Here is a 115,343-nt window from a genome sequence, read left to right as displayed (position 1 = left end):
GATCGCCTTCCGGGTGCACGTAGCGCAGGCAGTTGTGTTGCTTGAGATCGTCCGGCGTGGACGGGCGCCCGTAACGGTCGAGATAGCCGGGCGTCGCGCACAGGATGCTGTCGTTGCGCGACAGGCGGTGGACGACGAGGTTGTCCAGGTAGTTCTCGCCCTCGTGAATGTCGAGATCGAAGCCGCCGGCCACGAGATCGTTGTGGTTGTCGGTGAGCCGCACGTCGAGCTGGATCGTCGGGTAGCGCGCGAGGAACGGTGCGACCAGCGGCGCGAGATGGCGGCGGCCGAACGCCACCGGCGCGGTGAGCTTCAGCGGCCCGCTCGGCTGCGCGTTCAGCTCGGCGACCACGCGCAAGGTGTCGTCGAGATCGGCGATCAGCGTGACGGCGCGTTCCAGGTAGATATGGCCGGCTTCGGTGAGCGTCACGCTGTGCGTGGAGCGGTGCAGCAGCGCGACACCGAGGGCTTCCTCGATCGCCGTGACCTTGCGCGCGACGGTGGACGTCGACACGTGCATCTCCTTCGCGACCGCCGAAAAACTCCCCGTTTCGACCACCCTGACGAACGCGCGCATCGCGCCCATGTGATCGATGCCGGTTTCCTTCGCGCCTCTTTTCATTCGATTCTCATTGTTGCGTCCCACGCAAAACCGCTTTCGATAATACAGAAGTGAGCTTGTTTTTGCAAAGGCATAGAATGCGAACCCGTCGCATCGCGAAGCGGCGCACGACGAAGCGGCACGACGAGCGGCACGAGACACCCAGGAGGGCACGATGACAGAAAACGGCTTCCGCGTCGAAGCGGATCTTTTAGGTAAGCGAAGCATTCCGAGTGAGGCCTACTACGGCGTCCATACGCTGCGCGCGAAGGAGAATTTCGACATTTCCGGCCGCACGATTGCATCGCTGCCGTTCCTCGTGATGGCGCTCGCCGCGGTGAAAGAGGCCGCGGCCGACGCGAACTGCGAGCTCGGGCTGCTGCCGCGGCCGCTTCGCGATGCGATCGCCGCTGCGTGCGTCGAGATCCGCGAAGGGCGCCTGCACGACCAGTTCGTCGTCGACATCATCCAGGGCGGGGCCGGCACGTCGACCAACATGAACGCGAACGAGGTGATCTGCAACCGCGCACTCGAGATCATGGGGCACGCGCGCGGCGAGTACGAATACCTGCATCCGAACGAGCACGTGAACCTCGCGCAGAGCACCAACGACGTCTATCCGACCGCGATTCGCGTTGCGACCTGCTTCGCGGTCGAGCACCTGCTCGAAGCGATGGCGCACCTGCGCGATGCGTTCGCGGAGCGGGCCGACGCGTTTGCCGGCTTGCTGAAGCTCGGCCGCACGCAACTGCAGGACGCGGTGCCGATGACGCTCGGCCAGGAGTTCTCGACCTACGCGGTGATGCTGACGGAAGACATCGCGCGCCTGCAGGAAGCCGGCTGGCTGATTCGCGAGATCAATCTCGGCGCGACCGCGATCGGCACGGGGATCACCGCGCATCCGCAGTACGCGGAGAAGGCGCTCGCGGCGCTGCGGCGCATTACCGGGCTCGACCTGAGCACCGCGCCGAACCTGATCGAAGCGACGCAGGATTGTGGCGCGTTCGTGCAGGTGTCGGGCGTGCTCAAGCGGATCGCCGTGAAGCTGTCGAAGATCTGCAACGACTTGCGGCTGCTGTCGAGCGGCCCGCGCGCCGGGTTCGGCGAGATCAACCTGCCACCCGTGCAGGCCGGCTCGTCGATCATGCCCGGCAAGGTGAATCCGGTAATCCCGGAGGTCGTGAACCAGGTTGCATTCGAGGTGTTCGGCAACGACCTGACCGTGACCTTCGCGGCCGAGGCCGGGCAGCTTCAGTTGAACGCGTTCGAGCCGGTGATCGCCAGCGCGCTGTTCCGCAGCTTCAGCCACCTGACGGCCGCCTGCACGACGCTCGCGCAGCGTTGCGTGAGCGGGATCACCGCGAATCCCGAGCGGCTGCGCGAAACGATGGAGCGCTCGGTCGCGCTCGCGACCGCGCTGAACCCGTACATCGGCTACAAGCGCGCGACCGCCGTGGCGGCCGAGGCGCACGCGACCGGCAAGTCGATCCGCGAGGTCGTGCTGGAGCGCGAGTGGATGACCGATGCGCAGCTCGACGAAGCGCTGCAGCCCGAAGCGCTGATCCGGCCGCGCGTGCTTTGACGCAGGCTGCGCGGGCCGCCGGTGCGTGACGCCGGCGGCTTGCGTGCGGCTGCATCCGAAGCGCCCCCGCGCGGGGCGCGACACATCAAGAAACTACGGAGACACACGATGACCCACAGCAGTGAGCGCCCGGTCGATCCGGCCGGCGGCGCGGATTCCCGACATGCCGACCCCGATGCGATGTTCGCGTCGCACGAAGCCGGCTACGAGAAGCAGTTGAAGCCCCGGCACGTGCAGATGATCGCGATGGGCGGCGCGATCGGTACCGGCCTCTTTCTCGGTGCGGGCGGGCGCCTGCAGCATGCGGGCCCCGCGCTTGCGCTCGTGTACCTCGTCTGCGGCGTGTTCGCGTTCCTGATCATGCGCGCGCTCGGCGAGCTCGTGATGCACCGGCCGACCAGCGGCAGCTTCGTGTCGTATGCACGGGAGTTCATGGGTGAACGCGCGTCGTTCGTCGCGGGCTGGATGTACTACCTGAACTGGGCGACGACCGGCATCGTCGACATCACCGCGGTCGCGATCTACATGAAGTACTGGGCCGTGTTCACCGACGTGCCGCAATGGGTGTTCGCGCTCGGCGCGCTCGGGATCGTGTCGGTGATGAACATGATCGGCGTGAAGGTGTTCGGCGAGATGGAGTTCTGGTTCTCGCTCGTCAAGGTGGGGACGCTCGCGGTGTTCCTCGCCGTCGGCGCCGTGTTTCTCGCGAGCGGCCATCCGGTCGCCGGCCAGATGCCGGGGCTTCACCTGGTCGCGGATCACGGCGGGATCTTCCCGCACGGCATCCTGCCGGCCGTGCTGATCGTGCAGGGCGTCGTATTTGCGTATGCGAGCATCGAGCTCGTCGGCGTCGCGGCGGGCGAGACCGCCGATGCGCGCAAGGTCCTGCCGAAAGCCATCAACAGCGTGATGTGGCGTATCGCGCTGTTCTACGTCGGCTCGGTCGTGCTGCTGACGATGCTGCTGCCGTGGACCGCGTACAGCGCGCACGAAAGTCCGTTCGTCACGTTCTTCAGCAAGCTCGGCGTGCCGTACGTCGGCACCGTGATGAACGTCGTGGTGCTGACCGCCGCGCTGTCGAGCCTGAATTCAGGCCTCTATTCGACCGGGCGCGTGCTGCGCTCGCTCGCGATGGGCGGATCGGCGCCGCGCTTCGTGTCGCGGATGAACGCACGCGGCGTGCCGTACGGCGGGATCGTGATCACGGTCGCGATCAATGCGATCGGCGTGCCGCTGAACTACATCGTGCCTGCGCAGGCGTTCGAGATCGTGCTGAACATGGCGTCGCTCGGGATCATCACGACGTGGGGCTTCATCGTCATGTGCCAGATCCTGTTCCGCCGCGCGGTCAACCGCGGCGAACTGAAGGCCGTGTCGTTCCGGATGCCCGGCGCGCCGTTCACGTCGTGGCTCACGCTGGCCTTCCTCGTCGGCGTGCTGGTGCTGATGGCATTCGATTACCCGGGCGGCACGTGGACCATCGCGACGATCCCGGTCGTCGTGCTCGCGCTGGTGGTCGGCTGGAAGCTGGCGAAGCGCGGCGCCGCACGGGAGCGGGCGGCGGATGCGCGTGTGTCCGCGGCGACGCGTGCCGTCGCCGATCCGGCGCGGGGCGCCTGAAGACGGTATGCGCCGGGCGCGCCGAGTCGTTCGCGGCCGGCGCCCCGGCCCCCCGCGACAGTCAGTTCAATCCGGTGCGTTCGCCGACCCAGCGGCCGAAATCGCCGGCCATCTCCGCGGTCAGCTCGTGGCCGGCTGCGTACAGCCGCGTATCGTGCGCGACGCCGAGCGCCGTGAGTTTTGCATCGGCGGTATCGGCCCATGCGACGGGCAGCTTGTCGTCGAAGCGGCCGTGCGCGATCAGCGCATGGAGCGGGCGAAGGGCATCGCGCGGCGCGATCAGCGGATCGATTTCGGGCAGGATGCGCCCGCACAGCACCGCGAATGCGGTGACGTCCTGCGGCGACGTGAGGCCGACGCTCGCGCTCATGATGCCGCCCTGGCTGAAGCCGGCAATCACGGTCGGCAACGCGGCGCCTGCGTCTTCGCCGGCGCGCAACGCGCGCAGCAGCGTGATCAGCCGGATGCGGCTCGCGTCCGCGCGGGCCGCGTCGATCTCGGGCCCGTTCGGGCCGAAGCGTACCGGAAACCACGCGTGCTGATCGGGCCCGAACGCAAGCGGGGCGCGCAGGAACGCGATCTCGATGCGCGGATCGATGACGTCGGCCAGGTTCAGCAGGTTGGTTTCGTTGCCGCCGACGCCATGCAGCAGCAACAGGCGGGCAGCGGGGCGGCCGGCGGCCGGGCGCAGCCGGTACTGGAGGCCGGATTCGGGATCGGTGGTCAGCGGCAGGACGTCGGTCATTGCGTGGGTCCGGGAGGGGAGCGATGCGACAGTCTAGAGCGAGCAGGCGGGGACGTGAATCGCCGGATGGCGATTGATTGTTTCCTGGCGGGAATGAATCGGGTGTTCCACGGCGCTCGGCCGGCAGGTGCCCTGTGCCGAGGGCATGGCTCGTCATCGGGATGCACTGTTGTTAAAGTGGGTGCATTTTGTAAGTGCATGAGGAAATGGGGATGAATACTGCCAGGATTTTCGAGCATGGCGGATCGCAGGCTGTCCTTCTGCCGAAGGATTTCCGCTTCGAAACGACCGAGGTACGGATTCGTCGCCACTGGTCATCCGTCATCCTCGAACCGGTGCCGCAAGGCTGGGCCTGGCTCACGCCACTGATCGGCCCGGTCGACGCCGATTTCGAGGCTGCGACTACGACCGGGCCTGCCGCTCAGCAGCGCTCAGGTCTGGACGTATTTGAATGAATTTTTGCTGGATACCAATGCGGTAATCGCCATCATGAAAGGCGAGCCGGCCATGCTGGCCCGGCATGCCGGCGATCGTCGCGCATGAACTCTATTGCGGTGCTGCAAGCGCCAGAGGGCGGCAGCGAACGTGGCACGTGTCGAGGCACTTCAGTTCGAGGTGGTGTCGTTCGATGCGGAAGATGCCCGGCACGCCGGCGCGATTCGTGCGCACCTCACTGCGGCCGGCACCCCGATCGGTCCGTACGATGCGTTGATCGCAGGGCAGGCGCGCGCACGGCGTCTGGTGCTCGTCACGCATAACGTGCGCGAGTTTGCGCGAGTCCCGGGGCTACAAGTCGAGGATTGGTTCGCCAAGACGCGTGAAAATTGATCGCGTCTAGGCCATGCTCCGTCTGCGCTCATACCCTTCCACCGGCATCGATCGTTGCGAGTGACTGTCCTTGCGCGGAAATATCCGTTTATTGAGGACGGTCGAAAAATTGCGTCCTGACTGACCCGTATCGCTACGCCGAAACCGCATCGCCGCTGCAGCGCGCCCCGCACGCGCATCAAGCGCCCCGCGTGCGGCAGCACCCCATACCGCTAGGGAAAACCATAGCGCGCACACGCAAGATCGAGTAAGCCCGCAGTCAGTTTCGCTGTTCAGAATCGCCGCACTCATTCAAAAAAGCACATCAGGAGACAGGCGATGCATGATGGATTGGTGAAAAAAATCGAAGCGCATCCGAAGTATGCGCTGCTCAAGCGACGGCGCAATGCGCTCGGCATCTGCCTGACCGTGCTGATGCTGATCGTGTACTACGGCTACATCGCACTGATCGCATTCGACAAATCGTTCCTCGCGAAGCCCGTGAGCACCGGCGTGACGAGTGTCGGCGTACCGGTGGGCATGGCGGTGATCGTGTTCACCGTCGTCATCACCGGCATCTACGTGCGCCGCGCGAACAACGAATACGATCAACTGACGCAGGACATCCTGCAGGACGTCGCCCAATGAAGAAGACACTTTCGATGACGCTGGTCGCGCTGCTGGCTGCGCTCGCGTGCGGCGCGGCCGTCGCGGGCGGCGGCGATGTCGGGCAGACCGCCAAGCAGGCGACCAACACGACGGCCATCGTCCTGTTCGCGCTGTTCGTGGCCGGGACGTTGTGGATCACCAAGTGGGCGGCTTCGCGCACGCGTTCCGCCGCGGATTTCTACACCGCCGGCGGCGGCATTACCGGGTTCCAGAACGGCCTGGCGATCTCGGGCGACTACATGTCGGCCGCATCCTTCCTCGGCATTTCCGCGGCGGTGATGACGTCGGGTTACGACGGCCTGATCTACTCGATCGGCTTCCTGGTCGGCTGGCCGGTCATCACGTTCCTGATGGCCGAGCGGCTGCGCAACCTCGGCAAGTTCACGTTCGCCGACGTCGCGGGCTATCGCTTCGAGCAGGGGCCGATCCGCAGTTTCGCCGCGGTCGGCACGCTCGTGGTGGTGGCGTTCTACCTGATCGCGCAGATGGTGGGCGCGGGGCAGCTGATCAAGCTGCTGTTCGGTCTCGACTACTGGATGGCCGTCGTGATCGTCGGCGCGCTGATGATGGTCTACGTGCTGTTCGGCGGCATGACCGCCACAACCTGGGTGCAGATCATCAAGGCGTGCATGCTGCTCGCGGGCGTGACCTTCATGGCGATCATGGTGCTCGCGCAGTACGGCTTCAGCCCGGAGGCGCTGTTCGCCCATGCCGTGGAAGTCAAGACCGCGATCGCCGCGAATGCCGGCAAGTCGCCGGACGACGCGACCCGGATCGGGCTGTCGGTGATGTCGCCGGGCGGGTTCATCAAGGATCCGATCTCGGCCATCTCGTTCGGCATGGCGCTGATGTTCGGCACCGCCGGCCTGCCGCACATCCTGATGCGCTTCTTCACGGTGCCGGATGCGAAGGAGGCGCGCAAATCGGTGTTCTGGGCCACCACGTGGATCGGCTACTTCTACGTGCTGATCTTCATCATCGGTTTCGGCGCGATCACGCTGGTGCTGACCAATCCGGAGCTGGCCGACGTGGCCAAGGGCGTGATCAAGGGCGGCGCGGGCACGGCCAACATGGCCGCGGTGCTGGTGGCCAAGACGGTGGGCGGCGACGTGTTCTACGGCTTCATCTCGGCCGTGGCGTTCGCGACGATCCTGGCGGTGGTGGCCGGGCTCACGCTGTCGGGTGCGTCCGCGGTGTCGCACGATCTGTACGCAACCGTTTTCAAGAACGGCAAGGCCAACAGTGCCGACGAACTGAAGGTGTCGCGCATCACGACGCTGGTGCTCGGCGTGATCGCCGTGCTGCTGGGCATCGCGTTCGAGAAGCAGAACGTCGCGTTCATGGTGTCGCTGGCGTTCGCCGTGGCGGCATCGGCCAATTTCCCGGTGCTGTTCCTGTCGATGATGTGGAAGGGATGCACCACGCGTGGCGCGGTCATCGGCGGTTTCCTCGGGCTGGTTTCGTCGGTGGGGCTGACGATCGTGTCGCCGTCGGTGTGGGAGGCGACGCTCGGTCATCCGAAGGGTTCGGCATGGTTCCCGTACACGTCGCCCGCATTGTTCTCGATGACCATCGGCTTCGTGGGCGTGTGGCTGTTCTCGGTACTCGACACGAGCCTGCGCGCGAAGGCGGAGAAGGGTGCGTTCGCTGCGCAGCAGGTGCGTTCGGAAACGGGGCTGGGGGCGACGCGCGCCAGCAGCCACTGACCGGTCGTTAGCCGCCCACGCCCGCCCCGGGGCCGACGATGCAATACATCGCATCGCCGGCCCCGGGGCGGGCGAAATCGTTTTCATCTGCCCTTCGAATTACGCTGCGGCAATAAAAAATCTCGAATTGGACTGAATTCGTCGATAATGCGCAAACGTTTTACGAAAGCCTGATTACGGCTAATTCGTGGATTAAATAAATAAAAATAAATATCCGAGCCTGTAATTTCCCCGGCTGCGCAGGATCGCCGGTCGAAGCCTTGTGGCATGAGGTTAACGGCAGATCAAGACAATACTTTAGGGTACTTTTGCAGCAATTATTCATTGCATTTTTATCAATGAACGATTGATTTTCGGTCATCGGATCGTCATACGCCATCCCCGATAATTCGGCGCTCACATTCTTTCAATAGACCAAACGGCGGTCGAATCCGGATCGCTGCGGGGAGCTGTACTCATGACCATCCGTCATCGCATTACGCTGCTAGTCATCCTGACGTTCTTCGCGCTGTCCGCGATCGGCATCTATGCCGTGTACCAGACACGCAAGAGCGCGTCCGAGGTACGCCAGGTCACCCAGGGCATCGTGCCGAGCGCACTCGCGTCGGCGGATCTCGTCGCCGATGTGAAGAACATCCAGATCGCGACGATGACGCTCGTTTACGCGCCCGACGCGAACACCGCCGCGCAGGCGCGCGATGAGCTGAAGGCAAAGCAGGGCGCGCTGCGCGCCGCGCTCGACGTGCAGGCGAAGTCGGCGGTCGGCCAGGCGCAGATCGGGCTCGTCTCGCAGGCGAAGGAAAGCGCCGCGAACTATTTCGCGGCGATCGACGACACCGTGAAGATGAAGGCCGACGGCAAGCCCGAGATGGCGCAGGCCTACCTGTTCGCGAACGTCGCGCAGTATCGCGACGAACTCGAAAGCATCGTCGATACGCTGCGCGTCGAGAAGAACCGCCAGAAGGACGACGCGATCAGCGCACTGAACGGGATGCTGTCGACCACGGCGACCGCGATCGCGGGCGTCGCCGGCACGGTGATCGTGCTGCTGACCGCGCTCGGCCTGCTGCTGTATCGCCAGATCACGCGCCCGCTGATCGGGATGCAGACGGCGATGAGCGAGATCGCGACGAGCCAGGATTTCACGCGCCGCGTGCCGGTGGGCCGGATGGACGAAATCGGCCATTCGATCGTCGCGTTCAACGGGATGATCGAGAAGATCCAGGAGAATTCGGCGCAGCTCAAGCAGAAGACGGCCGACATCCAGGCGATGCTGCAGAACATGCAGCAGGGGATCCTGACCGTCGTCGAAGGCGGCGTCGTGCATGCGGAGTATTCGGCGTACCTCGAAACGATCTTCGAGACGAGCGACATCGCCGGTCGCGACCTGATGGCGCTCGTGTTCGACGACTCGAACATCGGTTCCGACGCCCGCTCGCAGGTCGACGCGGCCGTGCACGCGTGCCTCGGCGAAGACAGCATGAACTTCGAGTTCAACGAGCACCTGCTCGTGAACGAAGTCGCGAAGCGGATGCCGGACGGCCGCGACAAGTGGCTCGACCTGAGCTGGTCGGCGATCACCGACGAGACCGACACGGTCGCGCGCCTGATGCTGTGCGTGCGCGACGTGACCGAGATCCGCGAGCTGACCGCACAGGCCGGCGAGCAGCAGCGCCGCCTCGAAATGATCGGCGAGATCCTGTCGATCAGCCAGGACAAGTTCCACGACTTCGTGCACAGCGCGAAGGGCTTCCTCAGCGAGAACGAGCGGATGATCCGCCAGCACGAGCGTGCCGATCACTCGATCGTCGCGGCGCTGTTCCGCAACATGCACACGATCAAGGGCAATGCGCGCACGTACAGCCTCCAGCATCTGACCAACATCGTCCACGAAGCGGAGCAGGCGTACGAATCGCTGCGCCGCGCGGACGGTGGCCCCGAATGGAACCGCGATGCGCTGATGGACGACCTGGCCCGCGTGCGCGACGCGGTCGAGCACTACGCGACGATCAACGCGGTCACGCTCGGCCGCAGCGGCGAAGCGGTGCAGGGCGCCGACTTCCTGATGGTCGAACGCGCGCACATCAGCGAGAGCCTGCGCATGCTCGACGGCGCCGATCCGGCGAACGCGTCCGATTGGCACGCGGCCCGCGACGCCGTGCGCCGCATGTTGAGCCAGCTCGGCACGCAGGGCATCGGCGATGCGCTCGGCGGCGTGATCGAGTCGCTGCCGTCGCTCGCGGCCGAACTCGGCAAGCCGGCACCGGTCGTGCATATCGACAGCCACGGCCACCGCGTGCGCAGCGAAATCGCCGCGACGCTGAAGAACGTGTTCATGCACCTGCTGCGCAATTCGATGGACCACGGGATCGAATCGTCCGACGAGCGGCGCGCGGCCGGCAAGGCGGCATCCGGCACGATCGACATCGCGGTCGGCGTGGGCGGCGGCGAGCTGTGGTTCGTGCTGAGCGACGACGGCCGCGGCCTCGCGCTCGACCGGATTCGCAGCATCGCGCGCGAGCGCGGCTGGATCGATGCCGACCACGACGCGGCGCTGTCCGACGAGGACGTGGCCGAACTGATCTTCCGGCCGGGTTTCTCGACCGCGAGTGCCGTGACCGAAGTGTCGGGCCGCGGCGTCGGCATGGACGCGGTGCGCAACTTCCTGAAGCGCGACGGCGGCGACATCGCGTTGCGCTTCACCGACGATCGCGTCGGCGCGCCGTATCGCGCGTTCGAGACGATCGTGTCGCTGCCGGCCCGCTTCGCGGCGGACGGTGCCGCTCAGGGCGCCGGGCACGAGCGTGCGCGCAGCGCGGATATCGGCGCGGCGGAGTGACGACGTGATCGTGCAGGCTTGGATGCTCCAGATGGCCGCCGCACTGGCGGGCGGTGTCGTCGTCGCAATCGTGGCGGCGGTCTTGTTTCGCGTGACGCGCAAGCGGCTCGTCGCGGCGCTCGAGCGCGACACGGCGCAGTTGCGCAGCGCGCTCGACGCGGCCGATGCGCGCGTCGCCGACGCGGCGTCGGCGCATGCGGAGGCGGCCGACGCATGGGCGCAGCGCGAGGCGCAGCTCGAGGATGCGCTGGCGCGCGAGACGTCCGCGGCAGGCACGCAGCGCGACGCGATGCAGGCGTTGTCGGCCGATCGCGCGGCACTGGCGCAGCACGCGCAGAAGATCGCCGACGAAGCCGCGCGCCTGCGCGGGCTCGCCGGCACCTTCGAGCGCTGGCACGAGCAGATGATCTCGCTGACCACGCAGAACCAGGACATGCGCGCGAAGAACCTGGAGCTGTCGGCGATCGTCGCGCACGTGTCGATCGTGTCGCTGAACGCATCGATCGAGGCCGCGCGCGCAGGCACGGCCGGGCGCGGCTTCTCGATCGTCGCGAGCGAGGTGCGCGGGCTGGCGGCGCGCTCGCAGGAACTGTCGAACAGCTATCGCGACAGCCTGAACCGCAACGATCTCGTGACGGCCGCGACGTTCCAGGACATCCAGGCCGGCGGCAAGATGATCACGGCCGCGCTCGCGACCGTCGAGACGCTGGCCGGGCAACTGCGCGCGCGGATCGAAGGAGAAGCCGCGTGATCAGTGCGCAGGCGAGGGCCGGGTTCGAACGGATCTTTTTCGATGCCGCGCGCACGCGGCTCGCGGCCGGCGGCGCATGCGATATCCGGCCGGCCGCCGGGCACGAACACGACGCGCCGGATCGCGCGCACGCGAAGTCGCGATCGAAGCCGCAGGCACCCGAACATGTTGTTGTGCTGACGATCTCCGCGCTGCATTTCCGCCTGCTGCTCGCGCTGCGCTTCAGCGACGACGACGCGACGCGCCGCCATTTCGCCGGCGCGACGGCGGGCACGAACAGCCAGCGACAGTTGACCGACGCGTTCATGGAAGTCGCGAACCTGTGTTGCGGCGCGATCAACCAGGCGCTGACCGCGTCGTTTCCCGACCTCGGGATGTCGACGCCTTATCTGCTGAGCGGCGCGAGCATCGACTTCATGCACGCGCTCTCGCCCGATTACGTGGCCGCCTACGACCTGACGCTCGATGGCGACGTGCGGGTCGGCGCAACGTTGTGCGTGTGCGCGAACGCACCGGTCGATTTCCATGTGCCGGAAACGGCCGTGATGGAAACCGGCGGCGAGCTCGAACTATTCTGACGATCCGGACCGACCCCGACCGACCATGAGGAAACCTTGAGATGACCCTGGACAAACCCGTCAGCAAGGTGCTCGTGCTCGACGACAGTCGCGCGCACGCCGACGCGATCAAGCGTTTCTGCGACGAGCACAACCTGGTCGGCCTGACCGTGCGGCGCAACCGGCTGCTGAAGGTGCTGCGCTCGAACATCGACCTCGGCGCGATCCTGCTCGCCGAGGATTACGGCGGTTCGCCGGCCGAGAGCGCGATCGTCGCGACGCAGATCGATGCGCTGCGCCCCGAGCTGCCGATCATCCTGCGCCGCGAATCGCTCGCCTCGCGCGACGGGCTGCCGGAGGCGCTCGCGCGCGTCGCATGCGCGGCCTACGTCGCGGACGACATGACGCCGCTCAAGCGCGCGATCGACGAATACCTGTTCGGCCGCGACTACCCGAACGCGCTCGTGCGCGGCATCTCGGAGATCACCGAGGCGCGCATCGACAGCCTGTTCCCCGGCATGACGATCGAGCACGAAACGCCGTGCATCGTGCGCGACCAGATCATCTTCGGCGAAGTGTTCAGCCTGATCGCGCTCGAAAGCGCGTGGTGCCGCGGCTACATGCTGCTGCAGACGAGCGAGCAGCCGCTGCTCGACATGATCGGCGGCACGCGCGACGCCGGCCGCGCGCCGGATTTCCGCGACGTGAACAGCATGCTCGGCGAGCTGACCAACCTCGTATGGGGCGCGTTCAAGAACCGCTATCTCGGCGACGCCGAGGCGCTGGCGCGCCATCCGGTGCAGGTGCCGCTCGTCGTCAATCACAAGCAGAAGTTCATCTCGTTCGGCGGCGACTGCCCGCAGCTCTGCTTCAAGTACCGGATGACCGACCCGGCATCGGGGCGCTCCGTGTGCCTCGACCAGCGCTTCGTGTTCAGCCTGAGCTGGTCGCCGGAGGATTTCCGCGAATCGGTGCAGGACGTCGGGCCGATGGTCGAATCGGGCGAACTCGAACTGTTTTGAATACTGAAGTCAGCAAAAAGGAACGGAAGGGGAATACGACATGGCAAAGATTCTGGTGGTCGACGATTCTGGCACGGTGCGCGACGAGGTCGCGGGTTTCCTGCGCAATCACGGGCTCGACGTCGCGACGGCCGTCGACGGCAAGGACGGGCTCGCGAAGCTCAAGGCGACGCCTGGCGTGCGCCTCGTGATCAGCGACGTGAACATGCCGAACATGGACGGCCTGACGATGGTCGAGAAGATCCGCGGCGAACTGGCGAACTCGACGGTCAACGTCGTGATGCTGACGACCGAAAGCAGCCCGGCGATGAAGGAACGCGGCAAGGCCGCCGGCGTGAAGGGCTGGATCGTGAAGCCGTTCAAGGGCGACGCGGTGCTCGACGCATTGAAGAAGCTCGCGGGCTGACGCGCGGCAGGTCACATCGAGCGCGCCCGCCCGCACTCGCATTCAATGCTGCGGGTCGGGCTGCGCGGCCGCCGCGTTACCCTCCGCGTCACCGGCGCGGGCATCTGCCATTTCACGACGATCATGCCCGCGAGGCCGTCGAGCCGTGTCCACAGCGGGCGCTGCAGCGTGTCGCCGACGAGTGGCGCATGCGCGCGCGGCAGGTCGCGATGAGTAACGATGAGTAGCGACGCCGCTTGATCGTTGGCGGGCGAAACGATTTACAGCGTGCCGCGACGTCCGTATCCTGCCGGATGCCGAGGGCGGCGATGCTCGCGCATCGCGCGGCACGCCCGGCATCTGTAACGATCAGGAACGGGATCCCTTCCGATGACAATCAGAATCGAGCGAGCCGCGCGCGGGCGCGGCGCAGGGCAATCGCGCACACGAAGCCGCCGGCATTGCCGATGCGCACCGGCGCGCGCTCGGCGTGCGTTGCTGCGCGCCGATCGATCCGGTGCGCCGAGGTGAGCGGGATGGCGTCCGAATCCGCACGCGCCGACGCGCATCAGACGGAAACACGGATCGCGAAGGGCATCGTCTTTACCGTCCTGGGCGCGTGCATGCTGGTCGCCGCTGCGCTGACCGCTCGGTCGACGAGCGAATTCCTGCGGACGTCGATCGTCGTGCCGGGCCGCGTCATCAAGCTGAATGCGGGGCGGCACCATCCGGAGATCGCGTTCACGACGCTGGCGGGCGAACACGTCGAATACGCGCAGGGCGGCGACGTCAGCGTGGAGGATGGCGCGGCGGTCGAGGTGCGCTACACGCCCGACGCGCCCAGGATGAGCGCGCGGATGAATACGTTCGGCGCAATCTGGGGCACCGCGCTGACGATCGGCGGGATGGGCGGCGTGTTTTTTTCGTGCGGAGTCGGCCAGCTGTGGTCGGGCATTCGCGCGTGGCGCAGCGCGCGCAAGCAGCAGTGATCGAGCGCTGCCAACGGAAACCCCACGAAAACATTTCAAGGACATTCCAGCATGACGATTCGCTCGATGCCGTGGCTGATCGCGATCGGTGCCGCATTCGCGGGCTTTTCCGCGCACGCGGCTGGCACCGCACATTCGCTCGGCCAGGTGCCGCAGACGTTCGATTCGGCCGAAGCCCGCGCCGCGTATGCGCGCGACATGAGCGGCGCACCGCAAGCGGACGGTTTCGGCGTGCACCTGCCGCCCGGCTTCACGAGGGAAGGGCTGGCGGCGCTGCTTGCCCCGGGCCAGCCGTTCGCGCGTGTGGTGCTGGCCGGCGCGAAACCGTGGCCGCAGCGTCCCGGTGCGTTCGTCGCGATCGTTTGCGTGGCACCGACCGACGACCGGGCGCGCGAGGTACTGCGATTCAGCGCGCCCGCCGATTGTGAAGGCGTCGACCGCAATGCCAGTGCCGATGACCCGAAGGAACAGGTTTGGCTGGGCGTGTTCGAGCGCGGGCCGGACGGCGTGCCGCACCTCGTCGCACGTACCGGACAGCCGCTCGACCAGGCCACCGACTGGGGCAACACGAATCTCGACCGCCCGGACGCCCTCGAACAGACGACGCAGGCGGCTGATCTCGCATTACGGCCCGAGCGGTGGTCGCGGTTCGATCTCGCGCCGTATCTGCTGCGCGACGGCGATGCTGCGTTCGGCGTGCGAGCGGGCTGGTCGATCGGGTATGCGGGCGGCGGCGCATCGTTCGAGGCGTTGTACCTGTTCCGGGTCGACGGCAAGACGCTGCGCGTCGTGTTTGCGCAGCCGATGATGTTCTACCGGGATATCGCCGGCGATTGGCACCGCGACGGCACGCGCGATCACGACATCACGGAAGGCAGCAATACGCTCAGCGTGCTGTCGACTTCGACGGAAGGCTCCCGCGACCTGCAGTTGCGCGAGCGCGGCGGCAAATGGCGCCAGACGTTTCGCTGGTCCGCCGCGGATCGCGCGTATCAGCCGCGCTGACGAAGCGGCGCGCGACCGGATCGTCAACGGCCCGCCACCGTGACCGTCGCGAATTCGTCGACGACGGCTTCGATCACCGCCTGCACGCGCGCGGTCTTGTAGAGATCGGCATGGGCGACGAGCCACACGTCGAAATGATTGCATCGCCGCGCCATGAGACGCACCAGTTCGGGCTCCGCGTCGGCGCGGAAGCACGGCAGCTCTGCAATGCCGAGCCCCGCCAGCGCAGCCTCGACCAGCATCATCGTCGACGATGTCTGGAACATCACGCGGCCGCGCGAAGTCGGTTCGCCGCACAGCGCGTCCCACATCGTCGGCACCACCGGCTGCTGGTACATCACCAGATCGTGTCCATCGAACGCGCTGCCGGCGACCGGTTCGCCTCGCTCGGCCAGGTAGCGGCGCGAAGCATAGATACCCGTTTCGAGCTGCCCGAGCCGCCTGACGATCAGATCCGGCGAATCCGGCCGCAACGTGCGAATCGCGAGGTCCGCTTCACGGCGCGTGAGGTTGGCGATTTCGGCCGATGTCACTAACACGACGTCGATGCCTGCATGCTTGCGCCGCAGCTGCGCGATCGCGGGCACCACGAAACGCTTGCCGAGCGAGTCGGTCGTGGCGATGCGTACGGACCCGGCCAACTGCTCGTCGAACCCCATCACGCGGCGTTCGATCGTGAGTGACGCCCGTTCCATCGTTTCGGCCGGTTCGAGCAGGGCTTCGCCCGCGGTCGTCAGCACATAGAGGGTCGGCGTTCGAAGAAAGAGGCGGGCCGAGAGTTCATCTTCCAGCGCGGCGATCCGGCGTCCCACCGTCGCCTGGTCGACGTTCAGTTGCGCCGCGGCGCTGCGCAGCGTGCCGGTGCGCGCCAGGGCCAGGAAGAAGCGGGCGTTGTCCCAGTTCATGCGGGGCGACTGTGTCATCGGGCAGGGCGGTGTGCGGAACGGGTGATGCAAATCTGCATCACGAAAATGCGAAATTACCACTTTTCTGCATCCCAGGTCATTTCTAGACTCCTGGCATCCGTCTGGAGGTTTCATGTCCGATTGCAATCCTGTATCCATCCCCGTGCCGATAACGGCCGCGTATCGCCCCACGGCGCGCGAGCAGCGCTTCACGCTGGCGCTCGTCGCGATCGGCATGTTCATGGCGGTCCTCGATTCGACGATCGTCAACGTGGCGCTGCCCGCGATGCGGACGAGCCTCGGCGCGACGGTCGCCGAACTCGCGTGGATCGTCGACGCCTATACGCTCAGCTTCGCCGCGCTGATTCTCGCGGGCGGCGCGCTGTCCGACCGGTTCGGCGCGAAGCGCGTGTATCTCGCGGGGCTGGCGCTGTTCGTCGGTGCATCGGCGGCGTGCGGCGTCGCGTCGTCGGTTGCGATTCTCGTGATCGCGCGCTTCGGGCAGGGCATGGGTGCCGCGCTCTTCCTGCCCGCGTCGCTCGCGATCGTGCGCAGCACCTTCGACGTGCCCGCCGAGCGGGCGCGGGCGATTGCGGTCTGGGCGGGCATCGCGTCGGTTGCCGTCGCCGTGGGACCGGTGCTGGGCGGCATCCTCGTCGACGATTTCGGCTGGCGCAGCGCATTCCTGATCAACGTACCGACCGGCGCGGTCGCTTTTGCCGGGGCGGCGGCACGCGTTCGGGCATCGGTCGCGCAGCATGTGCGCCACTTCGATTGGGCCGGCCAGTGCATCGGTGCGACGGCGCTCGGCGCGCTCTGTTTCGCGGTGATCGAATTGCCGACGCGCGGCACGGGTGCCACGGAGGTCCGCTGCGCGCTGCTGATCGCCGCGCTCGCGGCCGCCGTGCTGATCGTCGTCGAGCGGCGTGCCCGCCATCCGATGGTGCCGCTCGCATGGTTTCGCAATCGCGTTTTCGTCGCGATGAACCTGATGGGCAGCCTCGTCTATGTCGGCTACTTCGGGCTGCTGTTCGTGCTGAGCCTGTACCTGCACGGACGCTTCGGCATGAGCGCGCGGCAGACGGGGCTGACGCTGTTGCCGTTCGCGCTGAGTCTGTCGCTCGGCAATCTGCTGTCGGGAAAGCTGCATGGCCGTGTTCGTCCGGTCAGGCTGATGGCGAACGGCCTCGCGATGGCGGCGCTGGCCGTTCCGGCGATCGCGATGGCGCTCGCGCTGCGTGCGCCGTGGCCGGTGGTCTGGATGGCCATGGCTGCATTCGGCACCGGCACCGCGCTGTCGGTGGCGCCGATGATCGCGACGGTGCTCGAACAGGTGCCTGCCGATGCGGCGGGCGTGGCATCCGGGTTCCTCAACGCGGCACGGCAGGCCGGCAGCCTGCTCGGCGTGGCCCTCGCAGGCGCCGCGACGATACTGTTGCCGGATCTGACCGATGCGCTATGGGCGGTCGCGGCGCTCGGATGTGTCGCCTACGCAATTGCCGCGCTGGCTGCGAGGACGGCAGGCCGCGCGGAAGCCGCGCAACGGAGCCGTTGACGGGCGAGCGGAGTGGCCGGCAGGCAGCCGCGCACGCATGCGGCGCCGCGGCTGGACGTCGTGCGGAATGTGGAGGACCATTTCGTCATGACGCCGCGACCGGACGGATGCGATTTTCATCCGTTCGCGCCGCATCGAATCCTGCCGAACCCCATCGAGCGGAACATCATGAAATCCGATCAAGAGACGGACGAGCCGATCCTGTTGCGCGACGCGCACGACGGCGTCGTCACGCTGCGGCTGAATCGTCCGCAGCAATTCAATGCACTGTCCGAGGCGATGCTCGCGAGCCTGCATGATGCGTTCGATACGCTGGCGGCCGATCCGCACGTGCGCTGCGTCGTGCTGGCCGCGGAAGGCAAGGCGTTCTGCGCGGGCCACGACCTGCGGCAGATGCGCAGCAAGCCCGAACTCGATTATTACCGCACGCTGTTCGCGCAGTGCAGCCGCGTGATGCTCGCGATGCGCGCGTTACCGGTGCCGGTGATCGCACGCGTGCACGGCATTGCGACGGCGGCCGGCTGCCAGCTCGTCGCCGCGTGCGACCTGGCGATCGCCGCCGATACCGCGCGCTTCGCGGTATCGGGCATCAACGTCGGGCTGTTCTGTTCGACGCCGGCCGTTGCGTTGAGCCGCAACGTCACGGCGAAGCGCGCGTTCGACATGCTCGTGACCGGGCGCTTCGTCGACGCGGCAACGGCCGTCGCGTGGGGCCTCGTCAACGAGGCGGTGCCCGAGGATGCGCTCGACACGGCCGTCGCGCGCAAGGCCGCGGAGATCGTCGCGAAGAGCCCGGCCGCGGTGCGGTACGGCAAGCAGATGTTCTATCGCCAGCGCGAGTTGCCGCTCGACGAAGCCTATGCGTATGCGGGCGACGTGATGGCGCGCAACATGATGGAAGAGGATGCGGGCGAAGGGATCGACGCGTTCCTCGAGAAACGGAAGCCCACGTGGCGGTCGTAGCGCATCGCCGGATGCGTTCGCCGAACGAAGCGGCAGGGCCGTAACCCACGCCTGTCGCTCACGCGGAAAAGCAAACGGGCCGCCCGAGGCGACCCGCAACCGAAGCGCACGCGAGGCGACGCAACAGCGTGTGCGTCGCGGCAACTCCGCCGGTCAGCGCCCGTAGCTCCCGGTCCGCAGCGTCGGCTGCTCGCTCGACGCACCCGGCGGCACGATCACGACCGGCACGCGGCGCGCGAGCGCGCACATCAGCTCGTAGCCGATCGTGCCGCTGGCTTGCGCCACGTCATCCACCTTCACCTGGTCGCCCCACAGCTCGACGCTCGATCCGATGCCCGCGTTCGGGCACGGCGTCAGGTCGACGGTCAGCATGTCCATCGACACGCGGCCGACGACGCGCGTCATCACGCCGTCCACCGCGATCGGCGTGCCGGTCGGTGCGTGGCGCGGATAGCCGTCCGCGTAGCCGCACGCGACGACGCCGATCCGCATCGGCCGGTCGGCCGTGAAGCGGCGGCCGTAGCCGACGGTCTCTTCCGGCGACAGCGTCTGCACGCCGATGATCTTGCTCGTCAGCGTCATCGCGGCCATCAGCGGCGTATCGGCGATATCCCGTGCCACGCCCGTCGGCGACGCGCCGTACAGGATCGTGCCGGGCCGCACCCAGTCACGGTGCGCGCGCGGATGCCACAGCACGGCGGCCGAATTCGATGTCGAGCGCTCGCCCGGAATTCCCGCCGTCGCCGCATCGAACTGGTCGAGCTGCCAGTCGACTTCACCTTCGTCGGCGTTCGCGAAATGCATCATCAGCGTGATCTTGCCGATCGACGGCGCGCCCGCCGCGCGCTCCCACGCGGCACGGAAAGCGGCGGGGCGGTAGCCGAGGCGGTTCATCCCGGAATTCATCTTGAGCTGGATGTCGATCGGCTGCTGCGGCTTGGCCGCGATCAGCAGGTCGAGCTGCTCGTCGCAGTGCACGGCCACCGTCAGGCGGTGGCGATCGGCCAGCTCGACGTCGGCCGGCTCGAAGACCCCTTCGAGCAGCAGCACGGGCTTGTCCCAGCCGAGTTCGCGCACGCGCACGGCTTCGTCGAGATCGAGCAGCGCGATGCCGTCGGCCGCTGCGAGGCCCGGGTAGATCCGCTCGATGCCGTGACCGTACGCATTGGCCTTGATCACGGCCCACACGCGCGATTGCGCGGCGGTGAGGCGGATGAAGTCGAGGTTGTGGCGGACGGCGTCAGGGCGGATATGGGCGACGATGGGACGGGGCATGGCGATGTCTCGGATCGGATGTCGTTCGATGCGCGCAGCGGCGCGGGTTCGGCGGCCTGGCGCGACAACGCGTCAGGCCAGTGGTGAACGCTATCTTATTGGTGTTCGACCAGTTTTAATTAACGTTTTTGTCGATGATTTGGTGGAAATTGTGGTGTCGAACCAGGCGTGTCGCGGCTGCCGGCGGGCCGTGCAGCCGAGTCTCCCATCTAGAAAACCGGTGCGCGAACAGCGCGGCGCAATGCTAAGCTCTCGGCGATCTTGTCATTGATTAATGTAATCATAAAGGAGGAGACTTTTGATGACGACTTCCCAGCTGTGCCTGTTCATCGTGGCGCTGTTGCCGTTCTCGATGACGTTTCTCGCGAAGGCCCGCAAGGGCTACGACAACCGCGCGCCGCGCGACTACCTGGCGAAACTCGAAGGCTGGCGCGCTCGCGCGCAGGCCGCGCACCAGAACGGCTGGGAAGCGCTTGCGCTGTTCACGGCCGCGCTGGTGGTGGCATGGCACAACGGCGCGAACGTGCATCGTGTCGACCAGCTTGCGATGGCGTTCGTCGCGATCCGCATCGTCTACATGCTGATGTACCTGCTGAACTGGGCGTCGATGCGCTCGCTCGTCTGGTTCGGCGGGATGGCGTGCGTGGTGGCGTTGTTCTTCGCCGCGCCGTAAGCGGCGCAAGCGGGCGAGGCCGGCGCGTTACTTGCCGGTCGCGCGGCCCGTGCCGTGCACGAGGCTGTCGTTGGATGCGGGCGCAACGATCGGGCCCGCGACCGGCGCTGCTGCCGCGTCCGCTTCCGCTTCGCGGCGCAGGAACGCGATCAGTGGATCGAGCAGCCGGTGCCGCGTCGACGGGTTGCGGCGCAGCACGAAGCGCCATGACGCGGCGCGTTCGAGGCCCGGCCTCAGTGGCACGAGGCGCCCGCTGCGCAGCTCGGGTTCGATCAGCGGCGCGCGGCCGAGCGCGATGCCCGCGCCGCCGACCGCCGCGCCGATGACCTGGCTGAAACTGCTGTAGCGGACGATCTTCGTCTCGAAGTCGCCCGGCAGGCCGAACTCCGTGGACCAGTTGCGCCAGTCGATCTCGGGGCTGTGTTCGTGCATCTCCTGAAGCAGCCGGGAGCGGCACACGTTCACGGACGCAAACGGATGCAGTTCGGGGCTGCATACCGGGAACACAGTTTCCTGCAGCAGGATGTCGTCGGCGGCCTGCAGCCGGTGCGCGGGCACGTGCACGATCGCCAGATCGACGCCGCTGCGCGCGAAATCCGGTTCGTCGTCGAGCACGACGGCATGCAGCGGCGTGTCGGGATGAAGCGACGAGAATTCCGCGAGGCGGCGTGCGAGCCACATCGCCGAAAACGGCGCGTTGGCGGATACGGTGAGCCGTTGCGCGGTGCCGCGAATTTCCGCACAGGCGTCGGTCAGCCGCGACAGCGCATCGCTGACCGCCGGCAGCAGGCGTGCGCCGGCCGGCGTGAGGCTGATGCCGCCGAGCCCCGTGCTGCGTTCGAGCAGCCGTGCGCCAAGCGATTCCTCGAGCGCGCGAATCTGGTGACTGACCGCGCTCGTCGACACGTTCAGCTCCGCCGCCGCGCGCGCGAACCCGCCGAGGCGGACGGCCGCCTCGAAAGCTCGCAATGCGCTGAGGGGAGGGAGGTGCGACATGCGGGGTATTGTAGTTGACTCAACACCCGTTGAAAAATCATCTTTTGCCGCGCACGGGCCGCGCGGGTAGCCTCGATCCGGTCAAGAAAAAACATCATCGGACACGACCGGAGGGCTTCATGTATTTCGACCGACGACTATGGGCAATGATGGCGGGACTGCGCTGGCGGGTTGCCGCGGCCGTCGCGCTCGGCCTGCTCGCGATGGGTGTCGGGATCCTGCGTTTCGTATTTCTCGGCCGCGTGCTGGCGCTGGTCTTTTCCGGCGCGCCGGCACGCAGCATCGGCGAAGCCGTCGTTGCAACGGCGGCCTGCGTGCTGCTGCGCGCGTGGCTCGACCATCGCCGTACGGTGCTCGCGCAGCACACGGCCGGGCGCGTGCAGGCCACGTTGCGCGCGCGGCTGTTCGACCGGATCGCCGCACTCGGCCCCGCGTGGTTCAGCGGCGAACGCACGGGCGGCGTGATGCTGGCCGTCGTCGACGGCGTCGAGCAGCTGCAGACCTTTTTCGGCACCTACCTGCCGCAACTCGTGATCGCCGCGTGCGCGCCGGTGATGATCTTCGCGGTGCTCGCGTGGTGGGATGTGCCGACGGCCGCGATCCTGCTGGTCGCGGCGCTCGTCACGCTCGCGCTGCCGCAACTCGTGCACCGTGCCGACAAGCGCGCGGCGCTCGCGCGCTCCGCAGCGTTCAAGGCGTTCGGCGAGGAATTTCTCGACGCGGTGCAAGGCCTGCCGACGCTGAAGGCGTTCGGGCAAAGCACGGCATTCGGCGCGAAGCTGGCCGCGAAGGCGCGCGCGCTGTCCGACAGCACGTTCTGGGTGCTCGCGCTCGGCCTGCTCACGCGGTTCTTCACCGATCTCGGCACCGGCCTCGGCGCGGCCGCCGCGATCGCGGTCGGCGCGTGGCGCGTGCGGCACGGCGACATGAGCCTCGAGGCGCTGCTGATCGTGCTGATGGCCGGCAGCGAAATCTTCCGGCCGCTGCGTGATCTGCGTTCCGTGCTGCACCAGGGGATGATCGGCCAGTCGGCGGCGAATGCGATCCATGCGCTGCTCGATGCGGATAGTCATGCACCGGCCACCGACGCGCCGCGTGTGACGGGCCTGCGGCCGGAGATCGCGTTCGACGCCGTCCGCTTCGCGTATCCGGGGCGTCGCGCGGACGCGCATGCGGCGCTGAGCTTTTCGGTTCGCGAGGGCGAGACGGTGGCCATCGTCGGGCCGAGCGGTGCGGGCAAGTCGACCATCGTGCGCCTGCTGCTGCGCCAGCACGATGCGCAGGGCGGCGCGATCCGCATCGGCGGCCACGACGTGCGCACGCTCGATGCCGGCCAGGTGCGCGAGATGATCGCGGTCGTCGCGCAGGATGCGACGTTGTTCGACGGCAGCGTGGCCGACAACCTGCGGCTCGGCCGCCCCGACGCGAGCGATGCGGACATGATCGCTGCCGCGCGTGCCGCCAACGCGCACGATTTCATTTCGGCGCTGCCCGACGGCTACGCGACGCGCATCGGCGAACGCGGGCTCATGCTGTCGGGCGGCCAGCGCCAGCGCCTCGCGATTGCCCGCGCGCTGCTGCGCGACGCGCCGATCCTGCTGCTCGACGAGGCGCTGTCGTCGGTCGATGCGGAGAACGAAGCGCTGATCCAGCAGGCGCTCGACCGGCTCACCCGCGGGCGGACCACGCTCGTGCTCGCGCACCGGCTGTCCAGCGTGATCGGCGCCGATCGCATCCTGGTGCTCGACCAGGGGCAGGTGGTCGACGAGGGCACGCATGCGGCGCTGATCGCGCGCGACGGTCCGTATCGCCGGCTGATGGGGCCGCAACTGGAAGCGGTCGCCGAGTCGGTCGGTGCGGCGGCGACGGCCGGCCCGACCGCGCGCGCGTCGTCGGGCCCGCAGGTGCGGCCGTTGAACGACGATGCGGCGGAGATCGGCTGGCCGGAAACCCTGCAGACGCTATTGCGCTTCGTGCGCCCGTGGACGGGCAAGGTCGTGCTGACGGTGCTGTTCGGGATCGGCCGCGTGCTCGCGTTCATCGGCGTCGGCGTGATCGGCGCGCTGGTGGTCGGCGCGGTGCCGGGCGGCCACGTGAGCCCGACGCTCGTCACCGCGCTGCTCGTGATCGCGCCGTTGGCGGCCGTGCTGCACTGGCTCGAATCCTGGCTCGCGCACGACATGGCGTACCGGTTGCTCGCGGAAATGCGCATTGCGCTGTTCGCGACGCTCGAACGCCTCGCGCCGGCCGGGCTGCTGCGCCGCCGCTCCGGCGATCTGGTGTCGCTCGCGACGCAGGACGTCGAGACCGTCGAGTATTTCTATGCGCACACGCTGGCGCCCGCATTCGTCGCGGTGCTCGTGCCGGCCGCCGTGCTGGTGCTGCTCGCGTCGGTCGCCTGGCCGCTCGCGCTCGTGCTGTTGCCGTTCCTGTCGTGGGCCGGGCTCGCGCCGGTGCTGGCGCGGCGAGATGTCGACCGGCTCGGCACCGGCGCACGCGAAGCGCTCGGCCAGCTCGGCGCGCACCTGACCGAAACGATCCAGGGGCTTGCGGAGCTGACCGCGTTCCAGGCCGTCGCGCGCCGGCGCGCAGCGTTCGTGGCCGAAGTCGATGCGTACCGCAAGCAACGCGCGAAGCTGCTCGACGATCTGTCGGCGCAGAGTGCCGCGCTGGAAATCGCGAGCGGGCTCGGCGGGCTGGTCGTCGCAGCGCTCGGCGCGCTGCTGTGCGCACGCGGCTGGTTTCCGCGCGAGTCGTTGCCGCTGCTGGTGCTGGTGGCCGTGGCCGCTTTCATGCCGGTGGCTGAAATCGGCCAGGTCGCGCGCCAGCTCGCCGATACGATCGCATCGACGCGCCGCTTGCGCGCGCTGGAGAAGGAGCCGGTGCCGGTGGCGGACGGCACGCATGCGATGCCTGCCGATCCGGCCGTGCGTTTCGAGGCCACGTCCTTCACGTACCCGGGCCGCAGTGTGCCCGCGATCGACCGCGTGAGCTTCGCGGTGCCGCCCGGCAGCACGGTCGCGCTGGTCGGTGCATCGGGCGCCGGCAAGTCGACGGTTGCGAGCCTGCTGCTGCGCTTCTGGGATCCGCAGCAGGGCCGCGTGACGCTCGGCGGCGTCGATCTGCGCGACTTGCGGCTCGACGACCTGCGGCAGCACATCGCGCTGGTTGCGCAGGATACCTACCTGTTCAACGACACGCTCGAAGCGAACATCCGGCTCGCCGCGAGCGATGCGTCCGACGCGGACGTGCAGCGCGCGATCGACCATGCGGCGCTCGGCGATTTCGTCGCGCGGCTGCCTGATGGGCTGGCGACGCGCGTCGGCGAGCGCGGCGTGCAACTGTCGGGCGGCCAGCGCCAGCGTGTCGCGATTGCACGCGCGTTCCTCAAGGATGCGCCGGTGCTGATCCTCGACGAAGCGACGTCCCATCTGGACACGATCAGCGAGCAGCAGATCCGCGCGGCGCTGGAAGACCTGATGACGCAGCGCACGTCGATCATCATCGCGCACCGGCTGTCGACCGTGCGCAATGCCGACCTGATCCTCGTGATGGAGCACGGCAGCGTGATCGAAGCGGGGCGGCATGCGGACCTGATGGCGCGGCAGGGCGCGTATGCGCGGCTCGTGTCGCATCAGGCGAGCGGGGTCGCGGCGTAAGCGACGCTGCATCGGCGCGCGGCCGGCCAGGCCGCGCATATTTCGCAACATGTGTTGACCCGCGCCGAGCCAACCGCCAACCGCCAACCGCTCCCCACGCGCCGCCATCGGCCGGCGCATCACGATCCGGCCGGGCATTTCGCCCCGGCGCCACACGCTCTTTCTTCCGATTTATCCGCCCCGCGCACCCCGGGTTTGTCTTGACGCATTTACCTGTTGCGCACTTTTTTGTTGTCGTAGTATCGCCGTTGACAACACTTGTTGCACTAAGGTCTAATTCGACATCGCATGTTGCGGTGCGGCTTGATGTCGTCGTTCCGCCGGCCGCGTGGCCGGCCCATCGCTCAATCATGCGGAGAGAAACCATGAGTCGCCGTTCCTTCCTGAAAGCCGTCGCGGTCGTTGCCGCGCTCGGCGCAAGCCTCGCGCACGCGGACACCAAGACGCTCGTCGTCGGGACCGACACGTCGTTCATGCCGTTCGAGTTCAAGCAGGGCGACAAGTACGTCGGCTTCGATCTCGACCTGTGGGCGGAGATCGCGAAGGACCAGGGCTGGAAATACACGATCCAGCCGATGGATTTCGCGGGCCTGATCCCGGCGCTGCAGACGCAGAACATCGACGTCGCGCTGTCGGGCATGACGATCAAGGAAGAGCGCAGGAAGGCGATCGACTTCTCCGCGCCGTACTACGACAGCGGGCTCGCCGCGATGGTGCAGACCGGCAACACGACGATCAAGTCGATCGACGACCTGAACGGCAAGGTGATCGCCGCGAAAACGGGCACCGCGACGATCGACTGGATCAAGGCGCACCTGAAGCCGAAGGAGATCCGCCAGTTCCCGAACATCGACCAGGCCTACCTCGCACTCGAAGCCGGCCGGGTCGACGCGGCGATGCACGACACGCCGAACGTGCTGTTCTTCGTGAACAACGAGGGCAAGGGCAAGGTGAAGGTCGCGGGCCAGCCGGTCAGTGGCGACAAGTACGGGATCGGCTTCCCGAAAGGCAGCGCGCTGGTGCCGAAGGTCAATGCGTCGCTCGTGAAGATCAAGGCCGACGGCCGCTACGCGCAGATCTACAAGAAGTGGTTCGGTGCCGAACCGCCGAAGATGTGAGCGTGACGCCGCAACAGCGCGCGGCCGGGCGGCCGCGTCGGTCTTGAATCGAACGGGGAGCGACAAGTGAATTTCGATTGGTCGGCGATCTGGGCGGCGTTGCCGGACCTGATGGACGGGGTCCGGTTGACGGTGTTCATCGCATTTTTCGGGCTGGTGGGCGGCTTCATCGTCGGGATGATCGCGGGCATGTTCCGCGCATACGGGCCGAAGGCGATGAACGTGCTCGCACAGGTTTATATTGAATTGATCCGCGGCACGCCGATCGTCGTGCAGGTGATGTTCCTGTATTTCGCGTTGCCGCTGCTCGCGCATATCCGCATCGACGGCCTGACGGCCGCGATCATCGCGATCACGGTGAATTCCGGCGCGTATCTCGCGGAAGTGGTGCGCGGCGCGCTGCTGTCGATCCCGAAGGGGCTGACGGAGGCCGGGCTCGCGATGGGCTTGTCGATGCCGCGCGTGCTGCTGAAGGTGGTCGGGCCGCTGGCGTTCCGGCGCCTGATTCCGCCGCTCGGCAACCAGTGCATCGTGAGCCTGAAGGACACGTCGCTGTTCATCGTGATCGGCGTCGGCGAGCTGACGCGCAAGGGGCAGGAAATCATCGCGGGCAATTTCCAGGCGGTCGAGATCTGGACTGCAGTGGCCGTCATCTACCTGTTGCTGACCGGCGCCATGACGCTGACGCTTCGGCTCGTCGAAAAGAGGATGAGGATCCTATGAGCATGATCGAATTCCAGAACGTGTCGAAGAGCTTCGGCCACGTGCCGGTGCTGAAGCAGATCGACCTGAAGATCGACGCGGGCGAGGTGGTCGTCGTGATCGGCCCGTCCGGCTCGGGCAAGTCGACGATGCTGCGCTGTATCAACGCGCTCGAAAAAATCACCGGCGGCGAACTGCTCGTCGACGGCCAGAGCGTGCGGGGCAACGCGGCGACGATCCGCAACATCCGGCTCGAAGCCGGCATGGTGTTCCAGCAGTTCAACCTGTTTCCGCAGATGACCGCGCTCGAGAACGTGATGTTCGGGCCGATGCAGGTGCGCGGTGCGTCGCGCGCCGAAGCGCGCGACCAGGCGATGGCGCTGCTCGACAAGGTCGGCCTCGAATCGCGCGCGAATCATTATCCGTCGGAGCTGTCCGGCGGCCAGCAGCAGCGTGTCGCGATTGCGCGTGCGCTCGCGATCCGGCCGCGGCTGATGCTGTTCGACGAGCCGACCTCGGCGCTCGATCCGGAATTGCGCCACGAAGTGCTGAAGGTGATGCAGGATCTCGCGACCGAGGGTATGACGATGATCGTCGTCACGCACGAGATCGGCTTTGCGAAGCGGGTCGGCACGCGCCTGCTGTTCATGGATCAGGGCGGGATTGCCGAGGACGGCCATCCGGTCGAGCTGATCGACCGGCCGCCGACTCCGCGCCTGAAGGAATTCCTGAAACACGTGTCCTGAACGAAACCGAACCATCCGACATGCCGCTTTCCCTTTCTCCCGTCATCGCCGGCGCGCCGTTCGACATCGGTGTGTGCCTCGGCGAGCTCGCCCGCCCCGTGTTCGATGAATACATGCAGCAGAGCAGCGCATGGCAGGCCGTGCGCCGCTGGCGCGGCCATCCGTTCGTCGCCGCGCTGCGGCAGGCTGCGCTGGCCGCGTACCCCGATCTCGTCGCGGAGCTGGACGGGATCGCGGCCGGTGTCGGCTGGCCGGCCGAGGACATCTTTCTGTGGAACTGCCGCGGCGAGCTGATCCACAACGCGCCGGACGGCTGCACGACGCTTGCCGCGCGCGACGCGGCTGGCACGCGCTGGATCGCGCACAACGAGGACGGCGATCCGTACCTGCGCGAGCGCTGCCTGCTCGTCGACGTGCAACCGGCGGGCAAGCCCGGCTTCATCAGCTTCTATTACCCCGGCTCGCTGCCAGGCCACACCTTTGCCGCGAACCGCGCGGGTATCGCGCAGGCGATCAACAACCTGCGGATCCGCACGCCGGCGGCGGGCGTGCCGCGGATGATCCTCGCGCGCGCCGTGCTCGATGCGACTTCGCTCGACGCGGCGGCCGACGTGCTGCGCGGTCATGCACGCGCGAGCGGCTTTCATCACACGCTCGGCGCGACCGGCGATGCACGGCTGCTGAGCATCGAGGCGAGCGTCGCGCGCTGTTCGGTGATCGACGTCGCGCGGCTCGCGGGGCATGCGAACCATCTCGTGCACCCCGGCTGCGACGCGGAGGCGCAGATCGTCACGCAATCGTCGGCCGACCGTCAGCGTCGCGTCGAAGCGCTGACGCCCGCCATCGACGCGATCGATGAAGCCGCGCTGCGGCGCGTGCTCGGCGATCGCGCGCCGGAAGGACTGCCGATCTACCGCGACGATCCGGCCGACCCCGACGACGAGAACACGCTGGCCACGGCCGTGTTCGCGATCGGCGCGGCATCGATCGATTTCACCATTCACCAACACGGCACGCAGCGTTTCGCGACGCGCATCGTGCCGTCCGGACGCACGCACGACGCGTCCTGATCCATGAGGCAACGCATGACGACCGTTTTTCATCGCGCTCCGCGCGCCACCTTGCCCGTTGCCGTCGCAGGCGACGGCATCGAGATCATCGACTCGACCGGCAAACGCTATATCGACGCGTGCGGCGGCGCGGCCGTTTCGTGTCTCGGCCACAGCAACCAGCGCGTGATCGACGCGATCAAGCGGCAGGCGCAGCAACTGGCGTACGCGCATACGTCGTTCTTCACGACCGACGTGGCTGAAGAACTCGCCGACCGGCTCGTCGCTGCCGCGCCGGCCGGCCTCGAACACGTGTATTTCGTGTCGGGCGGCTCCGAGGCGGTCGAGGCCGCGCTGAAGCTCGCACGCCAGTATTTCGTCGAGAAGGGCGAGCCGCAGCGCCGCCATTTCATCGCGCGACGCCAGAGCTATCACGGCAATACGCTCGGCGCGCTCGCGATCGGCGGCAACGCGTGGCGGCGCGAGCCGTTCCTGCCGTTGCTGATCGACGCGCACCACGTGAGCCCGTGTTATGCATACCGCGACCAGCAGGCGGGCGAAACCGACGAAGCGTATGCGCAACGCCTCGCGGACGAACTGGAGCGGAAGATCGTCGAACTCGGCGCGGACAGCGTCGCGGCGTTCGTCGCGGAGACGGTGGTAGGCGCAACGGCCGGCGCGGTGCCGCCGGTGCGCACGTACCTGAAGAAGATTCGCGCCGTGTGCGACAAGTACGGCGTGCTGTTGATTCTCGACGAGATCATGTCGGGGATGGGCCGCACGGGCTACCTGTACGCGTGCGATGAAGACGGCGTCGCGCCCGACCTGCTGACGATCGCGAAAGGGCTCGGCGCGGGCTACCAGCCGATCGGCGCGACGCTGGTGAGCGACCGCATCTACCGGACGATCGTCGACGGCTCGGGCTTTTTCCAGCACGGCCACACATACCTGGGCCACGCAACCGCATGCGCGGCCGCGCTCGAAGTGCAGCGCGTGATCGCCGAAGAGAAGCTGCTCGACAACGTGAAGGCGCGCGGCGAGCAACTGCGCGCGTCGTTGCGCGAGCATTATGGCGCGCATCAGCATGTCGGCGACGTGCGCGGCCGCGGGCTGTTCGTCGGCGTCGAGCTCGTGCGCGATCGCGACAGCAAGGCGACGTTCGATCACGCGCTGAAGCTGCATGCGGCGGTCAAGCGCGAAGCGATGCAGCGCGGCCTGATGGTGTATCCGATGGGCGGCACGATCGACGGCGTTCACGGCGATCACATCCTGGTCGCGCCGCCGTTCATTTGCACCGCGCAGCAGATCGATACGATCGTCGAGCGGTTGTCGGGCGCGATCGGCGCGGCGCTCGCGTCGGCCGGCGCGTGACCGTATTCATTGAACCTAGTCCGGACTTCGCCATGACCAACAGATTGCCTCCGTTCGATCCCGCATCGGCCACCGATGAGCAGAAGGCCGTGCTGGCCGACATTCTCAGCGGCCCGCGCGGCAACCTGAACGGGCCGTTTCTCGGCTGGATCGCGAGCCCCGAGCTGGCGCAGCACGCGCAGAAGCTCGGCGCGTTCTGCCGCTATCGCACGGGCCTGCCGCTGCGCCTGTCGGAGCTCGCGATTCTCGTGACGGCCGCGCGCTGGCAGTCGCAGGCTGAGTGGCACATCCACCATCCGATCGCGCTCGAGGCGGGCGTACCGGCCGCGACGGCCGACGCGATCCGGCGCGGCGTCGCACCCGCATTCGAGTCGGACGACGACGCGCTGATCCATGCATTCGCGAGCGAGCTGTACGACACGCGGCGCGTGAGCGATGCGACGTTCGAACGGGCGCAAGCGCGCTTCGGCCACGAAACCGTCGTCAATCTCGTCGCGTTGCTCGGCTACTACGCGCTCGTCGCGATGACGCTGAACACGTTCGGCATGCGCGCGCAAGGGCAGGCCGAATTGCCGTTTCCGGAGTAATACCCGTGCGTTGATCGTGCCGGAGCGACGGGGGCGATACGTCTGACGAACGTGTTGCCGACCTGTTCCGGCACAATGCAACCAAATGTATTCATGCGGGATCGACGGCCGATCGCCGCGTATGATGGCTTGTTCACGTCGATATGAGCGGTGAGCAAGCATGACGAGTACCCGCAAGACCTTGATGATCGCCGGTGGGCTCCTGGTAGCCGCGGCCGGCACTGCCTACGTGATGCTCCTGCGTGCGGATCACCGCGCGATCGAAGATGCCGGCATCGGCGATTCGGCCGCGCCCGTTGCCGCTGCACCCGCGGGCAATGATCACGCCGTGCAGGGCGCCATCGCACCGCCGGCTCCGGCCGCCGCGATGGCGCCGAAACAGGCGGCTGTCGCGCCGCCGCCCCCCGCACCGGCGCCTTCTGCGCCGGCCGAAACCGCACGCGTCAGTGCAGCGCCGGCCGTGCCGGTCGTCAGCGACAAGCCGCAGCCGGTGACGAAGCCGAGCGCGCCGCCGCCGAAGGTCACCGTCGTGACCGTCGATGCGCAGGATTCGACCCCACCGCCGGCCGCCAAACCCGTGCAGCGGGCCGCACCTGCACCCGCACTCGCACCCGCGCAGGTCACGCAACGCGCGCCGCGCAAGCGCGACGGCCTCGAGCGCCATGCGGCGGCAGCACCTTCCGCAACGAAATCCGAAACGCCGGAGACGGCCGCGCTCGTGAGGGAATCGGCGAAGCTCGACCCGTCGTTGCCGCCGCCGTCGATGTCGTCGATGTCGTCGAGCAGCGGCTCGTACCGGCAGGGCAGTTCGTCATCGGGCGCGAATCCGGTTGCCGCGGCGATGACCGAGCAACTGGTCAGGCAGTCGAGCAATTTCAACTCGGCACCGTCACCGGCGCCCGCGAACGGCGGCCCGACCGCGACCAAGTAACCGCCGTCGCTTCGAGAATAAAAAGGACCCCGCATGCCGACCAAAGCATGCGGGGTCAAGAGAGACAAACTGTTGTGCCGACCGGCTGACGCGCGTTACGCGGCGACCGCTTCCTCGGCCTGCGGCTGTGCGGCGGCAACCGGTGCGACGTCCTGCCGGATCAGGTGGTCGAACGCGCCGAGCGATGCCTTCGCGCCTTCGCCCACGGCGATCACGATCTGCTTGAACGGCACCGTCGTCACGTCGCCGGCCGCGAACACGCCCGGTACCGACGTCGCGCCGCGTGCATCGACGACGATCTCGCCGTGCTTCGACAGTTCGACCGTCCCCTTCAGCCACTCGGTGTTCGGCACGAGGCCGATCTGCACGAACACGCCTTCGAGATCGATGCGCTGCGTGTCGCCCGAGCGCAGATCCTTGTAGACGAGCCCGTTCAGCTTGCTGCCGTCGCCGGTCAGCTCCGTCGTTTGCGCCTGCGTGACGATCGTCACGTTCGGCAGGCTGCGCAGCTTGCGCTGCAGCACTTCGTCCGCACGCAGTTGCGCGCCGTATTCGATCAGCGTGACGGCCTTCACGATGCCGGCGAGGTCGATCGCGGCCTCGACGCCCGAGTTGCCGCCGCCGACTACCGCGACGCGCTTGCCCTTGAACAGCGGGCCGTCGCAGTGCGGGCAGTACGCGACACCGCGGTTGCGGTATTCGCGCTCGCCCGGCACGTTGATTTCGCGCCAGCGCGCACCGGTTGCGAGGACGATCGTCTTCGCCTTCAGCACCGCGCCGTTCGCGAGGCGGATCTGGTGCACGTCGCCCGGGACCAGCGCATCTGCGCGCTGCACGTCCATGATGTCGACGTCGTACTGCTTCACGTGCTGTTCGAGTGCGGTCGCGAACTTCGGCCCTTCGGTTTCCTGCACCGACACGAAGTTCTCGATCGCCATCGTGTCGAGCACCTGGCCGCCGAAGCGCTCGGCGACGACGCCGGTTGCAATGCCCTTGCGCGCCGAGTAGATCGCAGCTGCAGCGCCTGCCGGGCCGCCGCCGACGATCAGCGTATCGAACACCGGCTTGTTCTCGAGCGACTTCGCGGCACGCGCGCTGGCGCCCGTATCGAGCTTCGCGAGGATTTCCTTCACGCTGCTGCGGCCCTGGCCGAACGACGCGCCGTTCAGGAACATCGTCGGCACGGCCATGATCTGGCGCGACTCGACTTCACCCTGGAACAGCGCGCCGTCGATCGCGACGTGACGGATGCGCGGGTTGATCAACGACATCACGTTCAGCGCCTGCACGACTTCCGGGCAGTTCTGGCACGACAGCGAGAAATACGTCTCGAACGCGTAGTCGCCGTCGAGCGCGCGGATCTGTTCGATCACGTCGTCGTCGAGCTTGATCGGATGGCCGCCCGTCTGCAGCAGCGCGAGCACGAGCGACGTGAATTCATGGCCCATCGGAATGCCGGCGAAGCGGATGCCGGCCGGCTTGCCGGGCTCGCCGATCGAGAACGACGGCTTGCGCTCGGCGTCGTCGCGGCGTTCGGTCACGGTCACGCGATCCGTCAGCGACGCAATCTCGGTCAGCAGCGCCAGCAGTTCCTGCGATTTCGCGCTGTCGTCGAGCGAGGCGACGAGTTCGATCGGGCGCGTGATCTTTTCGAGGTACGCTTTGAGTTGGTTCTTGAGATTGGCGTCGAGCATGGCGTTTCGGATTCCGTATTGATGATTCTGGTCGGGCACGTCGTGCCGGAGGAGGGCGCGGGCCGCATGCGGCGGCGGCCCGTCATCGGGAGGCTCGCGCGCCTCGTGCAAGGCGCGCGGCGCGATCGTCAGATCTTGCCGATCAGGTCGAGCGACGGGGTCAGCGTTTCCGCACCCGGCGTCCACTTGGCCGGGCAAACTTCACCCGGGTGCGCGGCGATGTATTGCGCCGCCTGCACCTTGCGCAGCAGTTCGCCTGCGTCGCGGCCGATGCCGTTGTCGTGGATTTCGCACAGCTTGATCTCGCCTTCCGGGTTGATCACGAACGTGCCGCGCAGGGCCATCCCTTCTTCCTCGATCAGCACGTCGAAGTTGCGCGACAGCGTGAGCGTCGGGTCGCCGACCAGCGGGTACTTGATCTTGGCGATCGTGTCCGACGTGTCGTGCCATGCCTTGTGCGTGAAGTGCGTGTCGGTCGACACGCCGTAGATTTCGACACCCAGCTTCTGGAATTCCGCGTAACGGTCGGCGAGATCGCCCAGCTCGGTCGGGCAGACGAACGTGAAGTCGGCCGGGTAGAACACGACGACGGACCACTTGCCCTTGAAGTTCTCTTCCGAGACGGGCACGAATTCGCCGTTGTGGTAAGCGGTTGCCTTGAACGGCTTGATTTGGGTGTTGATGATCGGCATCTGGACAATTCCTTTTCGTCAGGGGTGAGTGGAGTGTTGCCAGTATCCGGGTTCACCCTGAGCTTGTGAAATTGCTTGTTTCAATCCGGGGCATCGGGATTTTCTATCTGCTTCCGGCCCTTGATTGGGCGGAGGTGTGCGGGGGAGGCAATTGACGCGTGGGTGTGTGGACGAGCGGTAGCCAGCAAGTGTCCGGTTCCGTCGCGCGATGTAGGCGTCGATCGCGTCCCGGACGATCTCGGCCGAGGATCTGTTCTGGTGCGTGGCGATGCGGGTCAACGCGGCATGCTGGTCATCCGATAGATCGACTGGAATTTTGTTCATTTCAACCTCCGTGACGGGACACGGCCATCGTGGCGATCCGGTCGGCCAAGTGCAAGTGCGCGGCACGTCCGGTGCGAATGCGGCTTCCCGATTCGGTCGGTCGTCGGAGCGGCGTCTTCGTGCTTCGCTCAAATCCCCGCCATCTTCCTCAACCACGCCGCCAGCCGCCTGGCCCCATCCGGCATGTCCGCGTCCTCGCGGGTGCACAGATAGTAATTGCGCCCGTCGTCGAGCGCGTGATCGAACAGCTGCACGAGCTCGCCGTTCGCCAGTTCGCGCTGGACCAGCGGCGCGCGCAGCAAGGCCGCGCCGAGATCCGCGCGCGCGGCGCTCAGCGTGAGCTGGCCGTCCTCGAACATCGGCCCCACCGCATGCGACACATGCTTCACGCCCGCGCCCTGCAGCCAGTTGACCCACGTGCTGCGATCCTCGTCGTGCACGAGCGGCGCGCGCGAGAGATCGGCCGGCGTGCGGAACGGCCCGTGGCGTTTCAGGAACGACGGGCTGCACATCGGCACCATCGCGCCCGGCAGCAGCCGCTCGCAGCGGTAGCCGGGCCAGTCGCCGGTGCCGAAGCGGATCGACAGGTCCGATGCATCGCTGCGGTAGTTGCGGTGATGTGCATACAGCACCGTCACGTCGACGTCCGTGTTGTCGGCCAGGAACGCGTGCAGCCGCGGAATGAACCAGCCGATGCCGAGCAGCGGAATCAGGCTGATGGTGATCTGCCGCAGCGACGAGCGGTCGCGCACGAAACGCGTCGCGCTGCGCAGCACCGAGAACGCGGCGCTGATCGAGCGGTAGTAGTCGCGGCCTTCGTCCGTAAGGGCAAGCAGTCGGCCCTCGCGCACGGTCAGCGGCGTCTGGATGAATGCTTCGAGCAGCTGCAGCTGGTGGCTGACCGCCGAAGGCGTGATGTCGAGCTCGCCCGCAGCCGCAGTGACCGACCCGAGGCGCGCAAACGCTTCGAACGCACGCACCGCGCGCAGCGGCGGATCGTGCGGCAATTGTTCGATATTTTTCATGTATCGAATTTTATCGAAAAGTCAGGGTAAGCGACAACATGAAAATATCCTGTATTTACAGCGATGTAGTCTAATGTGTCGGGAACGGCATAAGCATCCAACAATTGGGTATTTGGGGTTTGGGTGCTCAATATTTAATATTTTTCATGTTTTGATTCGATCCACCGATCCCCGCACATGAAAATCGCTTTTCTCCACGCCAGCCTCGCATTCTCGGCGGCCGCCCTGGTCGCCTCCGTTCCCGCGTTCGCACAATCCGCGCCGCAGACGATCCTGATCGGTCTCGCTGCGCCGCTTACGGGCCCGTCCGCGCGGATCGGCAAGGATCTGCAGAACGGCGCGCAACTCGCGATCGACGACGCGAACGCGAAGCATCCGACCATCGGCGGCAAGCCGGTGGTCTACAAGCTCGTCGCGGCAGATGACCAGTCCGATCCGCGCACGGCCGTCGCGGTTGGGCAGCAGCTCGTCGACCAGCACGTGATCGGCGTCGTCGGCCACTGGAACACGGGTTGCAGCGTGCCGGCGTCGCGCGTCTACCGCGATGCGGGCATCCCGCAGATCGCGCCGGCGTCCACCGGCCATCAATACACGCAGCAGGGCTATGCGACGGCCTTCCGCATCATGGGCCACGACGATGCGGGCGGCAATTTCACCGGCGCCTATGCGGTGAAGACGCTGAAGGCGAAGCGCATCGCGGTGATCGACGATCGCACGTCGTTCGGCTCGGGGCTCGCCGACCAGTTCATCAAGGGCGTGCAGGCGAACGGCGGCACGATCGTCGATCGCCAGTACGTGAACGACAAGACGACCGACTTCAGCGGCGTGCTGACCGCGATCAAGGGCAAGCGCGTGGATCTCGTGTTCTTCGGCGGCCTCGATGCGCAGGCCGCGCCGATCTCGCGCCGGATGCGCCAGCTCGGCGTGAACGCGCCGCTGCTCGGCGCGGGCGGCTTCGTGAGCCAGACGTTCCTGTCGCTCGCCGGCAAGGACGGCGACGGCGTGACGGCGCTCGAGCCGGGCCTGCCGCTCGACCGGATGCCGGGCGGCAAGGCGTTCGACACGCAATACCAGGCGCGCTTTCACGCGCCGATCGAACTGCATGCGCCGTTCGCGTACGACGCGGCCGCCACGCTGATCGCGGCCGCGCAGAAGGCCGGCACGACGCAGCCGGCGAAACTCGTCGCGGCGGTGCATGCGATCGACCGGCCCGGCGTGACGGGGCGGGTCGCGTTCGATGCCGAAGGCAACCTGAAGGACCCGGCCTTCACGATCTACCAGGTGCGCGGCGGCAAGTGGACCGTCGTCGACGTGCTCGGCGGTTCGCGCACCGCGACCAAGTAAGCGATACGGCGCCACACAGCACGACACAGCGATAAGACAACCAAGACGATCCCCATGACCGAAGCCACCCAGACATCCGCCGCCGCACCCGAGGACACGCGCCTCGGGATCCTCGCGCGGCGCCGCATCGAAGCGGAAATCATCAAGCCGATCTACGAGATCATGAAGCGCGAGTTCGGCGCCGAGCGCGCGCAGGCCGTGATCGCGGAAGCCGTGCGCGGCGCCGCAGTGGACGCCGGCCGCACGTTCGCCGCGCAGGAACCGGACGGCACGAGCGTGAAGTCGTTCATCGCGCTGCAGGTGCTGTGGGAGAAGGACGATGCGCTCGACGTCGAGGTGCGGCGCGCGGACGACACGCATTACGACTACGACGTGCATCGCTGCAGCTACGCGGAGATGTATCACGCGATGGGGCTCGGCGAGATCGGCCACCTGCTGAGCTGCGCGCGCGACAGCTATTTCATCCAGGGTTATGCGCCGGACATCGCGCTCACGCGTACGAGCACGATCATGCAGGGCGGCAAGCGCTGCGATTTCCGTTACGCACGGCAAGCCGCGCCGGAGAACGGCGATGCGTGACGACAACACGATTGCTGAAAGCGTGAGCGCGCCGCGCGTCGACGGCGACCGCCTGTGGGCGTCGCTCGACCGGATGGCGCAGATCGGCGCGACGCCGAAGGGCGGCGTCTGCCGCCTCGCGCTGACCGATCTCGATCGCGAGTCGCGCGACCTGTTCGTGCAATGGGCGCAAGACGCCGGCTGCACGGTGCGCGTGGACCAGATGGGCAACGTGTTCGCGCGCCGCGCGGGGCGCAACCCCGGCGCCGCGCCGGTCATGACCGGCTCGCACGCCGATTCGCAGCCGACGGGCGGCCGCTACGACGGCATCTACGGCGTGCTCGGCGGGCTCGAGGTCGTGCGCGCGCTGAACGATGCGGGCATCGAGACCGAGCGCCCGATCGACGTCGTGATCTGGACCAACGAGGAAGGCTCGCGCTTCGCGCCGGCGATGGTGTCGGCCGGCGTGTTCTCGGGCGTCTATACGCTCGAATACGGGCTGTCGCGCACCGATAGCGCAGGCAGGACGATCGGCGAGGAGCTGGCGCGGATCGGCTACGCGGGTGCCGAGCCCGTCGGCGGCTATCCGGTGCATGCGGCGTATGAACTGCACATCGAACAGGGCGCGATTCTCGAGCGGGCCGGCAAGACGATCGGCGTCGTGACGGCCGGGCAGGGGCAGCGCTGGTACGAGGTGACGCTCACCGGTGTCGACGCGCATGCGGGCACGACGCCGATGGAATTCCGTCGCGATGCGCTGGTCGGCGCTGCGCGGATGATCTCGTTCGTCGAGGTGCTCGGCCGCCGTTACGCGCCGTATGCACGCGCGACGGTCGGGATGATCGAGGCGCGGCCGAACTCGCGTAATACCGTGCCGGGCGGCTGCTTCTTCACGGTCGAATTCCGTCATCCCGATGACGCGGTGCTCGACGAGCTCGACGCGACGCTTCGCGCGGAACTCGCACGCGTGGCCGACGAAACGGGCCTCGGTGCGCAGATCGAGCAGATCTTCACGTATGCGCCGATTCCGTTCGCGCCGCGCTGCATCGACACGGTGCGTGACGCGGCCCAGGCGCTCGGGCTGTCGCACATGGATATCGTGTCCGGCGCCGGTCATGACGCGTGCTATGTCGCGCGCGTTGCGCCGACGGGGATGATCTTCGTACCGTGCGTCGACGGGCTGAGCCACAACGAAGCCGAAGCGATTACGCCCGAGTGGGCGGCGGCGGGCGCAGATGTGCTGTTGCGTGCGGTGCTGCAGAGCGCGCAGGAACGCTGAGCCCGACGGTGACGGTGGCGGCCCGGCGGAAAGGTGTTCGCCGGGCCGGGTCGCGTGGCGTTCCGCCTGACGTTGCGCACGCGCGGTTCGCGTCAGCCCGGCGGCGGTTGCCGATCGATATACCGCCGCATCACATGGAACGCCGTATCGGTGCGTCCAGGCATCGTGATCGTCGCGTCATCGGCCGTGAAGCCGAGCTTTTCATAGAACCGGTACGCTGTTTCGCGTGCCGTGCACCACACGAGCGCGGCCCCGCGTGCTTCCGCGTGCCGCACGCAAACCTGCACCAGCACGCGCCCGAAGCCCATGCCGCGCACGGCAGGGTGCACGGCCATCCCGCGCAGCCGCCATGCCGGCCGTGCCGGGTCGTCTTCGCGCACCTCCTCGCAGAGCGATGCAACGGCGACGATGCCCGACGCGTCGCGCACGCCGACGTGCAGCGTCGTCGGCGCAAGGTCGCCGGCCAGCGCGCTCGCATCCAGATCGCCATTCAGCAGGACCATTGCGCGGAGCGGGCGCGTCTGCGCGGCCTCGATCGGTGCGATGGTGAACAGCGTGTCGCCTGACGTCATCAACGTTCCTTGAGTCATTCGATTCAGCCGCGCGTTACTGAGCGGCCTTGCGCCGCGCCATATACGCGAGATACGCGACGATCTGGTCGAGTTCTCGGTCGCTCAGCTGGTCGGGCGGAAATGCCGGCATGCTGCGGCCCGGCCAGTCGCGCACCGAGGCCGGGTTGCGGATATAGCGGCGCAGCGCGGCGGGCTGGAAGTAGTCGACCGGGTTCATCGGCGCGTTCAGGTCGGGGCCGGCATGGCTGCTGCCCGCGCCGTCGAGGCGATGGCAGGCGAGGCATTGCGTGACGAACAGGCGCTGGCCCGCGCGAGCCGGATCGTTCGCGGGCAGCGCTGCATCGACGGCGAGCGACGGCCAGCGCGCAAGCGGCGACGATTCGATCGTGATGCGCACGATCTGGTACGGCCACTGCTCGCCGCGCACCGACGACGCGTCCGGCCCGAGCCAGACCAGGTAGAACGGCCCGGCGCTGACCTGTTTGCCGGGCAGCTTCGGCCACGGATGCGCCGGATCCTCGATCGCAAGCCACGGAACGGCGCCGGCCGGCGTGCGGCGGCGCACGAGTTCCAGCGGCAGTTGCGCGGCGAAGCCGTCGGCGGCACGGGTTTCGAGTACGCCGTCGGCCGGCAGCCTGTCGCCGAGCAGGTCGGCGAACGGCACCGCGCGGAAGGTCATGGGCTTGCCGTATGCGATGTCGCGCGGCACGTGGATGTCGGCGGCATCGGGGCGCGCGAGCAGCGTTTGCCGGGTGAGGGCGCGGGCCGTGCCGTCCGTCTCGAGTTCAAGCGCGGACTGCGCCGACGCGCGTTGTCCGATCAGGCAGACCGTCAGCAGCAAAAGCGAAAACCACCGGCGCTTCAGCATTCTTTCTCCGGGAAGGGGCGTTCCGGCGGCGACCGGAGGGGCTGGCCGCGGCCGATGGAAGGAATCGGGCGACAGTCTATCCGGTACGCGCGGCGCTGGCGACTGCTGCGCGGGGATGGGGGCGGAGGTCGTGATCGGGCCGGCCGGCGGCAGCGCGGCTGGCGGCCGGCCCGCGAGAAGGATGCGGCATTGCGGGGCGAGGTTTGAGCACGAAGGAGCGGAAGAGGCGGAAGAGGCGGAAAGCCCGGCAAGCCGGAACGAGAGCATGCAGGCCGGCCGCGCTCGCTGCGCCCCGGCTCGTTACCCGCCCGCCGTCAATGACTCGAACAAGGCACTTCGCGCTTCGGCAACGGCGTTTCATGCTCCGGTTCGAAATCGGCTTCCCGTGTGCCCGACGGCGTAAGCGACACGAAATGCATCGCGGTGCCGCTCCCCGGGAAGCCGGCGATACCGGTCAAACCCCACGGAATCGGCGAACGCTGCACGCCGCTCACTGAAATGTCCGCCGGCCCGAGCGCCAGCGTCAGCAGCCGCCCGTCGCGGATCGGCACGTACGCATGCGTGCCGGACACCCCAATGCCGGATTCGCGCACCGACGCCGGCAGGCAGTCGAGCGTCGCCGTGCGGCGGCCGTCCGGCGCGATCAGCATCGCGACGCCGCGATCGTCCGCCGTCGTCGTGACGACGATGAAGCGGTCGATCTCCGGCACGTAAGCCGACGAATACACGTAGTACTGGATCGCGTCGTTCAGCGTCCCCAGCTTGTCCAGCTTTGCCGTGACCGGATCGAACATCGCGTATTCGAGCGTCGCGTCCGTGCTGCCTTCGATGTATTTCTGCCATACGAGCAGCGCGGTATGCGGCGAGCCCGCGACGACGGGCCACCACTCGCGGCGGTGCGGCACGACCGCGACATGGTTCAGCATGCGCCCGGCCGCGTCGTAGGTTTTCACGTACACGCCGTTGCCGGTGCCGAGGTTGTCGATGCCGCCGCCGTCGATCCAGTCGGCCGAATAGAACACGACGAAGCGGTCGGCCGCCGTGGCGACGTGCCCCGAGTGGCCGCCCGATTCGACGTCGTTCGGATAGGGCTTGATCGGCTTCAGGTCGCGGCGGTAGACGCCGTAGCGCTGGCTGACTTCCTGCGGCGCATTCCAGCCGTCCTCGAACGTGACGAAGATGTCGCCGCGCGCGTTCTGCGCGATCGACACGGGCTCCTGCGCCTCGGGGCGGCTGATGAACGTATGGACGTGCAGCAGGTGCGGCTTGCCGGGCAGCCATTCGCCGACGTACACGTCGTGCGGCCAGTTGCCGCTGCGCATCGCGCCGTGCGGCACGACTCCCGAACTGCTGAAGAACACCCAGCGCTTGCCGTTGCCGGCGTCGGCCACGCCGATGCCGTGCATGAAGCTGCGCGGATCGACGGCCGGGTGAGATGAAGGGCCGGCCTGCACGGTGACCGTATGCACGGCCGGCGCGGCGGGGAAGGCGGGCTGCATCGCCGTGACGATGCAGCATGCGCCGCACAGCGCGGCCGCGACGCACCGCGCGACCGCCTGTGCCGGGCGCGCGCGACCCCTCATTCCACGGTCACCGATTTCGCGAGGTTGCGCGGCTTGTCGACGTCGGCGCCGCGCGCGCAGCCGACGTGATAGGCGAGCAGTTGCAGCGGAATCACGTTGACGATCGGCGACAGCAGGTCACCGGATTCGCGCACGCGGATCAGGTGCGTGTCACGGTCGGCGTCGATTCCGAGTTGGTCGCCGGCCAGCACGTAGAGCCGTCCGCCGCGCGCGCGCACCTCGGCCATGTTGGATTTCAGCTTCTGGAACAGGCGGTCGTCCGGCGCGATCGTGACGACCGGCATCGCGCTCGTGACGAGCGCGAGCGGGCCGTGCTTCAGTTCGCCGGCCGCATAGCCTTCCGCGTGGATGTACGACACCTCCTTGAGCTTCAGCGCACCTTCCATCGCGATCGGGAAATGAATGCCGCGCCCGAGGAACAGCGCGTTCTCGGTGCGTGCGAACTTCGTGGCCCAGCCCATGATCTGCGTCTCGAGCGCGAGTGCGTGGCCGATGCGCTCGGGCAGCGCATGCAGCTGCTTCAGGTGCAGCGCGACCTGCTTCGCGTCGAGCCGGCCGCGCAGCTGCGCGAGCGTCAGCGTCAGCACGAACAGCGCGACGAGCTGCGTCGTGAACGCCTTGGTCGACGCGACGCCGAGCTCGATGCCGGCCCGCGTCAGGAACCGCAGCGGCGCGTTGCGCGCGATCGTGCTGGTCGCCACGTTGCAGATCGCCATCGACAGTGTCTGGCCCATGTCGCGCGCCTGCTCGATCGCGCCGATCGTGTCCGCCGTCTCGCCCGATTGCGAAATGCCGACGACGAGCGTGCGCGGATCGGCCACCGTCTCGCGGTAGCGGAATTCGCTGGCGATCTCGACCTGGGCGGGCACGCCCGCGATGGCCTCCAGCCAGTATTTCGCAGTGAGCCCCGCGTAGTAGCTGGTGCCGCAGCCGAGCAGCAACACGCTTCTCACTCGCGACAGCAGCGCGCGCGTGCCGTCGGCGGCGTCGAACAACGCCGGTGAAATCGTGTCGATGCCGTCGAGCGTGCTGGCGATCGCTTTCGGCTGCTCGAAGATCTCCTTCTGCATGAAGTGCTGGTACGGGCCGAGCGCGGCGTCGCCTTCGCGCGCCTTCACCTGGCACAGCGGGCGCTGGGCCTCGTGCCCGCCCGAGTCGACCACGGCGATCCGGTCCGGCGTGATCAGTGCGACGTCGCCGTCTTCCAGGTAGACGAAGCGGTCGGTCAGGTCACCGAGCGCCGCGCAATCCGACGCGAGGTAGTTCTGTTCCGCGCCGATGCCGATCACGAGTGGCGAGCCGGCGCGCGCGGCGACGAGGCGCTGCGGCTCTTTCGCGCTCAGCACCGCGATCGCGTACGCGCCGTGCAGCCGCTTGACGGCGCGCACGACCGCATCGAACAGGTCGTCGCGATAGAGGCTGTGGATCAGGTGCGCGATCACCTCGGTGTCGGTCTGGCCGCGAAACGTATAGCCGCGCTCCCGCAACTCCACACGCAGCGCGTCGTGGTTCTCGATGATGCCGTTGTGCACGACCGCGATCGTGTCGCCGGACATGATCGGATGCGCGTTCATTTCGGACGGTGCGCCGTGGGTTGCCCAGCGCGTATGCGCGATGCAGGTCTGCGCTTCGAGGCCCAGCGTCAGCACGCGGGCCTGCAGGTCGGTCACGCGCCGCAACGTGCGTTCGCTGCGCAGGCGGCCGTCGTCCTGTACGGCGATGCCGCACGAATCGTAGCCGCGATATTCGAGCCTGCTCAGCGCATTGACCAGTTGCGGCACCTGATTGTTCAGGCCGCTTGCTCCGACGATTCCGCACATGATTCACCTCGTCCACAAAAGGTTGCCGGTCTGCCGGCAAAATGCGGCAGCGCGGTATCTGGAGTGGCGCCGAGTCGCACGAATGGCATCCCCGTGCGCAGCGGCGCGTCTCCGCTGACCTACTCGCGGGGCTGCGGCCCCGCGTGGGCTACCCATTCGATGCCGGAAATCGAGCCGTTCGCGTCGTGCGACGCGACGAGAATGCGCGTCGTGCGCCGCGCGCCGCGCCGGCGGGCGCTTGCCAGCACGGTCGGGGGCACTGAGCGCACCTTCGCGCTGGCCGAGCGCCGCAGTATCTTCGATACGCGCAGCCGGTAGGCCAGCGGATGGACGACGCGTCCGGCGATCAGCCACATGACGATGGTGCCCGCGATGAGCGCGATGCTGGTCGCGTAGAACACCATCTGTTCGATCGGCATCTCGGCCGGATTGAACGGCAGCAGGTAGCGGTACGTGTAGATGCAGATCGATGCCCACACGGCGCCCACCAGCGCGGGCCGCAAGAGCCGGAACCAGACGATCAGCACGGACCCGACGAGGCGGCCGCGTTCGGCGATCAGTTCGCGCGGTGCGCGCAGGGAAAGGTCAATAATCGGTGCGTTCTTCATGTTGAATGCCTCGGTCGGGGCTGACCCATACGGCCCGCTTGCCGCGGCCCCGCAGCACGACGGCAGGCAGGGCGACGACGGTGGTGATCATGCTGATCAGCCAGAAGGCGACGGGATACCAGATGGTGTCCAGGAAATACATCAGGAGTTTTTCGTCGTAACGACGATCGATCATGCTGCCGATGATCAGTTGCAGGATGCAGGTGGCGACCAGCAGCATGCCGTGCCAGTGCGGCACGACCGATACGTGCCAGTCTTGCGGCAGCGGGTACACGACATTGATGAGCGCGAGCAGCAGGATGAAAGACATCGAGTACGCCCATGCGATGCCGATCAGGTACTCGGCGAACAGCGGCCACATCATCATCTGCGTCGGCCGCGCGAGCGTGCCCGCGTACTTCATCAGCACCTGGATGCCGCCCTTCGACCAGCGCAACCGCTGCCGGTACAGGCCCTTCACCGTCTCGGGCATCAGGATCCAGCTCAGCGCGTGCGGCTCGTACACGACGCGCCAGTCGCGGCACTGCAGCTTCCAGCTGATGTCGATGTCCTCGGTCAGCATGTCCGAGCTCCAGTAGCCGACGTCGGCGAGCGCGGTCTTGCGGAACATCGTGATCACGCCGGATACCGTGAAGATGCGGCCGTACACTTGCTGCGTGCGCTTGATCAGCCCGACGATCGACGAGAATTCGCCGACCTGCATGCGGCCGAGCAGCGACGTGCGCGTGCGGATGCGCGGGTTGCCGGTCACGGCGCCGACGCCCGGATCGGTCAGGAAATGCTCGAGCATCCAGCCGATCGCGTCATGCGCGAGCAGCGCATCGCCGTCGATGCACAGCAGGTATTCCGCGTTCGACACGGCCGCCGCGGTCGTGAGCCCGACCGCCTTGCCTTCGTTGCGCGCGTGATGGATCACGAGCAACCGGGGGATTTCGACGGCCAGTTCGTTGAGGATCTCGCCGGTGCGATCCTTGCTGCCGTCGTTGACCGCGATGATGTCGTAGTTCGGATACTGCATCCGGTCCAGGTGGCGGATCACGCTGCGTGCGTTCGCGGCTTCGTTGAAGCAGGGCACGACGATCGAGATCTTCGGGATCCCGCTCGACGCGATCGTCCGCGTGGACACCTCGCGGCCTTCCTCGAGCAGGAAGTAGTGCACGACGCCGCCGATCATCCACAGGTACGACATGAAGAACGGGTAGTAGAAGACGAAATCCTGCAGTCGCTGGATGATGCTGTGGGTGGTCATGGCGTCTTCGTTCCCTGGGTTTTGTGCATCTGCATCAGCGCGTTGATCGAGGTCGGGTCGAGGCGCGACTTCAGCGACATCACGTCGCGCATCGCGTCGAGATCCGGCTGGTCGTTCAGGAAGTTGTCGGGGTAGTAGCCGAAATTCACCGCGCCCTCGCTGCGCAGCCGCCGCATCTGCGCGAGCAGCGTGCTGGCCGCCACGTCCTTGTGCGCATGCCAGTCGTACGACTGCAGTTCGAACACGGTGCGCTGCAGGCCGAGCTTCTTCGCACGGACGGCCTTCACGAGCTGGTCCATCCAGCCTTCGGGATCCTTCGCCTGCTCCATGTACGGCATCGCCATCAGCGCGACGTAGTCGTACGTGGCGAGGAAATCGTCGTAGTTCTGCGCGTACCACGCTTCCGATTCGGGCTTGAGCACCGGCATCGCGAAGATGTTGCGCGCGGTCAGCACGTCCCCCACGTTCTGGTGGGCCAGCACGATCTGTTGGAGCTGGCGGGTCAGGTCGATCAGGTAGCGCGACTTCTGCCGGGTCCAGCGTTTCAGCAGGTCGGGGTTCTCGCGGATCTTGCCGACGTCGGCCGGCAGCCCCCACTGCGAATAGATGCGCTGTGCGTGCCGGCCCGCATCCTCGTAGTCGTCGAGCACCGCGTCGTCGCTGAACAGGATGCCGCTGAACGATGCGTGCTTGCTGAGATCCTCGTAGATCTGCTGGATCATCAGCCGCGCATCCGGATCGAACGGACTCAGCCGGAACGTGCGCGTGCCGTTCTCGCGGGCCGGCGCGCCGCCGTAGGCGCTCACGGCCTCGAGCCCGCGCAGCTTGTCGGCCGGCGGGCGGAACGCGAGCACCGGCATCCATGCATACACCTGCACGTTGGCGCGCGTGTTGAGCTGCCACGCGGCGCGCGAGAACAGGTCGGCGCGCATCGGCAGGTGCCGGTTCGGGAAATACACCGCTTCGGCCACGCCCGTGCCTTTCGGGTCCGCATACGCCTGCAGGTAAACCGATTTCGGCTGCATCCGGTAGATGCGTTCGATCAGCTTGCCGAGATTCGCTTCCTGCCGCGCGGGGTCCGGATCGTAGACCTGGTCCAGGTCGACCTGCACGGTGCGCTCCGGCACGTCGACGTCGCCGCGGTTCGACGCCGGCTCGCGCATCGAGCGCTCGAACCCGCCGATGTCGACGTCGTACATCATCAGGATCCGCCGCAGCCGGTCCAGCGGCACGTCCGGCGTATTCGGGCCGGCGTCGAGGCTGAACTGGATGTCCATGCCGAGCGACGTCGAGATCTGGCGCACGGGCTGGTTTTCCGCGCCGTACGGCCACACCATCGAGCGTGCGACGATGCCGGTGCGTTCGCGGATCTGCCGTACGCACGTCTGCAGGTCGTCGTGCACGCGTGCGTGGAATTCGGCGTCGGTCTCATAGCGTTTCTGATCTTGCAGGTAGAGATGCGACGTGGTCGCCGGCAACTCGTTGCCTTGCGGATTCGCGACCGCGCCGTGATGGAGGTCGTGCGTGTGGCAGCCGAGCTCGACGAATTCCGACTGCCCGAGCTTCTTCACCTCGTCCCACGACAGGAAGTAGTCGCGCGGCACCTGGACCTTGTCGCTGATGCGGATCGGCGTATCCGGCGGCGTGTCGATCCATGCGGTGACGAGGCCCATCACGGCCGGATACTTGAAGCGCTCGAGCAGCGGCAGCACCTTCGTGTAGTGGCTGCGAAAGCCGTCGTCGAACGTGAGGAGCACCGCGCGCGGCGGCAGCGGCTTGCCGCCGTGCCGCGACTCCTCGATCTGCTTGACCGTGATGGTGTGGTAGTTGTTGGTCTGCAGCCACGAGAAGATCGCGGTCAGCGTGCCGGTATCGACCGCGAACGGGTCGATCAATGCCGACGCCGACTTCGATGAAAACGACGCCATCAGGTTGTCGCGCACGTCGTGCATGCAGATCACGCGAAACGTCTTGCCGTCGGCCGGATCGGACGGCGGCAGCAGGTCGATCATCCTGGCGTTGGTCACGCCGGGAAACAGCGAACAGGCGGCAAATGTACCGAGGCATCCGCACATGAAGGTCCGTCTGGTTTGCATTACCCGATCTCCTTGCTAGAACGGCAGGTTGACCGACATGAAGCCGGTTTCGGAACGCTCGCGCTGGCCGTCGTATGCGTGGCTGCTGACCTCCACGCCATAGCTCAGCGTGATGTCGTGCTTGAACGTCCATGCGTGCTCGAGGCGCGCGCTCCACAGGGCGCTGGTGCCGAAGCCGCGCTCGTTGTACATGCCGCCGGACACCGAGACGCGCTGCTGCAGCCCCATGTCGCCCTTCTTCCACAGCGTCATCTGATGCATGACGGTCGCCGCGGCCGCGTAGTCGCGGCCCGGGCTGAAGTAGGGCGCATCCGTGCGCGTGTTGCTGTCGGTGCCGAGATCCAGCGATACGTTGACCTGCTGGGTGGCGCTCGTGTACACGCGCTGCGTGGCGGTTGCCGCGATCTCCTGGTGCAGGTTCGAATCGCTGTAGCGGCTCACGCCGTAGCTCAGCTTGATCTCGCGACGGTCGTTCTGGCGATACACCACCGACACGTTCGCCGAGCGGCCCCAGATGTGGGCGGCGTACGCCTTCCACGGCAGCGAGTTGTCGTTGGAGTCGAGCGCGCCGCTGACGGTCCAGTAGTCGTTCAGCGCGTACGCGATCGATCCGCGGCCGCCCGTTCGTCCGTCCCCGCCGAGCGAACGCGTGACTTCGCCCAGCACGGTGAGCGGCCCGTGCCGGTAGTCGCCGCCGACGCCCGTGCGCGTGCGGCTGACGCTGCCGCCGTCGGTTTGCGCATGCCCGAAGAACGTGTGCGAGAAGACGCGCCAGTTGTCGCCGAACGGTTGCGAATAGATGTAGCTGTCCGACGTGAAGCTGTTGTCGGCCAGTGCGCTGTTGCCGTGCTCGAAGCTCAGGTCGGTCGTGAACACGGGGCTGCGGTACGCCTTGTAGTCACGCTTGAAGCCCCGCACGGCGCCGCTGTCGGGGAATGTATTGTCCAGCGTCTGGTCGACGCTCTTCGCGGTCGCGTAGTCGTCGGCCGTGAGCGACGCGCGGCCGAGGCCCGCGAGCATCTCGACGCTGTCGGGATGGTCGGTCAGCGACGCGCGATACATCGCGATCGCCTGGCGCGGATGCGACTGGCCGGACACCGCGTCGGCGTGCGCGGCACGGATCTCCGCGTTGAACGGCACCTGTTTCTCGAGTTCCTCCAGCGCGGCGATCCCTTGATCGGCGTGGCCCGTGAAGATCAGGTATTGCGCGCGCAGCCGGTAGTAGCGCAGATAGTCGCTTTCCCCCGGGCCGACGGCTTGCACCTCCTTGGCCGGCGGCAGCGACGCGCCCATGTCATCGAGCACCCGCTTCGCGTCCGCCGCGCGCCCCTGGTCGACGTACGACCAGAACAACCCTTCGCGCAGCTCGATCGGGCGCGTGCGCGCGCCATACTGGAAGCCGCGGGTCGCGCGGTCCGTCGGCGACGCGGTCGCCTGCTTCAGCGCGCGCTGGTACACGGCGTTCGCCTTGCCCGGTTCGCTCAGGTACAGGTAGGCGTCGCCGACGGCCGACAGCGCATCGATCGAGATCTCCGCGTTGGACGGAATGGTCTCGAACGTCGTGACGGCCGTCTTCATGTCGCCGCGCGCCGCATAGGCGATCGTGCGGTCGCCGGCGAGCGCCGTCCTGACCGGCGTGTACTCGGGCGTGGCCGGCATCCGCTTGTCGAGATCGTCCGCCGCGCGCAGCGCGGTGTCGATCCCGTCGAATCGGTCGGCACTCGTCATCGAGCGCGACTTGTCGCGTCCGCCGCGCACCTGCTGGCGAATCGACAGTTCTTCGAGTTGCGCGATGTCGACGGCGGAGAACGCATCGGGCCGTGCCTTCGCTTCATCGAGCGCCTTGACCGCGCCGCCGCTCGCCGCGAGGCCGAACACGTCGTTGCGCACGGTTTCGACGTCGGCGGTCCGCAGATTCGGCGCGCGGGCGTTCGGCATTTCGACGTCGGGCCCCTGCGATCGCTGAGTCGGCTCGCCCGGCAGTTGGGCGCCGGGCGTCTGAGCGTTCGGCGCCGGGGACGACGGCGGCGGCGAACCAGGCATCTGGGGAACGGGCGCGGGCGAGTTCGGCATCGGGGTGCCGGATACCTGCGCGGTTTGCGTCGGCGCAAGCGGCGGCGTGGCGGGTGCTGCTTGTTCGATCTTCGGCGGGGTGTCCGAACGCGGCGCGACCGGCGTTGGCGAGGGGGATGCGGACGTGTCGGACGTCGTCGAAGCGGGCGGCGTCGATGCTTCGGGCGGGCGGGCGTTCTCGGCCTGAGCAAGCAGCATCGGCGCTGTCGATGTCTGCGCGACCGGTGCCGGCGTATGCGTCGTATTCGTCGTATCCGGCGATCGCGCCCCCGGCACGGCGGCGCTCGATTGCGGCGCCTCCGGTTCCACCACGACCGTGGTCGGCAGGGTCGGCGGCTGCGGGTTCGAGGCCTGCGCGATTTGCATCGACGCATCCGAAGCCCGCGCGATCGGCGTCGGCGCATGAGGGGGCGGGGCGACCTCGGCCTGGGCAATCTGGATCGACACGACCGTCGGCTGCACATCGCGCGGCACCGCATCCGGGGCGCCGTTGGTCCCGGCGAAATCGTTGATGCGGCGCGCTTCCGGATCGCCGTCGGCGGAGAAGCAGGGGCCTGACGCGACCAGCAGCAACACCAGCGGCGCATGCAGGAGGAGCCGTCGGCTGGACGGAGTGACGGTGGTGCATTGTTGTTTCCGATTGTTGTCCACGAGGTGGTCTCCTTTCGAAACGATCACATCGGTTGCCCGCCTGGCGACGCACGTCATCGTGCGTCGCGCGGCCGGGCCGCGAGTGCCCGGCGCTGCGGCCCCGGCTTACAGCCGGTTGCGGATCGCCTGACCGAGCAATGCACGCGATTCGCTGTTCGTCGGGTCGATCGCGAGCGCCCGGCTCGCGTTCTGCTCCACACAGTTCCATTCGTCGATCACCGCGCATGAGCGCGCCTTCGCCAGCGCACGCGCGCTTTCCAGTTCTGCGTGCGTGACGCTTGCCGTCTGCATGCGCGCCGTGTCGGTGCCGTACGGCCGGGGCCTGGGCGCGAAGTTCATGCGCCTGCTCGTGCCTGCCAGCGTTTCGGTACGCTGCGCACGATGCGCGGCACCGTGCCGCGTGGCGGCGCGACCGTAGGCCGACGCCCCGTGCGCACCGGCCGCGAGCGTCACGGGCGGCGCATGCGGTGATTGCCGGTGTTTTGCAATGGCACGGGGGGCGGGCTGCGGCGCGGCTTGCGGTTCGACCGCCAGCGTGACGGGCGGCACGGTGGATACCTCGGGCGCAGCCGAAGTCGCCGCGACCTGCGGCGGCGGCGCGGGCGGCGAGGCCTGCGTGCGTGCCGAGGCCGGCCCGGGTTCGGCCGATGTTAGGGGCGTACCGGTTGCGGTTGTGCGCGAGGCAAGGGTCATGATTGCCTTGCGGGTTTTCCCGACGGCGGTTCCGATCGCGCCGGAGATGTCGTGCGTCACGCTCGCATGGCCGACCGTCGTGTCCCGTTCGGCGTACGCGAAGATGCCGAAGATCGCGGCGAATGCGACGAAGCTGAGCGCCGCGTTCTTTCCGGGACCCCAGGAGGGTTTCGGCTGGTGGGCGGGCGAGCCGTCCTGTCGTTCTGCACGAGTCATTCATGTCTCCTCGATTCGATACGGTGTGGCGTAAGACGTGATGGGGTGCGCTCAGGTGGCGCTCACCATTTCAACTGCGTGGTCAGCGCACCCGTTTCGACGATCGCGAACTGGGTCGCGCCCTGATAGGTTCCTTCGACCCGGTAGCTCGCATCCGGCACGCTGAACAGGCAACGCGACCCCGAGGCATTGAATTCGACGAGCACGCGGCCATGTCGCCGCAGGCGCACCTGGACGTTGGCGAGCGGCTGCCCCGTCTGGGCCGAAGCAAACGACACGCCCAGGTTGTACGGCCGTCCGTCGGGCGGCAGCGGTGCCGTACCGTCGATCCGCGCATCGCCGCAGATATACGAAATGACGTAGCGATCCGCACCCGGGCCGGATGCAGGGGCGGGCGCGGGTGGCTGGGACGCGAGCGTCTGGGCCATCGCATTCATGCAGAGCGTGGAGAGGAAGACGCTCAGGAAAGGGCGAGCCTGCTGTCGAAACGAGGAAGACATTGCAACCTCCCGTCCGGAATCAATGGCGAGCATTTATTCCGAGTCAGATTTGCCAACGTTCTTTTTGCGACACGCTATTGATACACGATGGATTTTGAACCAACAACCGCGTGTGGCCTGAATGGGACGGCGTTAAATATCCTATTTAAATAGGATAACGATGGATTCGTATGACTCTCTTGCCTATGAAGAAAGTCGATATTGCCGAATATGAATATTGCTATTCGGTAGGGATGATCCAGCACGCATTGAATCACGTCGGACGTATCGACATTCGTGCCGAAAAATAACGACTGATAAAAGGAATTTTTGCGACTGTGTTCCGGGGGAATTGATATCGATCCGGATACAGGTCGCGCGATATGAAACGCGGCGGAGGCGTTTCTGGTATTTTAGTTTGTTACAGCTAAATCGAAACTTTTAATTTGTTCTGTAACAGGGTATTTCTGCCAAGATAATCAGACGGAAAATGCCGGTTTGCTATGTCGGACGTAAAAACTTCATCCTCGGAATGCAAACGATTGCGATTCGTCTGATATCGATTCCGCGTCCGGCGCGATAATTATTCAGGCTAAAGCGGGATCGTTGCCTGCTACCGGCGAGCGGGGCGCGCGCTCCGGGAAGCGGCGCGGCGCGAATGGACGCGCACACCGGATCGCCGCAAACCGCACTTGCGTTCGCGTCGTCCGCGGCAACGACGCGAACGCGACGATCAGCGGCTGCCGCCCGCGCTGCGCCGAGCGATGCGCATCGCCGGTGCGGCGGCGGGTTCGGGCGCGCCGGCTGCACCTTCGACCGCCGCGTGCGGCCGGTTCATGATGTAGGTCCACAGTTGCTCGGCCGCGAGCCCGCGCTTGCGGGCCGACCGGTACAGGCGGATTTCGAGCTCGGTGATCCAGTCGCCGGAACCCGCGCATACGAGCGTGCCATCCGCGAGTTCCTTCGCGACGCAGCTTTCCGGCAGCCAGCCGATCCCGTGCCCGGCCACGACCATGCCCTTCAGGGCCTCGGACATGTGTGTCTCGAAGCAGCGGTGCAGCACGTACGGCTCGGTGGCATTCAGCAGCAGCATCTCGACGATGTTGCCGAGAAACGCGCCCGACGAATACGCGAGCAGCGGCAGCGGTGCATCGGGGGTGCCCGGCAGCTGGAACACGGGCTTGCCGCGCGCATCGGGTGTCGACACGGGCAGGATCCGTTCGACGCCGAGGCTGACGAACGGGAAGTGGTTCGGGTCGAGCACGATCGGCAACTGCGGATGGTGATAGCCGAGCAGCAGGTCGCATTCCCCTTCGACGAGCTGCTGCACGCCTTCCGGCACGTTCACCGCGTTGACGCGCGCGGTGACGTGGCCGACCTCGCCGTTGAGCTGCTTGAGCCACTCGGGAAACAGCGTGAAGACGAGCGTGTGGGCCACCGCGAAACGCACGACCTGATCGCTGGCCGCGAACTGGTCGTAGCCGTTCACGAGATTGCGTGCCGCATACATGCTGCGCAGGATGTCCGCGGCGAGCCCGCGGAACATCTGGCCGGCCGGTGTCAGCGTGATCGGGTTGATGCTCCGGTCCACCAGCTTCGCGTCCATCCAGGTTTCGAGCGCAGCTATTCGTCTGCTGAATGCCGACTGCGTGAGGTGCCGGTTACGCGCGGCCCGGGAAAAGCTCTTGGTATCCGCAAGGCTCAGGAAATCTTCCAGCCACTTTGCTTCCATTTCGATCTTCGCTTTTTATAGTCGGGCGCCTGAAAGGCGGCGGCACCGTTTGCTGCACGAACTTTCTAGCGTACCGCGCCTCGCGCCGGTCGGGCCGATGTTTTTTTTCGATGGGTGTCAGTCGAAATATGCATGGGCGTTGTCGGCGGGATTACGGCTGCATAGCGTTGAGGTGCCGGACCCGGCTAACCGGACAGTTCATCGCGTCGAACTGCCGGTGCGGCCGCAGACGGTACTTCCCTCCGGGCCGGTTGCGCCGTGCGCGTGCCGGCCCGCCTTCATGGCAGCGGTCCAGTGCCCGGTCGCGCCGTTTATTGTGCAGTGCAGATTGCACATTCGTGACACGCGGGGGAACTATGTTTGAAAGATGCGGCGCAGCATCGGCCGTGCGCGCTCGCGGCGCATGTCCGCGCACGCCGCGTCGGGTGTTGCACTATTGTGGTGCGCAATGCTGCGCGGGCGTGCCCGGCGCGGCGCAAAAACGGGGGGATATCGAGGGGATCGAGCAAGGCACGTTCCTTGCAAAGCATTCATTACGCCGGTCCGGCATGCGCAATGCCGGGGAAAACGATCGATGGAGAAAAGATCGATGAAGCCATTCGATGAAATGCTGCAATCCGGCGACATGGTAAGGGCGCCCTACGCGCGCCTGAAGCAGTGGCTCGACACGCAGAATCCCGCGAGCCTCGCCCAGAAGGCCTACGACGCGGAAGGCGTGTTCCGCAAGACGGGCATCACGTTCGCCGTCTATGGCGACGCGGAGGCGGCCGAGCGGCTGATTCCGTTCGACATCGTTCCGCGCATCATCTCGGGCGCCGAATGGAGCCGGCTGTCGCTCGGCATCGAGCAGCGCGTGATGGCGCTCAACGCCTTCCTCGACGACATCTACCACCGCCAGGAAATCGTGCGTGCGGGCATCGTGCCGAAGCACCTGATCGCGCACAACGAAGCGTTCATCCCGGAGATGATCGACTTCCGGCCGCCCGGCAACGTTTACACGCACATCATCGGCGTCGACATCGTGCGCACCGGCGAGAACGAGTTCTACGTGCTGGAAGACAACGCGCGCACGCCGTCCGGCGTGTCGTACATGCTGGAAAACCGCGAGACGATGATGCAGCTCTTTCCGGAGCTGTTCCAGCAGGTGAAGGTGCGCCCGGTCGAGACCTATCCGCAGATGCTGCGCCAGTCGCTCGCGGCCGTATGCCCGCCGGGCGGCAATGCCGACAACCCGACCGTCGCCGTGCTCACGCCCGGCATCCACAATTCCGCGTACTACGAACATTCGTTCCTCGCCGACCAGATGGGCGTGCATCTCGTCGAGGGCAGCGACCTGCAGGTGATCGACGGCCGTGTCGCGATGCGCACGACCGAAGGCTTCCAGCCGATCGACGTGCTGTACCGCCGCGTCGACGACGCGTTCCTCGATCCGCTCACGTTCCGCCCCGATTCGGTGCTCGGCGTCGCGGGGATCATGGACGTGTACCGCGCGGGCAACATCACGATCGCGAACGCGCCCGGCACCGGCATCGCCGACGACAAGGCGATCTACTCGTACATGCCGGAGATCGTCGAGTTCTACACGGGCCGCAAGGCGCTGCTGGAGAACGTGCCGACCTGGCGCTGCGGCGAAGCCGACAGCCTGAAATACGTGCTCGACCATCTCGACGAACTGGTCGTGAAGGAAGTGCACGGCTCGGGCGGCTACGGGATGCTGGTCGGGCCGTGCGCGTCGAAGGCCGAGCTCGAAGCCTTTTCCGCGAAGCTGCGCGCGCGCCCAGCGAACTACATCGCGCAGCCGACGCTCGCGCTGTCCACGACGCCGATCCTGACCGAAGCCGGCCTCGCGCCGCGCCACGTCGACCTGCGGCCGTTCGTGCTGGTGTCGGACCGGATCCGCATCACGCCGGGCGGGCTGACGCGCGTCGCGCTGAAGGAGGGATCGCTCGTCGTCAACTCGAGCCAGGGCGGCGGCACCAAGGACACCTGGGTGCTGGCCGACTGAGCCGGACGCGACCGCGCGCCCCGCGACCGGGGCGCCAACCGAACGAAGACGGAGTGGACACGAGATGCTTCTGGGACGTACTGCAAGCGGCCTCTACTGGATGTACCGCTATATCGAGCGCGCGGAGAACATCGCGCGCATCGTCGATGCCGGGCTGCGGATGGCGCTCACGCGCACGTCCGACGCGCCGGCCGAATGGTCGTCGGTGCTCGTCAGCTCGGGCACGGACGAAGGCTACCGGCAGAAATACGACGCGTATGCGGCCGATACCGTGACCGACTACCTGCTGCGCGACCGCGACAACCCGTCGAGCGTGCTGTCGTGCATCGAGGCCGCGCGCTCGAACGCGCGGATGGTGCGCACGGCGCTCACGCGCGAGGCATGGGAGAGCGTGAACGGCGCATGGCTCGCGCTGACCCGCGCGCTCGCGCAGCCGGTGCCGGAGAGCGAACTGCCGGCCGTGCTCGACCAGGTGAAGCGCGAAACCGCGCTCATCCTCGGCAGCTTCTACAGCACGATGCTGCGCAACGAGATCTTCGATTTCGCGCAGATCGGCGCGTTCGTCGAGCGTGCCGACAACACCGCGCGGATCATCGACGTGAAATACCACCTGCTGCTGCCGTCGGTGTCGCACGTCGGCACGATCCTCGACAACTACCAGTGGGAGACGATCCTGCGCTGCGTCGCCGCGCACCGTTCGTACCGCTGGGTGTACGACGTGCAGTACAAGCCGATGAACATCGCCGACTACCTGATCCTGAACGGCCGCATGCCGCGTTCGCTGCGCTATTGCTACGGGCGCGTCGTGTCGAGCCTGAACCTGCTCGCGAAGGATTACGGTGTGACACACCCGTGTCACGACACGGCCACGAAGATCCTGCAAATGCTGTCCGACACCTCGGTCGAGCGGATCTTCAAGAGCGGCCTGCACGAGTTCCTGACCGACTTCATCGGCCGCAACAACAGCCTCGGGCTCGAGATCGCCCAGGCTTACAACTTCGACTGAGACTTGCCATGCGACTCGCCATTCGACACATCTCGCGTTATCAGTTCGACGATCAAGCCACCCATGCACTGCAACGGCTGCGGCTGCGTCCGCAGTCGGGCCCCGGGCAGACGGTGCGCGCGTGGCAGGTCACGATCGACGGCGTCGAGCCGTCGCTGTCCTATGCCGACGGGCTCGGCAACCGGATCGACCTCGTGCGGCACGACCGCGGCGCGAAGGCCGAGATCGTCGTCATCGCGGCCGGCGTCGTCGAGACGCAGGACCGCGCCGGCATACTCGGTCATCCCGAAGGCTATGCGCCGCCGTGGATCTTCGAGCGCGAAACGGCGCTGACGAAAGCGGGCGACACCGTGCGCGCGCTGGCGGAAGCGCTGCCGATCGAGCCGCGCAGCCTCGACGCGCTGCACTGGCTGATGACGGAAGTGCACGACCGCATCGCGTATGCGCCGAACCTGGCCGCCGACGCCCCCGTCGACGCGGAAACCGCGCTGCAAAGCGGCGAGGGCACGAGCCGCGACCATGCGCATGCGTTCATCGCGGCCGCGCGCGTGCTGAAGATTCCCGCGCGCTACATCTCGGGCTACGTGCTGGCGGACAGCGCGATGCAGCGCATCGCCGACGCGAAGCAGAACGCGGGCGACGTCGAGGAGGAAGAAGCGCTCGCGCTGCAGAGCGGCGAGGGCATGCAGCAGGTGCTCGGCGCGTCGCATGCCGCGCAGTCGCAGTCGCAGGGGATGCCGCAGCCGGCGCACGGCGCGCAGCCGCAGGCGGCCGGGCTGATGCAGCAGCCGGCCGGCCATGCGTGGGCCGAGGCCTATGTCGAAGGGCTGGGCTGGGTCGGATTCGATCCGTTCATGAATCGCTGCCCGGACGAGCGCTACGTGCGCATCGCGGTCGGCCTCGACTATCGCGACGCGCAGCCGGTGACGGGGCTCGGCGCGACGGCCGTCGGTGTCGAGATCAGCGTCGTGCAGACGCCCGAGCTCGTCTGACCTCGCGCACGCTTTCGCCGAATCCGCCAGGCCGGGGCGCCGCGTCGCATCGAGTGCGACGCGGCGCGCGGCTGGCCCAACCCGAACCGAGCTCCCATGTCCATCCACGTCGCGCTGCATCACACCACCCGCTATCGCTACGACCGGCTCGTCAACCTCGGCCCGCAGGTCGTGCGCCTGCGGCCCGCGCCGCACTGCCGGACGCCGATCCTCGCGTATTCGATGACGGTCGAGCCCGCGCAGCACTTCATCAACTGGCAGCAGGACCCGTTCTCGAACTATCTCGCGCGGCTCGTGTTTCCGGAGCGCACCGAGCACTTCGAGATCACGATCGATCTCGTCGCCGAGATGTCGGTGTACAACCCGTTCGACTTCTTCCTCGAAGCCAGCGCGGAGCAATACCCGTTCAGCTATGACGACGCGCTGAAGACCGAGCTCGCGCCGTATCTCGTGTGCGATCCGCAGACGAGCGCGTCGCCGCTGTTCCGAACGTATCTCGACGGCGTCGACCGCACGCCGGCCGGCACCGTGAATTTTCTCGTCGCGCTGAACCAGCAACTGCAGCGCGACATCGGCTATCTCGTGCGGATGGAGCCGGGCGTGCAGACGCCCGAGCAGACGCTCGAACTGGCCTCGGGCTCGTGCCGCGACAGCGCATGGCTGCTCGTGCAGCTGTGCCGCCACCTCGGCATCGCCGCGCGGTTCGTGTCGGGCTACCTGATCCAGCTGACGCCCGACGTGAAATCGCTCGACGGCCCGAGCGGCACGTCGGTCGACTTCACCGACCTGCACGCGTGGTGCGAGGTATACCTGCCCGGCGCCGGCTGGATCGGCTTCGATCCGACCTCCGGCCTGCTCGCCGGCGAGGGCCACATTCCGCTGGCCTGCACGCCGCAGCCGACCAGCGCCGCGCCGGTCGAGGGGCTGATCGACGAGTGCGAGGTGTCGTTCGAGCACGAGATGAGCGTAACGCGCGTGTACGAATCGCCGCGCGTGACGAAGCCGTACACGGAATCGCAATGGGACGGCGTGCTGGCGCTCGGCACGCAGGTCGACGGTGCGCTGGCGGCCGGCGACGTGCGGCTCACGCAGGGCGGCGAACCGACCTTCGTGTCGATCGACGATCGCGACGGCGCCGAGTGGAACACCGACGCGCTCGGCCCGACCAAGCGCGGCTATGCGACCGAACTCGTGCAGCGGCTGCGCGCCGAATACGGCGACGGCGGCTTCCTGCATTTCGGGCAGGGCAAGTGGTATCCGGGCGAGCAATTGCCGCGCTGGGCGTTGTCGATCTTCTGGCGTGCCGACGGCCAGCCGGTGTGGCACGACCCGTCGCTGTTCGCCGACGAGCGCGAGCCGTCCGCCTATACGACCGACGACGCGAAGCGCTTCATCGACGCGCTGGCCGCGCGGCTGAACCTGACCGACGAATTCATCCGGCCCGGCTACGAGGACGTCTGGTACTACCTGTGGCGCGAGCGCCGGCTGCCGGTCAACGTCGACCCGTTCGACTCGAGGCTCGACGACGAGCTCGAACGCGCGCGGCTGCGCAAGGTGTTCGAGCAGCAGCTCGACAGCGTGGTCGGCTACGTGCTGCCGGTCAAGCGTACAGAAAACGCGCCGGGTCTCGACGGCCCGCGCTGGCAGACGGGCCCGTGGTTCTTCCGCGACGAGCGGATGTACCTCGTGCCCGGCGATTCGCCGATGGGCTATCGGCTGCCGCTCGATTCGCTGCCGTGGGCGAGCCGCGCCGACTATCCGTATCTGGTCGAGCGCGACCCGTTTGCGCCGCGTGACGCGCTGCCGGACGCCGCCGCGATCCGTGCACGCTACGCGGGCCCGGCCGATGCGCCGCGCTACCTGTCCGGCGTGCATCGCGAGGCAGCCGCGCAGACCGTGATGCAGTGGCGCGACGACGGCACGGCTGGCAACGGCCGTCCGGCCGCGCGCGACCCGGGTCGCCAGCCCGAGCGGTTCGAGTCGGCCGCGTGGATCACGCGCACCGCGCTGTGCGTCGAGGTGCGCAACGGCATCCTGTACCTGTTCATGCCGCCGCTTGCCGCGCTCGAGGATTATCTCGACCTGCTCGGCGCGATCGAGCTGACCGCGCACGCGCTGGGCGTGAAGCTCGTGCTCGAAGGCTATCCGCCGCCGCGCGACGCGCGGCTGAAGCTGCTGCAGGTGACGCCCGATCCCGGCGTGATCGAGGTGAACATCCATCCGGCCGGCAACTTCGGCGAACTCGTCGATCACACGGAATTCCTGTACGACGCCGCGTGGCAGTCGCGGCTGTGCAGCGAGAAGTTCATGGTCGACGGCCGCCACGTCGGCACGGGCGGCGGCAACCACTTCGTGCTGGGCGGCGCGACGCCGGCCGACAGCCCGTTCCTGCGCCGCCCGGACCTGCTCGCGAGCCTGATCGCGTACTGGCACAACCATCCGTCGCTGTCATACCTGTTCTCCGGGCTCTTCATCGGGCCGACGAGCCAGGCGCCGCGCGTCGACGAAGCGCGTAACGACCAGCTCTACGAACTCGACATCGCGTTCGCGGAGATCCAGCGCAACAAGCTGCTGTTCGGGCAGGACATGCCGCCGTGGCTCGTCGACCGTGTGCTGCGCAACCTGCTGATTGACGTGACCGGCAACACGCACCGCAGCGAGTTCTGCATCGACAAGCTGTATTCGCCGGACTCGTCGACCGGCCGGCTGGGCCTGCTCGAACTGCGCGCGTTCGAGATGCCGCCGCATGCGCGGATGAGCATCGTGCAGCAATTGCTGCTGCGCGCGCTGGTCGCGCGTTTCTGGGCCGCGCCGTACACGACGCCGCTCACGCGCTGGGGCACCGCGCTGCACGACCGCTTCATGCTGCCCGCGTTTCTTCAGATGGATTTCGACGACGTGCTGACCGAACTGCGCGACGCCGGCTTTGCGTTCGATCCGGCGTGGTTCGCGCCGCACTTCGAATTCCGCTTCCCGCTGTTCGGCCAGATCGCAGTGAACGGGATGGAACTGTCGCTGCGCGGCGCGCTGGAACCGTGGCACGTGATGGGCGAGGAGGGCGCGCCCGGCGGCACGGTGCGCTACGTCGATTCGTCGGTCGAACGGCTCGAGGTGCGCGTGACGGGGCTGAACGACAACCGGCACGTCGTGACGGTCAACGGCCGCGCGTTGCCGCTGCAGCCGACCGGCACCGTCGGCGAATACGTCGCGGGCGTGCGCTACAAGGCGTGGTCGCCGCCGTCCGCGCTGCATCCGACCCTCGGCGTGCACGCGCCGCTCACGTTCGACATCGTCGATACGTGGCTGCAGCGCTCGCTCGGCGGCTGCCGCTATCACGTCGCACACCCGGGCGGGCGCAACTACGCGACGTTCCCGGTCAATGCATACGAAGCCGAGAGCCGCCGGCTCGCGCGCTTCGTCGAGATGGGGCACACGCCGGGGCGGATGGATGTCGCGGCTGCAGCGCCGAGCCGCGAATTCCCGTTCACGCTCGACCTGCGGCGGCCGTGACCGGACGATGACGACGCGGATGACGATGCGCGGTTCGCGATACCCCGGCGGTTTCGGTCGCTGGCGGCCCCGCCGGAATGCTAGGATGCGGGCAGATTGCGGCCGCGCGCCGCAGCCCGCTGCCCGGGTGGCGGCGCGTGTGCGCGGCTGTGCCCTGACGACGGAACGACATCGTGCCGCCCATTGACACCGATCATCTCGCCGCCCTCGACGCGATGCCCACGCTTTTCGATACCGGCGCGCAGCCGGATGCCGCGGAACTGGCCGCCGCGCTCGCGGCGCCGGCTGCCGCCGGTCGTTACGACGAACTGCGCGGCAGCGCGGCCGGCCTGAACGCGCCTGCGTTGGCGCCCGCGTGGCGCAGTTTCTTCACGTCGATCGGCAGCGACGGCGTGGCCGACCTCGATCGCCGCGCCGACGCGCTGCACCGGCGCATGCGCGAGAACGGCCTGTTCTATCAACTGCACGAGCAGCGCGCCGGTGACGGCGCGGCCGGCCCGTGGTCGCTCGACCTGCTGCCGCTGATCGTCACGCCCGAGGACTGGGTCTCGATCGAGCGCGGCGTGCTGCAGCGCGTGCGGCTGCTCAACGCGACACTGGCCGACCTGTACGGGCCGCAGACGATCCTCGAGCGCGGGCTGCTGCCGCCCGCGCTCGTCACCGCGCATCCCGGCTACCTGCGCGCGATGCGCGGCGCGCGCGTGCCGGGCGATACGTGGCTGCACGTCGTCGCGTTCGACCTTGCGCGCGGCCCGGACGGGCAGTGGCGGATCGTCGCGCAGCACACGCAAGGCCCGGCCGGCCTCGGCTATCTCCTCGAAAACCGGCTGATCGTGTCGCGGCTCTTTCCGCGCGGGTTTCGCGGGCTGCGCGTGCAGCGGCTCGCGTCCGCGTACCGCGCGCTGCTGCAGAGCATGCAGGCGCTCAGCCCGACGCGAAAGAATTCGCGGATCGTGCTGCTCACACCGGGGCCGCACAGCGCGACGTATTTCGAGCACGCGTATCTCGCGCGCTACCTCGGCCTCACGCTCGTCGAAGGCGGCGACCTGACCGCGCGCGACAACCGCGTGTTCCTGAAGACGCTGAGCGGGCTCGAACCGGTGCATGGCATCCTGCGGCGCGTCGACGATGCGTGGCTCGATCCGCTCGAACTGCGGCCCGACTCGATGCTCGGCGTGCCGGGGCTGCTGCAGGCCGTGCGTGCGGGCAACGTGCTGCTCGCGAACGCGCCGGGCTCGGGCTTCCTCGAATCGCCGGCGATGCTCGGCTTCATGCCGCGTCTCGCGGAAGCGCTGCTCGGCGAAACGCTGACGCTGCCGGCCGTGCATTCGTGGTGGTGCGGCGAGGCGGCTGCGTGCGACGACGCGCTGCCGCAGCTCGCACGCTGTATCGTCAAGGCATCCTATCCACCCGACGTGCAGGAAGGCGGCGCATTCGAGCCGGTGATCGGCGCGCGGCTCACGCAGGCGCAGCTGGCGGAATGGCGCGCGCGGATTCTCGCGCGGCCCGAACATTACACGGTGCAGGCCGACCTGCCGTTGTCGCAGGCGCCGACTTGGCCGCGCCACGACGCGCCCGACAGCAACGGCGGTGCACGCATCGTGCCGAAGCCGGTGCTGCTGCGCGTGTTCGCGCTCGCCGACGGCGCGCAGCGCTGGCGGCTCCTGCCGGGCGGCCTGTCGCGCGTCGGCACGCGCGACACGCTGTTCAACGCGCCGATGCCGCGCGGCGGCAGCACCGTCGATACGTGGGTAATGACCGAAGGCATCGTCGATTCGACGACGCTGCTGCAGACGCACCTTGGCCCCGACGACCTCGTCGAACGCCCGCGCGCGATCGCGAGCCGTGCGGCCGAGAACCTGTTCTGGCTCGGCCGTTATACCGAACGCGCAACCAACCTGATGCGCCTCGCGCGCGCGGCGCTCGAACGGCTGCGCGGCGAGGACGACGTCGACAGCCCCGCGCACCTGGAACTGCTCGACACGCTGTGCCGCGATACGGGCCTGATCGCAGCCGACGCGCCGAACGCCGTCGATGCGCCGCGTGCATTCCAGCACACGCTCGCGACGTCGCTGACGCGCGGCGCGGATCGCACGTCGGGCATTGCGTCCTGCCTGTTCGGGATGCGCGGCGCAGCCGCCGCGATCCGCGAGCGACTGTCGAGCGATCAGTGGCGACTGATCGACGACGCGACCCAACTGTTCGCGGACAGCGCCGGCCTGCCGGAAGCCGAAGAGCAGATCGGCAACGAGGCGCTGCAGTTGCTGGAGCGCCTCGGCCTGGTGCTCGGCGCGATCACCGGCGCGCAGACCGACAACATGACGCGCGACGACGGCTGGCGGTTGCTGTCGATCGGCCGGCAGATCGACCGGCTGGATTTCCTCTGCAGCGTGCTGAAGGCGGCCTTCGACGAGGGCGCGGTGCACCGGCAGGACGGCTTCGAGCTCGTGCTGGAGCTGTTCGACAGCACGATCACGTTCCGTTCGCGGTTCCAGCGCGGCTTCGACGTCGCGCCGCTGCTGTCGCTCGTCGTGCTCGATACCGACAATCCGCGCTCGCTCGGCTGGGTCGTGCAGGCGCTGCGCGGCCGGCTGACGAAGGTCGAGCGCAGCGAAGGCTACGCGCTGTCCGAGCTGGCCGAGACGATTCCCGACGTCCCCGCGTGGTCGCTGCACGAGCTGTGCGAGACCGCCGACGGCGGCCGGCACGACAAGCTGCTCGAGGCGCTCGACACGACGGTGAAGGCGGTCTGGGAGTTGTCGAACCGGATCGGCGAACGCTATTTCAGCCATGTGCGCGAGGCGGGCAGGACGTTATGGTGACGACGAAAGGCGCGGCGAAAGCGCCGCACGGTTCCGGCAATGCGCGGAACGCATCGGCACCGGCAGCAAAGCCCGCTGTTGCGCCAGGCCGGTTGCTGCGCGTCACGCACGACACCGAATACCGTTACGCGGCGCGCGTCGAATCGGCGCAGCACCAGGCACGCCTGCAACCGCTCGTCACGCCACGCCAGCAGGTGCTGTCGTTCGCGCTCGACATCGATCCCGCGCCGGAATCGGTCGGGACCGAGATCGATGCATTCGGCAATGCGCGCGCGTCGTTTGCGTTGAACCAGCCGCACGATGCGCTGCTCGTGCGCAGCCGCAGCACGGTACGCGTGACGCCGCCGGTGTGGTCGCGCGGTGCGCGCGGGGAGCCGCCGCCCGCCATTGCGAAACCCGACCCGAAACAGGCGATGGCGTGGGAAGCCGTGCGCGATCGCTTGCGGTTTCGCGCGGGGCAGCCCTACGACGCGGCGAGCGAATTCGTGTTCACGTCGCCGCATGTCGCATGCGATCCCGAACTCGCCGCGTACGCGGCGTCGAGCTTCACGCCGCAACGGCCGCTCGTGCAGGCTGCGTGGGAGCTGATGCGGCGCGTGCATGCCGATTTTGCATATATGCCGAACAGCACCGACATCACGACGTCGGCGCTCGACGCGCTGCGCTTGCGCAAGGGCGTATGCCAGGATTTCGCGCACGTGATGATCGGCGCGCTGCGCTCGCTCGGACTGGCCGCGCGTTACGTGAGCGGCTACCTGCTCACGCAGCCGCCGCCCGGGCAGCCGCGCTTGATCGGTGCCGACGCGTCGCATGCATGGGTCGAGGTGTATGACCCGGCGTGGCCCGAAGACAACGGCTGGCTGCAGCTCGACCCGACCAACGATCGCGCGCCGGGCGACGACTACGTGATGTTGTCGATCGGCCGCGACTATGCGGACGTGACGCCGCTGCGCGGCGTGATTCGCGGCGGCGGTGCGGATCAGGAGCTGAAGGTCGGCGTGACAGTGGAGCCGCTCGATGTCGTTTGACGCGGGTCCGCTGTGCGCGCCAGTCGCTTGTCGCCCGCTGCGGGCAGGAGCATACGGCCATGACGGTGGAACCGAACGGTAGAAGCACTGCGGTTCGGTAAAGGCTTCGTACGTGACCGTCAGACATGACCGGAAAGTTGCGCGTCATGCCGGTCAACTTAATCAGACGAGTTCAATTCTGTAGGAAAAGAGAAAACTGCACTTGTGCGCTGGTGCGCGGATTTCCGATGATCCGCATCTGCGTTCACGTCACGTCAGCTTGAATGACTGGCGGCGGAACGGCAGAACAACACCAAACCGCGCGCAGGAGCCAGGGTGACCCAGCTTTATCCCGAACATCGATCGGCGACGGACGAACCCGTCGCACGGTTGATCGATGCAACCGAAGCGGACGGCACCGCAACGTCACGCAAGCCCCCCTCGATCGTCGTTGGCCGCAGCGACGGGGTCTCGATGTGGACGAAAGGCACCCGGCTGATCTGTATCAAGCAAATGCCGTTGCCCGGTATCGTCATCTTCGTGCATGGGGTGAACTCTGAAGGCGAATGGTTCGAGGCGGCAGAGCAAGGATTGTGCGACGGCCTGAATCGCCGGCTCGGGCGGCTGGACGATCAACTGAAGTATCGCGGCATCGATGCCGGGCAGTTGGTGCCGGCGAAGTACACGGAAAGCGTGACGCCGGACGGGTTTCTGAACCCGAAGCTGCTTGCCGATAACTACGTCAAGGCCGATCCGTCGTTTTCACCGGTCATTCATTTCCGATGGGGCTATCGGGCGACCGCCGCTGAGCTGAAAGAGTATGGCGACAAGATCTTTCTGAACGAGAGGGACTACTGGGGCGGCGGCCCGTTCACGAACGGTTGCGCGAGCCTGCCCGATCTCTGGCACGGCGGCCTCGACGACCGCGCGGCCGGGTGGTTGACCGTCCAGGGGATCAACCCGACCAACCGGCCGCTGTATCGCGCGCCACCCCGCGCATATGGCGTGCTCGCAGCGTTGCGCCTTGCGAGGTTGATCGAGTCGATCCGCCGCATGCAGGCCGACGTGCCGATCACCGTCGTGTGCCATAGCCAGGGCAACATCGTGGGCCTTACCGCGGCTTTCTTCGGCGATGCACTACCCGATGTCGAAGATCCGTGGGGACGTAGCGGGCATTGCGTGGCGGATGCCTACGTGCTGGCGAATGCGCCGTACAGCCTTGCGCGCGCAGACGGGCCGAATCCATCCGATACGTTCATGGATACATGGTCGCAACGCGCGACCAGGGACGGTGGCGGCCGTCGCGGGCGGCAGACCTACACCGCCCGCACGAAAACGTTCGGCAAGTTTCTGTCGATCATCGGCACGCGGAAGGCCTATGAACTTCCCGCAGACAAGATCGATGAAGACATGGCGAACGAACGGGTATCGCCGACCAGCAAGAAGTCTTATGCAGCACAGGACGATCGGGTACGCCACGGCCTGAACGGATCGACGTATGGTCGCGTCACCGCATATTGCTGTCCACACGACCAGGTGATTTCGGCCGTCACGGTTCAAGGCATCGGCTGGCGCGGCATCGACGAGAACGAGCTGAACGATATCGGCGTCCCCGGCGTGCTGACGCAGCGCGTCTTTGCCTCCGGCTTCCACGTCGGCGTGCAGAAACGCTATCGGTATCGGGAGGATGACTGGCGGCATGGCAAAGAGGGAACGACGTCGGGATTCTGGTATCCGCCTTCGCCACCTGCCAAATTCAATCTCATCGGTGCACTCAAGGGAAACGAGTCCGTGTTCGGGATAGCGGCCACGCTTGCATCCGCGCCGATCATGTTTTTCGTGACCCAGATCAGCTCGGCATTGAATATGTTCCGCGTGAACGCCAATCCGCCGAAGGATTGGAGCGTGGTGGCGGACGCGCCGGCACTCGACGAACCGTTCCCGCCGAAGGCGTTGCGGTTCGGCAAGCCCATCGAAACGAAGGACGGCAATGCGACAAGCGACTTCAACGAAGGCAACGATCCGCCGGCCGCATGGCGCGACGCAAGCAAGAGCGAGGCAGACAAGCGCGCGGACGATCCTTACGATCAGTACAACGCGAAGAACAATGACAGCGTCGCACAAGGGACGGCAGAGAGCGAAGCCGGACAGCGTTATGAGGACCGCGCGTTGATGCGGATGGAGGCGCGGCGAACGCTGAATACGGAATGGCTCGATGGTGATGGCCACGTGATCGGTGAGGACGGCAAGAGCGAAATGCCGGACGGCTACAAGGAATGGCGCGATAAACAGATTGTCGATTGGCTCGATCGTGGTTCGACCAACAGCCCGACGAATCACTCCACGACGATGACCAATCCGAAGCATGCCGAAAAGGCGCTTGCGTACGATGTGGCGATTGGGGTTTGCTATCTGACGCCCGAGCAACTCTCCGACCTGCGGATTGAGGCGGATTGGCGGATGGGGGACGGCATCCCCAATGGCAATCCGAACAAGAAGTACTACGACTATTTTGCGTCAGGAGCGCTCGATAGAACGCCCCTCGATGAATGGGTACATGCCGAGAAAAGCGAAGCCAAGATTCCCTCCGCGATCGTGGACGAACGCGAAGGACAAGTCTATCTCAAGGTCGGGGGCGCGATTTGAAGATTCTGATTTCAACATGGCCTCGACGTGTCGCCGTTGCGGTCGCAGCGTGGATGATCGCAGCCGTACTGATGGCGCACGTTGAGCAACCCGACTCGACCCAATTCGAAATAGGAGATTGGATGAAGCGATTTGTAGTAGTGCCGAGTCTGATGGCGCTCGTGGCGTTTCTGTTCACGACGGCCATGGTCCGTTCGGTGCATTCCGCACCCGCCCCTGAGCCGATAGCGAACGCAGTTCCCGCAGTCGAAGAGCCGGCGAAGCCATTCGTTGCGCAGGTCGTCGGCCTGATTTGGTTGAACCCGTTGCAACGCATGGACTACCCGACAGAATGGCAATTGCTGTGGACGCAAGGGCTTGCCGCGCCGAACAAAAGCGATGACATGGTTCGAACCGATCCTAAATCCTTTGCGACGCTTCAATCAATTGGCGCACTGGTGTACGGCAATCGCGGCGAGGAGACATTCAAGGGCTTCTATGCCAAGTACATTGATAAATTCATCCTGCTCATACGCACCCGTTATTTCAGCAACACAAAATATTTCTACACGGTGAAGTCCGAGAAGCAAATCGATTGGCGCGAACTCGCGGGTATCCGGGTCGAAATTGCCACTCCACTTCGCCTCGACGCGGCCTATGCCCGATCGCGCATGATCGATCGGATGATGAATTTCTTCGAGATCGGCCCGCCGTCACCCAAGACTTTGTGGAGCCGCGACACGCCTCCCGACGTACGAATCACGCAAGGCGGCCCCAACGCCGGCTTCATATCGCTGAACAGCGCATTGGACTACTTGCAGGCGAACCCCGACAAGAGCGTCTGGGTGATGAACTGGGACGCACCCGACTTCCCGCCCACGGATGCACAGATCAACGAGAATCTGGTCGCGCTGTTCCTCGCCGGCCCAACCTTCAAAACCGAGCGTGAACCGCTCGCCTGGATCGGCAAGGCCGCGACCGGTAACACGCATGATTTTCCGCAGAAGGTCGGTACGACCCGCGCCGTGCAGACGTGGAAGGCGACCATCGACCAAGCGGCACGCAACGCCGGCGTCGCAGTCCCGGATCTCCATTACATCGTTCACGACGCAGGTAAGGGCAGCGACGCATCATCGTCACGTCTTGCCGTGCTCGGACAGACCTTGACCGAAACCCTGCCCGAATACGACCACCGCAAACAGACCTTCAACACGGCGGCCCTACTCGGCGACATGGGAACCGGCAGCGCATTGACCGACGTCGCGCTCGCCATCGGCCGGATCAATCACTTTGGCGGCAACGCACTCGTCGCCGGCACGACCGATCCCGAGCATCCCGTCGCGGTCGTCGTCCGGCCACCATCGAAGCTCACGCCGATCGATCCCGACAAGGACTGGTTCCGCGCACGCGGCGGAAACAACGCCTACCTGCCGTGGTGGGGCCGCCGGCACGATACCGATTACGGCATGCAGGGCTATTCGTGGTGAGGTATGTCAGTGCGATGGTCGGCGGGCTTGACGCCCATCAGGTTCATCGGCCGTTGCGGAGATCGCGTCGGCGCTTTAAGTCTTCGTTAATACTGCACGCCTAGCATGATCATGCCGGCGAACGGATCGGACTCGATCCGGGGCACCGGCGGCACGCGCGGGTGCGTCGACGTCACGGCGCCGCACCGTCGCGCATCGCCATTCCCTTGCAACGGCGGCGCATCATGATCAAGAACTTCGACTACCCACTCGGCAGCGACACGATTGCACTCTGCGCGAGCTTCGGCGCGGGGCCGGCGTGGCGCCGCGTGCTCGTGAGCCGGGCGGATTCGATGGAGACGCTGGTGGTGCTCGACGCGCGCGGGCTGTCGGGCTTGCTGAAGGTGGCGACCGAAGCGCCGGAAGGATTGCTCGACGACGCGATCCGCAAGGTCGGCGACGAGCAGCTCGTCGAGCGGGCGATCAGCGGCAAGGCGATCGTCGACGCGTCGCTTTGACAGGGCGGTGCGTGAGCGTGCCGACAGGCACGGCCGCACGCACCGCGTTGCATCACGTTGATGACGCTTACGCGGCGAACCGGTCTGTCGCCGCGACCAGTGCTTCCAGAATCCCCGGCTCGTTGTACGCATGCCCCGCACCGGGCACGATCTCGAACGTCGCATCGGGCCACGCCTTCGACAACTCCCATGCGGTGCGCGCGGGTGTCGCGACGTCATAGCGACCCTGCACGATCACGCCCGGGATGCCGGCGAGGCGATGCGCGTCACGCAGCAACTGGCCTTCCTCGACGAAGCCGCGGTTCACGAAGTAGTGGTTCTCGATCCGCGCGAACGCGAGCGCGTAGTGACCGTCCGCGAAGTGCGCGGCGAGTTTGGGATCGGGCAGCAGCGTGATCGTGCGGCCTTCCCAGATACTCCACGCACGTGCGGCTTCGAGCTTCACGGCTTCGTCGTTGCCGGTCAGCCGGCGATGGTAGGCGGCCATCAGGTCGCCGCGCTCGGCTTCCGGGATCGGTGCAACGAAGTCTTCCCACAGGTCGGGGAACAGCCACGATGCGCCTTCCTGGTAGTACCACAGCAATTCCGCGCGACGCATCGTGAAGATGCCGCGCACGACCAGTGCGCTCACACGCTCCGGGTGCGTCTCTGCATAGGCGATCGACAACGCACTGCCCCACGAGCCGCCGAACACGAGCCACTTTTCCGCGCCGACCATCTCGCGCAGGCGTTCGATATCGGCGACCAGATGCCACGTCGTGTTGTTCTCGAGGCTGGCGTGCGGCGTCGAGCGCCCGCAGCCGCGCTGGTCGAACAGCAGGATGTCGTAGCGCTCGGGATCGAACAGGCGGCGATGGTCGGGGCTGCAGCCGGCGCCGGGGCCGCCGTGCAGGAACACGGCGGGCTTGCCGGCCGGGTTACCGCAGCGCTCCCAGTAGATGCGATGGCCGTCGCCGGTGTCGAGGTGGCCGTGGGCGTAGGGTTCGATCGGTGGGTACATGACGTTTCCTGATTGAAAGGTCGGTGGGGCGCAGGGCAGCCGGTGCCGAAGGCAGTACGCCATTATGCCCAACTCGTCGAAATGGCGCGTTCCGGTTCCCGCATGCGGGACGACTGCCGTGTGGTCGATCGGTAATGAAAAAATCCGTAAAAAAACGCATCGCATCGGTCACGCATTCCGATTCAATATGCCTGTGTATTTCATGTGCGTGCCACACGTGAAATGCACTCATGACGCTGGCCATGCGTCGCGGATCAATGAGAAATCAAAATAATTCCGGGGATTGTGAATGGATAGCGATTCTCTGACGAGGAAGGAGCGCGAGATCGTGTCGTTGATCGCACGGGGGATGCGCTGTACGGAGATTGCCGCGGCATTGGGAGCCGCACCGATGACGGTGCGCAAGCATCGCGCGAACATCGTGCGCAAGCTCGGCCTGACCGGCACCGCGCAACTCGTGGCCTACGCGGTCGAACACGCGCCGCCGCTCGCGGACGACGTCTCTCCTTGCGAAGATCGCCGCGCTCGGGCCGCGTGAGCGGGATGTGCTGCGCCTGATCGGCGCGGGTCTCGCGAGCAAGGAAATCGCAAGATTGCTCGATGTCAGCCCGCGCACGATCAGCAAGCATCGTGAAAACATCATGCGCAAGCTGTCCATTCACGAACTTGCCCGTCTGGTGAAAATCGGTCGCGAATTGTGATTCCGGTGATCCGTATTTTCGCTACGCAATCGGAGGTATTGAGGGGTATTCGCATTCGGTGCAATTTGAATGCCGGGCGGATATTGCATTGCATTCGCTCGCGGACGGGAGAATGCGCGATATTCCGAGGGCGAATTCACCCGATTTTCATCATGAAAAGGAGTGAAAAATGGAAAGCGAAAAAGTGATTGTCTGGAAGGACGATCCGGCCACTCAGGTCGAGGTGGCGACATTCGTCAATCAATCCACTGCGGCGTTCGTGGTCGATGTCACCGAACCGCAGCAAGTCAAGGAGTGGACGAAACTGCTCGAGTCGACGACCGCCGACGATCACGCGCAAGGCGATGCCGCGCCGCGTCCGCGGCCTCGTCGCGTGCCGAACGCCTCGATCTATCGCGGGGTGGTGGTCACGACGGTCAGCACGTTCGCGCTGCTGATCGGCTTCGCGATCTGGCGGCGCTACGAGGTGGATGCGGAACTGAGCCCGAGCCGCATCCTCTTTCGCCTGCGCCCGCCGCCGCAGCAAGCGTAACTGCCGGCCCGGCCGTCGCCCGATCGGGCGCGGCGGCCGCGTGACGCACCGCACGCGCCGGCGGGACAGCACGGCGGCGCGTGCGGAACCGGAATCACAGGAGATCAATCATGCCAGTTGACAATTCGGCGGCCGAGTCCGCCCGGAGTCTGTTGAACGGTATCGACTACAGCGCCCTGATCGGCGGCCCGTTGCAGGCCGCGATCACCGCGCAGGCGATGGCCGCGAAATCCACCTATGAGTTTATCGACAAGGTCGGCCTCACGACCGACAAGGACGGCGTGAAGCAGGCCGTCAACGTCACCTTCCTGTACCAGAAGGACGGGCAGATGGTGAAGCTGATCGTGCCGCTGCTGACGATCGTGCCGGTGCCGCTGATCCTGGTCGACGAAGTGACGATCCAGTTCAAGGCGAACATCAACGCGGCGGCGTCGTCGACGTCGGAAGAGTCGAAGTCGGAGGCGATCGCGGGTGAACTGTCGGCGCAGGGCAAGATCGGCTGGGGGCCGTTCAGCTTGTCGGCGCAGATGAAGGCAAGTTACTCGAGCAAGAAGGATTCGAAGGCGACGCAGGATTCGCGCTATTCGGTCGAGTACACGCAGGACGTGTTCGTGCATGCGTCGCAGGCCGGCGTGCCGGCCGGGCTCGCGACCGTGCTCAACATCCTGTCGAGCGCCGCGACCGGTGCGAGCCGCAACGGGGACATGCAGGTCAGCCCGGCGTTGTCGACCGTGATGTCCGGCGATCCGTCGCAGCAGCAGATGCTGCAGGTGCGTCTGCAGAATTCGAGCGGGCTGTTCGCCGGCGATACGCAAGTCGTGTTCCAGATCGATCCTGCGCTCGCCGACAAGTTCCGCATGAGTCGGGCGCCGTTCGGTTCGACCATCCCGTTCGATCAAACCGGCAAGATCGCGTCGTTCAAGACCGACGGCGACGGTTCGTTGTCCGTCCTGTTCTGGGCCGAAGGCGAGGTCGCCGCGCAGGCGATCGACCTGACGGTGTCCGCGTCGATCCCCGCACCGGACGGTGGCAACGCCGACGCAAAGACAGTCGTCGTGCCGGTGCGCGTGCTGCACCGGTTGCCGCCGCCGGCGGCGCCGTCGCTCAAGAGCGCGCAGGCGATGCTGTCGATCGCCAAGGGGGACACCGGCAAGGACGTCCTGACCGCGCTGAAGCCGGACGGCACACCGGCGGTGGGCGTCGAGCTGAATTTCACGTTCGACACCGGCGGCACGGCGTTCGAGGTCGAGGCGAACGGCAAGAGCGTGGAGGGCAATTCGCCGAAGACGGATGCCAACGGCCAGGTCGAGATCGTCTGCAAGGCCCTTGACGACAGCAGCAAGTCGGTCATGACCGTCAACGCGACGATCGACGGCGCCACCGCGTCCACGAGCATCACGCTGCAGGCCAAGCCCTGATCCGCCCGATGTGACAACCCGCCCGCGCCGGCCTGCCGGCGCGGGTTAGAGGAGAACACCGATGACCAATCTGCGGGATATCGCCGCCGCGTTCCTCGACAGTCTCGCGGGCGCGCAGCACGAAGCGAACCTGTATTCGAAGCGCCTTGCGGTGCAGTATCGCGAGGATCCGTTGCTCAAGTATTTCCCGGTGCCGAACGGCCTGCTCGACGAAGCGAACGTGACGCTGCGCTTCGCGGTGCCGCCGGGCGCCGACGGCGACGAACGGGCTTCGCGGCTCGACGCGGATACGCCGGCGGCCGATGCGCTGCCGTCGCAGGTCGCCGTTGCCGATCTGGCGACGGAGGCCGGCGCGCTGCTGCTGCGGGATCTCGCCGATGCGCTCGGCTCCGTGCGCGGTGCGAGCGGGGCGGCCGGTGAGGGCACCGACCCGATCCGCGACCGGATCGACGCGTTGCGTTCGTCTCGCGTCGCGCGCGAGCTGGGCAGCAACCTGCATGCGCTGCTCGGCGACGTACTGACGCAGGCCATGCGCGGTACGGAGCCGTCGCTCGATGCGCTGCGTGCCCGACTGCTCGACGTGCTCCATGCGTCGCTGGACGGCAGCCTGGCGGACGTGTTCGACGCAGACGGTCGCACGGACGCGGGACGCGCGTCGTTCGCCGCGGTGGTCGATGCGAGCTGGGAGGCGCTGCGCGGCCTGGTCGACGCGGCCGCCGAGCGGCAGCGCCGGATCCAGGCGGAGACCGCGCGCGTGCCGTCGCTCGCGGTGACGCTGGACCCGGCCGCGCTGCAGGGCATTCCGGCCGAATTCGTGCAGACCTTGACGCTGCGAGCGAAGCTGCGCAACTACAAGTGGGTGCTCGTCGGCGAAGGTGGCCGCGAGCGCGACGAACTGGTCGTCACGGAGTGATGCCATGACCGATTCCATCAGCCCCGTCGTCGATCTGCAGTACTTGTTTGCCGCGCCGATCGAGGCCGTGATCGAGGCCGACTTCATGGCGGCGCGTCAGTTCGTCCGGTACGTCCGCGAGTTTGGCTTCGTGCAGAACGCGTCCATTGTCTGCGAACCGGGCGACCCGAATGGCACCGACTTCGGCGAACTGAGGATGATCACGTTCTTCTACGAACAGGTGGTCGGCAAGGACAAGAGCGAATGGCGCCGCGTGCAGGTTCCGGTGCTGTCGCTGATTCCGCTGCCGCTGCTCGAAGTGAAGACCGCGACGTTCGATTTCGGCGTGCGTCTGCTGCTCGCCGAGCGCGTGCAGGCGCCGTGCGCGATCCCGCTGCTGCCCGACGATGCGGACGACACTGCGCCGCGCCGGTATCGCTGGAGCGCAATGCTCGCGCGTGGCCGGCCCGAGGCCGGCAGCCACGCGCGTGAGGACGTGTCGCCGTTTCTCGAGGCGAACATCGGCGCCAAAGTCGAAGTCGGGCAGGCCGGCATCCCGGCCGGCATCGGCAATCTGCTGGCGCTGCTGGGCATGAATACCCAGGTAAGCGGCGTCGGCACCCAGGCCACCGGCGACGGTGGCGACCACTCCAGGAGGGAGTCATGAAGACGAGCGAGAAGATGCTGAACGACGCGCCGGGTTTTGCGTGCCCGGTTTGCGCACGCGGGCGGGTGAAATTGTCGCTGGCGGATTTTCTCGGCAGCAGCGAGGTCCGCTGCCCGATGTGCGGCACGTCGTTCCAGATGGACAAGACGGGCTGCGAGGAACTGGTGGATCGGCTGCAGGATCTCCAGGTCGCGCAGCAGAACGTCCGGCTGCTGGAGAAGAAAGCCGATCGGTGAAAACGGCGCCGCGACTTAGCGGCGGCCTGCGGGTCGTTGCGCCGCAGCAGACGGCCAACCGATCGCCACCCGCCCCGGGCGTCCCGCCGGGGCGGCCCGCGAGCCGGAGTGGCATCGGGAATTTTGAAGCAATTTCATTCCGATATTTTTCATACAAAATCGCGGCGGCATATCGGCGTGCCGAAGCGGGGCGCCGGCGTGCTGCCCATCCACCGTGCCAACGGAAACCAGCCGATGAACCATCGCGTCACGCAGTTGACCGGGTTGCGCGCCGTCGCGGTCGCGATGGTGGTGGTCGGGCACGCCGAGCACGTGCTGCCCGGCGGCTACACGGGCTGGTACGCGCCGTTGCGGCTGATCGCCGACGGCCGGCTCGGCGTGCTGATCTTCTTCGTCCTCAGCGGTTTCCTGATCACCAACGTGCTGCGTGCCGAGTTCGCGCGCACGGGCGGCATCGCGCTGACGTCGTTCTACGTGCGCCGCGCGCTGCGGATCTGGCCGGCCTGCTATGTCTATCTCGCGGCGGTGGCGATCGTGGCCTTCACCGGCTGGTTCGACGTCGACCGCAGGCAGTGGCTGTATGCGGCGCTGCACCTGTGGAATTACTCGGCGTGGTTCGGGCTGACCGGCGACAACGCACTGCATCCAGACGGCGCGTGGTATCTCGGCCATTTCTGGTCGCTCGCACTCGAGGAACAGTTCTACTGGTTCTGGCCGCTGCTGTTCGTGTATGGGATGCGGCGCGGCGGTACGCGCTGGCTGGCTGCATTGATCCTGGTCGTGCCGCTGGTGCGCGCCGTGACGTATTTCGTGGCGCCTGCGCTGCGCGGGCAACTCGGGATGATGCTGCACACGGGCGTCGATCCGATCCTGATCGGCTGTTACGTGTCGCTCAATCGCGAGCGGCTCGAAGCCTGGATTCGTACGTGGCGCGGCGAGGCGCGCATCGTGACCGCGATCATCGTCATCGTGCTGATCGGCATGCCGTTCGCCGAACATCGGCTCGGCGGGTTCTGGAATGCGACCTATGGCGTGACGGTCGAAGCCGCGTTGATCGCAATCGTGATCGTCGTGTTGAATTTCCGCAGCGAGTTCTGGTGTGCGCGGTGGTTGCGCGCGCAGCCGGTTGTGTTCGTCGGCACGATCTCGTTCAGTCTTTATCTGTGGCAGCAGCCGTTTGCGAACCCGGATCTGCAGGTTCCGCATGCGTTTCCGCTTGGGATCGTGTGGGCGTTGATGGCGGCGACGGCCAGCTATTTCCTCGTTGAGAAGCCGTTCCTGCGGTTGAAGGATCGTTATTCGGCGCGCGAGGCGCGGCGTGAGCGTGACGATGGGTTACGGATGCCGACGTCGGGCGAGGCGATCGGAGCGAAGGTGGCGGAGTAGGTGGGCGGGGCGGTGCCCCGCCTGGGCGTTACTTGAAGCGCTTCATTGCGGCAGGCGAATACCAGAAGTTTCGGAACATATCGATTCCGTACGACTTGCCGTCGTAGTGGACGATCGTGCGTGCGGTGCGCTTGCCCGTCTCCGAATAATCACCGTCCTTGCGCTGCGTCTTCGCAATATGGGCGGTGATCGACAGATCAGCAAAGCCGTGGCTCGATGTTTTCTCCACGGCGATCGTCATGCTTGCCTCTTCGCTGCGCGCGTCGCCGACACCGGGGCCGCAGGCGTCGCCCTCGACGCTGACCCACCCGTACAGGTTGGTGCCGAACACCGGACGGATGCGGTTGCCGTCGCGCACCCAGAGCGTGAGTTCCTCGCTGGCGTTGGCGTCGGGGCAGCTTGCCCCGCGCGCGCTGCTCGTGAACACGACGCCGAACGCGCGCACGTCGGGCGACAGCCGGTAGGGGGCGGTGTCGATGCGATAGCTGCTCTCGCCGATTTCCGTCGCGGCGTCCTCTTCGATGACCGACTTTTCGGCCGCCACGACCTTGCTGCCTTCCACGAGCGCGATGACCTGCAGCTTGTTGCTCTCGTCCGGGTTCTTGCTTTTGGGAAGCGAGTCGAACGCAACGGCCGCGATCGTCGTTTCGGGCGCATTCGGCATGACCTTGCATGCCGACGCGACGACGAGTCGGTCCACGTCGCGTGTGGCGATGCGTGCGCTCGTGACGCCGGCCCAGCGGGCGACCGAAACGACGGTCGCGTCGTCGCAAGCCTGGTTGTCAGCCGCCTGACCGGCGGTGGCGGCGGCGAGCGCCATCAGCGGGACGAAGCGGAGGATTCTCATGGTCACGATGGGTAACGGTTTTCACAGACTTTCGTTGCATCGCTGGGTCGAATTCGAACCCAGAGCCGCCGTCGGTAGCCCGGTCACAGGGATGACTAGGGTTCAATTCGGTTGCAGAAAGTCCGTAATTGGCTCTCTTGTTGACCGCCTGCACTTGACGGTGGAAAGCCATCGCTCAGAATACTTCAAGATTCCTAGTTCAGTCCCTTTAGATTCCTGCTTTACGAGGTAGTCCATTTTCGATGACTAACGGACAATTGGCGGATTCACGGGGTGTAAAAAGGCAGTCCGAATGCCTGGAAAATTTGCAGGGTCAAGAAGTAGTGCGATTACCGCAGCTTCGCTACGAAACACGGTCATCCATACCGACCAGTGGCCCATGGCACGAGCCCAAGGTATGACGTCTGCCGGCATCCTAGTGCCAGCCCGGACTTCATTTCTCATGTCCTTTGCTCGTTCGAATGCGTCGGTCCGGTTGCTCATAGCACCTGGTCGGTTAAGCCCGCACAGCTTCCTAGTCGCGACAGCGGCGGCTGTAACCGCACCAACGGTACCATTTGATCGATAGTGAAACACCTTATAAGATTCATTGTGATCCGGGAAAACATAGCCTTTTCGGTCTGGATTGAACGCTTTTTTAAAATCTCTATTGCATGTTGGGCACGCAAGTAATAGATTATCCCAGTCGGTGATCTTTCCTGACTTGGATTTTGGTTCAACATGCTCTACATCAAGATCACCGTCCTTTTTTTCACAATAAGCGCAGTAGGAGCCATATCTTGATAGTAGATCAGCTTTATAGCTCTGGTAAGTTAAATATTTTTTACTGTTTGGAAGGCGCTTAAGTGGCCGCATTATTTTTCGTCCATCTTAGAAGCATTGCGCTCGGCGCGAAGCAAAGCTACGAAAGCTGGGTCTCGGTTGTAACGAATTTCAAATTCATCCAAACGAGCTTTCGCCTTGGCAAGTTCTTCAGGATCTCCTCGCGGAGTGGTCTTGAGTAAGGTGAAATATTCCTCAGCAGCCGCAACTTGCTCAAGGTAATAGGGGCTGCGCTCCACGTCAGACATGCCCATATACTCCTCGGCAACTTCTGGGATACTTTTTTTCAAATAATCTCCCACATCTCGCTGTTGATCGGAGTCGAGGTCGATTATGCGGGCATGTCGCAAACTTTGCACAACAAACGGAGAGTGAGTAGTGAAAATAAATTGAAGTTTTGGGAAGGCGGCATGTAATTTTTCGACAATGCAACCCTGCCATTTTGGATGCAAATGCATGTCGGTTTCGTCCACTAAAGCTATTCCTGGAGATTCGCTGAAAACCTCCAGACCAAGGTGGCGATTCAAGGAATAAATTCGGTATATAATATCAAGTCCCATTGAGAGGACGCTCTCATAGCCACTACTAAGAAGTGACACGGGACAAAATCCGCCCGACTCGTGGAAGCGGACGAAAATTTCATTTGTCTCAGGGTCGTGGCGAATGTCATCGAGCGGGCAGTCCGCCGATTGAAAAAGTGATAAAATACGGGATTTAACCAGAGTTAGGATTTCTTTGGTGTTTCCGATATTTTCGAGAGCTCTGCTTTGCAATCCGGCGAACCAGCGCTCTGCTGCCCATTGACTGCTTTCTTTGTTTAGGGAGTTGATATATCCCGCATTCAAGTCTGCAAGAGCTCGCTTCAAGTTGGCTGTTTCTTTCTTTTGAGTGCCTAGTCTGGCAACTGAGTAGTAACCCAAGAAAGGCCGTGTTACGTGAGTTCCTTTTTTCACCTCAGCGTACGCGTCCGCTCCTAGATGCTCAATCTTTCGGGCTTCAGATTTTCGAGTTTTCCCTGATAGAGATAGGCGGTCTCGGCACCATTCAATCATTTCACCGTGTACCTCGCCCTTGGCGTATAGCTCGGATGGTGTGTGATAGATGCGCTGGGTTGAACCATCACTGTTGAAGCGAAGTTCCTGGCGGATGTCGTCATTTTTAATTGTCAATGAACTTATGCCATCAATGCCCAAGAAGTAACTGCCTGCCAGTATTGCGAGTGCATCCAAGATTGCTGATTTGCCGGTGGCATTGTTGCCTAACAAAACTGTAATCGACGGGTGCAGGTCATACTCTGCCCGTTCGATTCCGTGGAAATTTCGAATTGCAATGTGATCGATGCGCATGCGTGACTAGGCTCAGTCAATAACTGCGTTACTCAAAATGTGTCGTCCACTGATTATCCCCTGAAATGTGGATTTGGACGAGGGTGGCGAGGCAGAACATGAATGTGGCCTGACCGGAGGTGACGTCGTCGTCGTGGAGCGCCCGCAAGGGACGTGTCGCATAACGTTTACGGTCTATCTGCGGGCGGTTCCGACGGTGCGTGTTCCACATCGATCTTATCGCAGAGAGCAAGACTGTTGCCTACTTGAGACGCAGCTCAATACGACCGATTCTTTGCGATCCATGATTGATGTACCTAACGGGCCCGACGGCCGCTTACCGCTGTTGATCAGCCGTCGGAGCGTTCCAATAAAGGGTGGTGAAAAGGGTGGTTTCTTGCCGACGGATGCCAATATGTCGGGTGTTTCCGACAAATGTGCGACGAAGAAAAAAAGGCCCTTGCGGGCCTTTCGTAGACGAAGGTAACGGTAGCGCTTACCGCGTCAACGCCGTAAACCCTTCCAGCAACCGCTCGACATCAGCCGCCTGAATCGCGCCCATCGTCGAGATCCGGAACAGTTCCTTCGACAACCCGCCTTGCCCCGCATAGATCACAAAGCCACGCGCCTTGAGCCCGTCATGCAGCGTCTCGTACGTCACACCTTGCGGCAACCGATATGCACGCAGCACCACCGACGATTCGCCTTCCGGCAGCACCAGCGGCATCCCGCGCGCGGCGAGCCCGGCTTGCGCCTGATCAGCCAGCGCCTTGTAATGCGCATGCCGCGCACGCCAGCCGCCAGCCTCGTCAAACTCGCGCAGCGCTTCGACGAGTGCGTAATACGCATGCACGGAAGGCGTGAACGGCGTATTGCGCTGATCCTGCAGCTTCGCGAGACGACCGAGATCGAGGTAGTAAGTACGGCTTGCGGCCTTCACGAGCGCACTACGGCGCACGATCACGAACGCTGCGCCCGGCACGCCGTGCAGGCACTTGTTCGCGGTCGCGGCAACGGCATCGATATCGCCACCGGCGAAATCGATCGCTTCCGCACCAAAGCTGCTCACACCATCAACGAGCATCTTCACGCCACGCGCACGGCAGACTTCCGCGATCGCGGCGAGGTCGTTCAAGCGACCGGTCGTCGTTTCATGATGAATCACGGCAACGTGCGAATACCCACCCGCATCGAGCTTCGCACCAATCTGCGCGAGATCGGGCGCCTGCATCCACTCATGCTTCAGCACATCATGCGCGATCCCGTACTGCGTCGCGATCTGCGTAATCCGCTCGCCATATACACCGTTCTCGATCACGAGCAGCTTGCCGTTCTTCGGCACGAGCGCGGCGATCATGCTTTCGACCGCGGCCGTGCCCGACCCCGTCATCAGCACGGCCGTCCACTCAGCCGGATCAAGCTCATACGCAGCAACGAGACGCGCACGCGCCTCATCCTGCAGATCGAAGAATTCGCTTTCGCGATGGCACAGATCGGGTTGCAGCAGGCTGCGGCGCACGCGTTCGGTGAGCGTGACCGGGCCGGGGTTCAGCAGCAGCATCAATGGGCTCCTTCAACGTGGGCTTCGGCCTGCGCGGCGCCGATGTGCCGCATCAGACGGGTCTTGACTTCGACCGGCGTGACGGTCGGGCGGGGCAGGCCGTCGGGCACGCCGGTGCGGATCGCGAGCCGCACGAACTGCGTACCGTCGGCCGGCGTGGCAAGCGCCGTATCGAGCACGTCCAGCGTATCGCCTTCGACCGCCGACGCATACCCGCACGCGGCAGCCACACCCGCGAACGAAACATGTTGCGACACGGTGGCCTGGCCACCGGTCGATTCGTGCGCACCGTTGTCGAGCAGCACGTGCGTGAGGTTGGCCGGGCCGTAGGTGCCGAGCGTCGCGAACACGCCCATGCGCATCAGCGCGGCGCCGTCGCCGTCGACCGCGACCACGCGCAGATCGGGGCGCGCAAGCGCGAGGCCGAGCGCGAGCGGCGTCACGCAACCCATCGAGCCGACCATGTACAGCTGGTTCGGGCGGTCGTCGATTGCGTAGAGTTCACGGCCGCAAAAGCCGGTCGACGCGAGCACGACGGTCGAATCGACCGGCGTGTGCGCGATCACGCGCTGCAGCGCGTCCTGGCGGGTCGGCCACGCGTCGGCCGACGCGGTGCGCGACGACGACTGCGCGGCGACATGCGCGCGCGGCTTCGCGGCCGGGTTGGCCTTCAGCTCATACGGCGCGACGCTGCCTTTCTGCATCACGAGCGCGTACGGGCGGCCCGTCGCGTCCATGTGCGCAATCGCGCGGTCGAGTGCCGGGCCGACCTGTTCGGGGTCGGTCGGGAAGGTCTCCCACGGGATCTCCATCGTGTCGAGCATCGCGGGCGTGATCGGGCCCATCAGCGCGTGCTGCGGCTCGTCGGCCACGCCCGGCTGGCCGCGCCACGTGACGATCAGCAGCTGCGGCAGGCGGAACGTCCACGTGAGCGACGTGAGCGGGCTCACCGCGTTGCCGAGCCCCGAGTTCTGCATCATCGCAATGCCGCGCTTGCCGCCGAGCGTCGCGCCCGCGATCAGCGCGACCGCGTCGCCTTCGTTCGCGGCCGACACGTAATTCAGCGTCGGGTCCTGCAGCACGTAATTGATGAACGGCGTCAGGTACGAGCAGGGCACGCCCGCGTACCAGTCGAAACCGCGCTCGCGCGCGGCCTCGACGAACTGGGCCGCTTCGATCATTGCGCGCCCCCGTTGCCGGCACCCGGTTCGGACAGCGGCGTCTGGCCGTGCGCGAAGTCGCCCGCGCGGCGGAAGTCTTCGAGATCGTTGACGCCGCGCCAGTGGCCGTGCACGTACTGCACTTCGATCTTCTCGCCGGCGGCGATCAGTTCGTTGAGCAGCGACGGGATATCGAGCGTGTCGAAATCCGGACGCGCCTGTAGTGTCGCGAGCATCGCCTTCAGGCGCTCGACACCGGCGCCGCGCACGTTCAGCAGGCCGATCCAGCGGCCGTGCGGCGTGCCTGCGGCGACGTCGCTCGATACGCGTTGCAGGTACGTCTTCTGGCCGAACAGGCCGCGATCGTCAGCGGCGGAGCAGAGCGCGAAATCGCGCACGCTCTGGTTGGTTTCGGTGAGCGACGAATCGACCACCACGCTGAACTCGGCCTCGCTCTCCGCGAGGTCGCGCACGATGTAGCTGCGGAACAGCAGGTCGCCGTACGAGATCACGGTGTCGCCGGTCAGGCGGTCGGCCGCGCAGGCGAGCGACGCGAGTTCGCCCGTCTGTGCGTGGCGTTCGTTGACGACGAGCTTGATGCCCGACGTGTCGATCGCGTCGGCGCGATAGCCGCCGACCACGGTGATGTCGTTCACGCCGTGCGTCTTGAAGCCGTCGACGAGCCAGCGCAGCAGCGGCTTGCCGGCGACCGGCAGCATGACCTTCGGCTTGTCTTCGGTCACGGCTTCCAGGCCCTTGCCGCGGCTCGCGGCGAGCACGATCGCCGCGTTCGACGCGCGCGACGACGACGACAGGTAGATACGCTCGGCCGCCGAGTATTCGTCGGCGTCCTGCAGGCGGAAGATCTCGTTGACCGATGCAACGCGGTCTTCGACGTTGATCAGCGTTTCGCTCTCGTGGATCTCGCGTGCGGTCGCCTGCATCGCGGATGCCGACGCGCGGATCAGGTGGTTCGCCCAGATCACGGTGCTGATGCCGGCCTGGCGGAACACGTCGGTCGGCGTGCTGTAGTACTTGGTCGGCACGATCACGAGCGGCGCCTTGCCGCTCCATTCGCGCGCGAATTGCAGGATCTCGTCCGGGCGCGACAGCTTGCTGTGGATCAGGATCGCGTCGGCGCCGGCTTCCGCGTATGCGTTCGCGCGGCGCAGCGCCTCGTCCATCCCCCAGCCGGCGATCAGCGCCTCGACACGCGCGACGATCGAGAAGTCGGGATCGGTCTGCGAATCCTTGCCGGCCTTGATCTTGCCGCAGAACTCGTCGATTTCCGCGAGCGGCTGGCGCTCGCCGCCGATGAAGCTGTTGGTCTTCGGGAACTGCTTGTCCTCGATACAGACGCCGGCGATGCCGCGCTGCTCGAGCTTCTTCACGAGGCGGCGCACGTTGTTGAAGTTGCCGTAGCCCGTGTCGCCGTCGAGCAGGATCGGCAGATCGCTCGCGTCCGCCATGAATTCGAGCACGTCGACGACCTGGGTCCAGCTGGCTTCGTTGTTGTCACGCACGCCGAACTGCGCGGAGATCGCGAGGCCCGACGCCCAGATGCCCTTGAAGCCGGCTTCGCGGACGATCCGCGCGGACAGGCCGTTGTGCGCTTCCATCAGGAATTCGAGGTCGCTGCTGACGAGCATGCGGCGCAGGCGTGCGCTGCGCGATTCGGTGAAGTTGGGTTCGCGTGCGTTCATCGTGCGACTCCTGCGGTGGTGCGTTGAATCAGGGGAAGGATTTCTTGCGTGGCGCGAGCGACGTCGTTCGGGAAGTCGATCTCGATCCACGGTGAGCCGGTGACGTCGGCGACGTCGAACGAGTGACCGCCTTCGAGCAGCAGGTCGCGCACGGCTTCTTCGTGCGGCATGTTCGCGCGGCCGCTGTCGACGTAGCCCGCGACGATCGTCGCGAGGCGGCGCGCGGTGCCTTCGGTGAAGCGGAAGAAGCCGACCGATTCGCCGATCGTGTCGTACTCGAGGTCGACCGCGAGCTGCTTGCGCAGTTCGACCGGCACGCCGTCCTTCAGGCACAGCTTGACGGGCTCGTCGCCGGCTTCGAAGTCGCGATCGATCAGCAGGCGGTCGACCGCGCGGTCGGAATCGGCCACCAGTGCGTGCAGGATGTTCTCGTCATACAGCACGTCGGCGTCCATCAGCAGCACGTCGCCGCCGCGCGTCATCGCATCGGCGACGGTATGCACGGTCAGCACGCTGCCGAGGTCGTAGCGGTCGTTGATCACGATCTCGGCCTGGCGGCCGAGGCGCTTCAATTCCTGCTCGACCTTCTCGTGCTGGAAGCCGAGCCCAAGCACGATCTCGTCGACGCCCGCGGCGTCGAGCACACGCAGATGGCGCTCGAGCAGCGAAACGTCGTCGAAGCGCAGCAGGCACTTCGGGAACTGCGCCTCGGGCGGTTGTTGCAGGCGCAAGCCGAGGCCTGCCGCAAGAATGATGGCTCGCATGGGTTCTCCAACCAAAAAGCCGGCGGATCTGAACGATCAGTCGGCGAGCGGCTGCGGCGCACGGCGCCGCTGCCAGTTTCTTTCACTGAAATGCAGATAGAGCAGGCCGGGCAGGCCGAGCGCGAGTTCGCGCGCGCGTTTCGCAAGCGACAGCGCGAGCGCCGCGTCGGGCGGCAGTCCGACCAGCGGCGCGAGAAGCAGGTAACCGCCTTCCTGCGCGCCGAGCGAGCCCGGGATCGCGAAGGCCGCGCCACGAATGGCCTGGCCGACACTCTCGAGCAGCAGCGCGTCGAGCCAGCTCACCGGATGCCCGAGGAAGTGCAGCGCGAGCCACACTTCCGCGGTGCCGACGATCCAGCCGACGAGACTCAATGCGAACGTCTTCGCGACCTTCGCACGATCGCGGTACAGCGCGCCCACCGCGTCGTCGATCGCATCGGCGCGGGTAGCCAGCGACGACCAGTCGCGCGGGCCGAGCAGCTTCGACGCGAGGCGCAGGCCGCGGCCGAACAGCCCGCGCCGCTGCGCCACGTAGAACAGCGCGGCGAGGGCGCCGAGCACGCCGGTGGCGATCAGCGCGGGCGTGCGCAGGTGCGCGACCGATTCGTGCGTCGCATACAGGCTGAACGCGGCGATGCCGATCAGCGCGAACGCCATCTGCGAAAGCGCCTGCATCGTCGTGCTGACCGTGACGGCGGCCGCCGCGTCGGCCATCCGCGTGCCGCGCTGCGCGAGGTGGCGCACCATCAGCACGGGGCCGCCGATCTGCCCGGCGGGCAGCAGGCTGTTCACCGATTCGCCGACCCAGCGCGCGCGCAGCGCGTTGCCGAGCTCGGCGCCCGGCTGGCCGGGGCGGAACATCACGGAGATTGCGATCGCGTCGATCACGAGCGGCACGACGTGGAACGCCGCGACGAGCGCGAGCCCCCAGCCGGCCGCGAGGAACGTGGACGCAACCGCGCCGACGCCCTGCCAGGCAAGGAGTGCAACGAAGAGTGCGGTCCCGAGGGACAGCAGGATGAGGCCGGCGCGTGTCATGACCCGGTCGTGCGTCGCGTCGCCAGTTGCTTGAACACCTGGCGGAAACCGAAATACGCGATCGCATCCTTCATGTTCGAGATGAAGCGCTTCCACGGCCGCATGCCGGGGTTCGTCACGTATTCGAACGTGAGCGACACGCGCATCTCGTTCTGGCCGAGCGGCGTGATGCGGTGGCGCAGCTTGTCGCCGTCGAACAGCACGATGCCGCCGTCGGCGATCTGGACGGAGCCCGGTTCGTCGGCCACGTCCGGATTGCGCGTGTGCAGCTCGTAGTCGAGCCGGCACGACGATTCGTCGATCACGCCGATCAGCAGCGTGTAGCGGCGGCCGTCGTAGTACGACGTGTCGTAGTGCCAGCCGATGTGGTCGCCGGGCTTCGTGTAGTAATACAGCGCGTACGCGTGCGGATCGTCGTCCGGCGACAGCATCAGCTTGTCGCCCGTGACTTTCTCGAGGAAGCTGATCAGCGCCTTCGAGCGATACAGTTCGGCGATGTACGGCGCCTGTTCGTCGATCGTATGACGGCTTACGCTGCCGCCTTGCTTGTGGCCGGGCAGGTAATTGCGGTTCAGGCCGGCCTGCATCGCGCGGGCGGCGCCGGCCAGCTTCGCATGTGCGTCGGCCGGCAGGAATTGGTCGAGGTACAGGAACGAGCCCTGGCGCGTGTAGTCGCCGCGCAGGCGGTCGAGGTCGAGCGTGCCGACACGGTCGGCCACGGTGCGATCGGGGTCGGCCGCGGCCGCGCGCACGGGCGCGGGGCGTGCCGGGCTCAGCACGGAGTCGTCGCGCGTGCTAGGAGTCATTTGGAAGCCTGGATTTCAGTAGGGTTCTGCGAAACGTTGCCGCGCCGGACGATGCGCCACCAGTCGAACACGACCCACGCGGCGAACAGCGGGGCGCCGATCGACGCCGCGAGCAGGAACGGCTCGACGCCGTCGAACAGCGTCACGAGCGGCAGCAGGTAGAGCACGTCTTCGGTCTCGAAGCCGCCGGCGAATGCCTGCTTGGTGCCGGCCTTGCCGGCGAACGATTCGATCCGCATGCGCAGGAAGAAGATCAGTGCGACGGCCGCGCCGGCCACCGCGCCGAGCAGCACCGGCGACGCAGCCATCTGGCCGCCCTGGGCGACGATGCCGACGCCCATGCTGACGAACAGCGCGACCGTGACGAGCGCGTCTGCCGCGAGGTCGTAAAAATGACCGATCTTGCTGGATTTCCCGCTGATGCGCGCGAGCTCGCCATCGGTGTGGTCGACGAAGTTCGACAGCACGATCAGGAACGCGCCTGCATTGCTCCAGCCGAAACCGCCGTGCGCGAGGCACCAGGCGCCGGCGAGGCCGATCAGCAGGCGAACGGTAGTGAGGTGATTCGGGGTGACGGGCGTGTCGACGAGCGGTCGGACAAGCGAGCGCGCGAGCCGCGCATCCCAGGTGCGAGGCAGGGGCGGTTCGGAACGTGTGGCGGTTTTTCTTTGGTCCATCGGCGAAATATATACGGAATTGTAATTTGGTGCTTTTTATTCGATCAATGTCCTGACATGAGGGAGTGTTACCGCGTCTTGCGGCGATCGGCCGGCCGAAAAGCGCGTGCGCGAAAGGGGGGGCGAGCGGGGCTGCGGCTTTCGTATTCCAGTGTGGTTCGCGTCGCGCGACTGTCAAGGACGGACGGGCCTCACAGGCAGGTGCGGCGGTGTTTTTCGTGCTTCCCTCCGCGTGTCGCGCGGCGTGTGCGAGCTTGACGTGTGTCAGATCGGAACGAGCCGCATCGGGTGACAATTGGCCGCGTCGGACGGGCATCGGTCATTGTTGATCGACAGGCGATAAATCCGAATGGAAATCCGTCGATTGATGAGCGCGGGTTGGTGATCGACGGCAGGCCATTCTGTCCGAAGCTTTCGCACACCTTTCGTTTGAACTCGATTTAAACGGCGCGCCTGTCACACAACGGTCGTTCGATACCCGGCAAATCCGGCAAGGATCTTTTGCATTTGGCGGACATTTCGCGGCGATGGCCTCTGCGATACTCCGACGGTGCCTGTGGTGCCGGCCGCCCCGCGCGGCCCCAAGGGCTTCATGTCGCTCAGGAGACACCCCCCGCGACGTCAACGACAGACCCAAGCGTCAGAAACCAGCCATGTCTTCATCACGCATCCTCGCCCCCGCCCTGCGTTCGCTCGTCCGCACCGCCGACGAAGCCGCCGCGCTGATCCGCCCCGGCATGACCGTCGCCATGAGCGGCTTCACGGGCTCCGGCTATCCGAAAGCCGTACCGGCCGCACTTGCCGCCCACATCGACGCGGCGCACACGCGCGGCGAGGACTTCCGGATCAACGTACTGACGGGCGCATCGACCGCGCCGGAACTCGACGGCGCGCTCGCGCGCACCAACGGCATCTCGATGCGCCTGCCGTACCAGTCCGACCCGACGTTGCGCGACAAGATCAACGGCGGCGAAGTCGACTACCAGGACGTCCACCTGAGCCACGTCGCGCAGTACGCATGGTTCGGGCTGTACGGCGATCTCGATGTCGCGATCGTCGAAGTCGCGGGCATCCGCGAGGACGGCCTGCTGATTCCGTCCGCGTCGATCGGCAACAACAAGACCTGGCTCGAACGCGCGAAGCACGTGATCCTCGAGGTCAACTCGCGCCAGCCGCTCGGCCTCGACGGGATGCACGACGTCTATTACGGCACCGCGCTGCCGCCGCACCGCAAGCCGATTCCGCTGACGAAGAGCGACGACCGGATCGGCGAGCCGTACCTGCGCTGCCCGGCCGACAAGATCGTCGCGATCGTCGAGACCGACGCGCCGGATCGCAGCAACGCGTTCTCAGCGCCGGACGCGACGTCGAAGCAGATCGCGCATCAACTGATCGACTTCCTGCGTCACGAAGTGAAGCGCGGGCGCCTGCCGGAAAACCTGCTGCCGCTGCAGTCGGGTGTCGGCAACATCACGAACGCGGTGCTCGCGGAGCTCAGCTCGGCTGGCTTCTCGAACCTGACCGCGTACACCGAGGTGATCCAGGACGGCATGCTCGACCTGCTGCAGGACGGCACGTTGAGCTTCGCGTCGGCCACCGCGCTGTCGCTGAGCCCGGCCGCCGTGCAGCGCTTTGCCGACGAAATCGCGACGTTCCGCGAGAAGATCGTGCTGCGCCCGCAGGAGATCAGCAACCATCCGGAACTCGTGCGCCGCCTCGGCTGCATCGCGATGAACGGGATGATCGAGGCCGACATCTACGGCAACGTGAACTCGACGCACGTGATGGGCACGAAGATCCAGAACGGCATCGGCGGCTCGGGCGACTTCGCGCGCAACGGCTACCTGTCGTGCTTCATGTCGGCGAGTACCGCCAAGGGCGGCGCGATCTCGCGGATCGTGCCGATGGCGAGCCACGTCGACCATACCGAGCACGACGTCGCGGTGGTCGTCACCGAGCAGGGCCTCGCGGACCTGCGCGGCCTGTCGCCGAAGCAGCGCGCACGCAAGATCATCGCGACCTGCGCGCACCCCGATTACCGGCCGATGCTCGAGGATTACTTCGAGCGCGCGTCGCGCGAAAGCTTCGGCAAACATACGCCGCATCTGCTCGCCGAGGCGCTGTCGTGGCACGAGCGCTACGTGCGCACCGGCACGATGAAGGCCTGACGCGAAGCGAAGCGGGCGCGCGCCGTACGTGCGCCCGTCAATCCATCGCCGCGTGCGCGATCTCGACGCTCGCCGTTTTCTGCGGCGGGCGGATCAGCAGCAACAGCGGAATCATCAGCAGCGTCGCGACGAACATCAGCTTGAAGTCGTTCAGGTACGCGATCATCGACGCCTGCTGGTTGATCGTGCGGTCGAGCAGCGCGATGTCGAGGCGGCTGCCGGTCATCGCCTGCACCGCCGGGTTGAACGGCGTGATGTGAGTCGCGAGGTCGGCATGCGCGACCTGCGTGTTGCGCGTCATCAGCGTCTGCACGATCGAGATGCCGATACTGCTGCCGATGTTGCGCATCAGGCTGTAGGTGGCCGTGCCGTCAGCGCGCAGATCGGGCGGCAGCGTCGAGAACGACAGCGCGCTCAGCGGCACGAACACGAGCCCCAGCCCGAAGCCCTGCACCACGCCGGGCCACACGATGTCCGCTTCGGACAGCACGACCGTGTACTGCATCATCTGCCAGAGCGCGAGCGCGGAAATCGACAGCCCCGCGAGCAGCAGCATCCGCGCATCCACGTATTTCAGCAGCCTGCCGACGAACAGCATCGCGATCATCGTGCCGGCGCCGCTTGGCGCGGTGACGAGGCCCGTCGTCGCGACCGGGTAGCCCATCAGGTTCTGCAGCATCGGCGGCAGCAGCGCGCGTGTCGCGTACAGCACCGCGCCGACCACGAAGATGAACAGCGTGCCGGTGGCGAAGTTCGGGTCTCGCAGCAGTTCCGACTTGAAGAACGACGCCTTGCCGACGGTCGCCGTATGCACGAGGAAGAACGCGAAGCTGAGCGCCGCGACGATCGCCTCGATGCGGACCTCGTACGAGCCGAACCAGTCGAGCTGTTCGCCGCGGTCGAGCATGGCCTGGAACGCACCGATCGCGAGCGCGAGCGTCGCGAAGCCGAACGCGTCGAACTTCACGTGCGGGCGCGGCGCGCGTGCGGGCAGGAAGGTCATCACGCCGGCGAGCGCGAACGCTCCGATCGGCACGTTGATGAAGAACACCCAGCGCCAGTTGTAGCTGTCGGTGAGCCAGCCGCCTAGCGTCGGGCCGAGGATCGGGCCGACCATCACGCCCATCCCCCAGATCGCCATCGCCTGGCCTTGTTTCTCGCGCGGATTGATGTCGAGCAGGATCGACTGCGACAGCGGCACCAGCGCGGCGCCGAACACGCCCTGCAGCAGGCGCGCGCCGACGATCTGCACGAGCGTCTCCGACAGCCCGCATAGCGCCGACGCAACCGTGAAGCCCGCGATCGACACGATCAGCAGCCGTTTCACGCTGAGCCGGTCGGACAGCCAGCCGGTGAGCGGGGTCGCGATCGCCGCGGCGACGATATACGAGGTCAGCACCCACGTGATCTCGTCCTGCGACGCGGACAGCGTGCCCTGCATGTGCGGCAGTGCAACGTTCGCGATCGTGCTGTCGAGGGTCTGGATCAGCGTGGCGAGCATGATCGACAAGGTCAGCATCGGCCGGTTCAGCGCGGGCGAGGCGGGGGCATCGGCGGCGGGGTTCAAGCGGTGTCTCCGTGGGGCGGTCGCCGTGGGCGGCGATCCGGTATGACTTGAATTATAAGCACGCTTATTATATATCCGCTTATCGCCTGGGCATTGTCGGCTTGACCCCTATAATCGCCGCATGGACAAGACTTACGAGAACCGGATCGGCTATCTGATCGCCGACGTTGCCCGCCTGAACGGACGCCTGTTCGACCGGCGCGCGAAGCGCATCGGGCTGACACGGGCGCAAAGCCGCGTGCTCGCGTACCTGACGTGGAAGGGCGAGATGAATCAGGCGCGGCTCGCCGAATGGCTCGAGATCGCGCCGATCTCGCTTACGCGGTTGCTTGACCGGATGGAAAGCTACGGCTGGATCGAGCGCATCGCGAACGACGACGATCGCCGCGCATTCGTGATCCGGCTGACCGACAAGTCGCGCGAGATCTTTCCGCAGATGCTCGAAGTGGGCGACACCGTCGCCGACGACGGGCTGCGCGGCTTCACGCCCGACGAGCGCGATACGCTGGTGCGGCTGCTCGGGCGTGTACGCCACAACCTGATCGACTGCGGCGGGGAATGATGTGGGCCGCCATTCGGGCGGCCCGGATGAACGACCAGAAAACACCGGGCGGCAGCGCGCGAGCACGCCGCGTTTGCCCCCATGCCGGCACGCGGCGTTGTCATTGCCGTTGCGCTGGTGCCGATGCCCGGCGTGGCCTTCGTCCGGCTGGCACAGGACGAGTGCCCGCTGGGCTCGACAAAGCGCTTGCGTGGGTGTCGATGTCGGCTCGGTCGAGCCGACGCCAGTTGTTAGGGCCTTGTGGAGTTCATGTGCTCAACGGGCCAGCGCCGCGAGCGTGTACGCCGCAAGATAGAGCCCCATTCCGTACGACAGATGCGTGACGACGCTGCGCCGGCGCGCGACGCCCGGCTGCGGTGTGCGCGACGCCGCGATGCCGAGACCGAGCGCCGGCTGCATCACAAAGAACGGGGCGGCGACGCTCGCGAGCCCGGCGACGAGTGCCGGCAGCGGCGTCGGCGCGTCGATCCACGCGTGGCCGGCGATCAGGGGAGGCAGCGCCGCGAACGCGATGCCGATCGCGTAATGGGCGACCCAGCCGAGCGCGCGTTCGCCGGGAACGGGTGCCGAGGCGACGATCGACGCATGCCGGAACCGGCCATGCATCATGTGACCGATCCAGCGGCCGACCAGCGCATAGTCGAGCGACGGAATGCCGAATGCACGCCGCCGGAACAGCGTCCACAGATCCATCACGAGCGTGGCGCCCGAGCCGATCAGCAGCAGGTCGAGCAGGATGGCGGGCAGGCTCATCGCGTCCCTCCACAGAGAAGGGAACAGGCTGCGCCGTGCAGCGGAATACAGCGGGGTCTCAACGGTTTCATGGCAGTCCGGGCTTGTCTTCATGGAGTCGAACGACTATCTTGCAACTTCAAGTTCACTTGAGGTCAAGCATGAGCCGGCTGGACATTGCAGAGGTGGCGCGACGCTCGGGATTGCCCGCGTCGACGCTGCGCTATTACGAGGAAAAAGGGCTGATCGTGCCGATCGGCCGCCACGGGCTGCGGCGGCAGTACGACGAGTCGGTGCTGGAGCGCCTGGCGCTGATCGCACTGGGCCGCGAGGCCGGCTTTTCGCTCGACGACATCCTTGTGATGGTCGGCACGGACGGCCTGCCTGCGATCGATCGCGCGAAGCTCGACGGCAAGGCCGACGAACTCGACCGCACGATCCGCCGGCTCGGCGCCGTGCGCGATGCGTTGCGGCATGCGGCCGTGTGCCCGGCATCGAACCATCTCGAATGCCCGTCGTTCCAGAAGCTGCTGCGCATCGCCGCGCATCGCCACCCGGCCCGCCGGACGAAGACGGAAGGCGCGTAGGCGGCGAGCGGGCATTGGCGGGTTGGTGTGGCGGCAGGGTGGTGCGCCGAGCCATTCCTTGCCGGACATCCAAAACAGGGGCAACGGGGTTGCGTGTGTGGATTTTGCTTGTGTTTCCTGCCGCGTATGCGGCATCGAGGGTCGCGCCGCATTACGGGGTGCTCGCCGGGCTCGCGACGATGGCCGTCGTGATGGTGACGCCGCAAGTGCTGCTGGCGTTGGGAATCGATTGGGTGACACGGCGGCGCGGGGGCATTGAACCGCCTGTCATGACCGCTCCACCTGTACCGACCGATGATCGGGAGGACGAACTGGCTGACGAGCCCGACGACCTGCACGATGTGCCGCTTCGATACGGCGAGCAGGTACGATTCAAACAACTGGTGCTGATTGCCGACGCCGCGCGGTCCGAAGTGACGCGCAGTTTCTACGACAAGGCGAAGCGGACGATCGAAGCCTATGTGGACGTCGAGACGGGGCGTGACGGTTCGGGGGCGGCGATGGTGTCGGCGGCCGAGCCGGCCAAGGAAGACGCCCCGTACGTCGTGCTGCCGGACGAAATGCTGACCGTGTTCGCGTCGAACGACGGCGCGTGGTCGGGGTTCCGCGTCGGCGACGACACCTTCCGGTTTCGCCACGGCGCAATCACGAGAATGCAGCTCACGCACGTGATTCCGGTTCGCTGGAAGGGCGGCTACATGGTGAAGTTCTGGTTCGACGTACCGAAACGGAACAGTAAAGACGATTGCGGGCCGCATTCGACCTGGTTCTATCTCGCGGCAGACTATTCCGGCCGCCGATCACGCACGCTCACGCATGCATGTCGCGAGATCGCGTCGGTGCTCGGCGTGGCGTTCGACTTCGACAAAACCGGCGACGACTGATTTATCCCGCGTAGTACACGCGGCATTCCCGCTCGCGCCCGCGCACGATGCGCTTGCCGACGAGCGAGCCGTACGTTTCGGTGAAGACGGTGCGCTGGTGTTCGCACTGCAGGGCGTCGTAGAAATAGAGCGAGACCCAGTCCGTCGGGCGGGAAGCCTCCGGCGTGCGCATCGCGGCATGCAGGCACAGCGCGGTGAAATGCCAGCCGCCCTTGGTCATATGCATGACGGGCAGCGGCACGTAGTCGTCCGCATTGGGGCGCCGATGCGCGGTGACGCGTTGCACGAAGCCAGGCGTCGGCAACACGCCGGCGGCGGCCTTGTTGCGGTACAGGCGGTCGATGTAGAGCAGGAGTTCGACGGGCGGCTCGGTGCCGGGGCCGGCGTCCTGCACGTGGCCCTGCCAGCGCCGGCGGCGGCTCAGCACGTCGTCGAGCGCGGTGCGGATGCCGGCCGCGCGCCGCGGGCCGACGCCCGAGATCGTTTCGAGCTGGCCGGTGCGGGCCGCGCGTTCGAGTTCCTCGAGCGTATCGATATGCAGCAGGTCGTGAATGCGCAGCGCGAGCGCGTGGCCGATGCCCGGGACCGCTTCGAACGCGGAGGTGCGTTCGGCGTCGCCGCACAGCCGGTCGAGCTGGCGCCAGCGCCCCGTCACCAGCAGCTCGGCAATCGCCTGGGCGACGCCCGTGCCGATCTCGGGCAGCATCCCGAGCGCATCGACGCCGCCGGATTCGAACAGGGTGCGGATGTCGAGGTCGAGCGCATCGACCGTCTCGGCAGACGCGCGGTATGCGGCGACCCGGTACGGATTCGCGCCCTGGTCAGCCAGCCGCTGCGCCGCCTCGCGCAGGCAGGCCGCGATATGCCGGTTTTCCTCGTACGTTTGGCTGGCGCTCGTCTGCATGGCGAGGGACCTGGGGAAGCACAAACGGAATGGACACGGCGAGCAATGCGCCGGTCGGCTGTTCATCATTGTCGCGACACGCGACGAAGAAAACTTGACGCACGTCAATGGCAAACGTAGCACAGGTTCGAAGCGCACGGTCGTGCCGGAAAGCGGCACGACCGTGCGTCGCGTGATGCGATCAAGCGTCGAGGAACGACTGCGCGTTTTCTGCCTCGGCTGCCGTGCGCAACGTGGCGAGCGCCCGTTTCTCGATCTGCCGCACGCGTTCGCGCGACATGCCTGCGTCCTGCGCGATCGCGTCGTAGGTATCGGGCTCGGCGCCGCCGAGGCCGAACCGCCGGCGCAGCACGTCGGCCTCGGCCGGCGTGACCGACCGGAGCAGCGACCTCACGCACTCGCGCATCCGCGTGTCGGCCAGTTGCTCGAACGGGCTGGCCGACGCCTGGTCCTCGATCAGCTCCACGAGGCCGGTGTCGGCGTCGGGCAGCGGCGTGTCGAGCGATACGGGCTCCGCAGGCAGCGCGAGCACCGCGCGCAGCTTGTCCTCGTCGAGGCCGGTTTCGGCCGCGAGGTCGGCCGGCGTCGCCCTGCGGCCCGTGCGCTGGCGAAACCGCAGCGCATGCCGCTGCACGCGCTGGTACTGGTCGCCGACGTGCACGGGCACGCGGATCGTGCGGGCGCGATCCGCGACCGCGCGCGCGATCGCCTGGCGGATCCACCAGGTCGCATAGGTCGAGAACTTGAACCCGCGCCGGTATTCGAATTTCTCGATCGCGCGCATCAGGCCGAGGCTGCCGTCCTGCACGAGATCGGGCAGGTCGACGCCGCGGTTCATGTACTTGCGCGCGATCGACAGCACGAGCCGCAGGTTCGCCTCGAGCATCGCGCGCGTGGCGTCGCGCACTTTCTGCTGGCCGTCTGCAAGCGCGGCGGCGAGCGCCCGCCGCGCGACCGTGTCGAAGCAGGCGGCTTCGCCCGCCACGGCGCGATGCGGCGCGGACACGAGCGTGCGCACGACGCCGCTTGCGTCGTCGACGGCCGGTGCGATCCACGCGATCGAGCCGAGCAGGGCGGCGACGTGGTTGCGTGCGTCACGGTATTCGTCCGAACGGTAGCCGTGTGCGTGCAACGCGCCGCGCAAGGCCGCGACGGCCGCCTGCAACGCGTCGTAGCTGGCCGGCGCAGGCGTGTCGCCGGCGTCGTCATCGGACGACCCGGCTGCGCCGGTCGAAGCCGTTGCGCGATGACGTGCAAGCAGCGCGTCCACCGCTGCCGGATAGCCGGCGAGCGCGTGCAGGATCTGGTGACGGCCCGTCTCGATCTCGCGCGCCAGCACGATTTCGCCTTCGCGCGTGAGCAGCGGCACCGCCTGCATGCGGCGCATGTAGAGGGCGAGCGGATCGGTCGACGCGCTCGTGCCGCGTGCGAGGTCGCCGAGCATCGCGCGGCCTTCGTCGAGCGCATCGCGATCGACGTCGACAGGCGCCGAACCGGCGAACGGCGCAGGCGCGGGCGGCTCGTCGAGCACGGCGATGCCGATGTCGGCGAGCGCGGCGCGCACGACGTCGAGCGCGTCGGGGCTGTCGCTTTCGGGCGGCAGCGCGTCGACGAGGTCGGCGTGGGTCAGATAACCCTGTTCGCCGGCGAGCGCCAGCAACTGGATGATCGGATCGAGCGGCGTGTCCGCCCGGGGAGTGGGGCGTGGCGTAGTCATGTCGATGGCGGCGTGAGCCGCGTTCCTGTCTGGGCGGGCCGAAGTCCGCTGGTTTCGGGCCGCCGGTTGTTCGCGAACCCCGTCCGCGCCGGCCAGCCTGACATCGTTCAAGTTGAGGGCATTTGTGCGAACTTCAACGCGGGCGTGGCAGACGTGCCAGCACGCGGCGTGCCCGAGCCCCGTCCGGTGCAGGAAACAAAAAGTAACCGATCATATCGAGCGGAAATCTGCAGGGGACGTAAGCTAGAGTCAGGCGCGCGCCTGGGGGCGATGCGCGGATTCTGCCGGAGCAACAGATGACCCCGTTTCCTGCCGCGAGGTGTGCGGTATTCGCATTGACGACGCTGGCGCTCGGCGGCTGTTATTACACGAGTCCGTATGGCTATGCGCCTTACTACGCGCCGGCGCCGGCCACGCTGACGCAGCGCGAGATCCCCGTCACGCCGGCTGCACCGGCCACCGCTTCGCCGGGCCCGGCTGCGGCGGTGGTCGAGCCGGCTCCCGTCTACGTCGCGCCGGCCTATCCGCCGCCGTATCCCTACCCCTATCCGTATCCGTACTACGCCCCCGCGTATTACCCGGGCTGGTACGGCTGGGGCGCACCGGCTATCTCGGTCGGCTTCTGGGGCGGATGGGGCGGTGGCTGGCGCGGACACGGCGGGTACTGGCATCGTCCGTGGGGCGGCGGCCACTGGGGTGGCGGCTGGGGCGGGCATCGGCATTGACCGGCGCGCGGGGGCACCGCGCGGGAGAGCATCATGAGCATGAGGAATACGATCGTTCGCGGCCTGTGCGTCGCCTTGCTCGGCGCGGCGGCCGCGCCGGGCATTGCGCAGGCGCAGAGCACCGGCTACACGAACTCGCCGGCCGAGCTGTTCGCCGGGCCGGCGCCCGACTATCCGGTGGTCGCGCAGATTCCGCCGGGCACCGCGCTGGACGTGTTCGGCTGCCTGAGCGACTACACGTGGTGCGACGTCGCGCTGCCGGGCGTGCGCGGCTGGATCGACGCGCAACTGATCGACTATCCGTACCAGGGCGGTTACGCGCCGCTGCTCGAATATGGCGCGATCATCGGCGTGCCGATCACGGGGTTCGCGATCGGCGCGTACTGGGATCGCTACTATCGTCACCGGCCGTGGTTCCATGACCGCGATCGGTGGGAGCACCGCGCGGAACCGCGGCTCGGGCCGGGCGGCAGGCCGCCGGGGCAGGGGCGCCCGCAACCGGGCGGGCCGCCGCAGGCCGCACCGGGCGGCCCGCCGCCCGTGCATGACGCGCGGCCGTCCGCTGCACGCGGCGGCGGTCCGGAAGAATTCCGTCACTGACGATGCCGGCGCTTTCTACCGGCGCCGGACGAAAAAAAGCCGCTCCGGAGAGCGGCTTCTGGGTGGGCGAGCGGGCGGTCGTACGGCCCGCGGCCCGACCGGCTGCGCGTTGCCGGCAGCCGGTCGGGCTACCCCTGTCAGTCGTCGAGCAGCGACAGGTCGCGCACGGCACCCTTGTCGGCGGACATGACCAGCTTCGCGTAGGCCTTCAGCGCAGCGGACACCTTGCGCGGACGCGGCTGCGCCGGCTTCCAGCCCTTGGCGTTCTGCTCTTCGCGGCGGCGCGCCAGTTCCTCGTCCGACACCAGCACGTCGATCGTGCGGTTCGGGATGTCGATGCGGATCTTGTCGCCGTCGCGCACGAGGCCGATCGCACCGCCCGCTGCCGCTTCCGGCGAGCAGTGGCCGATCGACAGGCCCGACGTGCCGCCCGAGAAGCGGCCGTCCGTCAGCAGCGCGCAGGCCTTGCCGAGGCCCTTCGACTTGATGTAGCTGGTCGGGTAGAGCATTTCCTGCATGCCGGGGCCGCCCTTCGGGCCTTCGTAGCGCACGATCACCACGTCGCCGGCCTTGACCTTGTCGTTCAGGATGTTTTCGACTGCCTCATCCTGCGATTCGGTTACGTGAGCCGTGCCTTCGAACACGAGGATGCTCTCGTCGACGCCGGCCGTCTTCACCACGCAGCCGTCGAGCGCGATATTGCCCGTCAGCACGGCGAGGCCGCCTTCCTTCGAGAACGCATGCTCGTACGAGCGGATGCAGCCTTCGGCGCGATCGAGGTCGAGGCTCGGCCAGCGCGTGTTCTGGCTGAACGCGACCTGCGTCGGGATGCCGGCCGGGCCGGCCTGGTAGAACGTGCGGACTGCGTCGTCCTGCGTGCGGACGATGTCCCACTGGTCGAGAGCGTCCTTCAGCGTCGGCGTATGCACGGTCGGCACGTCGGTGTGCAGCTTGCCGGCGCGGTCGAGCTCGCCGAGGATCGCCATGATGCCGCCTGCGCGGTGCACGTCCTCGATGTGGTACTTGTTCGTGTTCGGCGCGACCTTGCACAGCTGCGGCACGACGCGCGACAGTCGGTCGATGTCCTTCATCGTGAAGTCGATGCCGGCTTCCTGCGCGATCGCCAGCAGGTGCAGGATCGTGTTGGTCGAGCCGCCCATCGCGATGTCGAGCGTCATTGCGTTCTCGAACGCCTTGAAGCCCACCGAGCGCGGCAGCACGCGTTCGTCGTCCTGCTCGTAGTGCTGGCGGGTGAGTTCGACGATGCGACGGCCGGCGCGCTTGAACAGTTGCTCGCGGTCGGCGTGCGTGGCCACCACCGTGCCGTTGCCGGGCAGCGACAGGCCGAGCGCTTCGGTCAGGCAGTTCATCGAGTTCGCGGTGAACATGCCCGAGCACGAACCGCAGGTCGGGCAGGCCGAGCGCTCGACTTCGGCGACTTCCGCGTCGGAATACGACGGGTCGACCGCGATCACCATCGCGTCGACGAGGTCGAGCTTCTTCACTTCGATGGCCTTGGTGACCGGGTTCGCAAGGCGCGTCTTGCCCGCTTCCATCGGGCCGCCCGACACGAAGATCACCGGGATGTTGAGGCGCATCGCGGCCATCAGCATCCCCGGCGTGATCTTGTCGCAGTTCGAGATGCAGACCATCGCGTCCGCGCAGTGCGCGTTCACCATGTATTCGACCGAGTCGGCGATGATGTCGCGGCTCGGCAGCGAATACAGCATGCCGTCATGGCCCATCGCGATGCCGTCGTCGACCGCGATCGTGTTGAATTCCTTCGCGACGCCGCCGGCAGCCTCGATCTCGCGCGCGACGAGCTGGCCGAGATCCTTCAGGTGCACGTGCCCGGGTACGAACTGGGTGAACGAGTTGACGACCGCGATGATCGGCTTCGAGAAATCGTCGTCTTTCATGCCGGTGGCGCGCCAGAGCGAGCGCGCACCTGCCATGTTGCGGCCGGCGGTGGAGGTTTTGGAACGGTAAGTGGGCATGGTCGTTGCTGAAGAAATATCGCGGGAAAAGGGTGGAGGCACGGGGAATAAAGGCCTCTCTCGCGCCCGTGCGAACAACCTCTTGAGCTGCGCCTTGGGCAAACTCCGTGATTATCCCACAGCCGCCGGGCGGGCGGCGCCGGCGGGCAAGGCCGACCGGCGCGGGTGGGGCGCGGCGGGCAGCGCGTGGGCGCACGAGCCGAAAGAACCGAGCAAAGCGAACAAAGCGCGGCGCGAAGACGAAATGGCGGGAACACGCGAAGCCGGAAGCCGGCCATCGCCAGCGGAGCCCGGCAGCGGCTTCATCGCCCGTCTTGCCGACGACGAAGCCGTGCCGCTCGATCGCGCGTCAGTCGAGCAGCGTCAGGATCTCGTCGTACAGCGCCTTCGGGATCCGCACGCCGTTCGCGATGCTGCGCGCGCGGGCGTCGAAGCGGCGTTGCGACGGCAGCCGCGCACCCTGCGCGACGATCGATTCGAACATCCGTTCGCCGCGCGCGAGCCCCGTGTCGAGATCGTCGCCGAGGAACACCTTCGGGTCGAACGCGATCACGAGCTCGCCGTGGCACGGCGTCGCCCCGACGCCTTCGTCGAAGTCCATCGATTCCCGGCTCGTCATGTCGCCGATCAGCGCACCGCCGAGCAGTTCGACCATCGCCGCGAGCGCCGAACCCTTGTGGCCGCCGAATGTGCGCATCGCGCCCTGCAGCGCGGCTTTCGGATCGGTGGTCGGCCGGCCGTCGGCATCGATGGCCCATTCCGGCGGGATCGCCTTGCCTTGCTTCGCGTGCAGCTCGATGTCGCCGCGCGCGATCGCGCTCGTCGCGAAATCGAACACGAACGGCACGCCGCCCGGGCGCGGCCACGCGAACGCGATCGGGTTCGTGCCGAACACCGGCTCGCGGCCGCCTTCCGGCGCGACCCAGCTGTGGCTCGGGTTCATCGCGATGCCGACCAGCCCTTCGGCCGCGATCGCCTCGACCTCGGGCCACAGCGCGGAGAAGTGGTAGCAGTGGTTGATCGTCATCGCGGCGATGCCGTGCTGCGTGGCCATCTCGACGAGCACCGGCAGCCCTGTCTCGAAGCTCAGCAGCGAAAAGCCGCGATGTGCGTCGACCGAGACGATCGACGACGACAGCCGGCGCAGCGTCGGCACGGCTTGCGGATCGACCTTGCCCTTCTTCAGCGAACGCACGCATACGAGCAGCCGGTACACGCCGTGCGAATGGCATTCGTCGCGCTGGCCCTGCGTGATCACGTTGGCGATGGCCCGCGCATGCGCATTGGACATCCCGTTGTGCGTCAGCACGCGCAGCGCGAGCGCGTGGACTTCGTCGAGCGACAGGACGATTTCGGCGATCGGCTCAGACATGGTTCGCCTCCCGCGGCGCGGGCACGCCGTCGATACGTTGCGGCACGTTCAGCGGATTGCCGCTGCGGATCGCTTCCGGCAGCAGCGCGTCCGGCAGGTCCTGATACGACACGGGACGCAGGAAGCGCTCGATCGCGCGCGCGCCGACGGAGGTCGTGCGCGTGTCGGACGTCGCCGGAAACGGGCCGCCATGCACCATCGCATGGCCGACCTCGACGCCCGTGCCGAAGCCGTTGACGAGAATGCGGCCGGCCTTGCGCTCGAGCAGCGGGCGCAGCGCGGCGAACAGCGGCGCGTCGCCGTCGGCAAGGTGCGCGGCGATCGTCAACTGGCCCTCGAGCGACTTCAGCACGCGATGCAGCGTGTCGGCGTCCGGGCAGCGCACGATCAGCGAAGCGGGGCCGAACACTTCGTCGCGCAATTCGGGGTGCGTGATGAACGCCTCGGCCGAGGTCGCCAGCAGCGCCGCGCGGGCCTGCAGGCGATTGCCTTCGGCGCCTTGCGCGAGCAGCTCGACGGCAGCGTGACCGCGAAGCGCCGCGACGCCCTGTTCGTAGCTGGCATGGATGTGCGGCGTCAGCATCGTTTGCGCGGGCGCGGCACGCACCGCAGCGGCGGCCGCTTCCTCGAACGCGCGCAGCGCGGGCCCGTCGACGGCGAGCACGAGGCCCGGATTCGTGCAGAACTGCCCGGCGCCGAGCGTGAGCGACGCGACGAACTGCGGCGCGATCGCATCGTGGCGCGCGTCGAGCGCGGCGGGAAACAGCAGCACGGGATTGATCGAGCTCATTTCCGCATAGACCGGAATCGGCTCGGGGCGGGCGGCGGCGATGTGCATCAGTGCGACGCCGCCGCGACGCGAGCCGGTGAAGCCGACCGCCTTGATGCGCGGATCGGCGACCAGCGTCTGGCCGATCTCGCGCGACGCGTCGAACAGCAGCGAGAACACGCCGGCCGGCATCCCGCTTTCACGCGCGGCCTGCTGGATCGCGCGGCCGACGAGCGCCGACGTGCCAGGGTGCGCCGAATGCGCCTTGACGATCACCGGGCAGCCGGCCGCGAGCGCCGAGGCGGTATCGCCGCCGGCGACCGAGAACGCGAGCGGAAAGTTCGACGCACCGAACACGGCCACGGGCCCGACCGCGACGTTGCGCAGGCGCAGGTCGACGCGCGGCAGCGGCTTGCGCTCGGGGCGCGCCGGATCGATCCGCGCGTCGAGAAAACCGCCGTCGCGCACGAGCGACGCGAACAGCGCGAGCTGGCCGACCGTGCGGCCACGCTCGCCTTCGATGCGGGCGCGCGGCAGGCCCGTTTCGATGACGCAGCGCTCGATCAGTTCGTCGCCGAGCGCCATGATGTGGCGGCCGATTGCGTCGAGAAACGCGGCGCGGGCTTCAAGCGACGTTTCGCGATACGTGTCGAAGGCGTCGTCGGCGAGCGCGCAGGCCGTCTCCAGGTCGTGCAGGCTCGCGCCGCCGAAGGCGGGTTCGAGCCGTTCGCCGGTGGCGGCGGCGATCGCGTGGAGGGTGCCGTTCTGTCCGGCGACGGCGGACTGGCCGATCAGGAGATGACCTGTAAGTTGCATGGTTTTCCTCGGAAAAAGCAGGAGCCGGGCGTGGGGCGCCCGGCCGAAGGGATCATGGGAAAGGGCGCGGACGTGTCAGTCCTCGTCGTCGTCGAGTTGCAGCTTGTCGGCGCGCACGCCGGTGTTCGCTCCCCAGTAGTAGATGACGAGCGCAACGGCCGCGACGACGACCGTGTCGTACGGATGCGCGAGCTGGCCCGTGCCGCCGAAGCCGCCGAGGTACGACAGCGCGATCATCGCGGCATAGAACGCGATCAGCCACGCGGACGAGCGCACCTGCTCGGCGAGGCTCAGATGCGCGGTCGGCACCCAGCGGCGGCACGCGAGATAGATCACGAACATCACGATCTGCAGGCCGAGCAGCCAGGACACCGTGCTCCAGCCCGACCAGTAGACGATCAGCGCGGCGATCACGAACGACGCGGGGCCGGTGATGCCGAACGCGCTCGCGCGGAACGGCCGGGGCAGGTCGGGTGCGGTGCGGCGCAGCGCGGCGACCGATACGGGCGCGACCGCATAGCTCAGCACCAGCGCGGCCGACACGATGTTGATCAGCGCTTCCCACGACGGGAACGGCAGCGTCCAGAAGATCGCGAGCCCGAACGTGAGCCACAGGCCCGCGCGCGGAATGCCCGATGCTTCGTCGACGCGCGTGAACACCTTGAAGAACGTGCCAGTCTTGGCCCAGCCGTAGACGACGCGCGGCGTCGCGTTCATGTAGATGTTGCCGCAGCCGCTCGGCGAGATCATCGCGTCGGCGACGACCATCACCGCGAGCCAGCCGACACCGAGCGCCAGCGCGATGTCGCGGTACGGCAGCGAGAACGCCTTGCTCACATCGTGCCAGCCGGCGGCGAGCATTTGCGTAGGGATGCTGCCGATGAACGCGAGCTGCAGCAGCACGTAGATCAGCGTGGACAGCAGGATCGACAGGATCAGCGCGATCGGGATCGTTCGCTGCGGATTGCGCACTTCGCTCGCGACCGACACGATCGGCGTGAGCCCGAGGTACGCGAAGATGATGCCGCCCGCGGACACGGCCATCTCGATGCCCGGCGTGCCGAACGGCGCGAAGCCCTGGATCGTCAGGTTCGCGGGTTTGAAGAACGTGAACAGCACCGCGATCACCGCCAGCGGCACGATGAACTTGAAGATGCTGATGATGTTGTTCGCCTTCGCGAACGTCTTCACGCTCGAATAGTTCAGGTAAAAGAAGAAGCACAGCAGCGCGGCCTGCACGAGCCAGCCGAGCGTGGTCGGGTCGCTCGATCCTTCGACGGTCAGGCCCGGAAACCACGCGGCCGCATACTGGCGCGCGGCGACGACTTCGATCGCGATCAGGCTCGAAAAGGCGATCAGCGTGATGAAGCCCATCAGGTAACCGAGCAGCGGGCCGTGCGAGAACACCGGGTAGCGGACCACGCCGCCCGCGCGCGGCAGCGCGGCGCCGAGTTCGCAGTAGACGATGCCGAGCAGCAGCACCGCGAAGCCGCCGAGCAGCCACGAGAAGATGCCGGCCGGGCCCGCGATCGTCGACACGTGACTCGCGGCGAACAGCCACCCCGAACCGAAAATGGCGCCGAGACCGATGAACGTGAGATCGGTCAGCGACAGCTGTTTCTTGAACTTGCCGTGACCCGCGTCGGGGTGCGCGGAACGGGAAAGCGGGACAGACGGGTGAGCGTTGCCTTGGCCTGGCATGGGCGTGTCTCCTGGAGGAATATCGGCACAGGCTCGAGGTGCGCCGCGCTCCGACGGAGCAGCGGCGCTAGCCTGTCGGCCGGCGTCGCCCGGTTCGATCGACCGGGGCGGGCTGCGGGGCGTTCACGCGCGGCGCGGGCGGGCGCCGGTATGAACGGGGCCCGCAGGCCATGCCGGACCGGAGACGGCGGCGCGCAAGGGGAAAGCCCGCGCGCCGCCGCAGGGGGAGTCGATCAGAGACCGACGTCGGGCAGCGCCGGGCGCGTTTCGAGCGCCTTCGCGACGATGGCCTTCACTTCCGCGAGCGTGTCGCCCTGCAGCGCGAGGCGTGGCGGACGCGTGATCGCGCTGCCGCGGCCGACCAGCTCTTCGCACAGCTTGATGCACTGCACGAGGTCGGGGCGTGCGTCGAGGTGCAGCAGCGGCATGAACCAGCGATACAGCGCGAGCGCTTCGTCGAAACGCTTCTGCTTCGCGAGGCGGAACAGCGTCTCGCCTTCCTTCGGGAACGCGTTCGACATGCCCGACACCCAGCCTTCGGCGCCGACGGCAATGCTCTCGACCACGACGTCGTCGAGGCCCGCGAACAGCACGAAGCGATCGCCTACCGCGTTACGCAGGTCGATGAAGCGGCGCGTATCGCCCGACGAATCCTTGAAGCAGACGATGTTCTCGCAATCCTGCAGCGCGATCAGCACGTCGGGCGTCACGTCGTTCTTGTAGATCGGCGGATTGTTGTAGACCATCACCGGCAGGTCGGTGCTGGTTGCGACTGCGCGGAAGTGTGCGGCGGTTTCGTGCGGCTTCGCCGAGTAGACCAGCGCGGGCATCACCATCACGCCGTCGACACCGACACGCTGTGCTTCACGCACCGTGTTGCGCGCGAATTCGGTCGTGAATTCGGCGATGCCGGCGATCACCGGAATCTTGCCGCCGGCCGCATCACGTGCGGCTTCGATCACCTGGAGCTTCTCGCTCGTCGACAGCGACGTGTTCTCGCCGACCGTGCCGCAGACCACGAGGCCCGATACGCCGTCGTTCACCAGGTTCTTCACCACGCGGTGCGTGGCGTCGATGTCGAGGGAAAAGTCCGGCTTGAACTGGGTGCTGACGGCCGGGAAAACCCCGGTCCACTGAATGGCGTTTCGGCTCACTTCAATCTCCTACGTGTTTGTATCGGTCGGCCGACAGGTGTCGGTGTGGCAACCAGTATCGCCGCGCAAACGCCCATCACGCTTGAGTCGTATCGCGGAGCAAAATGACGAAATCGGCACAGCGGCCGGACGGCGCGGGAAGGGCGCCGCGCACTATGCCGATTTCGTCGTCGTCCTCATCGAAAAGCCACAAGCGGGCGGACGCGCGACGGAGGAAGCTGTGCTCCTTTCCCCACCTCGGACGGCTCATGATGAAGCGCATCCAGATCATCGATTCGCATACGGGCGGCGAACCCACTCGGCTCGTCGTGTCCGGTTTCCCCGCGCTCGGCAGCGGCACGATGGCCGAGCGCCGCGACGTGCTCGCGCGCGAGCACGACCGCTACCGCACCGCCTGCATTCTCGAACCGCGCGGCAGCGACGTGCTGGTCGGCGCGCTGCTGTGCGAACCCGTGTCGCCCGACGCGGCGGCCGGCGTGATCTTCTTCAACAATAGCGGCTATCTCGGGATGTGCGGGCACGGCACGATCGGCGTCGTGCGCACGCTGCACCATATGGGGCGCATCGCGCCCGGCGTGCACCGGATCGAAACGCCCGTGGGCACCGTCGAGGCGACGCTGCACGACGACCTGTCGGTCAGCGTGCGCAACGTGCCCGCGTATCGCCACGCGAAGGGCGTCGCGCTCGACGTGCCGGGTTACGGCCCCGTGAAGGGCGACATCGCGTGGGGCGGCAACTGGTTCTTCCTGATCAGCGACCACGGGCAGCACGTTGCCGGCGACAACGTCGCGGCGCTCACCGCGTATGCGTCGGCCGTGCGCGAAGGGCTCGAACGCGCGGGCATCACCGGCGCGAACGGCGGCGAGATCGACCATATCGAGCTGTTCGCCGACGATCCGGAGCACGACAGCCGCAGCTTCGTACTGTGCCCGGGCCTCGCGTACGACCGTTCGCCGTGCGGCACCGGCACGAGCGCGAAGCTCGCATGCCTCGCGGCCGACGGCAAGCTCGCGCCGGGCGCCGTATGGCGGCAGGCGAGCGTGATCGGCAGCGTGTTCCAGGCGAGCTATGAGCAGGCCGACGGCGGCATCGTGCCGACGATCCGCGGCAGCGCGCACCTGAGCGCGGAAGCGACGTTGCTGATCGAGGAAGACGATCCATTCGGCTGGGGTATTGCGCAGTGAGCGACACGAAGACGGATGTCGTCGTGATCGGCGCCGGCATCGTCGGCGCGGCGTGCGCGCACGAACTCGCGCAGCGCGGGTTGAGCGTGCTCGTCGTCGACGACGCGAGCGGCGGGGCAACCGGCGCGGGCATGGGGCACCTCGTCGCGATGGACGACAACGCGGCCGAACTCGCGCTTAGCCATTACTCGATCGAACTGTGGCGCGCGCTGAGCGGCGAGATGCCCGAAGGGTGCGCGTACCGCAACTGCGGCACGCTGTGGCTCGCCGCCGATGAGCACGAAATGGATCTGGCGCGCGCGAAGCAGGCGGCGCTGGCCGCGCATGGCGTGGCGGGCGAACTGATCGACGCGGCGACGCTCGCTCGACTGGAGCCGATGCTGCGCACGGGCCTGGGCGGTGCACTGAAGATTCCCGGCGACGCGATCCTCTATGCGCCCGTCACCGCGAACTGGCTGCTGCAGCGCGCACCGCGCATCACGTTGCGGCGCGACCGGGCCGTCGCGGTCGATGGCCTGAGCGTGACGCTCGCGAGTGGTGACACGCTGTGCGCGGAGCGGGTGGTGGTCGCGAACGGCGTTGCCGCGCGCACGCTGCTGCCCGAGCTGCCGCTGCGCCCGAAAAAGGGCCATCTGCTGATTACCGACCGCTATCCGGGCCAGGTGTCGCACCAGCTCGTCGAGCTGGGTTACGCCGCGAGCGCGCATGCGAGCGACGGCACGTCGGTCGCGTTCAACGTGCAGCCGCGGCCGACCGGCCAGTTGCTGATCGGTTCGTCGCGCCAGTTCGACACCGAGGACGCGCAAGTCGACCCGCCCGTGCTCGCGCGCATGCTGCGCCGCGCGGTGGGTTATCTGCCGGGCCTGGCCGACCTGAACGGCATTCGCGCATGGACGGGGTTCCGTTCCGCGAGCCCCGACGGGCTGCCGCTGCTCGGCGAGCATCCGGCGCGGCCGGGCGTGTGGCTCGCCGTCGGGCACGAAGGGCTCGGCGTGACGACCGCGCCGGGCAGCGCGCGGCTCGTCGCTGCGCTGATGGCCGGCGAACGGCCGCCCATCGATATCGAACCTTATTTGCCGGGACGCTTCCTGAGCGCGTCCCTCGTAGCCGGAGCGCTGACATGAAACGACCCCCACGCTCACTTCGTTCGCTGCTCCCCGCGGGGGTGGTCAGCCTCCTTGGGGCGGCCCTGCGGAGGCCGTCATGATCATTCATCTTGACGGCCGCGCGCTGACGGTGGCCGACGGCGCGACCGTCGCCGCCGCCGTCGCGGCGAGCGGCGACGACACGACGCGCGTGTCGTGCACGGGTGCGGCGCGTGCGCCGTTTTGCGGGATGGGCATCTGCCAGGAGTGCAGGATGACGATCGACGGTCGCCGCCGGCTGGCCTGCCAGACGCTGTGCCGCGACGGGATGCAGGTGGAGCGCACGCGATGAAACAGGAACGACTGAGCGTCGACGTCGCGATCGTCGGCGCGGGGCCGGCCGGGCTGTCGGCCGCACGGGCCGCCGCGCGCGGCGGTGCGACGGTTGCGATCGTCGACGACAACCCGCGCGCGGGCGGGCAGATCTGGCGGCAACGCGCAGCGGCTGCGCCGCCGTCGGCCGCCGCCGAGCGGCTCGCGGTGTTGCGGCAGCCGAACGTCACGCATCTCGCGGCGACGCGCATCGTCGCCGAAACGCAGCCGGGCACGCTGCTGCTCGAGGACGACGAACGCGGGCTGCTGCTCGACTTCCGCACGCTGATTCTCTGCTGCGGCGCGCGCGAGCTGCTGCTGCCGTTCCCAGGCTGGACGCTGCCGGGTGTCACCGGTGCGGGCGGCTTGCAGGCGTTGATCAAGTACGGCCTCGACGTGCGCGGGCAGCGCACGGTGATCGCGGGCAGCGGGCCGCTGCTGCTGGCGAGCGCGGCGACGGCCCGTCAGGCCGGCGCACGCGTGTCGCACGTGCTCGAACAGGCCGCATGGGGCGACGTGGCCCGTTTCGGGGCGGGGCTGTGGCGCTGGCCGTCGAAGCTCGCGCAGGCCGCGAAGCTCGTCACCGCCGCCTATCGGCCCGATGCGCATGTCGTCGAAGCGTTCGGCGACACGCGGCTCGAACGCGTGCGGATTCGTCAGGGCGATCGCGAGTTCGACGTCGACTGCGACCGGCTCGCGTGCGGCTTCGGCCTCGTGCCGAACACCGTGTTGCCGAGCCATCTCGGCTGCCGGATCGACAACGGTGCGGTGGCGGTCGATGTGCACCAGCGGACGAGCCGTGACGGGGTTTTCGCGGCGGGCGAGTGTACGGGCGTCGGCGGCAGCGAACTGGCGATGGTCGAAGGCGAAATCGCCGGTTTGGCGGCGACGGGGCAGACGGCGCCGCTGGCTGCGCTCGTCGCGCAGCGGGCGCACTGGCAGGTGTTTGCCGATGCCGTACGCGAGCGCTTTGCGATCCGCGAGCCGATCCGCCGGCTCGCGCGGGCCGACACGTTGCTGTGCCGTTGCGAGGACGTGCGTTTCGATGCCGTCGCGCAAGCGCCGGGCTGGACGGCCGCGAAACTGCAGTCCCGCTGCGGGATGGGCGCGTGTCAGGGCCGCGTGTGCGGCGCAGCCGCGCAGGCGCTGTTCGGCTGGACCCCGCCGGTGCCGCGCACGCCGCTCGTGCCCGCGCGGGTCGGCACGCTGATGCTGGACGGTACCGCATCCTGCGACGGCGCGTGATGCTTTGCGTCGTCACTGCAACGCGGCCCGGTTGACGCCGGGCCGCGCCACTTTCAGTCCACCTCTGCTTTTTGCCATCCGCCGACCTGCGGTGCCGCACAGGCGCGCAGGCACTCGATCGTCGCGGCCACGGCCGCGCGATTCGCACTGTCGGGGTGCCAGTACATCGACACCGCGCCCTGGCCTTCGAGCCGCATCGGCAGGATCCGGATCGCGTTCAATTGCTCGAAGCGTTGCGCAGCGCGGTGCGATGCCACGCCGAGCAGATCGGTATTGTTCAGCAGCGTGAGGTTGAGGATCGACGAATTCGATTCGACGCAGTGCGGCGGCCGCACGCGGCCGGCGGCCGACAGCGCGGCCTCCAGCGCATTGTGCACGGGTGTGCCCGACGGCCACACGATCCACGAGTAGGCGAGCACGTCGTTCCAGCCGACCGACGTCGCACCGGCGAGCGCATGGCCGGGCCGCGCGACGAACACGACCGGATCGACATACAACGCTTCGGCATGCAGCAGCGGATCGACGGATGTCGACCCCGAGCGGCCCACGACGATATCCAGTTCGCTGCGGGCGAGTTGCGGCATCAGCTGGTTCATCGTGCTTTCGGTGAGCCGCACCTGCGCGCGCGGCATCCGCTTCAGCAACTGCGACACCGCGAGCGGCACCGTATCGGCCGCGGCCACGCCCGACGTGCCGATCGTCACGAGGCCGCTGCCGCCTTCCCGCAGCGCGGCCATGTCGTCGCGCGCGACGTCGAGCTGCGCTTCGACACGGCGTGCATGCTCGATCAGCGCTTCGCCGTACGGTGTCGGCCGCAGGCCGCGCGCATGCCGCTCGAACAGCGGCAGCCCGACATCCTCTTCCAGTTCCTTCAGCCATTTCGACAGCGCGGGCTGCGTGGTCGCGAGCGCAACCGCCGACTGGCTCAGATTGCCGGTGCCGGCAAGGCTCAACAGTACCTGCAGATGCCGCAGTCGCAGCCGGTGGGTCCAGTCCATCGCATGCCTCGTCGCGTGTAGGTATATCCGAAAACATATGGATCAGATGATTTGACCATTTTACCGGGTATGTCTGGGTCGAATATAAATCAGCTGACGGACTGTTTCGTGGTCCTCGCCCCGACATAGCGCCGACGCCGATCGGCCGACTGCAAGGAGACATCATGACGACCTACCCGGACGCGTCGCGCGCCGCCTACTACGCACGGATCGCCGAGCAACGCCTGGCGCCGCTGTGGGAATCGCTGCACAACCTCGTGCCGAAATCCCCGCAGCCGGCCGCGCAGGCCGCAATCTGGAAGTACGCGCAGGTGCGCGACCTCGTGATGCAGGCCGGCAGCGTGATCAGTGCGGAAGAGGCCGTGCGCCGCGTGCTGGTGCTGGAAAACCCCGGGCTGCCCGGCAAGTCGAGCATGACGCCGACCCTGTACGCGGGGCTGCAGCTGATCCTGCCGGGCGAGATCGCGCCGAGCCACCGGCATACGCAGTCGGCGCTGCGCTTCATCGTCGAAGGGCGCGGCGCGTGGACGGCCGTGAACGGCGAGCGCACGACGATGCATCCGGGCGACTTCATCATCACGCCGTCGTGGGCATGGCACGACCACGGCAACCCGGCGGAGGAAGCGGGCGGCGAGCCGGTCGTGTGGCTCGACGGGCTCGACATCCCGTTGCTCGCGAACCTCGACGCAGGCTTCGCGGAGAACTACCCGGAAGCCGTGCAGCCCGTGAATCGCGCGGAAGGCGACAGCTTCGCGCGCTTCGGTCACAACATGGTGCCGGTGCGGCACCGCGTGAGCGATCCGACGTCGCCGATCTTCAGCTATCCGTATGCACGCACCCGCGAGGCGCTCGACGCGCTGTACCGGAACGGCGAGCTCGACGCGTGGGACGGCGTGAAGCTGCGCTACGTCAACCCCGCGACGGGCGGCTGGCCGATGCCGACGATCGCCACCTTCATGCAGTTCCTGCCTGCCGGTTTCGACGGCCGCACGTACCGCAGCACCGACGCGACGATCTACTGCGTCGTCGAAGGCAGCGGTACCGCGCATATCGGCGGCAACGCCTTCGAATTCGAGCCGCACGACATCTTCGTCGCGCCGTCGTGGGCGCCCGTGCGGCTGTCTGCGTCGTCCGACAGCGTGCTGTTCAGCTATTCCGACCGGCCCGTGCTGTCCGCGCTGAACCTGCTGCGCGAAGCGCGCGACTGACGCCGGCCGGCTTCGACGCTTCGTTTCCCGTTTTCCGTTTTCCGCGCGCCGTCGCCGTGGCGCACTCCTTTATTCGTATTCACGCTGGAGCCATTCATGACTTTCGTTTTCCCGCCCGAAGCGCCCGTGGCGCTCCCCGTCGCCGGCAGCGACGCGCAGTTCGCGGTACGTCGCGTCTATTGCGTCGGCCGCAACTACGCGGCCCATGCACGTGAAATGGGCTTCGATCCCGATCGCGAGCCGCCGTTCTTCTTCTGCAAGCCCGCCGATTCGATCGTGCCGGTCGCGTACGGCGACACGCTCGATCTCGCGTATCCGTCGCAGACGCAGAACTATCACTACGAAGCCGAGCTCGTCGCGGTGATCGGCAAGGGCGGCTCGGACATTCCGCTCGAGCGTGCGCTCGAACACGTGTGGGGCTATGCGGTCGGCCTCGACATGACGCGCCGCGACCTGCAGATGAAGATGCGCGAGATGGGCCGGCCGTGGGAGATCGGCAAGGCATTCGACCGCTCCGCGCCGATCGGGCCCGTGCATCCGGCGAGCGACGTCGGTCACTTCGAGCAGGGCGGCCTGTGGCTGACCGTCAATGACGCGACGAAGCAGAAGAGCGACGTGTCGCACCTGATCTGGTCGGTCGCGGAAACGGTGGCCGACCTGTCGAAGTTCTTCCGCCTCGAACCGGGCGACGTGATCTTCACGGGCACACCCGAAGGCGTCGGCGCGGTGGTCGCGGGCGACGTGATGAAGGTCGGCTTCGAACGGCTCGGTGAACTGACCGTTCGCGTGGTCTGACGCATCTTCCTCGAAAGGCGACATCGTGCAACTGCATAGCTTCTTCAATAGTTCGACATCCTACCGGGTGCGCATCGCGCTCGCGCTGAAAGGGCTGCCTTACGACACGCTGCCGGTCAACATCCGCACCGGCGAGCATCGCGAGGCGGCGTACGTCGCGAACGTGAACCCGTCGGCCGCGGTGCCGGCGCTGGTCGATGGGGATTTCCGTCTCGGGCAGTCGCTCGCGATCCTCGATTACCTCGACCAGATCCAGCCGGCGCCTCGACTGATTCCGCTCGAACTGCGCCATCGTGCCCGCGTGCTGGAGCTCGCGACGCTGATCGCATGCGACATCCATCCGCTCAACAACCTGCGCGTGCTGCGCTATCTCGACAGCGAACTGAAGGTCGCGCCGCAGCAGAAGACCGCGTGGTACCGGCACTGGATCGCGGAAGGGATGGCCGGCGTCGAGCGGCTGCTCGCGCGTGCCGCGGAGGGCCCGTGGTGCTTCGGCGACACGCCGACGCTCGCCGACGTATGCCTCGTGCCGCAGGTCGCGAACGCGTTGCGGATGGATTGCGACCTGAGCGCGTATCCGCGCAGCCTCGCGGTTTATGAACACGCGCGGCACGAGCCGGCGTTCGACGCGGCGCAGCCGCAGCGGCAACCGGATTTCGTCGCGTAACACGAAGCAGGAGACAGACATGGGCGAGACAAAACACAACGGCCGGCGCGTGCTGGTGATCGGCGGGGGCATCGGCGGGCTCGCGACGGCGCTCGCGCTCGCGCGCCAGGGCATCCGCGTGAAGCTGCTCGAACAGGCAGATCGGATCGGCGAGATCGGCGCGGGGATCCAGCTCGCGGCGAACGCATTCAACGCGCTCGACGCGCTGGGCGTCGGCGAGGCTGCGCGCAGCCGGGCGGTGTTCACCGACTGGCTGCAACTGATGGATGCGGTCGATGCGCGCGAGGTGGCGCGCGTCGATACGGGCGTCGCATACCGCGAGCGCTTCGGCAATCCGTATGCGGTGATTCATCGAGCGGACATTCACCTGTCGATCTACGAGGCGGTCAAGGATCATCCGCTGATCGAATTCCGGACGAGCACGCAGGTGTGCGGCTTCGAGCAGGACGGCAACGGCGTGACCGTGACCGACCAGCACGGCGAGCGTTATCGCGCGGATGCGGTGATCGGCTGCGATGGCGTGAAATCCGCGATCCGCCACGCGCTGATCGGCGACGCGCATCGCGTGACGGGCCACGTCGTGTATCGCGCGGTGGTCGACGTCGAGAACATGCCGAAGGACCTGCAGATCAATGCGCCGGTGGTATGGGCCGGCCCGCATTGCCATCTCGTCCACTATCCGCTGCGCGGCGGGCGGCAGTACAACCTCGTCGTCACGTTCCACAGCCGCGAGCAGGAAACCTGGGGCGTGCGCGAGGGCAGCAAGGAGGAAGTGCTGTCGTACTTCGACGGCGTCCATCCGCTGCCGAAGCAGATGCTCGACCGGCCGACGTCGTGGAAGCGCTGGGCGACCGCCGATCGCGATCCGGTCGAACGCTGGAGCGAAGGCCGTGCGACGGTGCTCGGCGACGCCGCGCATCCGATGACGCAATACATCGCGCAGGGCGCGTGCCAGGCGCTCGAGGACGCGGTGACGCTCGGCGCGGCCGTGGCACGGACCGACGGCAATTTCGAGGCAGCGTTCGCGCTGTACGAGCGTGCGCGGATTCCGCGCACCGCGCGCGTGCTGTATTCGGCGCGCGAGATGGGGCGGATCTATCACGCGAAGGGCGTCGAGCGGCAGGTGCGCAACGGGCTCTGGGTCGGCCGCACGCAGGCGCAGTTCTACGACGCGCTCGACTGGCTGCACGGCTGGCGCGCGGAGGATTGCCTGAATTCCGTCGCTTGAGGCGGCACGGTTAGCCCGATTCCGGCGGCGCGCATTTCAACGACACGACGCGCGACCGCCTTCCTGGAGGAGACATCATCATGGCCGATACGCTGTCCATCGACGTCAGCGAATGGATCGACCGGCATCGCGTGGCGCCGTTTCAGGCCGCGATCGTCGTTCTGTGCTTTCTGATCGTCGCGATCGACGGATTCGATACCGCATCGATCGGGTTCATCGCCCCCGTCATCCGTGCGGAATGGGGCCTGTCGCCCGCGCAGCTCGCGCCGGTGTTCGGCGCGGGGCTCGCCGGGCTGATGGCCGGTGCGCTCGTGTTCGGGCCGTTCGGCGACCGGTTCGGCCGCAAGCGGCTGCTGCTCGCGTGCGTGGCGTGCTTCGGCATCGCGAGCGCCGCGTCGGCGAGCGCGGGCGGCCTGACCGAGCTGATCGCGTGGCGCTTCGTGACCGGGCTCGGGCTTGGCGGCGCGATGCCCAATGCGATCACGCTGACGTCTGAATACTGCCCGGCGCGACGCCGTTCGCTGCTGGTGACGACGATGTTCTGCGGCTTCACGATCGGTTCCGCACTCGGTGGGCTCGCGGCTGCGTCGTTGATCGAGCATCACGGCTGGCGGTCGGTGCTCATCGTCGGCGGGGCCGCGCCGTTGTTGCTGCTGCCGGTGCTCGCGTGGCGGCTGCCGGAGTCGGTGCGCTATCTCGTCAACACCGGCGCGGCGCGCGAACGGATCGCGGCGATGCTCGGTCGTATCGCGCCGGATCCCCATCTTCTGAACGCGTCGTTCATCGCGCCTGCCGGCAAGCCGGCCGGATCGCCGCTCGGCCGTCTGTTCAGCGCCGACCTGCTGCGCGGCACGCTGCTGCTGTGGCTCGCGTTCTTCATGAGCCTGCTCGTGATCTACCTGCTGTCGAGCTGGCTGCCGACGCTGCTGCGCACGACCGGCGCGACGCTGCAGACGGCCGCGCGCGTGACCGCGATGTTCCAGATCGGCGGCACGCTCGGCGCGATCGTCCTCGGCGGGCTGATGGACCGTTTCGATCCGCATCGCGTACTGGCCTGCAGCTATACGGCGGCCGGCGTATTCGTCGCCGCGATCGGCGCGCTTGCCGCGTCGCCGTGGGGCGCCGCGCTCGCCGTGTTCGCGGCCGGCTTCTGCGTGTCGGGGTCTCAGGTTGGCGCGAACGCACTGTCGGCTGCGTTCTATCCGACCGAGTGCCGCACCACCGGCGTGAGTTGGGCGAACGGGATCGGCCGTGGCGGCTCGGTCGTCGGATCGATGGCGGGTGGCGCGATGCTGGCGATGGGCGTGCCGTTGTCGACTGCGTTTGCCGTCGTCGCGGCGCCGTGCGTGATCGCGGGGATGGCGGTGCTGGCGCTCGGCGTGGTCCGTGCCGAGTCGACGCGCGTGACTGCCGCGAAGGCGATGGCGGGCGAGCAGGCCTGAGCGAAGGAGGGGGC

At 66.9% G+C, this 115,343-nt stretch carries 97 protein-coding genes and 2 pseudogenes (1 of these 99 running past the window's edge); 59 read left to right on the top strand and 40 right to left on the bottom strand.

The features are described from left to right. Positions 1–622 carry the 5' portion of a LysR family transcriptional regulator gene (locus C5O79_RS30135; protein ID WP_046547521.1) on the bottom strand. Its footprint begins 353 nt before the window's first position, so 622 of the gene's 975 nt are visible here — the first part of the coding sequence; the start codon lies at positions 620–622; the stop codon falls past the left edge of the window. A gap of 154 nt (positions 623–776) precedes the next feature. Here C5O79_RS30135 and aspA point away from each other — a divergent pair, with 154 nt between their 5' ends. Both aspA and C5O79_RS30125 read left to right on the top strand, forming a co-directional pair. Beyond that, positions 777–2,183 (top strand): aspartate ammonia-lyase, encoded by a 1,407-nt coding sequence (gene aspA, locus C5O79_RS30130; RefSeq protein WP_047850189.1) that lies wholly within the window; start codon positions 777–779, stop codon positions 2,181–2,183. Positions 2,184–2,291: 108 nt separating this feature from the next. After that, positions 2,292–3,803, top strand: a complete 1,512-nt coding sequence (locus C5O79_RS30125) for an amino acid permease (RefSeq protein ID WP_122475477.1) — start codon at positions 2,292–2,294, stop codon at positions 3,801–3,803. Positions 3,804–3,864: 61 nt separating this feature from the next. On the opposite strand, the gene C5O79_RS30120 is transcribed toward C5O79_RS30125, so the two are convergent. Then, entirely contained in the window at positions 3,865–4,548 is a 684-nt protein-coding gene (locus C5O79_RS30120) for a phospholipase (protein ID WP_046547524.1), read from the bottom strand. A 212-nt stretch (positions 4,549–4,760) separates the two neighbouring features. Here C5O79_RS30120 and C5O79_RS30115 point away from each other — a divergent pair, with 212 nt between their 5' ends. From C5O79_RS30115 to C5O79_RS30065, 11 genes and pseudogenes are all read left to right on the top strand, one after another. Then, positions 4,761–5,003 carry an AbrB/MazE/SpoVT family DNA-binding domain-containing protein gene (locus tag C5O79_RS30115; RefSeq protein ID WP_131932015.1) on the top strand — a complete coding sequence of 81 codons (243 nt, stop codon included), beginning with the start codon at positions 4,761–4,763 and terminating at the stop codon, positions 5,001–5,003. Positions 5,004–5,037: 34 nt separating this feature from the next. Further along, a pseudogene (locus C5O79_RS30110) lies at positions 5,038–5,376 on the top strand (PIN domain-containing protein). Between the two features lie 318 nt (positions 5,377–5,694). Continuing rightward, a complete protein-coding gene (locus C5O79_RS30105) occupies positions 5,695–6,003 on the top strand; it encodes a DUF485 domain-containing protein (protein WP_039357260.1) in 309 nt (102 codons plus the stop codon). Next, on the top strand, positions 6,000–7,730 hold the full coding sequence (locus C5O79_RS30100) for a cation acetate symporter (RefSeq protein ID WP_039357257.1): 1,731 nt from the start codon (positions 6,000–6,002) through the stop codon (positions 7,728–7,730). Before C5O79_RS30105 ends, C5O79_RS30100 begins: the two co-directional genes overlap by 4 nt. Before the next feature lie 457 nt (positions 7,731–8,187). Next, positions 8,188–10,569, top strand: a complete 2,382-nt coding sequence (locus C5O79_RS30095) for an MCP four helix bundle domain-containing protein (protein WP_122475479.1) — start codon at positions 8,188–8,190, stop codon at positions 10,567–10,569. Positions 10,570–10,591: 22 nt separating this feature from the next. Then, positions 10,592–11,320 carry a methyl-accepting chemotaxis protein gene (locus C5O79_RS30090; protein ID WP_122477387.1) on the top strand — a complete coding sequence of 243 codons (729 nt, stop codon included), beginning with the start codon at positions 10,592–10,594 and terminating at the stop codon, positions 11,318–11,320. Then, entirely contained in the window at positions 11,317–11,898 is a 582-nt protein-coding gene (locus tag C5O79_RS30085; RefSeq protein WP_122475481.1) for a hypothetical protein, read from the top strand. The genes C5O79_RS30090 and C5O79_RS30085 overlap by 4 nt, the downstream gene beginning before the upstream one ends. 41 nt (positions 11,899–11,939) lie before the next feature. Further along, entirely contained in the window at positions 11,940–12,899 is a 960-nt protein-coding gene (locus tag C5O79_RS30080; RefSeq protein WP_122475483.1) for a chemotaxis protein CheX, read from the top strand. A gap of 40 nt (positions 12,900–12,939) precedes the next feature. After that, entirely contained in the window at positions 12,940–13,305 is a 366-nt protein-coding gene (locus C5O79_RS30075; RefSeq protein ID WP_011355572.1) for a response regulator, read from the top strand. A 515-nt stretch (positions 13,306–13,820) separates the two neighbouring features. Next, positions 13,821–14,273 carry a DUF3592 domain-containing protein gene (locus C5O79_RS30070; protein ID WP_046548510.1) on the top strand — a complete coding sequence of 151 codons (453 nt, stop codon included), beginning with the start codon at positions 13,821–13,823 and terminating at the stop codon, positions 14,271–14,273. Positions 14,274–14,324: 51 nt separating this feature from the next. After that, positions 14,325–15,278 carry a hypothetical protein gene (locus C5O79_RS30065; RefSeq protein ID WP_122475485.1) on the top strand — a complete coding sequence of 318 codons (954 nt, stop codon included), beginning with the start codon at positions 14,325–14,327 and terminating at the stop codon, positions 15,276–15,278. A 23-nt stretch (positions 15,279–15,301) separates the two neighbouring features. Here the strand turns inward: C5O79_RS30065 and C5O79_RS30060 are convergent, their stop codons facing one another. Continuing rightward, entirely contained in the window at positions 15,302–16,183 is an 882-nt protein-coding gene (locus C5O79_RS30060) for a LysR family transcriptional regulator (RefSeq protein ID WP_174242158.1), read from the bottom strand. A 133-nt stretch (positions 16,184–16,316) separates the two neighbouring features. On the opposite strand from C5O79_RS30060, the gene C5O79_RS30055 reads away from it, so the two are divergent. Both C5O79_RS30055 and C5O79_RS30050 read left to right on the top strand, forming a co-directional pair. Next, positions 16,317–17,738: an MFS transporter gene (locus tag C5O79_RS30055; RefSeq protein ID WP_122475489.1), complete on the top strand. Its 1,422-nt coding sequence runs from the start codon at positions 16,317–16,319 to the stop codon at positions 17,736–17,738. A 168-nt stretch (positions 17,739–17,906) separates the two neighbouring features. Beyond that, positions 17,907–18,701, top strand: coding sequence for an enoyl-CoA hydratase (locus tag C5O79_RS30050; RefSeq protein ID WP_047851069.1), 795 nt, complete (start codon positions 17,907–17,909; stop codon positions 18,699–18,701). A gap of 153 nt (positions 18,702–18,854) precedes the next feature. Here the strand turns inward: C5O79_RS30050 and alr are convergent, their stop codons facing one another. After that, a complete protein-coding gene (gene alr / locus C5O79_RS30045; protein ID WP_122475491.1) occupies positions 18,855–19,976 on the bottom strand; it encodes an alanine racemase in 1,122 nt (373 codons plus the stop codon). 301 nt (positions 19,977–20,277) lie between these two features. On the opposite strand from alr, the gene C5O79_RS30035 reads away from it, so the two are divergent. After that, entirely contained in the window at positions 20,278–20,649 is a 372-nt protein-coding gene (locus C5O79_RS30035) for an MAPEG family protein (protein ID WP_122475495.1), read from the top strand. Between the two features lie 27 nt (positions 20,650–20,676). Here the strand turns inward: C5O79_RS30035 and C5O79_RS30030 are convergent, their stop codons facing one another. Then, positions 20,677–21,645 carry a LysR family transcriptional regulator gene (locus C5O79_RS30030; protein WP_122475497.1) on the bottom strand — a complete coding sequence of 323 codons (969 nt, stop codon included), beginning with the start codon at positions 21,643–21,645 and terminating at the stop codon, positions 20,677–20,679. 119 nt (positions 21,646–21,764) lie between these two features. Here C5O79_RS30030 and C5O79_RS30025 point away from each other — a divergent pair, with 119 nt between their 5' ends. The 8 genes from C5O79_RS30025 (at position 21,765) to C5O79_RS29990 (ending at position 31,808) form a co-directional block, all read left to right on the top strand. After that, entirely contained in the window at positions 21,765–25,304 is a 3,540-nt protein-coding gene (locus C5O79_RS30025; protein WP_122475499.1) for an ABC transporter ATP-binding protein, read from the top strand. Positions 25,305–25,669: 365 nt separating this feature from the next. Beyond that, positions 25,670–26,422 carry a glutamine ABC transporter substrate-binding protein GlnH gene (glnH, locus tag C5O79_RS30020; RefSeq protein WP_122475501.1) on the top strand — a complete coding sequence of 251 codons (753 nt, stop codon included), beginning with the start codon at positions 25,670–25,672 and terminating at the stop codon, positions 26,420–26,422. A 66-nt stretch (positions 26,423–26,488) separates the two neighbouring features. Then, a complete protein-coding gene (gene glnP / locus C5O79_RS30015) occupies positions 26,489–27,145 on the top strand; it encodes a glutamine ABC transporter permease GlnP (protein WP_011355557.1) in 657 nt (218 codons plus the stop codon). After that, positions 27,142–27,870, top strand: a complete 729-nt coding sequence (gene glnQ / locus C5O79_RS30010) for a glutamine ABC transporter ATP-binding protein GlnQ (protein ID WP_046547536.1) — start codon at positions 27,142–27,144, stop codon at positions 27,868–27,870. The genes glnP and glnQ overlap by 4 nt, the downstream gene beginning before the upstream one ends. Before the next feature lie 20 nt (positions 27,871–27,890). After that, complete coding sequence (locus C5O79_RS30005) at positions 27,891–28,940, top strand: C45 family peptidase (RefSeq protein ID WP_122475504.1); 1,050 nt, start codon at positions 27,891–27,893, stop codon at positions 28,938–28,940. Positions 28,941–28,955: 15 nt separating this feature from the next. Further along, on the top strand, positions 28,956–30,290 hold the full coding sequence (locus C5O79_RS30000) for an aspartate aminotransferase family protein (RefSeq protein ID WP_122475506.1): 1,335 nt from the start codon (positions 28,956–28,958) through the stop codon (positions 30,288–30,290). A 32-nt stretch (positions 30,291–30,322) separates the two neighbouring features. Beyond that, positions 30,323–30,877 carry a carboxymuconolactone decarboxylase family protein gene (locus C5O79_RS29995; RefSeq protein ID WP_046547539.1) on the top strand — a complete coding sequence of 185 codons (555 nt, stop codon included), beginning with the start codon at positions 30,323–30,325 and terminating at the stop codon, positions 30,875–30,877. Between the two features lie 160 nt (positions 30,878–31,037). Then, positions 31,038–31,808 carry an extensin gene (locus tag C5O79_RS29990; protein ID WP_122475508.1) on the top strand — a complete coding sequence of 257 codons (771 nt, stop codon included), beginning with the start codon at positions 31,038–31,040 and terminating at the stop codon, positions 31,806–31,808. A 95-nt stretch (positions 31,809–31,903) separates the two neighbouring features. On the opposite strand, the gene ahpF is transcribed toward C5O79_RS29990, so the two are convergent. The 3 genes from ahpF to C5O79_RS29975 all read right to left on the bottom strand — a co-directional run bounded on the left by ahpF (position 31,904) and on the right by C5O79_RS29975 (position 35,543). Continuing rightward, positions 31,904–33,502: an alkyl hydroperoxide reductase subunit F gene (gene ahpF, locus C5O79_RS29985; RefSeq protein WP_122475510.1), complete on the bottom strand. Its 1,599-nt coding sequence runs from the start codon at positions 33,500–33,502 to the stop codon at positions 31,904–31,906. A gap of 128 nt (positions 33,503–33,630) precedes the next feature. Then, entirely contained in the window at positions 33,631–34,194 is a 564-nt protein-coding gene (ahpC, locus tag C5O79_RS29980; protein ID WP_011547973.1) for an alkyl hydroperoxide reductase subunit C, read from the bottom strand. 452 nt (positions 34,195–34,646) lie between these two features. Beyond that, positions 34,647–35,543: a LysR substrate-binding domain-containing protein gene (locus C5O79_RS29975; RefSeq protein WP_122475512.1), complete on the bottom strand. Its 897-nt coding sequence runs from the start codon at positions 35,541–35,543 to the stop codon at positions 34,647–34,649. Positions 35,544–35,720: 177 nt separating this feature from the next. On the opposite strand from C5O79_RS29975, the gene C5O79_RS29970 reads away from it, so the two are divergent. From C5O79_RS29970 to C5O79_RS29960, 3 genes are read left to right on the top strand one after another with little or no spacing between them, the layout of a single operon-like run. Then, the gene (locus tag C5O79_RS29970; RefSeq protein WP_122475514.1) at positions 35,721–36,887 is read left to right on the top strand and encodes a branched-chain amino acid ABC transporter substrate-binding protein; all 1,167 of its coding nucleotides are present in this window, start codon (positions 35,721–35,723) and stop codon (positions 36,885–36,887) included. 54 nt (positions 36,888–36,941) lie between these two features. Continuing rightward, on the top strand, positions 36,942–37,466 hold the full coding sequence (locus C5O79_RS29965; RefSeq protein WP_039357194.1) for an L-2-amino-thiazoline-4-carboxylic acid hydrolase: 525 nt from the start codon (positions 36,942–36,944) through the stop codon (positions 37,464–37,466). Continuing rightward, entirely contained in the window at positions 37,459–38,724 is a 1,266-nt protein-coding gene (locus C5O79_RS29960) for a Zn-dependent hydrolase (protein ID WP_046547546.1), read from the top strand. The genes C5O79_RS29965 and C5O79_RS29960 overlap by 8 nt, the downstream gene beginning before the upstream one ends. 92 nt (positions 38,725–38,816) lie before the next feature. Here C5O79_RS29960 and C5O79_RS29955 read toward each other — a convergent pair whose 3' ends face one another. The 11 genes from C5O79_RS29955 to C5O79_RS29905 all read right to left on the bottom strand — a co-directional run bounded on the left by C5O79_RS29955 (position 38,817) and on the right by C5O79_RS29905 (position 53,364). After that, the gene (locus C5O79_RS29955) at positions 38,817–39,296 is read right to left on the bottom strand and encodes a GNAT family N-acetyltransferase (protein ID WP_046547547.1); all 480 of its coding nucleotides are present in this window, start codon (positions 39,294–39,296) and stop codon (positions 38,817–38,819) included. A gap of 34 nt (positions 39,297–39,330) precedes the next feature. Then, complete coding sequence (locus C5O79_RS29950; RefSeq protein WP_122475516.1) at positions 39,331–40,164, bottom strand: cytochrome c; 834 nt, start codon at positions 40,162–40,164, stop codon at positions 39,331–39,333. 314 nt (positions 40,165–40,478) lie between these two features. After that, positions 40,479–41,747, bottom strand: a complete 1,269-nt coding sequence (locus C5O79_RS29945; RefSeq protein ID WP_122475518.1) for a hypothetical protein — start codon at positions 41,745–41,747, stop codon at positions 40,479–40,481. Next, positions 41,744–43,567, bottom strand: coding sequence for a glutamine--fructose-6-phosphate transaminase (isomerizing) (gene glmS / locus C5O79_RS29940; RefSeq protein WP_122475520.1), 1,824 nt, complete (start codon positions 43,565–43,567; stop codon positions 41,744–41,746). Before glmS ends, C5O79_RS29945 begins: the two co-directional genes overlap by 4 nt. Positions 43,568–43,686: 119 nt before the next feature. Continuing rightward, complete coding sequence (locus C5O79_RS29935) at positions 43,687–44,175, bottom strand: hypothetical protein (RefSeq protein WP_046547551.1); 489 nt, start codon at positions 44,173–44,175, stop codon at positions 43,687–43,689. Next, positions 44,153–45,424: a poly-beta-1,6-N-acetyl-D-glucosamine synthase gene (gene pgaC / locus C5O79_RS29930; RefSeq protein ID WP_046547552.1), complete on the bottom strand. Its 1,272-nt coding sequence runs from the start codon at positions 45,422–45,424 to the stop codon at positions 44,153–44,155. The genes C5O79_RS29935 and pgaC overlap by 23 nt, the downstream gene beginning before the upstream one ends. Continuing rightward, positions 45,421–47,520: a poly-beta-1,6-N-acetyl-D-glucosamine N-deacetylase PgaB gene (gene pgaB / locus C5O79_RS29925; RefSeq protein ID WP_046547553.1), complete on the bottom strand. Its 2,100-nt coding sequence runs from the start codon at positions 47,518–47,520 to the stop codon at positions 45,421–45,423. Before pgaB ends, pgaC begins: the two co-directional genes overlap by 4 nt. Positions 47,521–47,535: 15 nt before the next feature. Continuing rightward, positions 47,536–50,244 carry a poly-beta-1,6 N-acetyl-D-glucosamine export porin PgaA gene (gene pgaA / locus C5O79_RS29920; RefSeq protein ID WP_122475522.1) on the bottom strand — a complete coding sequence of 903 codons (2,709 nt, stop codon included), beginning with the start codon at positions 50,242–50,244 and terminating at the stop codon, positions 47,536–47,538. Positions 50,245–50,349: 105 nt separating this feature from the next. Then, entirely contained in the window at positions 50,350–51,153 is an 804-nt protein-coding gene (locus C5O79_RS29915) for a hypothetical protein (protein ID WP_122475524.1), read from the bottom strand. A 62-nt stretch (positions 51,154–51,215) separates the two neighbouring features. Then, positions 51,216–51,653: a hypothetical protein gene (locus C5O79_RS29910; RefSeq protein ID WP_046547556.1), complete on the bottom strand. Its 438-nt coding sequence runs from the start codon at positions 51,651–51,653 to the stop codon at positions 51,216–51,218. Between the two features lie 712 nt (positions 51,654–52,365). Further along, positions 52,366–53,364 carry a LysR substrate-binding domain-containing protein gene (locus C5O79_RS29905; RefSeq protein ID WP_046547557.1) on the bottom strand — a complete coding sequence of 333 codons (999 nt, stop codon included), beginning with the start codon at positions 53,362–53,364 and terminating at the stop codon, positions 52,366–52,368. A 589-nt stretch (positions 53,365–53,953) separates the two neighbouring features. Between C5O79_RS29905 and C5O79_RS29895 the strand changes: the two genes are divergently transcribed. The 9 genes from C5O79_RS29895 (at position 53,954) to C5O79_RS29855 (ending at position 69,315) form a co-directional block, all read left to right on the top strand. Beyond that, on the top strand, positions 53,954–55,369 hold the full coding sequence (locus tag C5O79_RS29895; protein ID WP_039357160.1) for a circularly permuted type 2 ATP-grasp protein: 1,416 nt from the start codon (positions 53,954–53,956) through the stop codon (positions 55,367–55,369). Positions 55,370–55,433: 64 nt separating this feature from the next. After that, positions 55,434–56,375, top strand: a complete 942-nt coding sequence (locus C5O79_RS29890; protein ID WP_039357158.1) for an alpha-E domain-containing protein — start codon at positions 55,434–55,436, stop codon at positions 56,373–56,375. 8 nt (positions 56,376–56,383) lie between these two features. Next, positions 56,384–57,367 carry a transglutaminase family protein gene (locus tag C5O79_RS29885; protein WP_046547559.1) on the top strand — a complete coding sequence of 328 codons (984 nt, stop codon included), beginning with the start codon at positions 56,384–56,386 and terminating at the stop codon, positions 57,365–57,367. A gap of 96 nt (positions 57,368–57,463) precedes the next feature. Beyond that, positions 57,464–60,877, top strand: a complete 3,414-nt coding sequence (locus C5O79_RS29880; protein ID WP_122475530.1) for a transglutaminase family protein — start codon at positions 57,464–57,466, stop codon at positions 60,875–60,877. 215 nt (positions 60,878–61,092) lie between these two features. Next, a complete protein-coding gene (locus C5O79_RS29875) occupies positions 61,093–63,699 on the top strand; it encodes a circularly permuted type 2 ATP-grasp protein (protein WP_163009052.1) in 2,607 nt (868 codons plus the stop codon). After that, positions 63,693–64,727: a transglutaminase family protein gene (locus C5O79_RS29870; RefSeq protein ID WP_131932013.1), complete on the top strand. Its 1,035-nt coding sequence runs from the start codon at positions 63,693–63,695 to the stop codon at positions 64,725–64,727. Before C5O79_RS29875 ends, C5O79_RS29870 begins: the two co-directional genes overlap by 7 nt. A 453-nt stretch (positions 64,728–65,180) precedes the next feature. Further along, positions 65,181–67,352, top strand: a complete 2,172-nt coding sequence (locus tag C5O79_RS29865; RefSeq protein WP_122477390.1) for a hypothetical protein — start codon at positions 65,181–65,183, stop codon at positions 67,350–67,352. A gap of 122 nt (positions 67,353–67,474) precedes the next feature. Further along, positions 67,475–68,818, top strand: a complete 1,344-nt coding sequence (locus C5O79_RS29860; RefSeq protein WP_131932011.1) for a virulence factor — start codon at positions 67,475–67,477, stop codon at positions 68,816–68,818. A 224-nt stretch (positions 68,819–69,042) separates the two neighbouring features. Further along, on the top strand, positions 69,043–69,315 hold the full coding sequence (locus C5O79_RS29855) for a hypothetical protein (RefSeq protein WP_122475538.1): 273 nt from the start codon (positions 69,043–69,045) through the stop codon (positions 69,313–69,315). Positions 69,316–69,382: 67 nt separating this feature from the next. Here C5O79_RS29855 and pip read toward each other — a convergent pair whose 3' ends face one another. Beyond that, positions 69,383–70,315: a prolyl aminopeptidase gene (gene pip, locus C5O79_RS29850; RefSeq protein WP_071332793.1), complete on the bottom strand. Its 933-nt coding sequence runs from the start codon at positions 70,313–70,315 to the stop codon at positions 69,383–69,385. A 289-nt stretch (positions 70,316–70,604) separates the two neighbouring features. Between pip and C5O79_RS29845 the strand changes: the two genes are divergently transcribed. The 8 genes from C5O79_RS29845 to C5O79_RS29810 all read left to right on the top strand — a co-directional run bounded on the left by C5O79_RS29845 (position 70,605) and on the right by C5O79_RS29810 (position 76,147). Next, a complete protein-coding gene (locus C5O79_RS29845; protein ID WP_089442787.1) occupies positions 70,605–70,853 on the top strand; it encodes a helix-turn-helix transcriptional regulator in 249 nt (82 codons plus the stop codon). Between the two features lie 7 nt (positions 70,854–70,860). Beyond that, positions 70,861–71,016, top strand: coding sequence for a LuxR C-terminal-related transcriptional regulator (locus tag C5O79_RS29840; RefSeq protein ID WP_236862379.1), 156 nt, complete (start codon positions 70,861–70,863; stop codon positions 71,014–71,016). A gap of 169 nt (positions 71,017–71,185) precedes the next feature. After that, positions 71,186–71,548 (top strand): hypothetical protein, encoded by a 363-nt coding sequence (locus C5O79_RS29835; RefSeq protein ID WP_089442785.1) that lies wholly within the window; start codon positions 71,186–71,188, stop codon positions 71,546–71,548. Positions 71,549–71,658: 110 nt separating this feature from the next. Continuing rightward, the gene (locus C5O79_RS29830; protein WP_089457993.1) at positions 71,659–72,966 is read left to right on the top strand and encodes a DUF2589 domain-containing protein; all 1,308 of its coding nucleotides are present in this window, start codon (positions 71,659–71,661) and stop codon (positions 72,964–72,966) included. A gap of 61 nt (positions 72,967–73,027) precedes the next feature. Then, positions 73,028–73,879, top strand: coding sequence for a hypothetical protein (locus C5O79_RS29825; RefSeq protein ID WP_122475540.1), 852 nt, complete (start codon positions 73,028–73,030; stop codon positions 73,877–73,879). After that, positions 73,842–74,525, top strand: a complete 684-nt coding sequence (locus tag C5O79_RS29820) for a DUF2589 domain-containing protein (RefSeq protein ID WP_131932009.1) — start codon at positions 73,842–73,844, stop codon at positions 74,523–74,525. Before C5O79_RS29825 ends, C5O79_RS29820 begins: the two co-directional genes overlap by 38 nt. Continuing rightward, entirely contained in the window at positions 74,522–74,761 is a 240-nt protein-coding gene (locus C5O79_RS29815) for a hypothetical protein (protein WP_089442781.1), read from the top strand. The genes C5O79_RS29820 and C5O79_RS29815 overlap by 4 nt, the downstream gene beginning before the upstream one ends. A 234-nt stretch (positions 74,762–74,995) precedes the next feature. Next, on the top strand, positions 74,996–76,147 hold the full coding sequence (locus tag C5O79_RS29810) for an acyltransferase (protein ID WP_122477392.1): 1,152 nt from the start codon (positions 74,996–74,998) through the stop codon (positions 76,145–76,147). A gap of 28 nt (positions 76,148–76,175) precedes the next feature. Here the strand turns inward: C5O79_RS29810 and C5O79_RS29805 are convergent, their stop codons facing one another. From C5O79_RS29805 to C5O79_RS29760, 10 genes are all read right to left on the bottom strand, one after another. Continuing rightward, complete coding sequence (locus C5O79_RS29805) at positions 76,176–76,994, bottom strand: multidrug ABC transporter ATPase (protein WP_122475544.1); 819 nt, start codon at positions 76,992–76,994, stop codon at positions 76,176–76,178. A 246-nt stretch (positions 76,995–77,240) separates the two neighbouring features. Then, the gene (locus tag C5O79_RS29800) at positions 77,241–77,849 is read right to left on the bottom strand and encodes an HNH endonuclease (RefSeq protein ID WP_122475546.1); all 609 of its coding nucleotides are present in this window, start codon (positions 77,847–77,849) and stop codon (positions 77,241–77,243) included. Continuing rightward, positions 77,849–79,162, bottom strand: a complete 1,314-nt coding sequence (locus C5O79_RS29795; protein ID WP_122475548.1) for an AAA family ATPase — start codon at positions 79,160–79,162, stop codon at positions 77,849–77,851. Before C5O79_RS29795 ends, C5O79_RS29800 begins: the two co-directional genes overlap by 1 nt. A 475-nt stretch (positions 79,163–79,637) precedes the next feature. Beyond that, positions 79,638–80,702, bottom strand: coding sequence for a 2-aminoethylphosphonate aminotransferase (locus C5O79_RS29790; RefSeq protein ID WP_122475550.1), 1,065 nt, complete (start codon positions 80,700–80,702; stop codon positions 79,638–79,640). Next, the gene (aepY, locus tag C5O79_RS29785; protein WP_122475552.1) at positions 80,702–81,883 is read right to left on the bottom strand and encodes a phosphonopyruvate decarboxylase; all 1,182 of its coding nucleotides are present in this window, start codon (positions 81,881–81,883) and stop codon (positions 80,702–80,704) included. Before aepY ends, C5O79_RS29790 begins: the two co-directional genes overlap by 1 nt. Next, positions 81,880–83,565 (bottom strand): phosphoenolpyruvate mutase, encoded by a 1,686-nt coding sequence (gene aepX, locus C5O79_RS29780; RefSeq protein WP_047850159.1) that lies wholly within the window; start codon positions 83,563–83,565, stop codon positions 81,880–81,882. Before aepX ends, aepY begins: the two co-directional genes overlap by 4 nt. Further along, positions 83,562–84,329, bottom strand: a complete 768-nt coding sequence (locus C5O79_RS29775) for a phosphocholine cytidylyltransferase family protein (RefSeq protein WP_046547570.1) — start codon at positions 84,327–84,329, stop codon at positions 83,562–83,564. The genes aepX and C5O79_RS29775 overlap by 4 nt, the downstream gene beginning before the upstream one ends. A gap of 36 nt (positions 84,330–84,365) precedes the next feature. After that, complete coding sequence (locus tag C5O79_RS29770; protein ID WP_046547571.1) at positions 84,366–85,367, bottom strand: HpnL family protein; 1,002 nt, start codon at positions 85,365–85,367, stop codon at positions 84,366–84,368. Next, on the bottom strand, positions 85,364–86,173 hold the full coding sequence (locus C5O79_RS29765; RefSeq protein WP_047850157.1) for a 2OG-Fe(II) oxygenase: 810 nt from the start codon (positions 86,171–86,173) through the stop codon (positions 85,364–85,366). Before C5O79_RS29765 ends, C5O79_RS29770 begins: the two co-directional genes overlap by 4 nt. Next, entirely contained in the window at positions 86,170–86,850 is a 681-nt protein-coding gene (locus C5O79_RS29760; RefSeq protein ID WP_039357120.1) for a CDP-alcohol phosphatidyltransferase family protein, read from the bottom strand. The genes C5O79_RS29765 and C5O79_RS29760 overlap by 4 nt, the downstream gene beginning before the upstream one ends. Positions 86,851–87,503: 653 nt before the next feature. Between C5O79_RS29760 and C5O79_RS29755 the strand changes: the two genes are divergently transcribed. Further along, positions 87,504–89,018 carry an acetyl-CoA hydrolase/transferase family protein gene (locus C5O79_RS29755; RefSeq protein WP_039357117.1) on the top strand — a complete coding sequence of 505 codons (1,515 nt, stop codon included), beginning with the start codon at positions 87,504–87,506 and terminating at the stop codon, positions 89,016–89,018. 37 nt (positions 89,019–89,055) lie between these two features. Here the strand turns inward: C5O79_RS29755 and C5O79_RS29750 are convergent, their stop codons facing one another. Then, positions 89,056–90,585, bottom strand: coding sequence for a DHA2 family efflux MFS transporter permease subunit (locus tag C5O79_RS29750; RefSeq protein WP_131932007.1), 1,530 nt, complete (start codon positions 90,583–90,585; stop codon positions 89,056–89,058). Positions 90,586–90,706: 121 nt separating this feature from the next. On the opposite strand from C5O79_RS29750, the gene C5O79_RS29745 reads away from it, so the two are divergent. Next, complete coding sequence (locus C5O79_RS29745; protein WP_047850156.1) at positions 90,707–91,147, top strand: MarR family transcriptional regulator; 441 nt, start codon at positions 90,707–90,709, stop codon at positions 91,145–91,147. A gap of 255 nt (positions 91,148–91,402) precedes the next feature. Here C5O79_RS29745 and C5O79_RS29740 read toward each other — a convergent pair whose 3' ends face one another. Next, positions 91,403–91,900 (bottom strand): DUF2938 domain-containing protein, encoded by a 498-nt coding sequence (locus C5O79_RS29740; RefSeq protein ID WP_122475554.1) that lies wholly within the window; start codon positions 91,898–91,900, stop codon positions 91,403–91,405. A gap of 140 nt (positions 91,901–92,040) precedes the next feature. On the opposite strand from C5O79_RS29740, the gene C5O79_RS29735 reads away from it, so the two are divergent. Together C5O79_RS29735 and C5O79_RS29730 are read left to right on the top strand one after the other, a co-directional pair. Further along, positions 92,041–92,466: a helix-turn-helix domain-containing protein gene (locus tag C5O79_RS29735; RefSeq protein WP_122475556.1), complete on the top strand. Its 426-nt coding sequence runs from the start codon at positions 92,041–92,043 to the stop codon at positions 92,464–92,466. After that, positions 92,388–93,350 (top strand): hypothetical protein, encoded by a 963-nt coding sequence (locus C5O79_RS29730; RefSeq protein ID WP_131932005.1) that lies wholly within the window; start codon positions 92,388–92,390, stop codon positions 93,348–93,350. The genes C5O79_RS29735 and C5O79_RS29730 overlap by 79 nt, the downstream gene beginning before the upstream one ends. Before the next feature lies 1 nt (position 93,351). On the opposite strand, the gene C5O79_RS29725 is transcribed toward C5O79_RS29730, so the two are convergent. Beyond that, positions 93,352–94,254 carry a helix-hairpin-helix domain-containing protein gene (locus C5O79_RS29725; protein ID WP_046547578.1) on the bottom strand — a complete coding sequence of 301 codons (903 nt, stop codon included), beginning with the start codon at positions 94,252–94,254 and terminating at the stop codon, positions 93,352–93,354. A 181-nt stretch (positions 94,255–94,435) separates the two neighbouring features. Then, positions 94,436–95,971, bottom strand: a complete 1,536-nt coding sequence (locus C5O79_RS29720; RefSeq protein WP_131932003.1) for a sigma-70 family RNA polymerase sigma factor — start codon at positions 95,969–95,971, stop codon at positions 94,436–94,438. A gap of 296 nt (positions 95,972–96,267) precedes the next feature. Here C5O79_RS29720 and C5O79_RS29715 point away from each other — a divergent pair, with 296 nt between their 5' ends. Both C5O79_RS29715 and C5O79_RS29710 read left to right on the top strand, forming a co-directional pair. Continuing rightward, a complete protein-coding gene (locus tag C5O79_RS29715) occupies positions 96,268–96,696 on the top strand; it encodes a hypothetical protein (protein WP_122475564.1) in 429 nt (142 codons plus the stop codon). A gap of 39 nt (positions 96,697–96,735) precedes the next feature. Then, a pseudogene (locus C5O79_RS29710) lies at positions 96,736–97,272 on the top strand (SH3 domain-containing protein); the annotation flags it as partial. 161 nt (positions 97,273–97,433) lie between these two features. Here C5O79_RS29710 and ilvD read toward each other — a convergent pair. The 5 genes from ilvD to C5O79_RS29680 all read right to left on the bottom strand — a co-directional run bounded on the left by ilvD (position 97,434) and on the right by C5O79_RS29680 (position 105,105). Next, the gene (ilvD, locus tag C5O79_RS29705) at positions 97,434–99,293 is read right to left on the bottom strand and encodes a dihydroxy-acid dehydratase (RefSeq protein WP_039357091.1); all 1,860 of its coding nucleotides are present in this window, start codon (positions 99,291–99,293) and stop codon (positions 97,434–97,436) included. Positions 99,294–99,642: 349 nt separating this feature from the next. Next, on the bottom strand, positions 99,643–100,665 hold the full coding sequence (locus tag C5O79_RS29700) for an Ldh family oxidoreductase (RefSeq protein ID WP_046547581.1): 1,023 nt from the start codon (positions 100,663–100,665) through the stop codon (positions 99,643–99,645). Next, positions 100,658–102,250 (bottom strand): aldehyde dehydrogenase (NADP(+)), encoded by a 1,593-nt coding sequence (locus C5O79_RS29695; RefSeq protein ID WP_131932001.1) that lies wholly within the window; start codon positions 102,248–102,250, stop codon positions 100,658–100,660. The genes C5O79_RS29700 and C5O79_RS29695 overlap by 8 nt, the downstream gene beginning before the upstream one ends. Positions 102,251–102,325: 75 nt before the next feature. Beyond that, the gene (locus C5O79_RS29690) at positions 102,326–103,951 is read right to left on the bottom strand and encodes an APC family permease (protein ID WP_124494554.1); all 1,626 of its coding nucleotides are present in this window, start codon (positions 103,949–103,951) and stop codon (positions 102,326–102,328) included. 233 nt (positions 103,952–104,184) lie between these two features. Then, positions 104,185–105,105: a dihydrodipicolinate synthase family protein gene (locus tag C5O79_RS29680; protein ID WP_006484863.1), complete on the bottom strand. Its 921-nt coding sequence runs from the start codon at positions 105,103–105,105 to the stop codon at positions 104,185–104,187. Positions 105,106–105,356: 251 nt separating this feature from the next. Here C5O79_RS29680 and C5O79_RS29675 point away from each other — a divergent pair, with 251 nt between their 5' ends. The 4 genes from C5O79_RS29675 to C5O79_RS29660 all read left to right on the top strand — a co-directional run bounded on the left by C5O79_RS29675 (position 105,357) and on the right by C5O79_RS29660 (position 108,991). Then, entirely contained in the window at positions 105,357–106,289 is a 933-nt protein-coding gene (locus C5O79_RS29675; protein WP_131932019.1) for a 4-hydroxyproline epimerase, read from the top strand. Then, positions 106,286–107,413, top strand: coding sequence for an FAD-dependent oxidoreductase (locus tag C5O79_RS29670; protein WP_131931999.1), 1,128 nt, complete (start codon positions 106,286–106,288; stop codon positions 107,411–107,413). Before C5O79_RS29675 ends, C5O79_RS29670 begins: the two co-directional genes overlap by 4 nt. Before the next feature lie 79 nt (positions 107,414–107,492). Continuing rightward, positions 107,493–107,726 carry a 2Fe-2S iron-sulfur cluster-binding protein gene (locus C5O79_RS29665; protein ID WP_012338331.1) on the top strand — a complete coding sequence of 78 codons (234 nt, stop codon included), beginning with the start codon at positions 107,493–107,495 and terminating at the stop codon, positions 107,724–107,726. Continuing rightward, positions 107,723–108,991: an FAD/NAD(P)-binding oxidoreductase gene (locus tag C5O79_RS29660; protein WP_131931997.1), complete on the top strand. Its 1,269-nt coding sequence runs from the start codon at positions 107,723–107,725 to the stop codon at positions 108,989–108,991. Before C5O79_RS29665 ends, C5O79_RS29660 begins: the two co-directional genes overlap by 4 nt. A 53-nt stretch (positions 108,992–109,044) precedes the next feature. Here C5O79_RS29660 and C5O79_RS29655 read toward each other — a convergent pair whose 3' ends face one another. Beyond that, positions 109,045–109,989, bottom strand: a complete 945-nt coding sequence (locus tag C5O79_RS29655; protein WP_131931995.1) for a LysR substrate-binding domain-containing protein — start codon at positions 109,987–109,989, stop codon at positions 109,045–109,047. Positions 109,990–110,153: 164 nt separating this feature from the next. On the opposite strand from C5O79_RS29655, the gene gtdA reads away from it, so the two are divergent. The 5 genes from gtdA to C5O79_RS29630 all read left to right on the top strand — a co-directional run bounded on the left by gtdA (position 110,154) and on the right by C5O79_RS29630 (position 115,329). Next, complete coding sequence (gtdA, locus tag C5O79_RS29650) at positions 110,154–111,197, top strand: gentisate 1,2-dioxygenase (protein ID WP_047850145.1); 1,044 nt, start codon at positions 110,154–110,156, stop codon at positions 111,195–111,197. Positions 111,198–111,293: 96 nt separating this feature from the next. After that, positions 111,294–111,992 carry a fumarylacetoacetate hydrolase family protein gene (locus C5O79_RS29645; RefSeq protein WP_131931993.1) on the top strand — a complete coding sequence of 233 codons (699 nt, stop codon included), beginning with the start codon at positions 111,294–111,296 and terminating at the stop codon, positions 111,990–111,992. Between the two features lie 25 nt (positions 111,993–112,017). After that, positions 112,018–112,659 (top strand): maleylacetoacetate isomerase, encoded by a 642-nt coding sequence (gene maiA / locus C5O79_RS29640; RefSeq protein WP_124616433.1) that lies wholly within the window; start codon positions 112,018–112,020, stop codon positions 112,657–112,659. Positions 112,660–112,678: 19 nt separating this feature from the next. Then, on the top strand, positions 112,679–113,887 hold the full coding sequence (locus tag C5O79_RS29635; RefSeq protein WP_131931991.1) for a 3-hydroxybenzoate 6-monooxygenase: 1,209 nt from the start codon (positions 112,679–112,681) through the stop codon (positions 113,885–113,887). Positions 113,888–113,967: 80 nt separating this feature from the next. Then, positions 113,968–115,329 (top strand): aromatic acid/H+ symport family MFS transporter, encoded by a 1,362-nt coding sequence (locus tag C5O79_RS29630; protein ID WP_131931989.1) that lies wholly within the window; start codon positions 113,968–113,970, stop codon positions 115,327–115,329. Positions 115,330–115,343 lie beyond the last annotated feature (14 nt).

The organism is Burkholderia sp. SRS-25, assembly GCF_004343765.1.
Classification (GTDB): Bacteria; Pseudomonadota; Gammaproteobacteria; order Burkholderiales; family Burkholderiaceae; genus Burkholderia; species Burkholderia contaminans.
The sequence above is the reverse complement of the archived record's forward strand: the minus strand, read 5'-3'. Positions and strand labels throughout refer to the sequence as shown.

What these genes read in the sequence shown, in the direction of transcription:
- C5O79_RS29810 (WP_122477392.1), top strand. Translation starts at nt 74,996, where the DNA reads ATGAACCATCGCGTCACGCAGTTGACCGGGTTGCGCGCCGTCGCGGTC.
- gtdA (WP_047850145.1), top strand. Translation starts at nt 110,154, where the DNA reads ATGACGACCTACCCGGACGCGTCGCGCGCCGCCTACTACGCACGGATC.
- C5O79_RS29910 (WP_046547556.1), bottom strand. Translation starts at nt 51,653, where the DNA reads ATGTCTTCCTCGTTTCGACAGCAGGCTCGCCCTTTCCTGAGCGTCTTC.
- pip (WP_071332793.1), bottom strand. Translation starts at nt 70,315, where the DNA reads ATGTACCCACCGATCGAACCCTACGCCCACGGCCACCTCGACACCGGC.
- C5O79_RS30095 (WP_122475479.1), top strand. Translation starts at nt 8,188, where the DNA reads ATGACCATCCGTCATCGCATTACGCTGCTAGTCATCCTGACGTTCTTC.
- C5O79_RS30075 (WP_011355572.1), top strand. Translation starts at nt 12,940, where the DNA reads ATGGCAAAGATTCTGGTGGTCGACGATTCTGGCACGGTGCGCGACGAG.
- C5O79_RS30030 (WP_122475497.1), bottom strand. Translation starts at nt 21,645, where the DNA reads ATGTCGCACCTCCCTCCCCTCAGCGCATTGCGAGCTTTCGAGGCGGCC.
- C5O79_RS30035 (WP_122475495.1), top strand. Translation starts at nt 20,278, where the DNA reads ATGACGACTTCCCAGCTGTGCCTGTTCATCGTGGCGCTGTTGCCGTTC.
- C5O79_RS29665 (WP_012338331.1), top strand. Translation starts at nt 107,493, where the DNA reads ATGATCATTCATCTTGACGGCCGCGCGCTGACGGTGGCCGACGGCGCG.
- aepX (WP_047850159.1), bottom strand. Translation starts at nt 83,565, where the DNA reads ATGAACGCACGCGAACCCAACTTCACCGAATCGCGCAGCGCACGCCTG.
- C5O79_RS30070 (WP_046548510.1), top strand. Translation starts at nt 13,821, where the DNA reads ATGGCGTCCGAATCCGCACGCGCCGACGCGCATCAGACGGAAACACGG.
- C5O79_RS29855 (WP_122475538.1), top strand. Translation starts at nt 69,043, where the DNA reads ATGATCAAGAACTTCGACTACCCACTCGGCAGCGACACGATTGCACTC.
- glmS (WP_122475520.1), bottom strand. Translation starts at nt 43,567, where the DNA reads ATGTGCGGAATCGTCGGAGCAAGCGGCCTGAACAATCAGGTGCCGCAA.
- C5O79_RS29720 (WP_131932003.1), bottom strand. Translation starts at nt 95,971, where the DNA reads ATGACTACGCCACGCCCCACTCCCCGGGCGGACACGCCGCTCGATCCG.
- C5O79_RS30000 (WP_122475506.1), top strand. Translation starts at nt 28,956, where the DNA reads ATGACGACCGTTTTTCATCGCGCTCCGCGCGCCACCTTGCCCGTTGCC.
- C5O79_RS29865 (WP_122477390.1), top strand. Translation starts at nt 65,181, where the DNA reads ATGTGGACGAAAGGCACCCGGCTGATCTGTATCAAGCAAATGCCGTTG.
- aepY (WP_122475552.1), bottom strand. Translation starts at nt 81,883, where the DNA reads ATGATCGAAGCGGCCCAGTTCGTCGAGGCCGCGCGCGAGCGCGGTTTC.
- C5O79_RS29715 (WP_122475564.1), top strand. Translation starts at nt 96,268, where the DNA reads ATGACCCCGTTTCCTGCCGCGAGGTGTGCGGTATTCGCATTGACGACG.
- C5O79_RS29880 (WP_122475530.1), top strand. Translation starts at nt 57,464, where the DNA reads ATGTCCATCCACGTCGCGCTGCATCACACCACCCGCTATCGCTACGAC.
- C5O79_RS29770 (WP_046547571.1), bottom strand. Translation starts at nt 85,367, where the DNA reads ATGACACGCGCCGGCCTCATCCTGCTGTCCCTCGGGACCGCACTCTTC.
- C5O79_RS30100 (WP_039357257.1), top strand. Translation starts at nt 6,000, where the DNA reads ATGAAGAAGACACTTTCGATGACGCTGGTCGCGCTGCTGGCTGCGCTC.
- C5O79_RS29655 (WP_131931995.1), bottom strand. Translation starts at nt 109,989, where the DNA reads ATGGACTGGACCCACCGGCTGCGACTGCGGCATCTGCAGGTACTGTTG.
- C5O79_RS29805 (WP_122475544.1), bottom strand. Translation starts at nt 76,994, where the DNA reads ATGAGAATCCTCCGCTTCGTCCCGCTGATGGCGCTCGCCGCCGCCACC.
- C5O79_RS29990 (WP_122475508.1), top strand. Translation starts at nt 31,038, where the DNA reads ATGACGAGTACCCGCAAGACCTTGATGATCGCCGGTGGGCTCCTGGTA.
- C5O79_RS29790 (WP_122475550.1), bottom strand. Translation starts at nt 80,702, where the DNA reads ATGCTGCTGCTGAACCCCGGCCCGGTCACGCTCACCGAACGCGTGCGC.
- C5O79_RS29745 (WP_047850156.1), top strand. Translation starts at nt 90,707, where the DNA reads ATGGACAAGACTTACGAGAACCGGATCGGCTATCTGATCGCCGACGTT.
- C5O79_RS29735 (WP_122475556.1), top strand. Translation starts at nt 92,041, where the DNA reads ATGAGCCGGCTGGACATTGCAGAGGTGGCGCGACGCTCGGGATTGCCC.
- C5O79_RS29730 (WP_131932005.1), top strand. Translation starts at nt 92,388, where the DNA reads ATGCCCGTCGTTCCAGAAGCTGCTGCGCATCGCCGCGCATCGCCACCC.
- C5O79_RS29935 (WP_046547551.1), bottom strand. Translation starts at nt 44,175, where the DNA reads ATGAAGAACGCACCGATTATTGACCTTTCCCTGCGCGCACCGCGCGAA.
- C5O79_RS29995 (WP_046547539.1), top strand. Translation starts at nt 30,323, where the DNA reads ATGACCAACAGATTGCCTCCGTTCGATCCCGCATCGGCCACCGATGAG.
- C5O79_RS29800 (WP_122475546.1), bottom strand. Translation starts at nt 77,849, where the DNA reads ATGCGGCCACTTAAGCGCCTTCCAAACAGTAAAAAATATTTAACTTAC.
- pgaC (WP_046547552.1), bottom strand. Translation starts at nt 45,424, where the DNA reads ATGACCACCCACAGCATCATCCAGCGACTGCAGGATTTCGTCTTCTAC.
- C5O79_RS29875 (WP_163009052.1), top strand. Translation starts at nt 61,093, where the DNA reads ATGCCCACGCTTTTCGATACCGGCGCGCAGCCGGATGCCGCGGAACTG.
- C5O79_RS29950 (WP_122475516.1), bottom strand. Translation starts at nt 40,164, where the DNA reads ATGCTGAAGCGCCGGTGGTTTTCGCTTTTGCTGCTGACGGTCTGCCTG.
- C5O79_RS29970 (WP_122475514.1), top strand. Translation starts at nt 35,721, where the DNA reads ATGAAAATCGCTTTTCTCCACGCCAGCCTCGCATTCTCGGCGGCCGCC.
- C5O79_RS29815 (WP_089442781.1), top strand. Translation starts at nt 74,522, where the DNA reads ATGAAGACGAGCGAGAAGATGCTGAACGACGCGCCGGGTTTTGCGTGC.
- C5O79_RS29645 (WP_131931993.1), top strand. Translation starts at nt 111,294, where the DNA reads ATGACTTTCGTTTTCCCGCCCGAAGCGCCCGTGGCGCTCCCCGTCGCC.
- C5O79_RS30080 (WP_122475483.1), top strand. Translation starts at nt 11,940, where the DNA reads ATGACCCTGGACAAACCCGTCAGCAAGGTGCTCGTGCTCGACGACAGT.
- C5O79_RS30025 (WP_122475499.1), top strand. Translation starts at nt 21,765, where the DNA reads ATGTATTTCGACCGACGACTATGGGCAATGATGGCGGGACTGCGCTGG.
- C5O79_RS30050 (WP_047851069.1), top strand. Translation starts at nt 17,907, where the DNA reads ATGAAATCCGATCAAGAGACGGACGAGCCGATCCTGTTGCGCGACGCG.
- C5O79_RS29765 (WP_047850157.1), bottom strand. Translation starts at nt 86,173, where the DNA reads ATGACTCCTAGCACGCGCGACGACTCCGTGCTGAGCCCGGCACGCCCC.
- C5O79_RS30055 (WP_122475489.1), top strand. Translation starts at nt 16,317, where the DNA reads ATGTCCGATTGCAATCCTGTATCCATCCCCGTGCCGATAACGGCCGCG.
- C5O79_RS29885 (WP_046547559.1), top strand. Translation starts at nt 56,384, where the DNA reads ATGCGACTCGCCATTCGACACATCTCGCGTTATCAGTTCGACGATCAA.
- C5O79_RS29870 (WP_131932013.1), top strand. Translation starts at nt 63,693, where the DNA reads ATGGTGACGACGAAAGGCGCGGCGAAAGCGCCGCACGGTTCCGGCAAT.
- C5O79_RS29630 (WP_131931989.1), top strand. Translation starts at nt 113,968, where the DNA reads ATGGCCGATACGCTGTCCATCGACGTCAGCGAATGGATCGACCGGCAT.
- C5O79_RS29825 (WP_122475540.1), top strand. Translation starts at nt 73,028, where the DNA reads ATGACCAATCTGCGGGATATCGCCGCCGCGTTCCTCGACAGTCTCGCG.
- C5O79_RS29945 (WP_122475518.1), bottom strand. Translation starts at nt 41,747, where the DNA reads ATGAGGGGTCGCGCGCGCCCGGCACAGGCGGTCGCGCGGTGCGTCGCG.
- C5O79_RS29740 (WP_122475554.1), bottom strand. Translation starts at nt 91,900, where the DNA reads ATGAGCCTGCCCGCCATCCTGCTCGACCTGCTGCTGATCGGCTCGGGC.
- glnH (WP_122475501.1), top strand. Translation starts at nt 25,670, where the DNA reads ATGAGTCGCCGTTCCTTCCTGAAAGCCGTCGCGGTCGTTGCCGCGCTC.
- C5O79_RS30090 (WP_122477387.1), top strand. Translation starts at nt 10,592, where the DNA reads ATGCTCCAGATGGCCGCCGCACTGGCGGGCGGTGTCGTCGTCGCAATC.
- C5O79_RS29845 (WP_089442787.1), top strand. Translation starts at nt 70,605, where the DNA reads ATGGATAGCGATTCTCTGACGAGGAAGGAGCGCGAGATCGTGTCGTTG.
- C5O79_RS29690 (WP_124494554.1), bottom strand. Translation starts at nt 103,951, where the DNA reads ATGCCAGGCCAAGGCAACGCTCACCCGTCTGTCCCGCTTTCCCGTTCC.
- C5O79_RS30105 (WP_039357260.1), top strand. Translation starts at nt 5,695, where the DNA reads ATGCATGATGGATTGGTGAAAAAAATCGAAGCGCATCCGAAGTATGCG.
- C5O79_RS29675 (WP_131932019.1), top strand. Translation starts at nt 105,357, where the DNA reads ATGAAGCGCATCCAGATCATCGATTCGCATACGGGCGGCGAACCCACT.
- C5O79_RS30125 (WP_122475477.1), top strand. Translation starts at nt 2,292, where the DNA reads ATGACCCACAGCAGTGAGCGCCCGGTCGATCCGGCCGGCGGCGCGGAT.
- aspA (WP_047850189.1), top strand. Translation starts at nt 777, where the DNA reads ATGACAGAAAACGGCTTCCGCGTCGAAGCGGATCTTTTAGGTAAGCGA.
- C5O79_RS29635 (WP_131931991.1), top strand. Translation starts at nt 112,679, where the DNA reads ATGGGCGAGACAAAACACAACGGCCGGCGCGTGCTGGTGATCGGCGGG.
- C5O79_RS29830 (WP_089457993.1), top strand. Translation starts at nt 71,659, where the DNA reads ATGCCAGTTGACAATTCGGCGGCCGAGTCCGCCCGGAGTCTGTTGAAC.
- C5O79_RS30005 (WP_122475504.1), top strand. Translation starts at nt 27,891, where the DNA reads ATGCCGCTTTCCCTTTCTCCCGTCATCGCCGGCGCGCCGTTCGACATC.
- glnQ (WP_046547536.1), top strand. Translation starts at nt 27,142, where the DNA reads ATGAGCATGATCGAATTCCAGAACGTGTCGAAGAGCTTCGGCCACGTG.
- C5O79_RS29955 (WP_046547547.1), bottom strand. Translation starts at nt 39,296, where the DNA reads ATGACGTCAGGCGACACGCTGTTCACCATCGCACCGATCGAGGCCGCG.
- C5O79_RS30120 (WP_046547524.1), bottom strand. Translation starts at nt 4,548, where the DNA reads ATGACCGACGTCCTGCCGCTGACCACCGATCCCGAATCCGGCCTCCAG.
- C5O79_RS29915 (WP_122475524.1), bottom strand. Translation starts at nt 51,153, where the DNA reads ATGACTCGTGCAGAACGACAGGACGGCTCGCCCGCCCACCAGCCGAAA.
- alr (WP_122475491.1), bottom strand. Translation starts at nt 19,976, where the DNA reads ATGCCCCGTCCCATCGTCGCCCATATCCGCCCTGACGCCGTCCGCCAC.
- C5O79_RS29895 (WP_039357160.1), top strand. Translation starts at nt 53,954, where the DNA reads ATGAAGCCATTCGATGAAATGCTGCAATCCGGCGACATGGTAAGGGCG.
- C5O79_RS29760 (WP_039357120.1), bottom strand. Translation starts at nt 86,850, where the DNA reads ATGGACCAAAGAAAAACCGCCACACGTTCCGAACCGCCCCTGCCTCGC.
- C5O79_RS30060 (WP_174242158.1), bottom strand. Translation starts at nt 16,183, where the DNA reads ATGAACTGGGACAACGCCCGCTTCTTCCTGGCCCTGGCGCGCACCGGC.
- C5O79_RS29890 (WP_039357158.1), top strand. Translation starts at nt 55,434, where the DNA reads ATGCTTCTGGGACGTACTGCAAGCGGCCTCTACTGGATGTACCGCTAT.
- C5O79_RS29860 (WP_131932011.1), top strand. Translation starts at nt 67,475, where the DNA reads ATGAAGCGATTTGTAGTAGTGCCGAGTCTGATGGCGCTCGTGGCGTTT.
- ahpC (WP_011547973.1), bottom strand. Translation starts at nt 34,194, where the DNA reads ATGCCGATCATCAACACCCAAATCAAGCCGTTCAAGGCAACCGCTTAC.
- C5O79_RS29660 (WP_131931997.1), top strand. Translation starts at nt 107,723, where the DNA reads ATGAAACAGGAACGACTGAGCGTCGACGTCGCGATCGTCGGCGCGGGG.
- C5O79_RS29965 (WP_039357194.1), top strand. Translation starts at nt 36,942, where the DNA reads ATGACCGAAGCCACCCAGACATCCGCCGCCGCACCCGAGGACACGCGC.
- C5O79_RS29905 (WP_046547557.1), bottom strand. Translation starts at nt 53,364, where the DNA reads ATGGAAGCAAAGTGGCTGGAAGATTTCCTGAGCCTTGCGGATACCAAG.
- pgaB (WP_046547553.1), bottom strand. Translation starts at nt 47,520, where the DNA reads ATGCAAACCAGACGGACCTTCATGTGCGGATGCCTCGGTACATTTGCC.
- C5O79_RS29960 (WP_046547546.1), top strand. Translation starts at nt 37,459, where the DNA reads ATGCGTGACGACAACACGATTGCTGAAAGCGTGAGCGCGCCGCGCGTC.
- ahpF (WP_122475510.1), bottom strand. Translation starts at nt 33,502, where the DNA reads ATGCTCGACGCCAATCTCAAGAACCAACTCAAAGCGTACCTCGAAAAG.
- C5O79_RS29725 (WP_046547578.1), bottom strand. Translation starts at nt 94,254, where the DNA reads ATGCAGACGAGCGCCAGCCAAACGTACGAGGAAAACCGGCATATCGCG.
- C5O79_RS30115 (WP_131932015.1), top strand. Translation starts at nt 4,761, where the DNA reads ATGAATACTGCCAGGATTTTCGAGCATGGCGGATCGCAGGCTGTCCTT.
- C5O79_RS29695 (WP_131932001.1), bottom strand. Translation starts at nt 102,250, where the DNA reads ATGCAACTTACAGGTCATCTCCTGATCGGCCAGTCCGCCGTCGCCGGA.
- C5O79_RS29775 (WP_046547570.1), bottom strand. Translation starts at nt 84,329, where the DNA reads ATGCGAGCCATCATTCTTGCGGCAGGCCTCGGCTTGCGCCTGCAACAA.
- C5O79_RS29700 (WP_046547581.1), bottom strand. Translation starts at nt 100,665, where the DNA reads ATGTCTGAGCCGATCGCCGAAATCGTCCTGTCGCTCGACGAAGTCCAC.
- C5O79_RS29835 (WP_089442785.1), top strand. Translation starts at nt 71,186, where the DNA reads ATGGAAAGCGAAAAAGTGATTGTCTGGAAGGACGATCCGGCCACTCAG.
- C5O79_RS30065 (WP_122475485.1), top strand. Translation starts at nt 14,325, where the DNA reads ATGACGATTCGCTCGATGCCGTGGCTGATCGCGATCGGTGCCGCATTC.
- C5O79_RS29975 (WP_122475512.1), bottom strand. Translation starts at nt 35,543, where the DNA reads ATGAAAAATATCGAACAATTGCCGCACGATCCGCCGCTGCGCGCGGTG.
- C5O79_RS29755 (WP_039357117.1), top strand. Translation starts at nt 87,504, where the DNA reads ATGTCTTCATCACGCATCCTCGCCCCCGCCCTGCGTTCGCTCGTCCGC.
- C5O79_RS29795 (WP_122475548.1), bottom strand. Translation starts at nt 79,162, where the DNA reads ATGCGCATCGATCACATTGCAATTCGAAATTTCCACGGAATCGAACGG.
- ilvD (WP_039357091.1), bottom strand. Translation starts at nt 99,293, where the DNA reads ATGCCCACTTACCGTTCCAAAACCTCCACCGCCGGCCGCAACATGGCA.